Below are 113479 nucleotides of genomic sequence, written 5' to 3' on the forward strand. Positions count from 1 at the left end.
GCCATGCCGACGGCGGTCGCGATACCCTGCCCAAGCGGGCCGGTGGTCGTCTCCACGCCGGGCGTGTGGCCATATTCGGGATGGCCCGGCGTCGTCGACCCCCATTGGCGGAAGGCCTTGAGCTGATCGAGTGTGACGGCTTCATAGCCGGTCAAATGCAGCAGCGCGTAGAGCAGCATCGAGCCGTGGCCGGCCGAGAGCACGAAGCGGTCGCGGTCGGGCCAGGCGGGGTCATCAGGATCGAATTTGAGGAAGCGCGAGAACAGCACGGTCGCGACGTCCGCCATGCCCATCGGCATGCCGGGATGACCGGACTTCGCCTTCTCCACGGCATCAACGGCGAGGAAGCGGATGGCATTCGCCATTTCGGCATGGCTGACTTCGGCGCGGCTGGCCACAGACGCAAGTGCGGTCATATCGTTCGCCTCTTTCGTTCCATCAGTTGCAGGATCAGCGGGGTGAGGATGAGCTGCATCGCCAGGTCGAGCTTGGCGCCGTGGATCACGATCGAATTGGCGCGCGACATGAAGCTGTGCGGGATCATCGACAGCAGATAAGGGAAATCGATGCCGCGCGGATTCTTCAGCCGGATCACGACCATCGATTCGTCCGGCGTCGGGATCCAGCGCGCGATGAACGGATTCGACGTGTCGACCGTCGGCACGCGCTGGAAGTTGATGTCGGTCTCGGTGAACTGCGGACAGATGTAGTTCACATAATCAGGCATGCGGCGCAGGATGGTGTCGGTCACCGCCTCCGTGGAATAGCCGCGGTGGCTGCGGTCGCGATGCAGCTTCTGGATCCATTCGAGATTGATGACGGGGACGACGCCGATCTTGAGATCGGCATATTTGGCGACGTTGACCTTCTCCGTGACGACGGCGCCATGCAGGCCCTCATAGAACAGCAGATCGGAGTTCTCCGGCAGCGGCTCCCATTTGGTGAAGGTGCCGGGATCGCCGCCGTAGAGCCGCGCCTCGTCCTCGTCGTGGACATAATGCCGCGTCGTGCCGGTGCCGGACTCGCTGTAGTCGCGGAACAGCTTCTCGAGCTCCTCGAACAAATTGGTCTCGGGGCTGAAATGGCTGAAATGCTTGTTGCCGCGCTCGGCCTCCTCGACCATCTTGCTGCGCATTTCGGCGCGGTCATAGCGGTGGAAGGCGTCGCCCTCGACATAGGCGGCGCTGACGTTCTCGCGCCGGAAGATGTTCTCGAAGGTCTTCCTGACCGACGTCGTTCCGGCGCCGGAAGAACCCGTGACCGATATGATGGGATGGCGACGCGACATGCCGGCCTCCTTCAGCGGAACAGGCCGCGGCGCGCGAACAAGGGCGCGTCAGCATTTTCGAACAGCGGCTCGACGCTTTCGTGCATCACCTCGATGTCGCGCACGGTGCGCGGCGATCCCATGATCAGGGGCGCCCGCTGGTGCGGCGTCCGTGCCGAAAGTTCGAGAATGCGCGCCCGCCCGCTAGAGGCGCCGCCATCAGCCCATTCGATGATCAGCGCCACCGGATGGGCCTCGTAGAGCAGGCGCAGGCGGCCCTCGCGATAACCCGGGCGCGCATCGGCCGGATAAAGGAAGACGCCGCCGCGGACCAGGATGCGATAGGCTTCCGCCACCAGCGAGCCGATCCAGCGCATGTTGAAATCGCTGCCGCGTTCTCCATTGGCGCCGGCGAGGCATTCGTCGATGTAGCCGCGTATCGCGCCGCTCCAGTGCCGGCGGTTGGAGGCGTTGATGGCGAACTCGGGCGTGTCGAGTGGAATACTGACGCCGCGCCCGGTCAGCACGAATTCGCGCCTCGGGGGATACAGGGTGAAGACGTCGACGCGCTTGTCGAGCGCAAGTACGAGCACGGTCTGCGGGCCGTAGATGAAAAATCCCGCCGCGATCTGCGCGGTGCCGGGCTCGAAGAAGGTCGAGAGGATGTCGCGCGCCTTGGGGCGGATCGAAAAGATGGTGCCGACCGAGATGTTGTTCGCAAGATTGGCCGAGCCGTCGAGCGGATCGATCGCGACACAAAGCGGCGCCTCGGCGTCGAGCGTCTCCGGCAGTTCCACTTCCTCCGACAGCACGGCGGCGACCGGCGCGGTGCGGAGCGCCTCGCGCATCAGCCGATCTGCGACAACATCAATGTCCTTTTGAGTATCGCCGTCGGGATTGACCGCACCGTCCCGGCCGGTGATGCCGACCAAGGGGCCCGAAGCGATGATGCCCGCCAGCTCGACCGCAGCCGCGGCAAGCGCCTCGACCACCGCGACGGCTGCAGCGCGGACCGTGTCCTGACGCGCGGGGTCGTCGAGATAGGCATGCAATGCAGGAAGATGATCCACGGCCGCTCTCCCATTCATCGTGCCCTCTCGACGGGGCTTTCGCTCGAGGCGGCTCCCGGTGGAGTCGCTGTCGCCACCATCAACGCGCGAATTGCCGAATTAGTGAAATTTTAATATCTTAAGTGTGGCCAAAGTATTTTTTATGGAGGTGCTTATGCCGGGGCATTTCTCGCGCGACCTCACCATTCGTCAGCTCCGTGCGCTGACCGCCGTGCATGCGGCGGGCTCGATCACCGGCGCTGCGAACCGGCTCAACCTGACGCAGCCGGCAGTCACGCTGCAGCTTCGCAATCTGCAGGAGCTTGCCGGCCTGCCATTGATCCAGCGCACCGGCGAAGGCATGGCGTTGACCGACGCCGGCCGCACCGTTCTCGCGCTGGTCGAGCGCATTGAAGCCGCGCTGGCCGACTGCGAGCAGTCGCTCGACATGATCGCGGGCAGGAGCGGCGGGCGTGTCGCGATGGGAGCAGTGAGCACCGCGAAATATTTCGTGCCATTCGCGATCGCGGCGTTCTCGCAGCGATACCCGAAGATCGACGTGACGCTCAGGATCGGCAACCGCGAGGACATCCGCGATGCGCTGCGCGGCTACGATCTCGATATCGCCGTGATGGGGCAGCCGCCCGCGGGCGTCGAAGTCGAGATGCGCCCGCTCGGCAGGCATCCGCACGTGATCATCGCCGCCGCCGATCATCGGCTCAATGGGAAGAAGCGCGTCGTCGCGGCTGATCTGGCTGGCGAGACCTTCATCACCCGCGAGCACGGCTCCGGCACGCGGATGCTGATGGAGCAGTTCTTTCAGAAGCACCGGATCGAGCCGAAGGTCGGCATGGCCATGGACAGCAACGAAACCATCAAGCAGGCGGTGATGGCCGGGCTCGGCATCGCCTTCATCTCCCAGCACACGGTGTTTCACGAGTTGGAGGAAGGACGGCTGGTGGTGCTCAAGGTCGCCGGCCTGCCGGTGATGCGCCAATGGCACGCGATCCGCCGCGCCGACAAGATCCTGCTGCCACCAGCTCAGGCGATGCTGGATTTTCTCGGAAAGGAGGGATCGCGCTATTTGCCGAATGTGCGGTGATGCACAATCATGCGACAGCGGCGCGCGCTAACGCTGCGCACTCGCCTTGGTGCGCAGGCTCCACCACATGCCGCTGAGCGATAACGCCCCGCCGATCAGATGGACCATGGTGGGAGCTTCGCCGAGGAAGACAATCGACAACAACGCGCTGACGATCGGGCCGAGATACAGGCTAAGGGACGTCGACACCGCGCCGAACGCCGAGCCGAGATAGGCGTAGGCCGAATAGGCGAACAGGCCGGGTACCAGGCCTGCGAAAAGATAGACCAGTGCAGCATGCCGATTGAGCGCTGCGGCAGGCGCGGTCCAGATCTCATGGAGGGCGAAGGGCAGCGAGAACAATGCACCGGCTGCGGCGAACAGCCCGATCCTCGCGAGAAAACTGAGGCCCTGACCGACGCGATTCTGCAGAACCGTGTAACCGGCCCAGGCGAGCATCGCCAGCAAGGCAAGGAGATCGCCGGGCGATACGGCTATCCCCGGACTATGCTGTCCTCCGATGATGATCAACGCCGCGCCGGCCAGCGCAACCAGCATTCCGACGACCTTGTTTTGGTCAATGGTCTCGACACCCAAGAGGAAGGAAATCAGCAGCACGACGAGCGGCGAGAGCGCCATGATCAGCGCAAGATTGATCGCTGATGTCGTGACGCCGGCAATATAGACCGGGCCGCCACAGACGAACATGCCCAGGAAGCCGGCAGCCGCGATGCCAAGACCCTGTCCGCGCACCACGCCGGGATTTTCCCGAAACGCGATCACCACGAGCGGCAACAGGCCGACGGCCACGATGCTCCAGCGGAAGAACGCAATCGTAAACGGTGGAACGGTGCCAGCGACGCCGCGCGCCAGGATCATGTTGGAGACCTGCGCGGTGGCGACCAGCAGGAAGCCGAGCAAGCCCAGCGCTTCCCGCATTCCGTTGGCCGTCTTGCCGAGGAGCTCGTTCATGATTGACCAAACCTAAAAAGCGGATGGCCTTGCCGAGCCACAGTGTAACGTCACACCTCGAAGAACACCGTCTCGTTATCGCCCTGCAGATGGATGTCGAGCGTGTAGGCAGGATTGGCCGCGCCCGCCTTGCGTTTGGCGATCAGCGTGGTGCGGCGCTCTTCCGGCACCAGGGCCAGCACGGGATCGCTGGCATTGGCCGCCTCATCGTCGAAATAGATCCGGGTATAGAGATGCAGCAGCATGCCGCGCGCGTACACCGCGAGCAGGATGTGCGGCGCCTGCGGCTTGCCGTCGGGATCGGGCACCTGCCCCGGCTTGATGGTGTCGAAGACATAGCCGCCCTTGGCATCGGTACCGACGCGGCCAAACCCCTTGAACGAGCTGTTCGGCAGCGCGCGGGCATCCTGCGGATCGGAGAAGCGGCCCTGCGCGTCGGCCTGCCAGATCTCCAGCATGCAGTCCGGCACCGGCACACCATCGCCGTCGAACACAGTGCCTTCGACGCGGATGCGTTCGCCGGAAACATCAGGCGTGATCAGATTGTTGGTGAAGGCATCGTTCCACGCGTATTCGCCGTTCGGCGTCAGGCCATACTTGAAATAGGGCCCGACGGTCTGCGATGGCGTGATGCCTTCCGGCCGCTGCTCGCTCACTGTTTATTCTCCATCGGAGTCGCGTTCCTGCCGCGCAGGACAATGTTGAAGCGGTAGCACAGCGCCCATTCCGGCTGGGTGTTCTCGAGATCGAACGACGAGATCATCCGCGCCCGCGCTTTCTCATCCGTCACCGAGTTGAAGATCGGATCGAACGGAAACAAGGGATCGCCGGGGAAATACATCTGCGTCACCAGGCGCGAGACGAAGGAATGACCGAACACCGAGAAATGGATGTGGGCCGGGCGCCAGGCGTTGTGGTGATTGCCCCAGGGGTAAGCGCCGGGCTTGATCGTGACGAACCGGTAATAGCCGCTCGCATCGGTCTGCGCACGGCCGGCGCCGGTGAAGTTCGGATCGAGCGGCGCCGGATGCTGGTCGACGACGTGGACGTAGCGGCCGCAGGCATTGGCCTGCCACAGTTCGACCAGCGTATTCGGCACGCCGCGGCCGTCCTCGTCGAGCACATGGCCGTGCACGATGATGCGTTCGCCGAGCGGCTCGCCCTTGTGCTGGATAGTAAGGTCATGATCATGCTCACGCACGGTCTCGTGGCCATAGACCGGGCCGGTCAGTTCGGAGAGTGTTTGCCGGATCGGGATCAGCGGCTTTTGCGGCGAGCGCTTGACCGTCGAGCGATAGGCTGGCGACAACCGCGGCGGATGCGCCGCGAGCGATTGCAGCGGATAGAGCAAGGTCATGACGATTTCCTCCCTGGCGCTCCTTGCCGATGAGACTGCCGCCGAATCATTATAGGATATAACTAACCCGGAAAAGCGCTGTTTTGCCTTTCCCGGCTAACTCCATCCCTCCGTCATTGCGAGCGAAGCGAAGCAATCCATGCCTCAGCAAGCGGCAAAATGGATTGCTTCGTCGCTCCGCTCCTCGCAATGACGGAGAGAGGTCAGTTCAGCTTCTCGATCGCCGCTGCAACGCCCTGGCCGACACCGACGCACATGGTTGCCAAGGCAAGCTTCCCGCCCCGTTTCTCCATGCCATGCACAGCAGTCAAAACCAGCCGCGCGCCGCTCATACCGAGCGGATGGCCGAGCGCGATCGCGCCGCCATGCGGGTTAACGAAGTCGGCATCCTCCTTGACGCCGAGCTGGCGCAGGCAGGCTATGCCCTGCGAGGCGAAGGCCTCATTGAGCTCGATCAAATCGAAATCGGAAATCTTGAGGCCGAGCCGCTCCATCAATTTACGCGTCGCCGGCACCGGGCCGATGCCCATGATGCGCGGCGGCACCGCGGCCGAGGCGAGCCCGAGGATGCGCGCCCGCGGCGTCAGCCCGTGCTTCTTCACGGCGGCCTCGGAGGCAAGGATCATGGCGGCTGCGCCATCATTGACGCCGGAGGCGTTGCCGGCGGTCACCGTGCCGGGATTGCGAACCACCGGCTTGAGTTTGGCGAGGCCTTCCAGCGTCGTCTCCGGACGCGGATGCTCATCCTTGTCGACGGTAATTGGGCCCGCCTTGCCGCCCGGCGCGGACACTGGCGTGATCTCCTCGGCGAAATAACCGGCGGCGATTGCAGCGCCCGCGCGCTGCTGCGAGCGGATCGCGAACGCGTCCTGGTCGGCGCGCGAGACCTGGAATTCCTCGGCGACGTTCTCGCCGGTCTCCGGCATTGCATCGACACCATACTGCGCCTTCATCAACGGATTGATGAAGCGCCAGCCGATCGTGGTGTCGAAGATCTCCGCCGAACGCGAGAACGCTTCCGACGCCTTGCCCATCACGAACGGCGCCCGCGTCATCGATTCGACACCGCCGGCGATCGCAAAATCAATCTCGCCGGCACGGATGGCGCGGCCCGCGGCGCCGACCGCGTCGAGACCGGAGGCACAAAGCCGGTTCAGCGTCTGGCCGGGAACCGACTCGGGCATGCCCGCAAGCAGCAGCGCCATGCGCGCGACATTGCGGTTGTCCTCGCCGGCCTGGTTGGCGCAGCCGAAAAAGACCTCGTCGACCTGCGACCAGTCCAGATTCGGATGTTTGGCCATCAGCGCCTTGATCGGGGTGGCGGCGAGATCGTCAGTGCGCACCTTGGCAAGCGAACCGCCAAAGCGGCCGATCGGGGTCCGGACAGCATCGCAGATATACACATCACGCATTGATTCTCTCCCTGATTGCCGCGGACGTCGGCGCTAGAGGCTTGGATTGGGGCGAGTTTTAGGAGCGGGTTGGCAAGAGGTCAATTGAGGGGAACGCGCCCCTCGCCCGCGTTGGTATGCAGTCCGCGGCGTGGAGAGGGTGGAAAACCCGTGATCGGCGGGCAAAGCGATAGGACGGAAGAGCGAAATTTTGTAGTTTCCGCCCCCTCATGACTGTCCAGCAGCCCATCCCTGTTCCACCCGAAACACCAAGTGCGGAAGCGCCTGCGCGCATCACGCCGATGATGGAACAGTACCTGGAGATCAAGGCCGCCAATCAGGGCCTGCTCCTGTTCTACCGGATGGGCGATTTCTACGAATTGTTCTTCGAGGACGCCGAGATCGCCTCCAGGGCGCTCGGCATCGTGCTGACCAAGCGCGGCAAGCATCAGGGCATGGACATCCCGATGTGCGGCGTGCCGGTGGAACGCGCGGAGGATTATCTGCACCGGCTGATTGCGGCCGGCCAACGCGTCGCGGTTTGCGAACAGAGCGAGGATCCGGCAGCGGCGCGCGCCCGCGGCAACAAGAGCGTGGTGAAGCGCGACGTGGTGCGGCTGGTGACGCCGGGTACGCTGACCGAAGACACGCTGCTCGACGCCCGCACCAACAATTACCTGTTGGCGATCGCCCGCGCGCGCGGCTCGTCCGGTGGCGACCGCATCGGGCTTGCCTGGATCGATATTTCGACCTCCGAATTCATGGTGACGGAATGCGCTGTCGCCGAGCTTCCGGCAACGTTGGCGCGGATCAACCCGAATGAAGCCATCGTCACCGACGCGCTCTATGGCGACGTCGAGTTCGGGCCGCTGCTCCGCGAACTGCCGGCGGTGACGCCGCTCACTCGCGATGTCTTCGACAGCGCCACCGCCGAGCGGCGGCTGTGCGACTATTTCGCCGTTGCGACCATGGACGGCCTCGCCGCGATGTCGCGATTGGAGGCGACGGCCGCCGCGGCCGCCGTCACCTATATCGACCGCACCCAGGTCGGGAAACGGCCGCCGCTGTCGCCGCCCTCCCGCGAGGCGGTCGGCACCACAATGGCGATCGACCCGGCGACCCGCGCCAATCTCGAGTTGACGCGGACACTCGCCGGCGAACGCCGTGGCTCGCTGCTCGATGCGATTGATTGCACCGTGACCGCCGCCGGCTCGCGCCTGCTGGCGCAGCGGCTTGCGGCGCCCCTTACCGACAGCACTGCGATCATGCGGCGGCTCGATGCCATCGCAGCCTTCGTTGCGGATAGTGCCGCACGCGAGGACATCCGCAGCGTGCTGCGCGCGGCGCCCGACATGTCGCGCGCATTGGCGCGGCTGTCGGTCGGGCGCGGCGGCCCGCGCGATCTCGCAGGATTGCGCGACGGCATCCTGGCCGCTGATCAGGCGCTGGCGCGGCTGGCACAGCTCGATCAGCCGCCAGCGGAAATCGTGGCCATGATGGAAGCGCTGCGGCGGCCTTCGCGAGAGCTGGCAGGCGAATTCGAGCGCGCGCTCGCCGAGCAATTGCCGCTGACCAAGCGCGACGGAGGCTTTGTCCGCGAAGGCTATGAGGCCGCGCTCGACGAGAGCCGGAACCTGCGCGACGCCTCGCGCCTCGTCGTCGCCTCGATGCAGGCGCGCTATGCCGAGGACACCGGCGTCAAGGCGCTCAAGATCCGGCACAACAATGTGCTCGGCTATTTCGTCGAGGTGACCGCACAGCACGGCGACAAATTGATGGCGCCGCCCTTGAACGCGACCTTCATCCATCGCCAGACGCTCGCCGGACAGGTCCGTTTCACCACATCGGAGCTCGGCGAGATCGAAGCCAAGATCGCCAATGCCGGCGACCGCGCGCTCAACCTCGAGCTCGAGATCTTCGACCGGCTCTCTGCCATGGCGCTTGCCGGAAGCGACGATCTGCGCGCCGCCGCGCACGCCTTTGCGTTGCTCGACGTCGCGACCGCGCTGGCCAAGCTCGCGATCGACGAGAACTATGTGCGGCCGGAAGTCGATCATTCGCTGGGCTTTGCGATCGAAGGCGGCCGCCATCCCGTGGTCGAGCAGGCCCTGAAGCGCGACGGCCAGCCGTTCATCGCCAATGCCTGCGACCTTTCGCCGGGGCCGGCGCAGAAATCCGGCCAGATCTGGCTCCTCACCGGTCCGAACATGGCCGGCAAATCGACCTTCCTGCGCCAGAATGCGCTGATTGCGCTGCTCGCACAGATCGGAAGCTATGTGCCGGCATCGCGGGCGCGGATCGGCATCATCGATCGCCTGTTCTCCCGCGTCGGCGCGGCCGACGATCTTGCGCGCGGACGCTCGACCTTCATGGTCGAGATGGTCGAGACCGCCGCGATCCTCAACCAGGCGAGCGAACGCTCGCTGGTGATCCTGGATGAGATCGGCCGCGGTACGGCCACGTTCGACGGCCTGTCGATCGCCTGGGCCGCGATCGAGCATCTGCATGAGAACAACCGCTGCCGTACGCTGTTCGCGACGCATTATCACGAGCTCACCGCGCTGTCGGCAAAACTGCCGCGGCTGTTCAACGCCACGGTGCGCGTGAAGGAATGGCAAGGCAATGTCGTATTCCTGCACGAGGTGCTGCCAGGCTCAGCGGACCGCTCCTACGGCATCCAGGTGGCGAAGCTCGCCGGGCTGCCGCCGGCGGTGATCAGCCGGGCAAAGTCCGTGCTGGCGAAGCTGGAGGCGCAGGACCGCGGCCAGACCGCACGGGCTTTGGTCGATGACCTCCCGCTGTTCGCCGTCCCCTCCCGCGCCGCCGCCGAAGCCGCGCCGCCGAGCGAAGCGGAGCTGCTGGTCGAAGCAGTGAAGGCGCTGCACCCCGACGAGATGTCCCCGCGCGAAGCGCTGGAGGCACTCTATGCGCTGAAGGCAAAACTGCCGAAGCAGTAGACGGTCCTCATCCCGAGGAGCCGCGAAGCGGCGTCTCCAGGGATGGGCCGCGGGCGCGATCGGGGCCCCATGGTTCGAGACGCGCGAAGATGCGCTCCTCACCATGAGGGTCTTTCACCGCGCCAGCCGTCGGCGCCCGTGCCACCACAGGCCGAGATTCCAGATCACGCAGGTGGCGAGCGCGAGACTCAAACCGATCGCGGAGCCGAACTGCAGTACGGCGAGGTGCAGTACCGCGATCGCGAGGCCAAATCCCATCAGGCCCCAGGCGCCGTTTGCGATCACGGCGGCGGTCGGCGGGCCGCCGATGCGCGGATGCAGGATCAGCATCATCGAAGTGAACACCACCGGAAACAACGCGATGATGCCGCTGATCCTGGGGCCGACCCAGGCCGAGGACGTCACCACGATCGCCACCAAGGTTGCGACCAGCGAAGCGCGTAGCGGGATGTCGTACCAGCGGCGCGTGATCAACGGCATCTTCTTCACATGGCGATAGCGCTGCAGCAGCGGGACGCAGATCGCGAAGGTGATGACGTTGATGATCAGGCCAGCCGCAAGCGTCCACTGGAAGACGCGGACGATGGAAGCGAGCGCAAGCCACACCGCGACCGCGGCAGTGGCGCTGAGCAACGCGCTGTGGCGCTGCGCCAGCACGACATAGGTCAATCCGAGACAGATCGTGGCTGCGTTGATCGGCAGGCTTGCGAGCGCGCCCTCGGCGATGAAAGCGGCATCATGATCGAGCGCGAGGAAGACATAGGACGGTCCTGCCGAGATCGGCAGCGTCGCCACCAGCGCGCCGATCACCGGCCCCGAACGCTCGGTGATGATCGAGGCGGTCACGACAAAGCCGGCCGTGACCGCCATGCGCAAGACCAGCGTCAGCAGGAAGATGAGTTCGGGAGGCATCTGGCGCTCTCTGCACCCTCCCCTGAAAGGACCCTGAAAGTGGAGGGTCGGCTCGCATGGAGCGAAGCGGAATGCGAACCGGGGAGGGGTCATCTCTCCACTCGGGCGGTCTCGCACCGGAGAGACTTGACCCCTCCCTGCCGCTCATTGCATTCGCGTCGACCCCAGAGCGAGTTTCGCTCGTCTCGACCGTTCAGGGGCAAGATCACACCCGCTTCATCGAGACGGCGACCTGCGGGCCATGCCTGATGGTCTGGTAGACCACGCAATAGCGCTCGGTGAGCTTCAGCAGCAGGTCGAGCTTGTCCTGCGGTGCGTCGGTGTCGACCTCGAAGCGCAGGCGGATCTCGGCGAAGCCGACCGGCGCCTCCTTGTCGACGCCGAGCGTGCCGCGGAAGTCGAGATCGCCTTCGGCGAACACGTTGCCGCTGCGGAGCGGCACTTCGATCGCGGTCGCCACCGATTTCAAGGTCACACCGGCACAGGCAGCCAGCGCTTCGAGCAGCATGTCGCCGGAGCAGAGCTCCAGCCCGGAGCCGCCAGTTGCCGGATGCAGGCCGGCGACTGCGAGCGCGCGGCCGGTTTCGACCTTGCAGGCGATGCCTTCGCTCTCGATCGAGCCCTTGGCTTTCAGCGTGATGATTGCGGCGGCGGGATCGGCCTTGTAGCGTTCCTTGATCGGGGCTTGCAGCGCGCGGAGCTCGGTGGCGTCCATTGTTGTTCTCCCGGATTTTCCGAATCTTAGCGCTGTTCAGGAGCGACAAGATTCTGCTTTTTGTTTCGACGCGTTTTCCTCACGCGAACCGGTCTCCACTTCGCTCGAAAACGCTCTCGCCTTGGATGTACTCCCTGGGCGCGCCGCTGTCACCACCACATCGCCTCGCCGGCGTTCGCGGCGGCCTCGCTGTCCGGTACGTTGCGATCGAGCGAGCGATCGAGCGCGGTGAGCACGCGGCGCTTGAAATTGTCAAAATGCGCCGAGTTGCGGTCGCGCGGCCGCGCCAGGTTGATCGCGATCTCCTCGAACAGCCGCCCGGGCCGCGGCCGCATCACCAGCACACGGTCTGCGAGCACCACCGCCTCGTCGACATCGTGCGTCACCAGGATCAGCGTCGGCCTTGTGTCGGCCCACAGGTCGAGCAGATGGTCCTGCAGGTCGCGCCGGGTGAAGGCGTCGAGCGCGGAGAACGGCTCGTCGAGCAGCAGCACTTCCGGCTGCGGCACCAAGGCCCGCGCGATCGCCACCCGCTGCGCCTGCCCGCCCGAGAGCTCGCGCGGCCAGGCATTGGCCTTATCAGTGAGGCCGACACGAGCCAGCGCGCGGGTCACCTTTTCACGTCGCACCTCGGCCGACAGGTCCGACAGGCCAAAACCGATGTTGTCGGCGACGCTGAGCCAGGGCAGCAGCCGCGGCTCCTGGAAGATGATGCCGATCTTGGCGTGCGGCGCAGTTATCGCAGTGCCATCGAGCGTCACCGTGCCAGACGTGGCGCGATCGAGCCCGGCGATGGCGCGCAGCAGCGTCGACTTGCCGCAACCGGAACCACCGATGATCGCGATGATCTCGCCAAGCTTGATCTCAGCGGAGAAGCGTGACAGCGCATGGACGCCATTTGGATAGGTCTTGCCGACCTTGTCGAGCGCGAGCATCAGGCCGCTCCGCGCTCGCGCCCGAAAGCGTCCTGCCAGCGTAGGAGCGGCGCGGTGGCGAGCTCGATCAGCCAGTCGGTGGTCTTGCCGAGGATCGCGAAGATCACGATCGCGGCGACGATCTGCGCCGGCTTGCCGAGCTGCTGGCCGTCGATCAGGAGATAACCGAGTCCCTCGGAGGCGCCCATGAATTCGGCCGCGACCACGAACATCCAGCCCAGACCGAGGCCGACGCGGAGCGCCACGACATAGGCCGGCAGGACCGCCGGCAGGAGGATGCGCCGGATCATCGCCGGGCCGGAGAGGCGGAAGATGCGGCCGACCTCGACGATCTTGCGGTCCACCGAAAGGATCGCGCCCATCACCCCGAGATAGACCGGAAAGAACACGCCGACCGCGATCAGCGCGACCTTCGAGGTTTCGAAAATGCCGAGCCAGAGGATGAACAGCGGGACCCAGGCGATCGAGGGGATCGCCCGCAGCGCCTGAACCGTCGGATCGAGCAGCCGTCGCGCCAGGCCCCAGTAGCCGGAGACCGCGCCGAGCACCGTCCCGGCAACGACGCCGAGCGCAAAGCCGGCGGCGACGCGGGAGAGAGTCGTTGTGATGTGCCGCGACAGCTCGCCGCTTTTCGCGAGTTCCGCGATGGTGGCGAAGACCTTCGTCGGCGGCGGCACCAGCCGGCCGTTGGAATAGCCGAGCCAGACCGCGAGCTCCCAGCCGAGCGCGAGGCACAGCGGTAGCAGCAGCCCCAGCGCCGGCCGGGCAAAACGCGACAGCCGCGCCGCCGCCGCAGTCGGCATGGCGACGTCGGCTTGTTCCAGCACTGGCGCCTCAACAGTCATGGCCACGGCAAGAACCCTTTCCCGCGCCGGATTGCAAGGTGGGACACCACCCTCCCCTTTATGGGTAGGGTTTGAGGATCAATTCGTCGGCAGCGGGACCTGGTCGTCGATCAGCGAATTCAGCACCGCCTTCACGTCGACCTTGGCGTCGACCACGCCGGCCTGCTGCAGCGCAAGGCCAGCGGCGAGGATCGAGTCGCGCTGCGGGGCGCCGATCCGGCTGTGGGTCAACTCGGTCCGCTCCTTGAGCTGCTTGTCGACCACGGCCTCCGGCAGCTTGGTCACCGCGATAAACGTCTTCTTCAGGTCGTCGTAATTCGCCAGCGAATATTTCCGCGCCTCTTCGTAAACGGCGAGCACGCGGCGAACCACGTCCGGATGGTCCTTCAGGAACTGCTCGCGCACATTGAGGATGCCCCAGGTGTTGGCGTCCGCCTTGCGGAAGAACAGCTTCGCACCGTCCTCGACTTCCGCCTGCGCCATCATCGGGTCGAGGCCGGCCCAGGCGTCGACGTCGCCGCGGATCAGCGCGGTCTTGCCGTCGGCATGCTGGAGCAGCACCGGCGTGATGTCCTTTTCGGAGAGGCCGGCATCAAGCAGCGCGCGGACCAGGAAGATGTGCGGGTCGGTGCCGCGGGTCACCGCGACGCGCTTGCCCTTGAGGTCGCCGACGGACACGATCCTGGAGTCCTTGGCCGTGACCAGCGCGGTCCATTCAGGACGCGAATAGACATAGATCGACTTGATCGGGTTGCCGTTGATCCTGGCGACCAGCGCGGCCGATCCCGCCGTCGAGCCGAAATCGATCGAGCCGGCATTGAGGAATTCGAGCGCCTTGTTGGACCGGCGGATTGCACCCAGACGATGCTGATGCCGTCCTTGGCGAACTCCTTTTCCAGGAGCCCTTTCTGCTTCAGGATCAGCGAGACAGGATTGTAGGTCGCCCAGTCGATACGTATCTCCTTGAGCGGCTCCGCCGCAAAGCCTGCCGCGGGCGCAAGCGCCAAGCCTGCGATCATCGCAGCCAGTGCGCGCCGTGAAATCCGGACCATCCTCAGCCTCCCAATGATGGAAAAAACATCATTTTATTTCAATGAGTTAGCCCGGAAGGTCAATGAGAAAATCCGCACCCTGAAGGCGGCAATGCGAGAATGACTTTGCTCAAATCAACTGGAATTCAGCACAGAGTGATCGCGGGTCCACAATGGCCCGTGACAGCGCTGGCGCTGTCCTTTATCGGGATAGACCATGGATAGTGTCGTGGCCCAAGCCCGCCCGGAAGTGGATGGACGTTTCGATACCGCGCGGATCACGGCCGCGATCGATGCGCTTGCCGAGAAACACGCGGGCCGCGAGGACCAATTCCGCTCGGCGATGGCGCAACTGCTCAAGGCGGAACTGATCGCGGCACGCGCGACCGCGCAGGCCGTGCTGCTCAGGGATCGCCACGGCAGGCGCTGTGCGGAGCGGCTCTGCTTCGTGCAGGACGAGATCATCCGCATCCTCTACGCGGCAGCGACCAGGCATCTCTATCACTCGCCGATCCCCTCCGGCGAGGAGCGCATGGCGGTCGTCGCTACCGGCGGCTACGGCCGCGGCCTGATGGCGCCCGAGTCCGACATCGATCTGCTGTTCATCCTGCCCTACAAGCAGACCGCCTGGGGCGAGCAGGTCGCCGAAGCGATCCTCTATTGCCTGTGGGACATGGGATTGAAGGTCGGCCATGCCACGCGCTCGGTCGATGAATCGATCCGCCAGGCGCGCGGCGACATGACGATCCGCACCGCGATTCTGGAGACCCGATTCCTGACCGGCGACCGGCCGCTCTATGACGAACTGGTCGATCGCTTCGACAAGGATGTCGTGCAGGGCACCGCCGCCGAATTCGTCACCGCCAAGCTGGCCGAGCGCGAGGAGCGGCACCGCCGCGCCGGACAGTCGCGCTATCTGGTCGAGCCCAACGTCAAGGACGGCAAGGGCGGCCTGCGTGATCTGCACACGCTGTTCTGGATCGCCAAATACGTCTACCGCGTGCGCGAGACCGACGAGCTGCTGGAACGCGGCGTATTCGACGCGCAGGAATACCGCACCTTCCGCCGCTGCGCCGATTTCCTCTGGTCGGTGCGCTGCAACATCCATTTCTTCGCCGGCCGCGCCGAGGAGCGGCTGTCCTTCGACGTCCAGCGCGAGATCGCGATCAGGCTCGGCTACACCTCGCATCCCGGCATGCAGGACGTCGAGCGCTTCATGAAGCACTACTTCCTGATCGCCAAGGATGTCGGTGACCTCACCGCGATCCTGTGCGCCAAGCTGGAAGAGGAACAGAAGAAGCCGGCGCCGGTGCTGAGCCGCATGGTGGCGCGCTTGCGGCCGGGCAGCACCAAGCGGCGCGTGCCCGAGAGCGACGACTTCATCGTCGATAACAACCGCATCAACCTGGCCGCGCCCGATGTCTTCAAGCACGGCCCGGTCAATCTGATCCGGATCTTCCGCCTGGCGCAGAAGAACAACCTTGCCTTCCATCCCGATGCGATGCGCACCGTGACGCGCTCGCTCAAGCTCGTGAACACGCAGCTCCGCGAAGATGCCGAAGCCAACCGGCTGTTCATGGAGATCCTGACATCAGACAATGCCGAGATCGTACTGCGGCGCATGAACGAGACCGGAGTGCTCGGTCACTTCATCCGCGCCTTCGGCAAGATCGTGTCGATGATGCAGTTCAACATGTATCACCACTACACGGTGGACGAGCATCTGATCCGCTGCATCGGCTTCCTGCAGGAGATCGAGCGCGGCGGCAATGACGAGTTCATCGTCGCCAGCGACCTGTTCCGCAAAATCCGCCCCGAGCATCGCCCGGTGCTCTATATCGCGACCCTGCTGCACGATATCGCCAAGGGGCGGCCCGAGGATCATTCGATCGCCGGCGCCAAGGTGGCGCGGCGGCTGTGCCCGCGACTCGGCTTCAGCAACGCCGATACCGAGCTCGTCGCATGGCTGATCGAGGAGCATCTGACGATGTCGACGGTCGCGCAGTCGCGCGATCTCTCCGACCGCAAGACCATCGAGAATTTCGCCGCCGTCGTGCAATCGGTCGAGCAGATGAAGCTGCTGACGATCCTCACCACCGCCGACATCCGCGGCGTCGGCCCCGGCGTCTGGAACGGCTGGAAGGCGCAGCTCCTGCGCACGCTCTATTACGAGACCGAGCCCGTCCTGACCGGCGGCTTCTCGGAAGTGAACCGCGCGCGCCGCATCGCGGTGGCGCAGGCCGAATTCCGCGCCGCCTTCACCGAATGGCCGCAAGCCGAGCTCGACGCCTATATCGAACGGCACTATCCGGCGTACTGGCTCAAGGTCGAGCTGCCGCGCAAGATCCGGCAGGCGCGCTTCATCCGCGCCAGCGAGCAGGCCGGCCACAAGCTGGCGATCAATGTCGGCTTCGACGAGGCGCGCGGCGTCACCGAACTGACGATCTGGGCGACCGACCATCCCTGGCTGCTGTCGATCATCGCTGGCGCCTGCGCCTCCGCGGGCGCCAACATCGTCGACGCCCAGATCTACACCACGACCGACGGGCGCGCGCTCGACACCATCGCGATCTCCCGCGAATACGACCGCGACGAGGATGAAGGCCGGCGCGCGACCCGGATCGGCGAGATGATCGAGGATGTGCTGGAAGGCAAACTGCGCCTGCCTGAGGCGATGGCGCGTCGCGCGGTCCATCGCAGCAGCGGCAGCAAGGTGAAGGCGTTCACCGTCGAGCCGGAAGTGACGATCAACAACCAGTGGTCGGACCGCTACACCGTGATCGAGGTTTCCGGCCTCGACCGGCCCGGCCTGCTCTACCAGCTCACCACGGCGATCTCGAAACTCAACCTCAATATCGCCTCGGCCCATGTCGCGACCTTCGGCGAGCGCGCCCGCGACGTGTTCTACGTCACCGACCTGCTGGGCGCGCAGATCACTGCGCCGACCCGGCAGGCTGCGATCAAGAGCGCCCTGTTGCACCTGCTCGCTGACGAGAACGTAGCCGCCCAGCCGGCGGCTTGAACCTTCGCCGTGGTTTTGCGGAGCCGGCAACGCACTGACAGTTAAGCCTTTTATCCGGTCAGCCAGCTTAAGGGTTGCCGCATCGGCGTCGCTGCCTTACGTACAGTGCATCATGAAATTCCTCGATGAAGCAAAGGTCTATATTCGCTCCGGCGACGGCGGCAACGGCTGCGTTGCGTTCCGGCGCGAGAAGTTCATCGAGTTCGGCGGGCCTTCCGGCGGCAATGGCGGCCGCGGCGGCGATGTCATCATCGAGGCGGTCGACGGGCTGAACACGCTGATCGACTACCGCTACCAGCAGCATTTCAAGGCGCAAAAGGGCACCAATGGCATGGGCAAGGACCGCCATGGCGCCAACGGCAAACCGATCGTGCTGAAGGTGCCGGTGGGAACCCAGGTGTTCGACGAGGACCGCGAGACGCTGATCCACGATTTCACCAAGCTCGGCGAGAAATTCGTGCTGGCCGAAGGCGGCAATGGCGGTTTCGGCAACGCGCATTTCAAGTCGTCCACCAACCGCGCCCCGCGCAATGCCAATCCCGGCCTGCCGGGCGAGGAACGCTGGATCTGGCTCCGCCTCAAGCTGATCGCCGATGCCGGCCTGGTCGGGCTGCCGAACGCCGGCAAGTCGACCTTCCTGTCCGTGGTCAGCGCGGCAAAACCGAAGATCGCGGACTATCCCTTTACCACGCTGCATCCGCAGCTCGGCGTCGTGAGCGCGCAGGGCCGCGAATTCGTGCTCGCCGATATTCCCGGCCTGATCGAAGGCGCGCATGAGGGTGCCGGCCTCGGCGACCGCTTTTTGGGCCATGTCGAGCGCTGCCGCGTGCTGCTGCACCTGATCGACGCCACCAGCGAGCATGCGGGCAAGGCGTACAAGACCGTCCGAACCGAGCTCGAGGCCTATGAGGGTCATCTTGCCGAGAAGATCGAGATCGTCGCGCTGAACAAGATCGACGCGGTCACGCCTGACGAATTGAAGAAGCAGAAGGACCGGCTGAAACGGGCGGCCAAGAAGACCCCGCTGCTCGTCTCCGCCGCCACCGGCGAGGGTGTCCCGGAGGCGTTGAAGGCGCTGGTGGAGGTGATCGGCGAGGCGCCGGTATCGGCCAAGGCCAAAAGCGGCACTGATGCCGAACCGTGGGCGCAACCGACGCCGCAAGGCTGATTCCAGGGCCTGTTCCGCCCGCAGGGTTGATGATCCCTTAACGCTCTTTCCCGTGCGCCGCTTCCAAAGTAAGGGGGTGGCGCGTATTGCTTCGCAACCGCCGCTCCGTCTCTGATCAAACCATGAAACGCCCGTCGCTCAATCGTTTTCGCCGCATCGTCGTCAAGGTCGGCTCGTCGCTGCTGATCGATTCTGAGGCTGGCGAGGTCAGGTCATCATGGCTGTCGGCGCTGGCCGCCGATATCGCCAAGCTGCACCGGGAAGGCCGCGAGGTCCTGATCGTCTCCTCCGGCTCGATCGCGCTCGGGCGCAGCCGATTGAAGCTGCCGCGCGGGCCGCTGAAGCTCGAGGAGAGCCAAGGTGCGGCCGCCGTAGGCCAGATCGCGCTGGCGCGGATCTGGTCCGAAGTGCTCGGCGATTACGGGATTCGTGCCGGACAGATCCTGGTCACGCTGCAGGACACCGAGGAGCGCCGCCGCTATCTCAATGCCCGCTCGACGATCGCAAAGCTCCTGGACTGGCGCGCGGTGCCCGTGATCAACGAGAACGACACGGTTGCCACCAACGAGATCCGCTATGGCGACAACGACCGGCTCGCCGCCCGCGTCGCCACCATGGCGAGCGCGGACCTCCTGATCCTCTTGTCCGACATCGACGGCCTCTATGACGCGCCGCCGGCCAGCAACCCCAACGCAAAACTGATTTCGGTCGTGGAAAGCATCAGCGCGGAGATCGAGGCGATGGCGGGTGACGCCGGATCCGAACTGTCGCGCGGCGGCATGCGCACCAAGATCGAGGCGGCGAAGATCGCGACCACCGGCGGCACCCATATGCTGATCGCCTCCGGCAAGATCGAACATCCGCTGCAGGCGATCGCCGACGGCGGCCGCTGCACCTGGTTCCTGACGCCTGCCAACCCGATCACCGCACGCAAACGCTGGATCGCCGGCTCGTTGGAACCAAAGGGCACGCTGACCATCGACGCCGGCGCGGTGGCCGCGCTGCGGGCCGGAAAGAGCCTGTTGCCGGCTGGCGTGATCCGGATCGACGGCCAGTTCGCCCGCGGCGACGCGGTGATCGTCCGCGGCCCGGATACCCATGAGATCGGCCGCGGCCTCATAGCCTACGACGCCGAGGATGCCGACAAGATCAAGGGACGCTCCTCCCCCGACGTGATGACCATCCTCGGCATCAGCGGCCGGGCGGAGATGATCCACCGCGACGACCTGGTGGTGGGCCCCGCGGGCGTCATTCCGGCCAAATAGGCCATTGGCCGAGCTCCTGCGGATTTACGGCGACTGCTGGAACCCACCCGGTTCGACCTGCCATGCCGGTTCCTCGCCTCGCCAAGGCCTCGATTTCCGTGCTAGACCATGGCCTTAATAGAACGCTGGGACACTCCATGACTGCGCCGCTGAAGGCGATCGACGGTAACGCCGATCTGCCGACCCTGATGAATGAACTCGCGACACAGGCGCGTGCGGCTGCGCGCGTGCTGGCGCTTGCGCCGCCCGAGCAGAAGAACCGCGCGCTCACAGCGATCGAGCGCGCCATCCGCAACAATGCGCCGACCATCCTTGCCGCCAATGCCGAGGATGTCGCAGAGGCGCGTGCGAGCGGCGCGACCTCGGCATTCGTCGACCGGCTGACGCTGACGCAGGCGCGCATCGATGCGATGGCCGACGGCGTCGCCACGGTGCGCAACATTCCCGATCCGGTCGGCGCCGTCACCGAGAGCTGGCAGCGGCCGAACGGCATGACCATCGAACGCGTCCGCGTGCCGCTCGGCGTCATCGCCGTGATCTTCGAGAGCCGGCCCAATGTCGCGGCCGACGCCGGCGTGTTGTGCCTGAAATCCGGCAACGCCGTGATCCTGCGCGGCGGCTCCGACAGTTTCCGTTCCTGCCGCGCGATCCATGACTGCCTGGCGCAGGGCCTGCGCGAGGCCGGCCTGCCGGAAGCCGCGATTACGCTGGTGCCGACCCGCGACCGCGCCGCGGTCGGGCTGTTGCTCACCGGTTTGAACGGCGGCGTCGACGTCATCGTGCCGCGCGGCGGCAAGAGCCTGGTCGCGCGGGTGGAAGCGGAAGCGCGCGTGCCGGTGTTCGCCCATCTCGAAGGCGTCAACCATGTCTATGTCGACCGCTCCGCCAATCTCGAGATGGCGAAGTCGATCGTGCTGAACGCCAAGATGCGGCGTCCCGGCGTCTGCGGCGCGGCCGAGACGCTGCTGGTCGACCGCGCCGGCGCCTCCACTAGTTTGAAGCCACTGGTCGAGATGCTGATCGATGCCGGATGCGAGGTGCGCGGCGACGAGGCCGTGCGATATGTCGATGCCCGCGTGAAGCCGGCGACCGAGGAAGATTGGGACACCGAATACGAGGACGCCATCATCGCGGCCCGAATCGTCGACGGCGTCGACGAGGCGATCGCGCATATCCATCAGCACGGCTCGCGGCATACCGACGCGATCGTGACGGAGGATGCGAAAGTGGCGGAGAAATTCCTCAACGAGGTCGACTCCGCGATCGTGCTGCACAATGCGTCGACCCAGTTCGCCGACGGCGGCGAGTTCGGCTTCGGCGCGGAGATCGGGATAGCCACCGGCAAATTCCACGCGCGTGGGCCTGTCGGCGCCGAGCAACTCACCAGCTTCAAGTATCGCATCCACGGCACCGGACAGACGCGGCCGTGAACCCAACCTTGTGATCCCGTTGAAGCCGGCCCAGATCGCGTCGCCATCCGTCGCGCAGGCACTTCCGTTCTACACCAACGGGATGCGCATCGGCCTGCTCGGCGGCTCGTTCAACCCGCCGCATGCCGCGCATCGCGCCATCAGCCAGTTCGCGCTGAAGCGGTTGCGGCTCGATCGCGTCTGGTGGCTGCTCACGCCCGGCAACCCGCTCAAGAATCACGACGGCCTGCATGCGCTCGCCGAGCGAGCCGCAGCCGCACTGAAAGTGGCCGACGATCCCCGCATCGATGTGAGCTGTCTCGAAGCTGTCATCGGCACGCGCTACACTGTCGACACGATCATCCACTTGCGGCGCCGCGTTTCCGGCGTGCATTTTGTCTGGATCATGGGCGCCGACAACCTCGCGCAGTTCCATCGCTGGAAAGACTGGCGGCGCATCGCCTCCGATGTGCCGATCGCCGTGATCGACCGCCCGCCACAAAGTTTTCGCGCCCTCGCCGCACCCGCCGCCCAGGCGCTCGCCCGCTATCGTCTGCCCGAGAATCAGGCGGCCCGGCTGGCGGATCAGCAGGCGCCGGCCTGGGTCTTTCTCACCGGCATGAAATCCAATCTGTCTTCGACCGGCCTTCGGAACCCTGATGGAAGCTGGAGGACGGTCTAGCGCATGATCAAAGTGGACCATGCGTCAAGTGACGTGGGGCTTACTGGAATATTGAAACCCTTAACCCCACATGCGTAGTATAGGCGGCGGGCGCCGGGATTCGGTGTCCGCGATACAGTGAAAGGAATGGTCCCTGGCCACATCTGTATTGTCCAAGTCTGTTTTACCCAAGGTAGCTAACAAGGCAGCAAAACCTGCGCGTAAAACATCGACCCCAACTGCGGCCTTGAAGGCGCAAGGCGACGCCGACAAGACCCTGAATATGATCCTCTCCCGCCTCGACGATATGAAGGCGGAAGAGACGGTCACCATCGACCTTCGCGGCAAATCAGCATACTCCGACTACATGATCATCACCTCGGGCCGGGCCAACCGGCACGTCGGCGCGATCGCGGAGAACGTCACCAAAGCCCTGAAGGAAAACGGCGTCAGCAAAATCCATGTCGAAGGCCTGCCCAATTGCGACTGGGTGCTGATCGATTCCGGCGATGTGATCGTGCACGTGTTCAGGCCCGAGGTGCGCGAGTTCTACAATCTCGAACGGTTGTGGACGCAAAGCCCGGTCGCTGCGGTCTAGCTCTCTGAGCCGATGCAAATCGGCCGATGCGCATGCTAACATGCGTTAATGCGGTTACTTGTCATCGCAGTCGGTCGATTGAAGCAGGGTCCGGAGCGGGAACTGGCGGAGCGCTATCGCGAGCGCTTCGACGATATCGGTCGCAAGCTTGGCTTCCGCGGCCTGGATGTTCATGAAATTGCGGAAAGCCGCGCACGCGACGCCGTAACAAGAATGACCGAGGAAGCGGCGGCGATCTCGGCACTGATCCCGGAAAAGCATGTGCTCGTGGCGATGGACGAGCGCGGCGAGAACGTTGATAGCGCGGCGTTTGCCGGGTATCTCGGGCGCTGGCGGGACCAATCGGTCGCCAACACTATTTTCGTCATTGGCGGCGCCGACGGACTTTCGCCTGATTTGCAGCGCAAAGCCAAGCTGCGCGTCGCATTCGGCGCGGCGACTTGGCCGCACCAGATGGTGCGAGTGATGCTTCTGGAACAGATTTATCGGGCGGCGACCATTTTGGCCGGCCATCCCTATCATCGCGCGTGAACCGACAAGAGCCCTGACAATCCGATGCCGTCGCTGCGCGACCTTCACCGTTATCCCGACACCGCGCACAGTGGCCGGTATCCGACACGCTTGCTCCTGCTGTCGATCGTATTGTTGTCGGCACCCCTCGCGACCGCCGCACTCGCGCAAACAGCGTCGCAACCGCAGCAGACGGCGGCAACCGCGCCTTCGCCCGATATCATCAAGCAGCGGGAGCAGGAACTTGAAGCCGCCCGCGAGCAGCAGCGGAAGGCAACCGAGCTGCAGGAAAAATTGAAGGCCGACATTGCCGCGATCGGCCAGGACCGCAGCAAGCTCAACCAGCAGATCATCGACATCGCGGGCCAGGTGCGCGGGGTTGAAGGCCGGATTGCCGATGCGGAGGCGCGGCTGCGCCCGCTCGACGGCCGCGAGCAGGAGATCCGCGCCTCGCTCGATTCACGCCGCGCCGAGATCATCGAGGTGCTGGCGGCGCTGCAACGTGCCGGCCGGCGCACGCCGCCGGCCCTCCTGGTGCGGCCAGAAGACGCACTGCAGTCGCTGCGGACCGCGATGCTGCTCGGTGCGGTCGTGCCTGAACTACGGGGGCGCGCGGAAAAGCTGACGGCCGACCTCGGCGAGCTGGTTGCATTGCGCAAGACCATCGCCAGCGAGCGCGACGCGCTGGCGCTCGACCGCGACAAGCTGAAGGAAGACCAGGTCCGGCTCGCCGCGCTGGTCGAGGAGCGGCAACGCCAGCAGAGCGCGATCGAAAAGGACATGGAGGCCGAAGGCGCGCGCGCCATCGCGCTGTCCAAGCAGGTCGACAGCCTGCAGGGCCTGATCGCCAAGATGGAACAGGATCTGAAGAGCGCCGCGAAAGCGGCCGCTACTGCCAATCTGCAGGGCACGCCCGCCGCCCCGAACGGCAAGCCTAATCTGGGCGCTTTGAAGGATTCGGCGCGGCTGAGCCCGGCGATCGCCTTTGCCTCCGCGAAAGGGCTGTTCGCCTACCCCGTTAACGGCAGCAAGATTCGCGAATTTGGCGGGTCCGACGGTGCTGGCGGCGTGCAAAAAGGCATTTCTTTGGCGGCCCGGCCCGGGGGCCAGGTCACAACCCCGTGTGACGGCTGGGTCGTCTATGCCGGACCCTTCCGAAGCTACGGTCAACTCTTGATCCTCAACGCCGGGGGCGGGTATCATGTTTTGATCGCCGGGATGGAGCGTATTTCGGTAAACATCGGCCAGTTTGTACTTACGGGGGAGCCGGTCGCGACCATGGGGTCGACATCCCAGGTGGCGTCCATTTTCGCGACAAACGCGAGCCAACCCGTGCTCTATGTCGAGTTCCGTAAGGACGGCACTCCAATTGATCCAGGCCCATGGTGGGCCGCAAATGAAGGCGAAAAGGTTCGCGGATGATGCGCAAGACTTCTGTAATTCTCCTCAGCGCCGCATGCGGTGCAGCGTTGACGCTGTTCGTTACCCAACCGCGCGCCGTGCTGATGGGATCAAGCGCGCGCGCCGCGACCTCGGACACCTACCGCCAGCTCAATCTGTTCGGCGACGTGTTCGAGCGCGTGCGCAGCGACTATGTCGAGAAGCCCGACGACAGCAAGCTGGTGGAATCCGCGATCAGCGGCATGCTGGCCGGGCTTGATCCGCACTCGAGCTACATGGACGCCAAGAGCTTCCGCGACATGCAGGTGCAGACCCGCGGCGAGTTCGGCGGCCTCGGCATCGAGGTCACGATGGAGGACGGGCTGATCAAGGTCGTCTCCCCGATCGACGATACCCCGGCGTCGAAGGCCGGCATCATGGCCAACGACATCATCACCACGCTCGACGACGAGGCGGTGCAGGGTCTGACCCTCAACCAGGCCGTCGAGAAGATGCGCGGGCCGGTGAACACCAAGATCCGGCTGAAGATCATCCGCAAGGGCCAGGACAATCCGATCGACGTCACGCTGGTGCGCGACAACATTCGCGTCCGCTCGGTGCGCGCCCGCGTCGAGGCCGACGACATCGCCTATATCCGCATCACCACCTTCAACGAGCAGACCACCGAAGGCCTGAAGAAGGAGATCGCCAATCTCTCGAACCAGATCGGCGACAAGCTGAAGGGCTACATCATCGATCTCCGCAACAATCCCGGCGGCCTCCTGGAGGAAGCCGTGACGGTCTCCGACTCCTTCCTGGAGCGCGGCGAGATCGTCTCGACCCGCGGCCGCAATGCCGAGGAAACCCAGCGCCGCGCCGCCCATTCGGGCGACCTGACCAAGGGCAAGCCGGTGATCGTGCTGATCAACGGCGGCTCGGCCTCGGCTTCCGAAATCGTCGCCGGCGCGCTGCAGGACCACAAGCGGGCCACGCTGGTCGGCACCCGCTCCTTCGGCAAGGGGTCGGTGCAGACCATCATCCCGCTCGGCAGCGGCAATGGCGCGCTGCGGCTGACCACGGCGCGCTACTACACGCCGTCAGGCAAGTCGATCCAGGCCAAGGGCATCGTGCCCGACATCGAGGTGCTGCAGGACGTGCCGGACGAATTGAAGGCACGGACGGACACCAAGGGTGAGGCCTCGCTGCGCGGCCATCTGAAGTCCGACGGCGACGAGAAGACCGGCTCGCAGTCCTACGTGCCGCCGGATGCCAAGGACGACAAGGCGCTCAAGCTGGCCGACGACCTCCTGCATGGCATCAAGTCCACGGCCAGTTCGGCGCCGCCGCCCGCGAGCGGCGACAAGGCTGCGGTCGACAACAAGCCGGGCAGCAAGGCCGCGAACTGATCGGCCATCACGGGTTCAAACAAAGGGCGGCCTTGTCGGCCGCCCTTTTCGTTTTGGAACTCCCGTAGCCCGGGTGAAGCGCCAGCGTAACCCGGGCTACGGGGTCCCCCGCCCGAACCGGCCGCCTCGTGGTATCGTCGGCGCAGCTGATTCGGGGGGTTGATGGCAGAGGCGGCCGACGAACTGAGCGCACCGCTCGGACAGGGGACCATGGCCAAAAAGCGCCGGTTCCGGGCGCCGTTCACGGCCATGCAGGCGCTCGCGGTGGTGCTCGGCCTGATCCTGGTCACCTTCGCCGGTATCGCCTTGTTCAATGACGATCCGCTTGGCGGCGAGCCGATCGCCCATGTCGCCTTGCGCAAGACGCCGGTCGCGAAGGAAAAACCCGCGCCGACCGCCCAACCTGCCGAGCCTGTGACGAAATCTCCGCCCAAGCAGCCTGCCGGCGAGAGCAAGACGATTACCATCATCGATGGCTCGAGCGGCGCGCGGCGTGACGTCGTGATCGGGGGCGATCCCGCCGACAAGGCCGAGTCCGATGCTGCCGCGAGGCCGATGGCCGGTATTGACCCGCGCCTTCTGGAAAAATCCCGCTATGGCATGATCCCGGTGGTCGCCGACGGCCTGAAACCGTTCACGGTCTATGCGGCGGATGCCGACCGCGCCAAGGCGGCCAAAATGCCGGTGGTGGCGATCGTGGTCGGCGGGCTCGGCGTCGGCGCCGCCAAGACCACCGACGCCATCATGAAACTGCCGCCGGCAGTGACGCTGGCCTTCACGCCCTATGGCGCCGATCCGACCAAGCTTGCCGAGCGGGCACGTGCGCAGCGCCACGAGATCCTGCTGCAGGTGCCGATGGAGCCATTCGATTATCCGGACAATGATCCCGGCCCCCAGACCCTGCTCACGACCCTCAACGCCGAGCAGAACCTCGACCGGCTCTACTGGCACTTCAGCCGCCTCCAAGGCTATGCCGGCATCGCCAATTTCATGGGCGCCCGGTTCGTGGCGACCGATCCGGTGATGCAGCCGATCATCCGGGAAGCGGCCAAGCGCGGCCTCAGCTATTTCGACGACGGCGCCACGCCGCGCAGCGTCGCGGCCCCGCTCGCCGCCGGACAGGCGCTGCCCTTTGCCAAAGCCGATTTTACCATCGATGCGGTTCCAACCTCGGTGGAGATAGATCGCGTGCTGGTCAAGCTCGAGACGCTCGCCAAGGAACGCGGCGTCGCGGTCGGCGTGGCCTCGGCGCTGCCGATTTCGATCGAACGCATCGCGGCCTGGACCAAGACACTGGAGGCGCGCGGCATCCTGCTTGCACCATTGACAACCGCGATGCTGAAATCAAAATCGAGCTAGAGCATGATCCGGAAAAGTGGGTACCGGTTTTCCGAACAGATCATGCTCGAATAAGGCCGCAGAGCATCAACCTGATGGCGCGACTTCGGACTTCCGGACCCGCCCGTCTTCCAGATCATGGTCCCGCCGGGGCGAAGCGGGTCATGGTCTCGTCTTTTTGTTGGAGCGTGATCTCCGCGCAAACGCTCCGCGCTTGTCGCAAGGGAAAACCGATTCCCACTGTTTACGGATCACGCTCTGGGAGTCCTGATCGAATGACGCGTTACGAGGAGCTGCCTTACCGGACCTGCGTCGGCGTGATGCTGCTTAACCGAGAGGGGCTGGTCTTTATCGGGCGCCGCTCCGGTGGCGGCATCGAGCATGTCGACGACACCCATGTCTGGCAGATGCCGCAAGGCGGCGTGGATCCCGGTGAAGACGTCTGGGAAGCCGCCAAGCGCGAGCTCTATGAGGAGACCAGCGTCCGCTCGGTCGAGAAACTCGGCGAAGTCGACGACTGGCTGATTTACGATATTCCGCGCACGGTCGCAGGGCGAGCTTGGAAGGGCCGTTATCGCGGCCAGCGCCAGAAATGGTTCGCGATGCGCTTCACCGGCAAGGACAATGAGATCGACGTGGCGCATCCCGGCGGAGGCCACAAGGCCGAGTTCTCGAACTGGCGCTGGGAGCCGATGAAGAATCTCCCCGAACTGATCGTGCCGTTCAAGCGACCGGTCTATGAGCGCGTGGTTCAGGAATTTTCCAGGCTCGCGGGCCGATAGGAATGCCCGAGGAAAAGCTGTACCGCCCCAATGTAGGGATTGCTCTGTTCAACGCGTCCGGCAGCGTGCTGATCGGCCGCCGCTTCAGGGATGATGGTCCGGAAATCATCCTCCCCGGGCTGGAATGGCAGATGCCGCAAGGTGGCATCGATGCCGGCGAGGAACCACGCCAGACGGTCATGCGCGAGCTCTGGGAGGAGACGGGCGCGGTCTCCGCTGACTATCTCGGCGAGACCGACTGGATCACTTACGAATTCCCGCCTTACAACGGACCGCCGCATCGTCTCGGCAATTTCCACGGACAGCGGCAGAAATGGTTCGCGCTGCGCTTTACGGGGCGAGACGAGGAGATCGATCCGCTGACGCCGCGCAATGGACAGCCGGCCGAATTCGATGCCTGGCGCTGGGAACGGCTCGACCGCGTCGCCGACCTCGTCGTGCCGTTCCGGCGCGAGGTGTATCAGCATGTCGCCCGCAGCTTCGCCGCCTTTGCGCAAGCGTGCTAGAGCATTTTCGGTTCTGATTGAATCAGAACCGAAGCTCTAGATTTGTTTTGACGCGTTTTCTTCACGCGAACCGGTGTCCGGTTCGCTCGAAAACGCTCTAAGCCCGGATCGCTGAACGCCGGACCTCCCGGCCCATCCAAGTGAACGCACTACTCGGACAGCGGCAGCTCGGCGACATCAAGGATGCTGCCGATGCCATGGCGCAACCGGCGCATGGCGCTGTCCTCGCTCGCGAGGCCGAACGCCAGCATCGAGCGTCCGGTCACGGCATAGGCATGGCCGAACGGAAAACTCGGCAGTTGCCCGTCGGGCTGGTTGGTATCGATCAGTCCCTGCCAATGCTGTCCGTCCGGGACCTGCGGCAGCGTGAAATTCACCACGTCATAATGGGCGTTGTAGACCAACAGCAACGTCGCGTCCGATCCGCGCCGTTTGATGCCGGTCTCCTGGGCGCGACCATCAAGCAGCATCCCGAAGCAGCGCACATTGCCGTCCTGCCACTGCTCGATGGTCATTTCCTCGCCCGACGGGGCGAGCCAGGTCACGTCCTTGACGTCGAGCTCCTCATTGTGTGTGCCGATCAGGAAACGGCTCCGATAAAGGATCGGAAACGCCTTGCGCATCGCGATCAGCTTTCGCGTGAATTCGCGCAAGGCGCGCCCCTCAGGCGAGATCTTCATCCAGTCGAGCCACGTAGTTTCGTTGTCCTGCGCGTAGGCGTTGTTGTTGCCCTTCTGGCTGTGACCGAATTCGTCGCCGGCGAGCAACATCGGCGTGCCGTGCGACAGGATCATCGTGGCGAGGAAATTGCGCTTCTGCCGCTCGCGCAACGCGACGATCTCCGCATCGTGCGTCGGACCTTCGACGCCGTGATTCCACGAGTGATTGTTGGAATGGCCGTCGCGGTTGTTCTCGCCATTGGCCTCGTTGTGCTTGTCATTGTAGGAGACCAGATCGTTGAGGGTGAAGCCGTCATGGGCGGTGACGAAGTTGACGCTCGCCCACGGTTTGCGGCCGCGCTTGTTGAACAGGTCTCCCGACCCGGTAATGCGCTTGACGAAATCGGCGACCTGCCCGGCGTCCCCTTTCCAGAATCTTCGCACGGTATCGCGGAATTTATCGTTCCACTCCGCCCAGCCCGGCGCGAACTGGCCGACCTGGTAGCCGCCGGGGCCGATGTCCCACGGCTCGGCGATCAGCTTGACGTTAGAGAGCACCGGGTCCTGACGGCACGCATCGAGGAAACTGCCGCCCTCATCGAACCCGTAGGGCTCGCGCGCGAGAATGGTGGCAAGATCGAAACGGAAGCCGTCGACGCGCATCTCCGTCGCCCAGTAGCGAAGTGAGTCGGCGACCATCTGGAGCACGCGCTGGTGCGATAGATTGACGGTGTTTCCGGTGCCGGTATCGTTGATGTAGTAGCGCTTCTGATCAGGCAGCAGCCGATAATAGCTCGCGTTGTCGATGCCCTTGAAGGACAGCGTCGGCCCGAGTTCGTTGCCTTCGGCCGTGTGGTTATAAACCACGTCGAGGATCACCTCGATGCCGTGGGCGTGGAATTGGTTGACCATCTCCTTGAACTCGTTCGCCCAGGGCGTCCGCAGATAGCGCGGGTCCGGTGCGAAGAAGGCGAGCGAGTTGTAGCCCCAATAATTGCGCAGGCCCTTGTCGACCAGATAGCTGTCGTCGACGAACGCATGAATCGGCAGCAGCTCCGCGCTGGTGACACCGAGCGAGCGCAGATAGGCTGATACGTTCGGGCAGGCGAGGCCGGCGAACGTGCCGCGATCGGCCTCCGGCACCAACGGATGCAGCTTGCTGAAGCCCTTCACATGCATCTCGTAGATGATGGTGCGCTCCCACGGTGTCGCGGGCTTGCGGTCACGCCCCCAGGTGAAAGCGGGATCGATCACCCGGCACTTCTGCACCAGATGGACATTGTCGCGGTCGTCAAACGATTTGTCCTTGTCGGGATCACCGATCTTGTAGCCGAACAGTTCGGGTCCCCATTGCAACTGCCCGACCAGTTGCCGGGCGTAGGGATCGATCACCAGCTTGTTCGGATTGAAGCGATGGCCAGCGTCCGGCTCATAGGGACCATGGACGCGGTAGGCATAGACCAATCCCGGACGCGCGGTCGGCAGATAGCCATGCCAGACTTCGTCGGTATATTCGGGAAGCTCGATCCGCTCGATCTCGGTTTGGCCTGCATCATCAAACAGGCACAGCTCCACCTTGGTAGCGTGTGCCGAAAACAGTGCGAAGTTGACACCAAGGCCGTCCCAGGTCGCGCCCAATGGAAATGGCCTGCCTTCGCGAACGGCCGAGCGCCGCAACAACTGCGCTGCCTGCGCGAGCTCACGACCTGCGGCTGATTTATCCATCGGAAAGGCCCGCCCTTCGGTTGGATGAACGCTCGCACATAACCATTGTTCCTGGTGGCGAGCGCCGGTTTTCAGCCCAATACTACGCGAACCAGTGCCGCCCGGGGACCGGCGCCTGTTGGAAAATTTCCGGCATCCCTCTTGAAAGTTCCTGCCGTTTTTCTAAGTCGATTTTTGCCGCCACAGCGGCGGTGCCGGATGCCAGCCTGGGTCCGGCGGACCGGGCGCCGGACGGTGTCCGACGCTCCTTCGTATCCATCTTGCTCTTAGGAGGACTTGGTTATGAGGATCTTCGACTTCTTGCCCCTGTGGCGTTCCACGGTCGGCTTCGACCGTTTTGCGGTTTTGCTCGATGCAAGCCTGCGACAATCCGCCGACGACGGCCGCTCCCTTGCAACATTGAACCGTCCGCAGTCAGCCCAAGCCATTGAGCACAATCAGGCAGCCTGACGTCGCCTGCTGCTCGGTGAGGACACGCGTGGGGCCAATAGGTCCGCGCCGAACATCGTATGTAAGACGAGGAGGATAAGATGACTTTCCGTGATCTCATTCCCTGGTCGAAGAACCAGGAGCTTGCGCCGACGCGCGAGAATTTCGATCCTTTCATCACGCTTCACCGCGAGATGAACCGGCTGTTCGAGGACGTCTTCCGCGGCTTCGGCTCGTTCGGCCGCATCGGCAGTCCGCTGCTCGAGGGCCGCTTCGGCTGGCCCAAGATTGAGCTCAGCGAAACCGACAAGGCGCTCACCGTCTCCGCGGAGCTTCCGGGCATGACGGAGAAGGACGTTCAGGTCGAGATCGCCAATGGCGTGCTGACGCTCAGGGGCGAGAAGAAGGCCGATCGCACGGACAACGAGAAATATTTCTCGGAGCGCTACTACGGCGCGTTCGAACGGCGAATCGCGCTTGACGGCGTCGCCGAAGACAAGGCGCAAGCCTCTTTCCGCGATGGCGTGCTGACGATCACGCTGCCGAAATCGGAAGAGGCGCGCGAGAACGTCAGACGCATTCCGATCAACGCGCAATGAAATGACAAATGACATTCAGAGGCGGCGCATCCTGCGCCGCCCTCTCAACCCAAACAGTGTCCTTGGAAAGGAGCGAAGGAGACACTTCGATGAGCGAGACCAGCCTCGGCGCCGCCGAACTTCCCCTCTTTCACCCCGCCGCCCATTACGACTCACCTGCCGATGTCTTGACCGACCCGCAGCTCTCCCGATCCGAGAAGCGCGTGATCCTGTCGTCCTGGGCGTCCGACATGTTCGCAGTCGAATCCTGCCCCGGCCTGCGCGAGATTCCTGGAATCGGCCACAGCATCCGCCTCGCCGACATCCTTGCCGCGCTGCGACAACTCGATGACGACGAGGATCCGCCGCCCTGCCGCGGGATCGCGCCGCAACGGCGTTTACCAACAAATCATTCGCGTCCGGCTTCGCCATGTTGACGCCAACTATTCTGGCTTTCGCATGGGTCAATCAGGCGTCCGCGCTGTTGGCGATGCCATGGCTCGCATGGCAGCGAGACTTGCTTTTTCGTGACACCGTGCGCGCCGGACGCCAGCAGGACCGATAAGAGAGAGCGGACGTGAAGCGGGCGATATCGACAACATTCGGCGCCGTACTCGGCGCACTCATCCTGATCGCGCCAGCAGCCGGTCAGGTCCCAAACCTGAAGACCGGCGGCACGGTGCCGACATTGGCGCCCCTGGTGCGCGAAGTAACGCCCGCCGTCGTCAACATCTCCGTGCACGGCAAGATCCGCGAGGAAAATCCGCTGTATCGCGATCCGCTGTTCCGAGAATTCTTCGATGTGCCGAAGCAGCTGGAAAAGGAGATCAGCGCGACCGGCTCCGGCGTGATCGTCGACGGCCAGCGGGGATACATCCTGACCAACAACCATGTTGTCGATCAGGTCTCCACGGTCCAGATCACGACCAAGGACGGTCGCCAGTTCTCGGCCAAGGTGATGGGCCGCGATCCCGACACCGATATCGCGGTGCTGCAGATCCACTCGCCGACGGGTCTCAAGGCGATTGCGCTCGGCGACAGCGATGCGCTTGAAGTCGGCGATTTCGTCATTGCCATCGGCAATCCCTTCGGCCTCGGCCAGACTGTGACGTCGGGGCTTGTGAGCGCACTCGGCCGCACCGGGCTCGGCAAACAGGGCTATGAGGACTTCATCCAGACCGATGCCGCGATCAATCCGGGCAATTCCGGCGGCGCGCTGGTCAATCTGAAAGGTGAACTGATCGGCATCAACTCGGCCATCATTTCACCGGCCGGCGGCAATGTCGGCATCGGCTTCGCGATCCCGATCAACATGGCGCGACGGGTGATGGATCAAATCGTCGAGAATGGCAAGGTCGTGCGCGGCCGGATCGGCATCTCGCTGCAGGACATGCATCCGTCGACGGACGGCGGGCGCAGCGAGGGCGCCAGGATCGCCGACGTCAGTCCGGGATCGCCGGCGGAGAGCGCCGGCTTGCGCAGAGGCGATATCGTGCTGCGGGCCGACGATCGTCCGATCCGAAGCGCCGCCCAGCTCCGCAACCGGGTCGGCCTCGCTCGGATCGGCGAGCAGCTGCGGCTGACGATCGAGCGCGGCGGCGGGATACAGAATGTCACGGTCGCAGTGGCGTCAGCAGGGGACGCCAACGCCGCCATCTCAAGCAAGGCAAAGCGCCGCTAGGCGAGGCAATACGCGAATTTGGCGATCGGGAAATTCCGCCCGCCACAATGTGACGGACGGCGGATCGTTCAAGATTTTTGTCCGGCCCCGGCGCGATGCACCGGGGCCTAGTGCATAGCTGTCGCGCTGAGGCTGTGCTCGATACTCTTGAAGTGGTCTAGCCGCTCGATCTCGCGGTCGAGTTCAGAGCCTTCCTTCTCCTTCAGGTTCTCTTCCATCTCGGCGATGGTCTCGCTGAACTGGGCGCGATCGACTTCCTGGATCGAGGTCGCGACATCAGCGAGCACAGTCAGGCGATTGTCCGAGACTTCGGCCAAACCGCCGAGCACCACCATCTTCTGATGCGCGCCACCGGTGGTGATAGTCAGGATGCCCGGACGGACCGCAGCCACGACGGGCGCGTGACCGGCGAGCACGCCGAAATCACCTTCCACGCCGGGAACATCCACCTGATCGACCTCGCCGGAGAAGGCGAGCTTTTCGGGGGAGACGAGATCGAAGTGGAAGGTGGCCATGATGTACCTGCGAATAGCGAATAGCGAATAGTGAGTGGCTGATTGGGAGCCGGCGCTAGCCGCCCGCTCCCTGTTCGCCACCGCCCCTTAAGCGGCTTCGGCAGCCAGCTTCTTGCCCTTCTCGACCGCCTCTTCGATGGTGCCAACCATGTAGAAGGCAGCCTCCGGCAGGTGGTCGTATTTGCCTTCGCACAGACCGCGGAAGCCCTTGATGGTGTCGGCGAGCTCGACGAACTTGCCCGGCGAACCGGTGAAGACTTCGGCGACATGGAAGGGTTGCGACAGGAAGCGCTCGATCTTGCGGGCGCGGGCCACCGTCAGCTTGTCCTCTTCGGAGAGCTCGTCCATGCCGAGGATAGCGATGATGTCCTGCAGCGACTTGTAGCGCTGCAGCACCTGCTGGACCATGCGCGCGGTCGAGTAGTGCTCCTCGCCGACAACCAGCGGCGACAGCATGCGCGAGGTCGAGTCGAGGGGGTCCACCGCCGGATAGATGCCCTTCTCGGAGATCGCGCGCGACAGCACGGTGGTGGCGTCCAGATGCGCGAACGAGGTCGCCGGCGCCGGGTCGGTCAAGTCGTCGGCCGGCACGTAGATCGCCTGCACCGAGGTGATCGAGCCCTTCTGCGTGGTAGTGATACGCTCCTGCAGCGCGCCCATGTCGGTCGCAAGCGTCGGCTGGTAACCCACCGCCGAAGGGATACGGCCGAGCAGCGCCGACACTTCGGAGCCAGCCTGCGTGAAGCGGAAGATGTTGTCGACAAAGAACAGCACGTCCTGGCCCTGGTCGCGGAAGTGCTCAGCCACCGTGAGACCGGTCAAGCCGACGCGCGCGCGTGCGCCCGGAGGCTCGTTCATCTGGCCGAACACCAGCGCGCATTTCGACTGCACGCTCGGGTCGGGGTTGCGCGGGTCCGCATTGACCTTGGATTCGATGAACTCGTGATAGAGATCGTTGCCTTCGCGGGTGCGCTCGCCGACGCCGGCGAACACGGAGTAACCGCCGTGCGCTTTCGCGACGTTATTGATCAGCTCCTGGATCAGCACGGTCTTGCCGACGCCGGCGCCGCCGAACAGGCCGATCTTGCCGCCCTTGGCGTAAGGCGCGAGCAAATCCACGACCTTGATGCCGGTGACGAGAATTTCCGCCTCGGTGGATTGGTCGGTATAGGTCGGCGCTTCCTGGTGGATCGCGCGCAGGTCTTCGGCCTTGATCGGACCGGCTTCGTCGATGGGCTCGCCGATGACATTGATGATGCGGCCCAACGTGCCGACGCCGACCGGCACCTTGATCGGCTGGCCCGTATCGGTCACTTCCTGGCCGCGCACCAGACCCTCGGTCGTGTCCATCGCGACCGTCCGCACCGTGGACTCACCGAGATGCTGCGCCACTTCCAGCACGAGGCGGCTGCCGCCGTTTGTGGTCTCCAGCGAGTTGAGAATCGCCGGCAGGTGTCCCTCGAACTGGACGTCGACGACGGCGCCCATAACCTGGGTGACGCGACCGATCTGGTTGGCTGCTGTAGCCATTTACTCTGTCTCCTTCGATCCGAATGTCAGACCACGGTCAGCTTGACCGGGATATTGCCTTTGGTGGCCTTCGAATAAGGGCACACCGTGTGAGCTTCATCGACCACCGCCTGGACCTTGGCCTTGTCGGCGCCGGGAATCGAAACCTTCAGCTCGACGGCGAGCGAGAACCCGCCATCGGTGTTGAGCTGGACGTCGGCGGTCACCTTGGCGGCCTGGCCGTCGATGCCGTGCTTCTTGGCAACAACGAGAATCGCCTGGCCGAAACAGGCCGAATAGCCGAGCGCGAAAAGCTGCTCCGGGTTGTGACCGTCGCCGGCGCCGCCCAATTCCTTCGGCAGCGCCATCGCGAGTGCCAGCCCGCCATTGTCGAGCATGGAGCGGCCGTTGCGTCCGCCCTTGGTGGTAGCCGATGTGACGTAAGCCATGTCGCGCTCCCTTGGTTAGACCGCCTCGGCGCCGGAAATGATTTCGATCAGTTCCTTGGTGATCATCGCCTGACGGGTTCGGTTGTAGATCAGCGTCTGCTTGCGGATCATTTCGCCGGCGTTGCGGGTCGCGTTGTCCATCGCGCTCATCTGCGCGCCGTAGAACGAAGCGTTGTTTTCCAGGAGCGCGCGGAATATCTGCACCGCGAGGTTGCGCGGCAACAGGCCGGTGAGGATTTCGTCCTCTTCCGGCTCGTATTCGTAAGCTGTCGCGGCGCCGCCGTTTCCGGCCGGCGTTTCCACCACCAGCGGAATGACCTGCTGGGCCGTCGGTATCTGCGCTATCACCGATTTGAACTGCGAATAGAACAGCGTGCAGACGTCGAATTCGCTGGCATCGAAGCGCGCCAGCACTTTCTTGGCGATATCCTCGGCGTTGACGAAGCCGAGCTGGCGCACCGCGCGCAGGTCGATATGCTCGACAATCTGCCGTTCGAACTGGCGGCGAAGCTGCTCATAGCCTTTGCGGCCGACGCAGAAGAATTTGACTTCCTTGCCCTGACCGAGCAGCGACAGCGCGTGCTCGCGCGCCAGCCGGACGATTGCGGAATTGAATGCGCCGCAAAGGCCACGTTCGCCGGTGCAGACCAAGAGCAGGTGGACTTGGTCCTTGCCGGTGCCGGCAAGCAGCGGCGGCGCGCCGGGCGAGCCTACGGCGGCGCTGGCGATGTTACCGATCACCGCGCCCATCTTGTCGGCATAGGGCCGGGCGGCCTCGGCAGCGGTCTGCGCGCGCCGCAGCTTCGACGCGGCCACCATCTGCATGGCCTTGGTGATCTTCTGCGTCGCCTTGGTCGAGGCGATGCGGACCCGCATGTCTTTCAGTGACGCCATTCTTCGTCCACCCCGGCGATCGGATTCTGCGATCCGACCGCTAGCCTATCCCATTGTTCTGCCCGGCGCCGGCGCCGGGCATCCGCATCTCGACAGCCGGAAGCCGCAGCGCGAAGACCTGCTCCGCCGTGACGTTTAGGCAAACGTCTTGGCGAAACCTTCGACCACGCCCTTCAGCTTGGCGGCGATGTCGTCGCTGAGGTCACGACTCTCGCGGATCGCGTCGAGGATGTCGGCGTTCTTGCCGCGCAGGAGCGACAGCAGGCCATCCTCGAAGGCGCGCACCTTGTTGAGCGGCAGCGGATCGAGATAGCCGTTGGTGCCGGCCCAGATCACGCAGACCTGCTCTTCCATCTTGAGCGGGGAGAACTGCGGCTGCTTCAACAATTCGGTCAGGCGCGAGCCGCGGTTGAGCAGGCGCTGGGTCGAGGCGTCGAGGTCGGAGCCGAACTGCGCGAACGCCGCCATTTCACGGTACTGCGCCAGTTCACCCTTGATCTTGCCGGCGACCTTCTTCATCGCCTTGGTCTGCGCCGACGATCCGACGCGCGACACCGACAGGCCGACGTTCACCGCCGGGCGGATGCCCTGGAAGAACAGGTCGGTTTCCAGGAAGATCTGACCATCGGTAATCGAGATCACGTTGGTCGGGATGTAAGCCGACACGTCGTTGGCCTGGGTTTCGATCACCGGCAGCGCGGTCAGCGAGCCCAGACCATGCTCCTTGTTGAGCTTGGCGGCACGCTCGAGCAAGCGCGAATGCAGGTAGAACACGTCGCCCGGATAGGCTTCGCGGCCCGGCGGGCGGCGCAGCAGCAGCGACATCTGGCGGTAGGCGACGGCCTGCTTCGACAGGTCGTCATAGATGATGACGGCGTGCATGCCGTTATCGCGGAAATATTCGCCCATGGTGCAGCCGGTGAACGGCGCAATGTACTGCATCGGCGCCGGGTCCGATGCAGTGGCGGCAACCACGATCGAATATTCCAGCGCGCCCTGCTCTTCGAGCACCTTCACGAATTGCGCGACGGTGGAACGCTTCTGGCCGACCGCGACGTAGACGCAATACAGCTTGATGCTCTCGTCCGGCTGGGCGTTGAGCGGCTTCTGATTGAGGATGGTATCGAGCGCGATCGCGGTCTTGCCGGTCTGGCGGTCGCCAATGATCAATTCGCGCTGGCCGCGGCCGATCGGGATCAGCGCATCAATCGCCTTCAGGCCGGTCGCCATCGGCTCGTTCACCGACTTGCGCGGAATGATGCCCGGCGCCTTCACGTCGACGCGCATGCGCTTGTCGGCCTGGATCGGACCCTTGCCATCGATCGGGTTGCCGAGCGCGTCGACGACGCGGCCGAGCAGACCCTTACCGACCGGCGTGTCGACGATGGCGCGGGTGCGCTTGACGGTCTGGCCTTCCTTGATCTCGCGGTCGGCGCCGAAGATCACGATGCCGACGTTGTCGTTTTCGAGATTGAGCGCCATGCCGCGGGTGCCGTTCTCGAACTCGACCATTTCACCGGCCTGGACGTTGTCCAGCCCGTAGACGCGGGCGATGCCGTCGCCGACCGACAGCACCTGCCCGACTTCGGTGACCTCGGCCTCCTGGCCGAAATTCTTGATCTGGTCCTTGAGGATCGCGGAAATTTCCGCGGCGCGGATGTCCATCAGCCTGCCTCTTTCATCGCGTGCTTGATCGAATTGAGTTTGGTGCGAAGCGAACTATCCACCATGCGGCTGCCGAGCTTGACCACGAGGCCGCCGATAATGGAGGGATCCACTTTCACGTTGAGCGCGACGTCCTTGCCGGTCACCGATTTCAGTGCGGCCTTCAGCGCGTCGAGATTCTTGTCATTGAGCTGCTCGGCGACGGTGACCTCTGCACTCGCCTCGCCCTTGAGCTTGGCCACTAGGGCGCGGTAGGCGCGGATCACGTCCGCAACCCCAAACAGCCGGCGATTGGCGGTAAGCACCTTCAGGAACTTTGCCGAAGTGCCGGAGATTCCGGCCTGGTCCAGCACCGCGGAGAGCGCCTTCAGCTGCACCTCGGCGGAAAACACCGGACTGCGGACGAGGCGCTTCAAATCCGCACTCTCGTTCAGCAAGGCATCGAACTTGTCGAGATCGGCCTTGACCGCATCGACGGACTTTTCGTCGCGAGCCAGTTCAAACAAGGCGGTCGCATAACGACCGGCAACTCCCGAGACGGACGGATCTTCAGCAGCCACAGACGCGCTCTTTTTTGCTGTCAAACTCGCAAGGGAAAAACCGTCGCCGCGAGTTGCGGCGCCTAGCGATCCAAGCCCTTGGAATTCAAGCGGGACTTCGATTTTCGACCGGCACGAGAGAGTGCCGGGATCGTTAAAATCGCGGCTTTGCTAGCATGGCAGGCGCGCAGGTGCAACATGACGTCACATGTAGGTGATGCCTTGTCGCACGGTCCGGCGAAGCGCCCGAGAAGCTCGCCAAGCGAAATTCTGCGCGCAGGAATTTTCCCTGGTGGTGGGAAGTCTGCCGATCGTTCCAAACGTAATCGCATGCCCATCCCGAGTTCCTGACTGGGAACGAACCGGCCCGATCGTTCCATTTGCCGATTACTTACCCAAAGCTTACTGCGGGCGAGATCAACAGTAATCGCGAGTATTGATGTAGTTAAAAATCGATTAAAGCCCAAGATTAGCGAGAGCGGTCAGGCAAGGCTCCGGCAGTAACAAGATATTTCAACCTGAGACAATTGGCATTTACTGCCTAATTCACGCCGCATTACGAAATCACACGGCGGCGTGAACAATGGGACGGGGGTTCCACTGGCCACATGTGTGGCAATACTGTCTAGAAGGACTACTGAATGCTGAACAAGAAGAAGACGGCGTTCGCTCTCGTGGCGGCAACTTTCCTGGTCGGCGGCAGCATTACCGAAGCGTCCGCCAAACCCCGGCATCGCCACCACCATCATCACCATCATCATCATGCCCGCGCGGCGACCGATGGCGCTTCCTGGCGCAACGCCAATGCGGCGTTCGCGCCCAGCACTGGCAGCAACGCATTCTCGGGCATGGCGTCCTTTTACGGCAACGAGTCCGGCAGCCGCACTGCATCCGGTCAGCGCTTCAATCAGAACGCCATGACCGCAGCCCACCGCAGCCTGCCCTTCGGCACCAAGCTGCGCGTGACCCATCGCGGGCGCAGCGTCGTCGTCACCATCAATGATCGTGGCCCGTTCATCCGTGGCCGCGTGCTCGATCTCTCCACGGGCGCCGCCCGTGCCATCGGCCTGACCGGTGCCGGCGTTGGGCGCGTCACCGCCGAGGTCGTCTCCTAAAGGCGTCCCCACAGACGCCGTTTCCGACCAGTTTCGGTAAGCGTTGCGTAGAGTAGCGGTCGCGGAACGTTCCGCGCCCCGATGAGAGCCTGCCGCCAGCAATGGCGGCAGGCTTTTTTCATGCAACGTCCATCGTCATTCCGGGGCACGCGCAGCGTGAACCCGGAATCTCGAGATTCCGGGTTCGATGCTGCGCATCGCCCCGGAATGACGGAGCAAGCTACAAAAAGCTCTGAGGATCGACATCAACCTCAAGCTTGAGGTTGCCCGTGGTCTTCGGCCCCGCCGCAAGCCATTCGCGCAGGTACTGCGACAGATCGACCGAACGCAGCGACTTCACCAGCAGGCGGAAGCGGTAGCGGCCCTTGATCACCGCCAGCGGTGCCTCCGCCGGGCCAAGCACCTGGATGCGCTCGTCGAGCGGCGCGACCGAGGCCAGCTTGCGAGCAAAACCTTCCGCCGTGGGCCGGTCGCCGGCGGAGATGATCAGGCTCGCCAATCGCCCGAAGGGCGGATAGCCGGTGCGCTCGCGCGATTCGATCTCGCTGGCGTAGAACGCCTCGCGGTCGTTGGCGACCAGCGCCTTCATCACGGGATGTTCGGGCTGATGGGTCTGCAAGTACCCGACGCCGCGGCCCTGGTCGCGGCCGGCGCGCCCGATCACCTGGTTGAGAAGCTGGAACGTGCGCTCGGCGGCGCGCGGATCGCCGTTGCCGAGGCCGAGATCGGCATCGACGACGCCGACCAGATTGAGGCGCGGGAAGTTGTGGCCTTTCGCCACAAGCTGCGTGCCGATGATGATGTCGACCCGACCCTCCGCGATCTCGTTGAGCTCGCTGCGCATGGTCTCGATCGAGGTGATGAGGTCGCTGGAAAGCACCATGGTGCGCGCGCCGGAGAACAGCGCCGCAGCCTCCTCCTGCAGCCGCTCGACGCCAGGGCCGACCGCGACCAGCGATTCCTCGGCCGCACAGTGCGGACAGATGTTGGGGCGCGGCATCGAGAAGCCGCAATGATGGCAGACCAGGCGCTGGCGAAAGCGGTGATCCACGAGCCAGGCGTCGCAGATGGTGCAGGCAAAGCGGTGTCCGCAGGCACGGCACAGTGTCAGCGGCGCATAGCCGCGGCGATTGAGGAACAATAGCGCCTGCTCGCGCCGTTCCACCGCGTAACGGATCTGCTCGGCGAGACGCGGCGAGATGAAGCGTCCACGCGGCGGCGGCTCGCGGCGCAGGTCAATGGCTTCGATCTGCGGCATGTGCTGGCCGCCGAACCGCGACGGCAACGCGATGCGCTGATAGCGGCCCTTGCGCGCATTGACCTCGCTCTCGATCGACGGCGTCGCGGACGCCAGCACGATCGGGATCTTGGCGATATGGGCGCGCACCACCGCCATGTCGCGGGCATGGTAATGCGCACCGTCGTCCTGCTTGTAGGCCTGGTCGTGCTCCTCATCGACAATGATGAGCCCGAGATTTGCGTAAGGCAGGAACAGCGCCGAGCGGGCGCCAACCACGACCGGCGCCTCTCCGCCCGAAATCGCCGCCCAATTGCGGGCGCGGGTGCGCGGCGACAGCTCGGAATGCCATTCCAGCGGACGCACGCCAAAGCGCTGCGCGAAGCGATCGAGGAACTGGCCGGTCAGCGCGATCTCCGGCATCAGGATCAGCGACTGCCTGTTACGGCGGATGTTTTCGGCGATCGCCTCGAAATAGACCTCGGTCTTGCCCGATCCTGTGACACCGTCGAGCAGGGCGACGTGAAAACTGCCGCTGGCAGCTAGCGTGCGCATCGCGTCAGCGGCGGTACGCTGCTGGCGCGAGAATTCCGGCTGCGCGTAATCCGGATCGGGCGTGGGCGGCGCTGGTGGCGGCGGCATCGGCTCGACCGTCAGCGTGCCTTCATCGACGAGGCCGTCGATCACGCCGCTGCTGACGCCGGCTTCCTTCGCTGCCTCGGACTTGCCATGCAGCAGGCGGTCGGAGAGCACGTCGATCACCCGCCGCCGTGCCGGCGTCAGCCGCCGCGGCGGCTCGCCGACCAGCCGCACGCCCAGACGCATCCGCTCGGGGCCGAGATTTTCGCCCATGCGCAGCGTCATCCGCAGCACCATGCCGCGAGCCGACAGCGTGTAATTGGCAACCCAATCGACGAGCGCGCGCAGCTCCGGTTTCAGCGGCGGCAGGTCGAGCTTCTCGCTGACATCCTTCAGCCGGTTGTGCAGCCGCGGCTCAGGTTTGGCGTTTTCCGCCCACACCACGGCCATCACCTCGCGCGAACCGAGCGGCACGGCGACAATATCGCCTGCCTTGAGCGCCATGCCGCGCGGCACGCGATAGGAATAGGTTTGATCGAGCGCAACGGGGACCAGCACATCGACCATGGAGGTCGGCGTGGCGGAGGAAGCGGGGCTGCGCGCAGTGTCCATTCAGGGGATCAGGAGTTCCGATTGCTCGGCATAGAGGTTAGAGCCGCCGCCGCGAGTTAGCGAAGGGTAAACGAAAGCGATGCGATATAATCGCTTAAACCACCGCCTCCAAGACAAGTCTACGAAGACAGGTCCATGGCCAAAGCGCTTCCCGCCGTTCCCTTGATCGAACTCGACTGCGCCGACGAAACCATCGCGCAGGAGATGGCGCATTGGCTCTCTCATCTGCATGCCGAACGACGATTGTCGCCGAAAACGCTGGACGCCTATGCCCGTGACGTCCGCCAATGTCTGGCCTTTCTCGCCGGGCACTGGGGCACGCAGGTGACGCTGCAGGGTTTTGCAGCGCTGGAGGCCAGCGATATCAGGGCGTTCATGGCGATGCGGCGCGCCGACGATATCGCCGGGCGCTCGCTGATGCGGGCGCTGGCGGGCCTGCGCTCGTTTGGCCGCTTCCTCGAACGCGAAGGCAAGGGCAAGGTCGGCGCGCTGTCAGCGATTCGTGCACCCAAGATTGCAAAAAGCCTGCCGAAGCCGATCCATATGACTGCGGCAAAACGCTTTGCCGACGCCGACGAGCGCGCGGGTGAGGCCCGGGAGACCTGGGTGCTGGTGCGCGATGCCGCGGTGATGGCGCTACTCTACGGCTCGGGCCTGCGCATTTCCGAGGCGCTCGGCTTGAAACGCCGTGACGTGCCGAAGCCCGGCGAAGGCGACGTTCTGGTCGTGACCGGCAAGGGCAACAAGACCCGCATGGTGCCGGTGCTGCAAAACGTGTTGCAGCTCATCGCCGACTACGTGGCGATCTGCCCGCATGCGCTACCGCCCACCGGTCCCATGTTCGTCGGCGCGCGTGGCGGCCCCTTGAGCCCGCGGATCATCCAGCTCACCATGGAGCGGCTGCGCGGCGCGCTCGGCCTGCCTGACAGCGCCACCCCGCACGCGCTGCGGCATTCGTTCGCGACCCATCTATTGAGCCGCGGCGGCGATTTGCGCGCGATCCAGGAATTGCTCGGCCACGCCTCGCTCTCGACCACGCAAATCTATACCGGCATCGATTCGGAACGGCTGCTGGAAGTCTATCGCTCGGCGCATCCGCGCGGGTGATTCCAGCCTTTCTCTTGACGCGTTTTCTTCATGGGAAACGCGATGCTGTGTTCATCCTGACACGTTCGCGTCATATCCGCTTGGCACTTGCGTAAGCGAGGTCGTTTCGGCAATCGTGGCGAAGGATCCTATTGGAGAGGAATCATGGGCGCACATGAGAGTATGGAGCATGCGGAACATGCCGAGCATGCGTCCGGCGAGAACAAGAAGATCGCGCTGTTGATTGCCGTGATCGCGCTGTTCCTGGCCCTGTCGGAGACGCTGGGCAAGGGAGCGCAGACCGAAGCGATCAGCAAGAATGTCGAGGCGTCGAACCTGTGGGCGTTCTTCCAGGCCAAGAGCATCCGCCGCACAGCGGTGCAGACGGCCGCCGAGCAGACCAAGCTCAGCCTGGCCACCGTCACCGACGAGTCCGCCAAGGCGGCCATTCAGAAGCAGATCGAGGACTGGCAGAAGACCGCGGCGCGCTATCGCTCCGAGCCCGAGACCGGCGAAGGCACCGAGCAGCTCGCCGAACGCGCCAAGCACGCCGAGCATGAGCGCGACGAGGCGACGGCAAAATACCATCACTTCGAGATCGCTTCCGCCGCCTTCCAGATCGCGATCGTGCTGGCATCGGCGACCATCATCACCGGCATCCTTGCGCTGGCCTGGGTTTCAGGCCTGCTGACGCTGGCGGGCATCGTCATCACCGCGCTCGGCCTGTACTCGCCGCATCTGCTGCATCTGCATTAAAGCGCGATGAGATGAGGATGAATCATCATCGCGCGTGAGGTTATTGTTTGAGCATGATCTTTTCGGAAAACCGCTTCGCACTTTTCCGGATCATGCTCTAGTCAATCTGCGCAGCGACGCTCACGTCCCATACACGGTCATGCTCCGCGAAAGCGGGGCATCCAGTAAGCCGCGGTCTTTCGAGTTATGCGCTTAGGTCTCTGGAATACTGGATCGCCCGGTCAAGCCGGGCGATGACAAGTCCTGAGACCAGCACTCACCGCGCCTGCTGCACGCTCCTGCGGAAGCGCGCGATCAGCCGCAGCGTTCGCGCCGACCAGCCGCTGCCGTCGCCGCGCAGGATCTCGACGATACGTCGCTTGATTGGATCGACCAGCGCGGCAGCCTTCGCGCGCACCCTCAGCACGAAATCATAGAGCGCCTCGAACCAGCGCATTTCCAGAAGCTTCGGCCGGGTGACGTCGAAGATGAAAGCGGTGACGCCGACGCCGAGAAATTTCGCGAACACGATGGTGCCGATCGCGCTCAGCCAATGTTCGTGGGCGAGCAGCCAGAGGCCGACAAGCTTCAGCGGAAACAGCGGGATCACCGGCACGATGAATACGATCAGCGTCATCGCCGGCGACAGCGAGTCGACCCGATCCGCAAGCCACTGCTTGAACGCGCGCAGCGGGATCAGCGCCACCGCGCGCGCCACGACCGGCTCGAGATGATCCCAAAGCCACGCCTCGATCAGGAAAATGATCGCGAGCAGAACCCAGAACGGCTGAAGCAGGCGGCGCAGCATCTGTTGTCTCGACCCCGGCCAGACCTACCCTTCGAGCACAATCCTTTACGGATCCTGCTCGGGCCGGGCGTCGATCACATATGGATGGCCCGCTTGCCGACCGCAAGCGCGGCTTCCTTGATCGCTTCGGAACGGGTCGGATGGGCGTGGCAGGTGCGCGCCAGATCCTCGGCGGAACCACCGAATTCCATGAGAACCGCAGCTTCATGGATCATTTCGCCGGCCTCGCGGCCGATGATATGCGCGCCAAGCACCCGATCGGTCTTCGCATCCGCGAGAATCTTGACGAATCCTTCCGTAGTCTGGTTGACCTTGGAGCGGCCGTTGGCGGTGAACGGGAATTTACCGACCGTATACGCGATGCCAGCCTGCTTGAGCTCTTCCTCGGTCTTGCCGACCGAAGAGACTTCCGGCGTGGTATACACAACGGCCGGGATGACGTCGTAGTTCACATGGCCGGCCTGGCCCGCGATGATCTCCGCAACGGCCACGCCCTCATCCTCGGCCTTGTGCGCCAGCATCGGCCCGGCAACGACATCGCCGATCGCATAGACGCCTTTCACGGTGGTCGCGAAGTGCGGGTCGATCTGGACGCGGCCGCGATTGTCGAGCGCGACGCCCGCTTCCTTCAGGCCGAGGCCATCGGTGTAGGGCACGCGGCCGATCGACACCAGCACCACGTCGGCCTCGATCGTTTCCGAAGGCCCACCCGCGGCGGGCTCGACCTTGGCCAACAGCGTCTTGCCCGAGGTATCCACGGCGGTGACCTTGGTGCCGAGCTTGAACGCAAAGCCCTGCTTCTCGAGGATGCGCTGGAACTGCTTTGCGATCTCGCCATCCATGCCCGGCAGGATGCGGTCGAGGAATTCGACCACCATCACCTCCGCGCCGAGACGCTTCCACACCGAGCCGAGCTCGAGCCCGATCACGCCCGCACCGATGATCAGGAGCCTTTCCGGCACCTTTTCCAGCGACAGCGCGCCGGTTGACGACACGATGCGCTTTTCGTCGATCTCGATGCCCTTGAGCCGAGCGATATCGGAGCCGGTGGCAATGACGATGTTCTTGGTCTCGACCGTCTGCGCCTTGCCGTCGGCGGACACCTCGACCTTACCGGCACCGAGGATTTTACCGGCACCTTTCAGCACATCGATCTTGTTCTTCTTCATCAGGAAGTCGACGCCCCTGACATTGCCATCGATGCCCTGCTGCTTGAAATTCATCATCGAGGGCAGATCGAGTTTCGGCGCCGATACGCTGACGCCCATCTTGGCAAAGGAATGCGCCGCTTCCTCGAACATCTCGGATGCGTGCAGCAGCGCCTTCGATGGCATGCAGCCGACGTTGAGACAGGTGCCGCCGAGCGTCGGGTTCTTCTCGACCACCGCGACCTTCATGCCAAGTTGCGCTGCGCGCACCGCGCAGACATATCCACCGGGCCCGGTGCCGATGACGACGAGATCATAAGAGGCCATGTTCAAAAGTCCTGTAGCTGAATTTCGTGACAGGTATTAGCGACCACCCGACACATCAAGAATGGCGCTGGTCACGTAGGAAGCATCGTCCGACATCAGCCAGACGATGGCGTTGGCGATTTCTTCCGATGTACCGACGCGCTTCATCGGCACCATGTGAGCGAGGCGGTGGGCGCGATCGGGTTCACCGCCGGAGGCGTGGATGTCGGTATCGATCAGTCCGGGGCGGATCGCGGCGACACGAATGCCCTCGGCTGCGACTTCATAGCCAAGACCAATGGTGAAGGAATCCACCGCGCCTTTCGACGCCGCATAGTCGACATAGGTGTTGGGCGAACCGAGCTTGGCCGCGACCGACGACAGGTTGACGATGACGCCGCCCTTGCCGCCGTTGCGCGTCGACATCCGCTTCACCGCCTCGCGCGCGCACAGGATGCTGCCGGTGACGTTGACCGCCATCATCCGCTGGATGCGCTCGGCCGACATATCCTCGACCCGCATCGAGGGCCCGACGATGCCGGCGTTGTTGACCAGCGCGCCGAGCGTGCCGAATTCATCAGCCGCCTTGAACAGCGCGAGGATGTCGGCCTCGCTGCCGACGTCGCATTTTACCGCAATCGCCTTGCCGTTCTTGCCTTCGATCGCGGAGACGACTTCATTCGCCGCCGCCTGGTTGCTGGCATAGCCGACGACGACGCGAAAGCCGCGCGCCGCCGCGGCGATGGCGGTGGCGCGGCCGATGCCGCGGCTGCCGCCGGTGATGACAACGACCTTATCCATCACATTCGCCCCTAAAAGTTCACGCAACACGGTCTCGGCGGCGGAACAAGTTCAGCCGCCGTGCGAAAGCAAGAATCAGAGATCCAGCACCAGCCGCGCCGGATCTTCCAGGCTCTCCTTGACGCGGACCAGGAAGGTCACTGCTTCCTTGCCGTCGATCACACGGTGATCATAAGACAGCGCCAGGTACATCATCGGGCGGATCTCGATCTTGCCGCCGACCACCACCGGGCGCTCCTGGATCTTGTGCATGCCGAGGATGCCGGACTGCGGCGCATTGAGGATCGGCGTCGACATCAACGAACCATAGATGCCGCCATTGGTGATGGTGAAGGTGCCGCCCTGCATCTCCTCGATCTTGAGCTGACCGTCGCGGGCCCTGCGGCCGTAATCGGCGATCGACTTCTCGATTTCAGCGATCGACTTATAGTCGCAGTCACGCACCACGGGCACGACCAGACCCTTGTCGGTGCCGACAGCGATGCCGACGTGATAGTAGTTCTTGTAGATCAGGTCGGTGCCGTCGATCTCGGCGTTCGCAGCCGGGATCTCTTTCAGCGCTTGCACGCAGGCCTTGGTGAAGAAGCCCATGAAGCCCAGCTTGATGCCGTGCTTCTTCTCGAACACGTCCTTGTACTGGCCACGCAGCGCCATGATGTGGCTCATATCGACTTCGTTGAAGGTCGTCAGCATCGCCGCCGTGTTCTGCACATCCTTCAGCCGACGCGCGATGGTCTGGCGCAGCCGCGTCATCTTCACGCGCTCTTCGCGCGCGGCATCATCGGCCGGCGACGGCGCGCGCACCTGCACGGAAGCCGCCGGCTGATTGACCGGCGTCGGCGCGGAGGCCGCCCGCTCGATCGCCGCCAGCATGTCGCCCTTGGTCACGCGGCCATCCTTGCCGGAGCCCGGCACGGTGGAAGCATCGATTCCGCTCTCGGCCGAGAGCCTCCGCACCGAGGGCGCCAACGGCGTATCCGCAGGCGGTGTCCTTGGCGCTGATGGCGCAGGTGCCGGTGCAGCGGCAGCCGGGGAAGGCGGCGGCGGTGCAGCCGCGGGCTTGGCTGGCGCAGGCGCTGCGGCGGCGGGCTTGGCGGCAGCGCCCGCGGCGCCATCATTGATCTGGCCGAGCAGCGCGCCGACCGCGACGGTCTCGCCGTCCTTGGCGATGATCTCGCCCAGCGTGCCGGCGGAAGGCGCGGGCACCTCGATCGTGACCTTGTCGGTCTCGAGCTCGACCAAGGGTTCATCGACGGCAACGGCATCACCGGCCTTCTTGAACCAGCGGCCGATGGTGGCCTCGGTCACGGATTCGCCTAGCGTCGGAACGCGGATTTCAGTCATGGTCTCGTTTCCTTAAAACAACCTGTGCGGTCATAAACTCTAGCTGTCCTCCTCCGCCTGGTGCGCAATTGCGCACTGTGGGGCGGAGAATCCGGCAGCCGTGGCGGCTGCAACCAAGCACCGTCGGCGCGGTTTACTGGATGCCCCGCTTTCGCGGGGCATGACGGATTGAATGTTAGTTCAACGCCTCGTCGAGCAGCGCCTTGAGCTGCGCGAGATGCTTCGACATCAACCCGGTGGCGGTCGCTGCCGACGCCGCGCGGCCGGCGTAGCGCGGACGCCGGTTTGGCGCGTGGATCTGGTTCAGCACCCACTCCAGATAGGGCTCGATGAAGTGCCAGGCGCCCATGTTGCGCGGCTCCTCCTGGCACCACACGATCTCGGCGCCCTTGAAGCGGCCGAGCTCCTGCACCAGCGCCTTCAACGGCACCGGATAGAGCTGTTCGATGCGCAGCAGATAAATGTCGTCGATGCCGCGCTTCTCGCGCTCCTCATAGAGGTCGTAATAGACCTTGCCCGAGCACAGGATGACACGGCGGATCTTGGCGTCCGGCTGCAGCTTGATCTTTTCGTCCGGCTGCATCTGCGCGTCATCATAGAGGATGCGGTGGAAAGTCGTGCCCTTGGCGAGTTCCTCGAGCCGCGAGACCGCGCGCTTGTGCCGCAGCAGCGACTTCGGCGTCATCATGATCAACGGCTTGCGGATCTCGCGGTGGAGCTGCCGCCGCAGCACGTGGAAGTGGTTGGCCGGCGTGGTCGGATAGACCACCTGCATGTTGTCCTCGGCGCACATCTGCAGGTAGCGCTCCAGACGGGCCGAGGAATGCTCGGGTCCCTGCCCTTCATAGCCGTGCGGCAGCATGCAGACGAGGCCGGACATGCGCAGCCATTTGCGCTCACCCGACGAGATGAACTGGTCGAACACCACCTGCGCGCCGTTGGCGAAATCACCGAACTGCGCTTCCCACACGGCCAGCGCATTCGGCTCGGCGAGCGAATAGCCGTACTCGAATCCGAGCACCGCTTCTTCCGACAACAGCGAGTTGATGACCTCGTAATGTCCCTGATCGCCGCCGAGATGGTTGAACGGCGTGTAACGGCTCTCGTCCTCCTGATCGATCAAGACCGAATGGCGCTGCGAGAAGGTGCCGCGCTCGGAATCCTGGCCGGACAGGCGGACATGATGGCCTTCCTGCAGCAGCGAGCAGAACGCCAGCGCCTCGCCGGTCGCCCAATCGATGCCGACGCCGCTATCGATCGCTTTCGCGCGGTTATCGAGGAAGCGCTGGATGGTGCGGTGGACGCGGAAACCATCCGGCACCTTGGTGATCTTGCGACCGATGTCCTTGAGCACGGCGACGTCGACGCCGGTAACGCCACGGCGCGCATCCTCTTCCTGATCTGCGATCTTGAAGCCGGCCCACTTGCCATCGAGCCAGTCGGCCTTGTTCGGCTTGTAGCTGGCACCGGCCTCGAACTCGGCATCGAGCCGCGCGCGCCAGTCGGCCTTCGCCTTCTCGACCTCGCCCTCGGTGACCACGCCCTCGGCGACCAGCCGCTTGGCGTAGATCTCCAGCGTGGACGGATGCGAGGCGATCTTCTTGTACATCACCGGCTGGGTGAAAGCCGGCTCGTCGCCCTCGTTGTGGCCATGCCTGCGGTAGCAGAACATGTCGATGACCACGGGCTTGTGGAACTTCTGTCGGAACTCGATGGCAACCTTGGCCGCGAACACCACCGCTTCCGGATCGTCGCCGTTCACGTGGAAGATCGGCGCGTCGATCATCTTCGCCACATCCGAGGGATAGGGCGAGGAGCGCGAGTAGCGCGGATACGTGGTGAAGCCGATCTGGTTGTTGACGATGAAATGCAGCGAGCCGCCGGTCCGATAACCCTTCAGGTCGGACAGGCCGAAGCATTCGGCCACCACGCCCTGGCCGGCGAACGCGGCGTCGCCGTGCATCAGGAGCGGCAGCACGGAGATGCGCATGTCCGGCGGATCGCCATGCTGGTCCTGTTTGGCGCGCACCTTGCCCAGCACCACCGGATCCACGATCTCGAGATGAGAGGGGTTTGCCGTGAGCGACAGATGGATGCTGTTGCCGTCGAACTCGCGGTCGGACGACGCGCCCAGATGATATTTGACGTCGCCCGAGCCCTCGACATCCTCGGGATTGGCCGAACCGCCCTTGAATTCATGGAACAGCGCCCGGTGCGACTTGCCCATCACCTGGGTCAGCACGTTGAGGCGGCCGCGATGCGGCATCCCGACGACGATCTCCTTCACGCCGAGATTGCCGCCGCGCTTGATGATCTGCTCCAGCGCGGGAATCAGCGCTTCGCCGCCGTCGAGTCCGAAGCGCTTGGTGCCGGTGAATTTGAGGTCGCAGAATTTCTCGAAGCCTTCGGCCTCGATCAGCTTGTTGAGGATCGCACGGCGGCCCTCAGGGGTGAAGCTGATCTCCTTGTCCGGGCCTTCGATGCGCTCCTGGATCCACGCCTTCTGCGCGGCATTGGAGATATGCATGAACTCGACGCCGAGCGTCTGGCAGTAGGTACGCTCGCAGATCGCGACGATTTCGCGCAGCGTGCCGTATTCGAGCCCGAGCACATGATCGAGAAAGATCTTGCGGTCGAAATCGGCTTCCGAGAAGCCGTAGGTGCGCGGATCGAGCTCTTCGCGATCGCGCGGGGCCTCGATGCCGAGCGGGTCGAGCTTGGCGTGGAAATGGCCGCGCATGCGGTAGGCGCGGATCAGCATCAGCGCACGGACCGAATCGCGCGTCGCCTGATTGACGTCGGCAGGCGAAAGCTCGGCACCCTTGGCCTGCGCCTTGGCGGCGATCTTGCTGCCGACGGCCTTCTCGACCTGGGCCCAGTTGCCGTCCAGCGCCGAGGTCAGCTCGTCGCGCGGCGTCACCGGCCAGTTCGAGCGGCTCCAGGACGGGCCTTCGGCGTTCTTCTGGACGTCCGCGGGGGTGTCCTTCAGGCTCTTGAAGAATTCCTGCCAGTCGGTGTCGACCGATGCCGGGTCCTGCTCATAGCGGGCGTAGAGGTCGTCGATATAGGTGGCGTTGGTACCCTGCAAAAAGGAGGAGAGAGCAAAAGCGGCGTTCGCGTCCTGGCGAGACATGATAGCGTCCTGGTGATTTTCGGTTCGCGCGCAAGTGACGGCGCAAGCAGCCAGCCTGGAAGGCCGGCCGGCTGAGATAGGATGGTTTACCCTATTTAATCCTAAACTTCGCGCCGAAAAGAACCAAGGACTGAATCAAGATTTCAATTTTTCGGCAAGGGTATGTCCAAGCCGGGCCGGCGACGGAGAAACCGTAATTCCGGCCGCTTCCATGGCCGCGGTCTTGGAACCGGCGTCGCCCTTGCCGCCGGAAATGATCGCACCGGCGTGGCCCATGCGACGGCCGGGAGGGGCGGTGACCCCGGCGATGAAGCCGACCATCGGCTTCTTACGGCCCCGCTTGGCCTCGTCCTTGATGAACTGGGCGGCGTCCTCCTCGGCGGAACCGCCGATCTCGCCGATCATGATGATCGACTTGGTCGCCTCGTCCTTCAGGAACATTTCCAGTACATCGATGAATTCGGTGCCTTTGACGGGGTCGCCGCCAATGCCGACGGCCGTGGTCTGGCCGAGCCCCTCCTGCGAGGTCTGGAACACGGCCTCATAGGTCAACGTGCCCGAGCGCGAAACGATCCCGACGCTGCCGGGCCGGAAGATATTGGCTGGCATGATGCCGATCTTGCACTCGCCGGCGGTCATGACGCCCGGGCAGTTCGGCCCGATCAGTCGCGACTTCGATCCCGACAGCGAGCGCTTGACGCGCACCATGTCGAGCACCGGGATGCCTTCGGTGATGCAGACGATCAGCGGGATCTCCGCGTCGATCGCCTCGCAGATCGCGTCCGCCGCGCCCGGCGGCGGCACATAGATCACCGACGCATCGGCGCCGGTCTTCTCGCGCGCCTCGCGCACCGTGTCGAACACCGGCAGGCCGAGATGGGTCGAGCCACCTTTGCCCGGCGAGGTGCCGCCGACCATCTTGGTCCCGTAGGCGATCGCCGCTTCCGAATGGAAGGTGCCGTTCTTGCCGGTGAAACCCTGGCAAATGACCTTGGTGTTCTTGTCGATCAGGATGGACATGTCTTCAGATGCTTTCGCGAAACGCCGGTGACAGGTTTACTTGTTTGAGCATGATCCTCTCGGAAAACCGGCACCCCGCTTTTCCGGATCATGCTTAGTGGACACGCCGATACACGCCGGTGAGCACGTCGGCCCATCCTTCCGCGTCGGGCGAGAACTGGATCTTCATGGTGTAGCTGTTGTCATCGACGACCTCGTAGAGGTGACGCGCATTGCCGCGCAGCGAGCCGCGCACGAGCGTCAGCGTCTTGCCGACCCAGCTTCCGGACGCGGGCGACGGAGGGTAGTAGCCGAGCGAATCGTGCCAGAACAATTTGTAGAGTCGGTCGTCGCGGTCATAGGTGAACAGCGCATGGGTGGCGAATATCTCCTGGCCGTCGCGCATCTGGCGCGAGTCCTGGATCAGATACAAGCCGTTCAGGTCGATGCGCGCCACCACATGCGAGGTGGCGGGGCCGCCAGCGGTCCAGCGCGACGGATAGACCACCTCCTCGCCGGCCCATTCACCCGCGAATACCCCAAGCTTCTTGTGCTCCGGAAGCGGTGACGGTGCGGCGAGATGGTCCTGGGCCATTGCTAGCCTCCCTTGACGGCATTCACGATCTTCTGTGCGGCGTCATCGAGATTGTCAGCGGGGACGACATTGAGACCGCTGTTGTTGATGATCTTCTTGCCCTGCTCGACATTGGTGCCTTCGAGCCGCACCACCAGCGGCACCTTCAGGCCAACCTGCTTGACCGCAGCGACGACACCCTCGGCGATCACATCGCACTTCATGATGCCGCCGAAGATGTTGACCAGGATGCCCTTCACACTGGGATCTGCGGTGATGATCTTGAACGCCGCGGCCACCTTGTCGACACTGGCACCGCCACCGACGTCGAGGAAGTTCGCCGGCTCCATGCCGTAGAGCTTGATGATGTCCATCGTCGCCATGGCAAGGCCGGCGCCGTTGACCATGCAGCCGATGGTGCCGTCGAGCGCGACATAGTTGAGGTCATATTTCGATGCCTCGATCTCCTTGGCATCCTCCTCGGTCTCGTCGCGCAGCGTCGCCACCTCAGGATGGCGGAACAGGGCATTGTCGTCGAACGCCACCTTGGCATCGAGCACGCGGAGCTGGCCCTGCTTGGTGACGACGAGCGGATTGATCTCCAGCATCGCCATGTCCTTGGCGGTGAACGCGGCATAGAGCTGGCTCACGAGCTTCTCCGCCTGCTTGGCGAGATCGCCGGAAAGGTTCAACGCCTTCGCGACGGTGCGGCCGTGATGCGGCATGATGCCGGTGGCTGGATCGACCGAGAAGGTGACGATCTTTTCCGGCGTGGAGTGCGCGACGTCCTCGATGTTGACGCCGCCTTCGGTGGAGACCACGAACGAGACTTCGCTAGTCTCGCGGTTGACCAGGATCGAGAGATAGAACTCCTTGTCGATGTCGGAGCCTTCCTCGATGTAGAGGCGGTTGACCTGCTTGCCGTGCGTGCCGGTCTGCACCGTCACCAGCGTCGCGCCGAGCATCTGCTTGGCGAACGCGGCGACCTCGGCCACCGACTTGGCGATCCGCACGCCGCCCTTGTCGCCGGCGGAAGCTTCCTTGAACTTGCCCTTGCCGCGGCCGCCGGCATGGATCTGGCTCTTCACCACCCAGATCGGTCCGGGAAGCGTCTTGGCCGCCACCTCGGCGTCCTCAGGCTTCAGCACGGGTACGCCGCGCGAGATCGGCACGCCGAATTCGTGCAGCAATGCCTTGGCCTGGTATTCGTGGATATTCATCGGGACGCTCCCCAAAACCCTCTACATACGGCGAGTTCTGCAGTTCACCTTGGTAGTTGGCATACCACATACCAATGAAACTGCAACCAGAAACGCTTTCGGCCCCGAGCGGGGCCGAAAACTGAACGAAATCAATGACCGAGCAGATCGGGCGCGATCTTCCTGCAGGCGTCGACCAGACCCTGCACCGCGGCAACCGACTTGTCGAAGGCCTCCCGGTCCTTGCCAGCCAGCTCGATCTCGACCACGCGCTCGACGCCCTTGGAGCTGATCACCACGGGCACGCCGACATACATGTCCTTCACGCCGTATTCGCCGTTGAGATAGGCGGCGCAGGGCAGCACGCGCTTCTTGTCCTTCAGATAGCTCTCGGCCATCGCAATCGCGGACGCCGCCGGCGCGTAGAAGGCCGAACCGGTCTTCAGGAGGTTGACGATCTCGGCGCCGCCGTTGCGGGTGCGGTCGACGATTTCGTCGATGCGCGCCTGCGAGGTCCAGCCTATCTTGACCAGATCGGGCAGCGGGATGCCGGCGACGGTGGAGTAGCGCGTCAGCGGCACCATGGTGTCGCCGTGACCGCCCAGCACGAAGGCGGTGACGTCTTCAACGCTGACATTGAACTCGTCCGCAAGGAAATAGCGGAAGCGCGCGGAGTCGAGCACGCCGGCCATGCCGACCACTTTCTTGGCCGGCAGGCCCGATGCCTTCTGCAGCGCCCAGACCATGGCGTCGAGCGGGTTGGTGATGCAGATGACGAAGGCATCGGGGGCGTACTTCTTGATGCCCGCGCCGACCTGCTCCATCACTTTCAGATTGATGCTGAGGAGGTCATCGCGGCTCATGCCGGGCTTGCGCGGCACGCCGGCGGTGACGATGCAGACCTTGGCGCCATCGAGCGCCTCGTAGGAATTGGCGCCGACCAGATTGGAATCGAAGCCGTCGACCGGCGAGGACTGCGCGATATCCAGCGCCTTGCCCTGCGGCACGCCCTCGGCGATGTCGAACAGCACGACGTCACCAAGCTCTTTCAGGCCGATCAGGTGAGCCAGCGTTCCGCCGATCTGGCCGGAGCCAATCAAAGCAATCTTGTCGCGCGCCATGGGAAATCTGTCCTTTGAGCACAAAGAGGAGGATGGATAGCAGACTGGATGGCTGGTTATCCCTTTCGAATGATCCATTCAAGTCGCGGCCATGCCCAATTGTCGGGCCGGCTCCGCATCCCGACCACAGGCATACCAGCATCACTGTCATTCCGGGGCGATGCGCAGCATCGAGCCCGGAATCTCGCGCCACAATCTCCAGATTCCGGGTTCGCGCTGGCGCGCGCCCCGGAATGACGGCGTGTTGGACAAAATGACGGCGCGGGACTCTACGTTTCCACCAGCCCCGTGCTCGAGCCGCTGGCCGTGGAGTCCTTTCGCTTCCCGTGCGGAAGCGCCAGGTAGGAAGCCGAGCTCATTTCAATGAGGCGCGAGGATGTGCGCCTGAACTCGTTGGCCTCGACACCTTCGTTCGCGAGGTAAAGCGACACCGGGTTGGCCTCGGCCGAGGCCATCAGCTTCACGGCATTGTCATAGAGCGTATCGATCAGCGAGATGAAGCGCTTGGCGGCGTTCCGATCAGGCAGATCCATCACCGGAATCCGATCGATCAGAATGGTGTGATAATCATGCGCGAGCCTCAGATAGTCAGAGGCTGCCAGCGGGGTTTCGCAAATCTCGGCAAAACTGAAACGCGCCACGCCATGCGACGAGCAGGGCACACGCAGGATGCGTCCCTTGATCGGAATATCGCGCGGCCTGCAGGGCGCATTGCCGGTCATCCTGGCCCAGGCCCTATTCAGCGCAGCCTCCGCCTCCTCATCGACCGGCACCAGCCACATCTTCGCGCCGGCAAGTTTTTCCAGACGGAAATCGGTGCGCGCATCGAGCCGCAGCACATCCATGTGCTCGGAGATCTGCGCGATGAAGGGCAGGAACAGCGCGCGGTTGAGGCCGCCTTTGTAGAGATCTTCCGGCGCGACGTTGGAGGTCGCGACCACGACGGTGCCGAGCTCGAACAGTTTCGCGAACAGCCGCCCCAGGATCATCGCATCGGCAATGTCGGTGACGTGGAATTCGTCGAAGCAGAGCAGCCAGGCTTCATCGAAGATCGCCTGCGCGGTGAGCGCGATCACGTCGGTGTCGGCGATCTCGCCGCGCGCGATCTGCTGCCGGTAGCCGTAGATTCGTTCATGCGTTTCCGCCATGAACTCGTGAAAATGGGCGCGGCGCTTGTGCTCGATCGGACATTGCTGGAAGAACAGGTCCATCAGCATGGTCTTGCCGCGGCCGACCTCGCCATGGACGTACAGCCCGCGCGGCGGTTCGTTCTTGTCGCCGCCGAACAGCCGGCCGAACAGCCCCTGCTTCCGCGAGGGCTTGTAGCTTGCAAGGCGGTCCTCGAGCGCGCCGAAGGCGTCGGCGGCACGGGCCTGTTCCGGATCGGCCTCGATCGCTCCGGAGTCAACGAGAGCCTGATAATGTGCGCGGAAGGAACTCGGCGAAGTGGAGAGCATGCCTCCTTAACCGCCCTATGGGACGGAAAATTGCAAGCGGCGAATTGGTGGCAGGGGTATGCAAACCGGCGCCGTCATGCCCGCGGAGGCGGGCATCCAGACACCGCGGTCTCTCCGCTTGATCTCCTTGGGCTCGGGTACCGATCATCCGCCTTCGCGGATCATGGCGTCGAACCGCCTGGCGACACTTACGCGCTCAGCGTATAGGAATCCTCGACCACATAGGGTCCGCCGCCGGTGGAAGCGCGCGAGGAGAACAGCACGAAGCGCGAGGCCAGGAAGGTGCGGCTGGGGAAGTAGCCGCGCACTGAAAGATAGTCGGCGACGTCCTGGCTCGAGGCGTCATGCAGCCGCGCCAGCGTAATGTGCGGCGTGAACTTGCGCCCCTCCGGATCGAGCCCGATCCGCTGCATCAACCGCTCATGCTCGGCCTGCAGCTCGATCAGCGGCTTGCTCGGCTCGACGGAGGCAACCACCGCACGCGGCTTGCGTCCACCGAAGCTCGATAGCCCCTGCAGCTTGACCTCGAACGGCTTGCGGTTGATCCGCAGCAGCATCGACGCGATCTCGTTGGCGGAGGCGCCGTCGATATCGCCGATGAAGCGCAGGGTGACGTGGTAATTTTCGGGATCAATCCAGCGTGCGCCGGGAAGGCCGCCACGCAAGCCGGAAAGGGTCTGGCCGATCTCGGCCGGGATTTCCAGTCCAGTGAACAGACGCGGCATCGCAAATCCTCGATGCGGAAGCTTGAGCTCGAAGAGCCCTCGCTGAGAGCAAGCCCGGCAGCGAATCACCGGTGATTATTTCTAGCCGACTTATATGACTCTGCGAAGCACGCGACATTAACAGCTCGTAAACCTACGGAAAAACCGCAAGCCAGGCTTGTCCACTGCCTGTTTTTCAACTCCGCTGCCTGGAGATCGTGCCAAGAAATGCCTCCACGGTGGGCAGGATTTTCTTTACGATGATGTCGATGCCATCCGCCGTCGGATGCATGGCATCGGCCTGGTTGAGCTTGGCGTCGGCCGCGACACCTTCAAGGAAGAACGGGTAGAGCGGCGCGCCGAAGGATTTCGAAAGCTCCGGATAGATCGCATTGAAGCGCGCTGCGTAGTCGCTGCCGTAGTTGGGAGGCGCAAGCATGCCGCAGATGAGCACCGCGATTCCGCGCGCCTTCAGCCGCGACAGGATGTCGGAGAGCGCGGCGCGGGTCACCGCGGGATCGGTGCCGCGCAGCGCGTCGTTGGCGCCGAGTTCGAGGATGACGGCTTCGGTTCCCTCGGGCACCGACCAGTCGAGCCGCTCGCGGCCGCCGGAGGCGGTGTCGCCTGACACTCCGGCGTTGATGATATCAACTTTTATCCCCTTGGTTTCCAAGGCGTTTTGCAGTCTCGCCGGAAATGCGGCATTGGCCGGAAGGCCGAGACCGGCGCTCAAGGAGTCGCCCAGCACCACCATCTTGACCGGCTTGGCCGGCCCTGCCGATTGTTCTTGTGCAGTTGCCGTAGCCACCGTCATCAAGGCCACAATCAACACAAGTATGTGCACGAACGTCACAATCCGGCCCTCGACCGGCGCTGCCGAAGTGCCATATGACCGTGCCATGGACAGTCTCATCGAACCCTCTTCGCTTTCCGGCGTCGCGCCGGAGACCATTTCCATTTCCAACGTCAACCTCTCGCTCGGCACCGGCGCAGCCCGCGTTCATATCCTGAAAGATATCAGCCTTCGTGTGGCATCCGGTGAAGCGATCGGACTGATCGGACCGTCAGGCTCGGGCAAGTCGACGCTGTTGATGGTGATGGCGGGATTGGAACGTCCTGACAGCGGTGAGGTGGTGGTCAGCGGCACGCCGTTCAATACGCTGGATGAAGACGCGCTGGCGCGTTTCCGCGGCCGCCAGGTTGGCATCGTCTTTCAGTCCTTCCATCTGATCCCCACCATGACGGCGCTCGAAAATGTCGCGGTGCCGCTCGAGCTCGCCGGCAATCCCGACGCCGCCGAACGCGCTGCGGCGGAACTGACATCGGTCGGCCTCGGCCACCGGCTGCACCACTATCCGGCGCAGCTCTCGGGCGGCGAGCAGCAGCGCGTGGCGCTTGCACGCGCGCTGGCGCCCGATCCCGCGATCCTGGTCGCGGATGAGCCGACGGGCAATCTCGACGAAGCGACGGGAAAGCAGATCGTCGATCTCCTGTTCACCAAGCATGCCGAGCGCGGCATGACGCTAGTGCTCGTCACTCACGACTCTTCGCTGGCGCAGCGCTGCGACCGCGTGGTGCGGCTGCGCTCGGGACGGATCGACGGACAGTCTTCGACATGAGCATTGCTGTCGAGGCAGCCACGACAAGCCGCGCACCGTCGCTTGCGCTTCGGTATGCGCTGCGCGAGTTGCGCGGCGGCCTGCGCGGTTTCTACGTCTTCATCGCCTGCATCGCGCTCGGCGTGATGGCCATTGCCGGTGTCGGCTCGGTGGCGGCAAGCCTGAGCGAGGGCCTGACGCGCGAGGGCCGGACACTGCTTGGCGGCGATGTCAGCTTTTCCCTGATGCAGCGCGAGGCGAAGCCGGCCGAGATCGCGTTCCTGCGCACACATGGCGACGTCTCGGTCGCGGCAACGCTGCGTGCAATGGCGCGCAATGGCGCAGGCACGCTGGCGCTGGTCGAGCTCAAGGCCGTCGACGGGCTTTATCCCCTGCTCGGCCAACTGACGCTCAATCCAAGGATGCCGGCCCCCGACCTGTTGGCCGAACGCAACGGCGTGTTCGGCGCTGGCGTCGATTCGACCTTGCTGGCGCGGCTTGACCTGAAGCTCGGTGACGACGTCACCATCGGCGGCGCGACGTTCCAGATCCGCAGCGTGATCGAGGCCGAGCCGGACAAGCTCGCCGGCGGCGTTGGCCTTGGGCCCCGCTTCCTCGTCAGCGAGGCGGGTCTGCATGCAACCGGGCTGCTGCAGCCGGGCAGCCTGGTACGCTGGATCTACCGCGTGAAGCTGCCGGCCAATGGCAATGACGACCGCGCCACCGCCACGTTCATGGATGGCGTGCGCGCTGCGCTGCCCGAAGCCGGCTGGGAAATCCGCAGCCGCGACAACGCCTCGCCGCAGCTCGAGCGCAACATCAACCGCTTCACCCAGTTCCTGACTCTGGTCGGCCTCGCCGCACTGTTAGTGGGCGGCGTCGGCGTCGCCAACGCGGTCAAGAGCCATATCGACCGCCGGCGCGACGTCATCGCGTCCTTCAAGGCGCTCGGCGCCACCGGCCGCGACGTCTTCACGATCTATCTGACCCAGGTGGTCATGCTCGCCGCCATCGGCTCGGTGATCGGGCTTGCGCTCGGCGCGGCCTTGCCGTTCGTCATCGTCGGCGTGCTCGGGAAGCTGCTGCCGCTGCCGGTGGTCCCGGCGCTGCATCCGGATGAACTCGCGCTGTCGTTCGTCTACGGTCTTTTGACCGCGCTGGCATTCGGCCTGTGGCCGCTCGGCCGCGTGCACGACGTGCCGGTGGCAGCGCTGTTCCGAGATACCGTGGCGAGTGAATGGCGCCGGCCACGCTGGAGCTATGTCGCGCTGATGGCTGCGGTGATCGTGCTATTGATCGCGGTTGCGATCGGACTTTCCTACGACAAGCGCGTGGCGGCCGTGTTCGTCGCCTCCTCCATCGCCGTCTTCGTGCTGTTGCGTTTGATCGCCGCCGGCCTGATGACGCTGGCGCGGCGGCTGCCGCGTAGTCGCATCACCATGGTGCGGCTGGCGGTCGCCAACATCCACCGGCCCGGCGCGCTGACGCCATCGGTGGTGCTCTCCCTCGGCCTCGGGCTCGCGGTGCTCGTCACCATCACCCAGATCGATGGCAATCTGCGCCAGCAGTTCCTCGCCGCCCTGCCCGACCGCGCACCATCGTTCTTTTTCATCGATATTCCCTCCACCGAGGCCGACCGCTTCAGCGCCTTCCTCAAGCAGACCGCGCCGGACGGCACCGTCGAGGAGGTACCGATGCTGCGCGGGCGCATCGTCGCCGCCCGCGGCGTCAAGGCGGACGAGCTGAAGCCGTCGGTCGATACCGAATGGGTGCTGCAGAGCGACCGCGGCCTGACCTATACCGGAGAGATTCCCAAGGGCTCGAAGATCGTCGAGGGCGAATGGTGGGGCGCCGACTATCGCGGCCCGCCGCTGGTCTCGATGGAGAAGAAGATCGCCGACGGGCTGAGGCTCAAGATCGGCGACGAGATCGTCGTCAACGTGCTCGGCCGCGACATTTCGGCGAAGATCGCCAATCTCCGCAACATCGACTGGCAGGGCCTCGGCATCAATTTCGTGCTGGTGTTTTCGCCGAATGCCTTCAAGGGCGCCCCGCACAGCCACGTGGCGACGTTGACGGAGGCGCATCCGTCGCCTTCCGATGACGCCCGTATCATCAAGCAGGTCGCCGACGCCTTCCCGATGGTGACGAGCGTTCGGGTCCGCGAGGCGCTGGAGACCATCGGCAGCGTCGTCACCAATCTCGTGCTGGCGATCCGCGGCGCCAGCGCAGTGACCCTGATCTCGGCGATCCTGGTGCTGGGCGGCGCCCTCGCCGCCGGCCACCGCCACCGCGTCTACGATGCGGTGATACTGAAGACGCTGGGGGCCACCCGCGCCCGCCTGCTGGGCGCCTATGCGCTCGAATATCTGATGATCGGCTTTGCCACCGCGCTGTTCGGCGTGTTCGCCGGTTCGATCGCCGCTTGGCTGATCGTCACCCGCCTGATGACGCTGAGTTTTGTCTGGCAGGCCGGCAGCGCCGCGGCAGTGGTGGTCGCCGCCTTGATCGTCACGGTCGGGCTCGGCCTGGCGGGCACGTTGCTCGCCTTGAACCAGAAGCCTGCCGCAGTGTTGCGGAATTTGTGACAATTTGAAGCGGGGAACGAGCTCGGTTAATGGCGGTTTTCGCTTGAAACGCGGCCAGAGCGACATTCAGCCGCGCGTGGAAGCTTGCGGGGGTTGTGTTAGTTTCCCACATACAGCTTGGGTCGGATGGACGGTTTGATGACACGGATTTTAATGTCCGCAGGCCGCGCCTTCTGAGATAGATTTTATACCCGGCGCCGCAAAATCCTTTGCGACCGGAACAACCACGGGAATTCGACAATGTCGGACCTAGACCGTAACTATGCCTCTCCCTTCGGCCGGGTAGCCGGTCGCATTGACACTGCGACGGTCGACGCCGGTCTGCGCGCCTACATGCTGCGCATCTACAACTACATGACCATCGGCCTGGCGATCACAGGTCTGGCCGCGCTCGGCGTCTATATGGCGGCGGTGACGGCGGATCCGTCCGCAGCGGTCGCGAAGTTCGGCAGCGCCTATCTGACGCAGTTCGGCTATGCGATGTTCGTCAGCCCGCTGAAGTGGCTGTTCATCCTGGCGCCGCTGGTAATGGTGTTCGTGATCTCGGCCGGCATCAACCGGCTGCAGCCCGCGACCGCCCAGCTCCTGTTCTGGGTGTTCTCGGCGCTGATGGGCCTCTCGCTATCGTCGATCTTCCTGGTGTACACGCACACCTCGATCGTGCGGGTGTTCTTCATCACCGCGGCGACCTTCGGTGCGCTCAGCCTCTACGGCTACACCACCAAGCGTGACATGAGCGGCATGGGCTCGTTCCTGTTCATGGGTTTGATCGGCGTCATCATCGCGAGCCTGGTCAACCTGTTCCTGGCGAGCTCGGCGCTGCAGTTCATCGTTTCGGTGGTCGGCGTGCTGGTGTTCGCGGGCCTCACCGCCTGGGATACCCAGCGGCTGAAGAACGACTACATCTACGGCTATGCCTCGCAGGGTGGCGTGATAGCCGAGCGTGCGGCGATCACCGGCGCACTCTCGCTCTATCTGAACTTCATCAACCTGTTCACGCTGCTCCTGCAGCTCCTCGGACAGCGCGACTAAGCGCCTCCCGTAGAACCAAAGATCGGAGCCCCGGCCTCACCGCCGGGGCTTTTCGTTTGCGCTCCCTTGATCCGGGTTCCGCCGCTGCTATCTTCTGCCGCCATGTCCGCAGCCGAGATCAGGCCCGCCACCGAGGCCGACCTTCCCTCCGTCACCGCGATTTACGAATATGCCGTGCGCTTCGGCACCGCGACTTTCGAGCTCGTTCCACCCGACCTGGCGGAGATGACGCGCCGCTTCAAGGCGCTGACCGACGGCGGCTTTCCTTATTTCGTCGCCCTTCTCGACGGGCGCGCGGTCGGCTACGCCTACGCCGGTCCCTACCGTCCGCGTCCGGCCTATCGCTTCACGGTGGAGAATTCGATCTATCTGGATCCGTCGATTCATCGCCGCGGCATCGGCCTGCAACTGATGCAGCGGCTGATCGCTGAATGCGAGGCGCGTGGTTACCGGCAGATGATCGCGGTGATCGGCGATTCCGCCAACGCCGGCTCGGTCGGCGTGCACGTCAAGACCGGGTTCACGCTGATCGGAACCCACCCCAATGTCGGCCTCAAGTTCGGCCGCTGGCTCGACACGGTGATGATGCAGCGCCCGCTTGGCGACGGCGGAGCCACGGTACCGACCGAAGATCCGGGGCCGCGTTAGCGCGGTTTCGTAGCCCGGATGTCGGCGCTACACGATCGCCAGCTTGCGGTCGATGACGAGCAGCACGCGCTCGAGCTCATGGCCGCGGCGCAGGATCAAGCCCGTCGCCGAGATCACGCTGTACATGCCCTGCTTGCGGGCGAGCCGCGGGTCCTTCTCGATGCGGTAGATCGGGACTTCGGAGGAGCGGCGAAACACCGAGAACACGGCGCGATCCTTCAGGAAGTCGATGGCGTAGTCGCGCCATTCGCCATCGGCGACCATGCGGCCATACAGATTGAGGATGCGATTGAGTTCGAGACGATTGAACGTGACGCGGTTCTGTATCGGGCCTGTGGCGGCGGGCCGCGCCGCGGCGCGAAGCCCGCTTGGATCGGTGTCCTCCGATATCGATGTCATCGAGCGCCTCCTGTCATCCGGCTGACATGATTGCGCTAACGGGCCAGCGCCGCAAGGGTTCGCGGCTCCACGATGTCAGGAAAGGACGTTACAGGAGTCACAGGAACGTTAGAAAGAATCATATTGCTGCCCCACTTCCGCCCAGCGCCCGCCCCGCTACCCTGCGAAAAGGAAATCCTGCGTTGGCCCGGTCCTTTCGGTTCCGGATTCCTCAGCCCCCAGCCCCCCGGGGCCGTCGGGATCGGGCCTGTTCGCAGGGGAGTTAACTCCCTTTTGACTGGGCCAACGAGAGTTGGTCCTTTTCTTTTTTGGGTTCCATCCGCGAACACTATTCCGAGGCATGCCAAGCGATTGCATCGCACCGCTCGGTGATCCGCACGAACCCGAATCAAAACCTGACAGAACAAGACCCCGGGTTCGCGGACCCGAAATGATGGCAATGGGTTCGCGTTAACCCTAGAGCATTTTCGGTTCTGATTGAATCAGAACCGAGGCTCTAGATTCTTGTTTTGACGCGTTTTCTTCACGCGAACCGGTCTCCACTTCGCTCGAAAACGCTCTAGTGCAGCGGCGTTATGGCTGCGCCGAGCATCGGGCCCGGCTTGTCGCGATTGCCATCCTGGACATAGACAACGGCGGCATCGACGCCTTCACGCGTGATGTTCTCGATCGGCACGGTCCAGCTTCCCGCGCTGCCATTCCAATCGCCGACCTTCAAGAGATTACGCACCACGTTGTGGTAGGTGATCTCGCGCCCGCGATTCTCGCCGCGGCCGATCGAGATCGGCACTGCCTTGGAGATCGAGCAGATCCAGACTTCGCCATGCTTGACGCGCGGGCCGTTGCTGGCCGCCACCGAAACATTGATCTGCTTGCCGGAGAGCGACATCGTCACCGGCACCGACATCACGCCTTCGGTCGCGGTGTCCTTTATCGCGGTCTCGATGCCGGCGCGATCGCTGCCGATCACCTTCGCCGAGCCGTTGACGATGACTTGCGGTGTATAGACGTCGCGGTCGCCGCGCACATGCGAATAGGCTTTCTGGCGCGCACTGAAGCGCGAATCGGCCAGCGTGTCCTTCCAGCCGAGATAATCCCAATAGTCGATCGGCATGCTGAGCGCGATGACGTTGGGGTCCCTGGCGAGCTCGCCGATGATCTTGTCGGCGGGTGGACAGGACGAACAACCTTGAGAGGTGAAGAGTTCGACGACTGCACGCGGATCGGCGTGAGCTGGTCGAACGATCGCGATAATGGCGCAAACGCTGAGCGCACCGGACCAAAGCGTAAGACGATTATAGGCCATCATCGCTGTCATAGTGAGAACCGATCGTGATGATTTCCATCCGTACTTGTACGGGGCATGAGAGACGATCCTAGAGAGTGTGCCCCTGACATGCGAAAGCGGCCTTTTTCATAGGCCGCCCGTATTTCTGTAGCCATTCACGTAGCAGTGAGGCACTGATCACAAATCCGCGTTAGAGCGTTTTCGAGCGAAGTGGAGACCGGTTCGCGTGAAGAAAACGCGTCAAAGCAAGAATCTAGAGCTTCGGTTCTGATTCAATCAGAGCCGAAAATGCTCTAGGCCGCGAGTTTGCGCAGCACATAGTGCAGGATGCCGCCGTTGCGATAATAATCAAGCTCATCAAGCGTATCGATGCGGCAAAGCAGCGGGACGTGCTGCACTGAGCCATCGCTGGCGGTGACATCAGCCGTCAGCATCTGCCGTGGCTTGAGATCGCCCTGCAAGCCACGAATCGTGACCTTTTCGTCGCCCTTGATGCCAAGCGACTGCCACGACGTGCCGGGCTCGAAGGTGAGTGGAAGCACACCCATGCCGACCAGGTTCGAGCGGTGGATGCGCTCGAAGCTCTGGCAGATCACCGCGCGAACACCGAGCAGACGCGTGCCCTTGGCAGCCCAGTCGCGCGAGGAGCCGTTGCCATACTCGGCGCCGGCGAACACCACCAGCGGCACGCCTTCCGCCTGGTACTTCATGGCGGCATCGTAGATCGACATCTGCTCGCCGTCGGGCCAGTGCTTGGTGTTTCCGCCTTCCGGAATGTTGCCGTCGGCGCCCTTGAGCATGAAGTTCTTGATGCGGATGTTGGCAAAGGTGCCGCGCATCATGACCTCATGATTGCCGCGCCGCGTGCCGTACTGGTTGAAGTCGGCGGGCCGCACCTGATGCTCGCTCAGGAACTTGCCGGCGGGCGACGTCAGCTTGATCGAGCCGGCCGGCGAGATGTGGTCGGTCGTGATCTTGTCGCCGAACATCGCAAGGATCCGCGCCTCGACGATATCGGTGATCGGCTCCGGCTCCTTCTTCATGCCCTCGAAATAAGGCGGGTTCTGCACATAGGTCGAGCTCATGTTCCAGCGATAGGTCTCGCTCTCGACCGTCTTGATCTTGCGCCAGTTGGTGTCGCCCTTGAACACATCGGCGTACTTCTTCTTGAAGATGGACGCGGTGACGAACTTCTTCATGAAGGCGTTGATTTCCTTCGTGGTCGGCCAGATGTCCTTCAGATAGACCGGCTTGCCATCCTTGCCCTCGCCGATCGGCTCGACCGCGAGATCCTTGGTCACGGTGCCCGCCAGCGCATAGGCGACGACCAGCGGCGGAGAAGCGAGATAGTTCGCCTGCACGTCGGGGCTGACGCGGCCTTCGAAGTTGCGGTTGCCGGACAGCACGGCTGCGGCAACGATGCCGTTGTCGTTGATCGACTTCGAAATCTCTTCCGGCAGCGGACCGGAATTGCCGATGCAGGTGGTGCAGCCGAAGCCGACCAGGTTGAAGCCGACCTTGTCGAGATCGGCCTGCAGGCCGGAATTGGCGAGATATTCCGCCACCACCTGGCTGCCCGGTGCGAGCGAGGTCTTCACCCAGGGCTTCGCCTTCAGTCCCTTGGCAACCGCGTTGCGCGCCAGCAGGCCGGCGCCGATCAGCACGCTCGGGTTCGAGGTGTTGGTGCAGGAGGTGATCGCCGCGATCACGACGTCGCCATGGCCGAGATCGAAGTTGCGCCCCTCGACCGGATAGCGCTTCGAAGCATCATCGGCCTTCTTGTATTCGCTGGTGAGCGCGGTAGCGAAACCCGTCGCGACCGTCGGCAGCGCGACACGGCCCTCGGGGCGCTTCGGTCCGGCCATCGACGGCACGACGTCCTTGAGATCGAGTGTGAGGGTTTCCGTGAACACGGGATCGGCCGATTTCGCGGTGCGGAACAGACCCTGCGCCTTGGCATAGGCTGTGACCAGCGCGACGCGGTCTGCCTTGCGACCGGAGGTCTTCAGATAGTCGATGGTCGCGGCGTCCACCGGGAAGAAGCCGCAGGTCGCGCCATATTCCGGCGCCATGTTGCCGATGGTCGCCTTGTCCGCGACCGAGAGATAGTCGAGGCCGGGGCCGAAGAACTCGACGAACTTGCCGACCACGCCCTGCTTGCGCAGCATCTGCGTCACCGTCAGCACCAGGTCGGTTGCGGTGACACCTTCCTTGAGCTGGCCCTTGAGCTTGAAGCCGACCACTTCGGGCAGCAGCATCGACAGGGGCTGGCCGAGCATGCAGGCTTCCGCCTCGATGCCGCCGACGCCCCAGCCGAGCACGGCAAGGCCGTTGACCATGGTGGTGTGCGAATCAGTGCCGACCAGCGAATCGGGATACGCGACCTCGAAGGTGCCGGTCTTCTTGCCGACGGTCATCTTCTCCTTCTTGGTCCACACCGTCTGGGCCAGATATTCGAGATTGACCTGGTGGCAGATGCCGGTGCCGGGCGGCACCACCGAGAAGTTCGAGAACGCCTTCTGGCCCCATTTCAGGAACTCGTAGCGCTCTTGATTCTGCTTGTATTCCTCGACCACATTCTTGGCGAAGGCCTTGTTGTCGCCGAAGAAGTTGACGATCACGGAGTGGTCGATGACGAGGTCGACCGGCACCAGCGGGTTGATCTTCTCCGCATCGCCGCCAAGATTCTGCATCGCGTTGCGCATCGCCGCGAGATCGACCACGGCGGGAACGCCCGTGAAGTCCTGCATCAGCACCCGCGCGGGGCGGAACGCGATTTCATGCTCGAGCTTGCGCTTCCTCAGCCATTTGCTGACCGCGACGATGTCGTCCTTCTTGACGGTGCGGCCGTCCTCGTTGCGCAGGAGGTTCTCAAGCAGCACCTTCATCGAGTATGGCAGCTTCGAAATACCCTTCAGACCGTTCTTCTCTGCCGTGGGCAGGCTGTAATAGACGTAGGTCTTGCCACCGACCTTCAGGGTCTTGCGGCATTTGAAGCTGTCGAGCGAGGTCATGCGAGGAAATCCCAATTATTCCATTATACCCGGCAAGGGTATGTTTTTACCGGCAGCGGCGAGGTCGGCCTCCCGGCTTGCGGCGGCCGATGGTGTGCTGCATCAAGTTCCGGGGCTTATAGAATCTTTCTAGAAGCGCCGCCACACCGACGAGCGCGCCGCAGCGTTGCGCCACCCCAAAATTCTCAACGGCTAGCGAAAGATTTTTTGAGCATGATTCGGAAAAGTGGGGACGGGTTTTTCCCCGCGACAAACGTCGAGCGTTTGGGCGGAGATCATGCTCTAGCAAGTCCGGGACGTTGACGGGGCATGATGCGGCTCTCGGGACAGAACTTGCGATGCGTGCGGGGCGGCCGCGAAGTGTTTGCCGGATTAGGCTTTGCGGCATCGTCAGGGGAAGCGCTCGCGATCACCGGTCCCAACGGTTCGGGCAAGACCTCGCTGCTCCGCGTGATCGCCGGCCTTTTGGTGGCCGCGGAAGGATCGATCGCGCTCGATGGCGGCGAGGCTGAACTGACGGTTGCCGAGCAGGCCCACTATCTCGGCCACCGCGACGCGCTGAAGCCGGCGCTGAGCGTGCTCGAAAACCTTTCCTTCTGGCGGGATTTTCTCGGCGGCGATTCAGGCGACGCCGTCCGATGCCTCGCCTCTGTCGGCCTCGATCATGCCACGCATCTGCCGGCCGCCTATCTCTCGGCCGGACAGCGCCGACGGCTGTCGATCGCGCGGCTTTTGGTCGTGCGGCGGCCGGTCTGGCTGCTGGACGAGCCGACCTCCGCGCTCGACACCAAGGGACAGGACCTCTTCGTCGGTCTGATGCGTGACCATCTCGCCGGCGGCGGCATCGTGATCGCCGCCACCCACACCGCGCTCGGCATCGACGTCAGGGAGATGCGCATGGGAGGCGCGCCATGACCGCGCTCTCGGCACTGATGCGGCGCGACATCCGGATTGCGCTGCGCGTCGGCGGCGGCGCGCTGATCGGCGTGCTGTTCTTCCTCACCGTCACCGTGCTGATGCCGTTCGCGGTTGGCCCCGACCTGGCGCTGCTGACGCGGCTCGGGCCGGCGATCCTCTGGCTCGGCGCGCTGCTCGCGAGCCTTTTGACCCTCGACCGGTTGTTCATGGCCGACCACGAAGACGGCTCGCTCGATCTCATCGTCATGAGCCGGACGCCGCTGGAACTCGCCTGCGCGGCAAAGGCGCTGGCGCATTGGCTCGCCGCCGGACTGCCGCTGATCGTAGCGACGCCCGTGCTCGGGCTGTTGCTCAACCTTGACGGCAGCGCGACGCTGGCGGTGGCGCTGACGCTCCTGGCGGGAACACCGGCGCTCACCTTCACCGGCATGATCGGCGCAGCGCTCGCCGTTACGCTGCACCGCGGCGGACTGCTGCTCGCCGTGCTGGTGCTGCCGCTGTCGATTCCCGTGCTGATTTTCGGCGTCGCGGCATCGCAAGCCGCGATTATCGGCCCGCTGCCGTTCGGAACCCCGTTCTCGATCCTGTGCGCGCTGTCGCTGGTGAGCTTCGTGGTCGGGCCTTTTGCCGCAGCCGCCAGCCTGCGGCACGGGCTGGATTGAGGTCAATCAACTCTTCACGAACGGTTTTGGGCCAATTGCCTGCGACGCCGGCCGCGACTATCAGAGAAAGCCATGAGCCTGATCGACCTTGCCAACCCCACGAAATTCCTCGCGCTGACCGCGCGGGTGCTGCCGTGGCTGGCGGGCGCCACCGCGATCCTGCTCCTGGTCGGACTCTACCAGTCCGCGATGGCGCCGGACGACTACCAGCAGGGCGCCACCGTCAAGATCATGTTCATCCACGTGCCGAACGCGTGGCTGTCGATGTTCGTGTGGGGCATCATGAGCATCGCCTCGCTCGGCACGCTGGTATGGCGACATCCGCTCGCCGACGTCGCCGCAAAGTCGGCAGCCCCGATCGGCGCCGCCTTCACCTTCCTTGCGCTCGTCACCGGCTCGCTTTGGGGCCGGCCGATGTGGGGCACCTATTGGGAGTGGGACGCGCGGCTCACCTCGGTGCTGATCCTGTTCCTGATGTATCTCGGTCTAATCGCGCTGTGGCACGCGGTTGAAGATCCCTCGCGCGCGGCGCGCGCCGCCGCCGTGCTGACGCTGGTCGGCGCGATCAACATCCCGATCATCAAGTTCTCGGTCGACTGGTGGAACACGCTGCACCAGCCGGCATCGGTGATCCGGATGGGCGGGCCGACGCTGGACAACGCCTTCCTGATTCCGCTCCTCGTGATGGCGATCGCGTTCTCGCTTCTGTTCATCACGCTGCATCTGGCGGCGATGCGCAACGAAATCCTGCGCCGCAGGGTACGCAGCCTGCAGATGATGCAGGCCAACCAGCGGGCGGCGTGAATGATAGCGCTCGGTCCCTACAGCTCCTTTATCGTCACCTCCTACGCGCTGGTGACGGCCGTGGTGGTGCTGCTGATCGTCTGGATCATCCTCGACTATCGCCAGCAGACGGCGCGGCTGCGCGAACTCGAGGCCAGCGGCATTGTCAGGCGCTCCGGGCGCAGCGCGGCGGAGATATGATGAGCGAACCGATTGCCGAAACCGCGCCGCGGAGCCGGCGCTGGCTGGTGGCTCTGCCGCTGGTGGTCTTTGCCGCCCTTGCTGCGCTGTTCCTGCTGCGGCTCTATGGCGGCGACCCCTCGAAAATCCCATCGGCACTGATCGGCCGGCCGGCACCGCAGACCGCGCTGCCCGCGCTCGAGGGGCTGGTCAGGGATGGCACGCAGGTGCCCGGGCTCGATCCCGCCGCCTTCAAGGGCAAGGTCAGTCTCGTCAATGTCTGGGCGTCCTGGTGCGTGCCATGTCACGACGAAGCGCCGCTCCTGACCGAGCTCGCCAAGGACAACCGGCTGCAGCTCGTCGGCATCAACTACAAGGATGCGCCCGACAACGCGCGTCGCTTTCTCGGTCGCTACGGCAATCCCTTCGGCATTGTCGGCGTCGACGCCAACGGCCGCGCCTCGATCGAATGGGGCGTCTACGGCGTGCCCGAGACCTTCATCGTCGGCCGCGAGGGCACCATCGTCTACAAGCTGGTCGGGCCGGTGACGCCGCAGAATCTCGACAGCGTGCTCAAGGTCGAGATCGAGAAGGCGCTGAAGTGACGACGTAGTCGTCATTCCGGGGCGTGCGAAGCACGAACCCGGAAGCTCGAGATTCCGGGTTCGGCTCTACGAGCCGCCCCGGAATGACGGGCAATAATTCACCCTTTGCTCACGTCTCCTGCCTCCGCCTCGCTCCGTTCCAGCGAGACCGGCTGGAGCTGATAACGCTTGATCAGCGGCATCTGGGTGACGGCAAACAGCATCGTCAGCGGCACCATGCCGAACACCTTGAAGATGACCCAGAAATCGGTGCTCTGGGTGCGCCAGATGATCTCGTTCACCACGGCCATCGCCAGGAACCACAGTGCCCAGCGAAAAGTGAGAATGCGCCAGCCGTGCGGGGTGAGATTGAACATCTGGTCGAACATGATCGCGATGAAGGAACGGCCGAACAAGAGGCCGCCGCCGAGAATGGCGGCGAACAGCGTGTAGACGATGGTCGGCTTCATCTTGATGAAGGTCTCATCGTGCAGGATCAGCGTCAGCGTGCCGAACACGACGACGACCACCGCCGTGACGATCGCCATCAAGGGCACGTGCCGCGTCACCACGTAAGCGGCAATGATCGCGACCACCACGGCCACCATGAATACGCCGGTGGCGACGAACAGGTTAGACTTGGCATTGACGAAGAAGAAGACGAGCAGCGGGCCAAGCTCGGTCGCGAGCTTGAACAGAGGATGCGGTACTTTCTTGTCCATTACTCGATCCCTGCGATCGCCCTGGCAAAATCGCGCGCGGTGAACGGGGCGAGATCATCGACGCCTTCGCCGACGCCGATGAAATGCACCGGCAATTTGTGCTTCTCCGACAGCGCCACCAGAATGCCGCCCCGCGCGGTGCCGTCGAGCTTCGTCATCACGAGGCCGGTGACGCCAGCAGTACGGTGAAAGGCCTCGACCTGCGACAGCGCATTTTGTCCCACCGTGGCGTCGAGGACCAGGAGCACCGCATGCGGCGCCGTGGCATCGACCTTCCGGATCACACGCACGACCTTTTCGAGCTCGTTCATCAGTTCGGCTTTGTTCTGCAGCCGGCCGGCGGTATCGATCAAGAGCACGTCGAGCTTTTGCTCCCTGGCCGCGCTCAGCGCATTGAAGGCAAGGCTCGCTGAATCCGAACCTTGCGCGCCGGCGATGACCGGCGATTTCGTCCGTTCGCCCCAGATCTTGAGCTGCTCGATCGCGGCGGCACGGAAGGTGTCGCCGGCGGCCAGCATCACCTTGCGGCCTTCGGCGGAAAATTTCGCCGCGAGCTTGCCGATGGTCGTGGTCTTGCCGGAGCCGTTGACGCCGACCACGAGGACGACGAAGGGCTTCTTCGCCGCATCGATCTCGAGCGGCTTGGCCACCGCCGCCAGCACCTTCTCGACCTCGGTCGCGACCACGGCCTTGACCTCGTCGGCCGAGATCTCCTTGTCGTAACGTCCGGCGCCGACGGCCTCCGCGATACGCACCGAGACATCGGTCCCGAGATCGGCGCGCAGCAGCACATCCTCGATATCATCGAGCATGGCGCGGTCGAGCTTGCGCTTGGTGACGAGGCCGGCAACGGCGGCGCCGAGCGAACTCGAGGTCCGCTTCAACCCGTTCGAGAGCCGCTTCCACCAGCTCAGTTTCGGTGCAGTGGTATCGTTCATGGCAAGGGTGTGTTAGCCGTTTCGCCCCGCAAACGAAAGTCTCGACGCGTGAACGATGTTCCACAATTGACGCCGGCGGAAATCGAGGCCCGCGTGCTCCATCGCGACGGCCTGATGCTGGTGATCGACAAACCGGCGGGAATTCCGGTGCATCGCGGCCCTAAAGGCGGTCCCAACCTGGAAGCCTCGTTCGACGCGCTGCGGTTCGGCCTGCCGCGGCCGCCGGTGCTGGCTCATCGGCTGGACCGGGACACATCGGGCTGCCTCGTCCTTGGGCGGCATCGCAAGGCCACCGCCTCGCTCGGCCTGTTGTTCAAGCATGGCAAGATTTCAAAGACATATTGGGCCGTGGTCGAGGGCGGCCCCGCCGAAGAGCAAGGCACGATCGAGCTTTCGCTCGGCCGCAAGAACGCCGAGCGCGGCTGGTGGCAGAAACCGGACCCGGACGGTCAAAAAGCCGTGACGAACTGGAAGGTGCTCGGCCGCGGCCACGGTCTCGCCTGGCTCGCGATGGAACCGGTCACCGGCCGCACCCATCAGTTGCGCGTGCACGCGTCCGCGATGGGCTGGCCGATCGTCGGCGACAATATTTATGGCAACGGCCCGCGCTTTGGCGAACCGCGCCTGCATCTGCATTCGCGCGAATTGCTGATCCCGATCTCGAAGAACAAGGACCCGGTGCGCGTCGTCGCGCCGGCGCCCGAGCACATGCACGAGCGGCTGAGAGCGTGCGGCTGGAATGGGGAGTAGGCCCCCACACGCCGCCGTCATCATCCGCGAAAGCGGATGATCCAGTATTCCAGGGACGGTCGCGATTACACCGACAGGCCGACGCATACTGCATCGCCCCCGTCAAGCCGGGCGATGACAGCGGAGATCAAATCACCAGCCGCGCCCCATCATGCCCGGCGATCGCAAGCGCCCGCACCGCGCCCGGCGTCTCGCCGCTGATCGCGACGGGCAAGAAATGCTCCGTGCGTCCCTGCCTGTCGCTCTCGATCAGGACCTGGCGCGTTGAACCGATCTCGGCCGCAAGCCGCTTGCGCAGCGCCGCTTCGCCCGTCACGCGCAGTCGACGCGCGCGCTCCCTGATCTCGCCACCAGCCACTTGCGGCATCCGCGCCGCCGGCGTGCCCGGACGTTTGGAGTAGGGAAACACGTGCAGGAAAGTGAGGCCGCATTCGTCGACCAGATCCTGCGAGCGCGCAAACATCTCTTCGGTCTCGGTCGGGAAGCCCGCGATGATGTCCGCGCCGAGCGCGATATCCGGCCGCAGCCGCCTTACCTGCGCGCAAAACGCGATCGCGTCCTGCCGCGAATGCCGCCGCTTCATCCGCTTCAGGATCAGATCGTCGCCGGACTGCAATGACAAATGCAGATGCGGCATCAGCCTGTCATCATCGGCGATCACATCCAGCAGATCGCGGTCGGCCTCGATGGAGTCGATCGAGGAAATGCGCAGCCGCTGCAATTCCGGTACGTGCTTCAGGATCTGCCGGGTCAATGTGCCGAGCTTCGGCGCGCCCGGCAGATCGGCGCCATAGCTGGTGAGGTCAACGCCGGTCAGCACGATCTCGACATGGCCGCGTTCGACCAGCGCGCGGACCTGATCGACCACCGCGCCCATCGGCACCGAACGCGAATTGCCGCGGCCGAACGGGATGATGCAGAAGGTGCAGCGATGATCGCAGCCGTTCTGCACCTGCACGAACACCCGCGGCAGGTCCTTCTGGAAACCTTCGAGCAGATGCGGCGCCATCTCCCTGACCGCCATGATGTCGGCGACCGCGATCTTCTCGCTCACTGCTACATCAAAGCCTGCATCGAGGGCAGCGCGCGCATCGCGCCAGGCTGCACCTTGCGTCTTCTCGTCATTGCCGATGACGCGATCGACTTCCGCCATGTCGGCGAACATCTGCGCTTGCGTCTGGGCCGCGCAGCCGGTGACGACGATGCGCGCGCCCGGACGCTCGCGCTTCAACCGGCGGATCGACTGCCGCGCCTGCGCCACCGCCTCGTTGGTGACCGCGCAGCTATTGATGACGATGGTGTCGGCAAGGCCGGCGTTCTCCGCCTCGTGCCGGATCAGCTCCGATTCGAACGCATTAAGGCGACAGCCAAAAGTGACGACGTCGACCATCTCAGGCGACGCTGGCGAACAGCGCCGGATCGAAGCGACCCTCATATTCGAAGGTCGCCGTCCCCGTCATCAGCACGTGGTCGTCGCGCTCGCGCCATTCGATATTGAGCTTGCCGCCGGGCAGCGTGATCTCGACGGTGCGGCCCGCGCGCTTCAGCCGCGCTGCCGCCACCGCAGTCGCGCAGGCCGCCGAGCCGCAGGCCTTGGTCAGGCCCGCCCCGCGCTCCCAGGTCCGGATCGTGATGTGATCGGGGTCGACGATATGGGCGAGCGTGATGTTGGCGCGCTCCGGAAAAATCGGATGATTTTCCAGCAGTGGTCCGAAGCGGGACAGGTCATAGGCATTGACATCTTCGACCCAGAAGATCGCGTGCGGATTGCCCATGCTGACGACCGAGGGCGAATGCAGGATCGGCGCATCGATCGGCCCGACCTGCAATTCGATGTAACGCGTGTCGCGAAACTCCTCGGCAAGCGGAATATCCTGCCAGCCGAATTTCGGCGCACCCATGTCGACGGTGTAGAGATCGGGCGCCGGGCCCTGCCAGCAATTGATGAGCCCGGCGCGAGTTTCGAAGGTGGCGGCGGTCTGCCCGGTCTTCTCGAACTCACGGCGCACCACGCAGCGCATGCCATTGCCGCAGGCGCCCGCTTCCGAGCCGTCATTGTTGTAGATCTTGATAAAGGCTTCCGTTCCCGAGAGCCGTGGCGGCTGCAGCACCATGAGCTGGTCGTAGGGCACGCCGCCGGCCGGGACCGCCACCGCGCGGGCATCGTCCGGCGTCACGGCTGCCTTCGAATGGCGCATGTCGACCACGACGATCTCGTTGCCGATACCGTTCATCTTGGCGAATGCGTGGTTGGCGAGCGCGCTCATGGAATTTCCTAATTTATGCCTGCCTTATATGGCGAATGGAGCCGGATTGGCCAGAGCATGATCCAGACCCGGAGGGCCGCGCCCGGTGCAAAGCGGCGGCGATCTCCGAAAAAGATTCCGCTCAGACAGAAAGATAGAGCGGAATGATGTCTCAAAGAGACGCTATTCATTCCGCGCCCGCGGCCGCCCATGGCGCAAGTGTCATGGGACGAAAGCGGAACTTGCGTGTTAGGACTATCGCACCTTGCGGACGTCAGCCGGGACGCACAGGCGGCCGCTCGGTATGGGGATGGAGAATATCAAGATGATTCGGTTCGACAGTTTCCGCGGCCTCCTGGTCGCGCTGATCCCGGCAGTCGTGATCGCCTCGGGCAGTGCGACGCTGGCGCAAGCGCCGGCTCCCGCCGCCTCGCCTTCGCCGGCACCTTCGGCCTCGCCGGTGCCGCCCGCACCTGCCGCCTCGCCGGCCCCGCCGCCGGCCGAGACCAAATCGCCGGCCGACACTCCGTCAGCCGCCCAGAGCCCGACGCCGCCAACCTCCGCGCCGGTGCAGACCGCCGATCCCTTTGGCGAGGAGTTCACGCTGGAGCCGAAGAAAGTTGTCACGATGAAGGGCAACGCCAACTGGGACTCGGCGTTCGACGCCCTGGTCGACTCGCTGAAGGCGCTGACGGCGCTGCTGGACAAGCAGAACATCAAGCCGACGGGCAATCCGTTGATCGTCTACACCTCGACCGACGACACCGGCTTCACCTTCATCGCGGAAATCCCTGTCGACCAGGAGGTGAAGAACCTCGGCAAGAACATGAGCATGGGCAATTCGCCTGACGGCAAGGCGCTGAAATTCGTCCACCGCGGCTCCTACGACAACATGGACAATACCTACGAGGCGATCACCAACCACCTCGACGACAAGAAACTCGAGGCAAAAGACACCTTTATCGAGGAATACACCACAGATCCGCTGAAGACGGCGGAAGACAAGCTGGTGATCAACGTCTACGTACCCCTGAAGTAAAGCGAATGAAACAGCTGATTGCCCTTGCGGCGCTGGCGCTAGCGGCATCGCCTGCCCTGGCGCAGACCGTCCCGCCGCCCGCGATTTCCGTGAACGGCGAAGCCACCATCTCGGCCGTGCCCGACCAGGCCGAGATCGACGCCGGCGTGACCTCGGAAGCCAAGACCGCGCGCGAGGCGTCCGACATCAACAATGCTGCAATGGGCAAGGTGCTGCTGGCGCTGAAAGGCGCCGGCATCGATGAGAAGGACTACCAGACCGCGCGCCTATCGCTGCAGCCGCAATATCCCTCGGGGCCAACAAGCCGGCCCGGACCGGCAACGATCTCCGGCTATCGTGCGACCAACCGCGTGACGATCAAGGTGCGCGACATCACCAAGATCGCGGGCCTGATCGATGTCCTGGTCGGCGCCGGCGCCAACGAGATCGGCGGCATCGGCTTCATCGTCTCGCAGGCTTCGAAGCTGCTTGACGACGCCCGCGAAAAGGCCATCGCCGACGCGCGCCGCAAGGCGGAAATCTACGCCAGGGCGGCTGGCGTCACGCTCGGCGACGCGCTCAGCATTTCGGAAGGCGGGCCGCCACCGACGCCGTTCTTCCGCGGCAAGGTGGCAGCGCCAATGGCGGCATCAGCCCCCGTTGCGCCCGGCGAGGAGACGCTGTCGGTCACGGTGAACGTGTCCTGGGCGATCAAGCCGAAGGAGTAAGGCAAGCCGAACCGATAAGGCTGTCGTCCCGGGCTTGACCCGGGACGACGGAGTCAGATCTCAAACACCTGCCCCGGCTTGAGCACCGCGAATTTGTCCCGCGGCACTTCCGCCTGATCCAGCGCCTCTTGAAGCGCGATCGCCGGGGCATCGATGCCTTCATCGGTGAGCTGGAACGTACCGTGGTGGTGCGCCAGCGCCTGCGCGGCGCCGCAATCGGCGAACGCCTTCACCGCGTCGGCCGGATTCATGTGCTGGTCGCGCATGAACCAGCGCGGCTCGTAGGCGCCGATCGGCAGGATCGCGAGCCGCAGCGGGCCGTGCGCCTCGGCGACACGGCGAAAATGCCCGCCATCGCCATAGCCGGAATCGCAGACGATGTAGAGTTTGCCGGCCGGCGTCTCCAGCACGAAACTCGCCCACAGCGCCTTGTTGCGGTCGAACAGCCCGCGTGCCGACCAATGCCGCGTCGGCACCAGCGTCACCGCGAGGCCGTTGCCGAGTTCGACGCGATCCTGCCAATCGAACGCTTCGGCTTTGATCGCGCGGTCCGCCTCGCGCATGGTGGCGTCGTTGCCGAGCGGCGTGATCACGCGCGGCGAGAACTTTGCCGCAAGCTTCGACAATGTCGCGACATCGAGATGGTCGTAATGGCCGTGCGACACCAGCACGACATCGATCTCGGGCAATGCCTCGAAGGCGATGCCGGGATCGTTGTGCCGCTTCGGCCCCGCCCAGGAGAATGGCGAGGCGCGCAGCGACCACACCGGATCGACCAATATGTTCAGTCCCGCAGTCTGGATCAGCCAGCTCACATGGCCGACAAAGGATAGCCGCATCTTGTCGCCCTCGACCCGCGGTGGCGGCGTATCGGCGTACGGACTTGGCACCCAATCGGGCCAGGCCACGCGCTTGCGTTCGCCGCCGAACTGCCAGCGCAGCACCTCGCCGAGCGACTTCGGTGGTGCGCCATTGGGATCGAAGAAGTGCAAACCATCGAAATGATCGGAAGCGGGGCCGTCATAGGTCTTCATGCGGGTTATCCAAACCGACGGCACGCCAATCGCGGCGGCAGCGCCGGCGAGCAGTCCAAAGATGCGGCGACGGGTGATGGGCACGGCCTTAAGTCACGGGCTGGTGGCGTAGCCATTTATATTGCACCGGCTACACAAATCGGAACTCACATTCGAAACATAAGTATTTTCATGCTGTTACGGGTTCAATTCGGGCGACGTCACCCGACTTTTCCTTGACTTTCGCCGAAAGCGGGGGTTTAACCCCGTCACTTTCTCGGAAAGATCGTTCTTTTCGACCCGCCGACCGGCCCGTGAGACCGGAGGTCAACGCCCGACAGCGCTGTGCGCCCTCGGGCGCGAGAGTGTTTGGAACATCGTCTTGGCAGGGCGCCGAGACACACTACGTCGTCATCACCCGCGAAGGCGGGTGATCCAGTAACCCGGAATGGCTCGGCTGGAAACGAGACGCCGCGGCGTACTGCATACCCCGCCTTCGCGGCGTATGACGGAAGTAACTGAGGTGCCTGCGGGCGCAACAAAGGACAACGGCATTGTTCGACAATCTGTCGGAAAAGCTTGGTGGCATCCTTGATCGGCTCACGGGGCGCGGTGCGCTCACCGAAAAGGATGTCGACGCCGCGATGCGCGAAGTGCGCCGCGCGCTGCTCGAGGCTGACGTCGCGCTCGAGGTTGTCAGAAGTTTCACCGAGCGCGTGCGCGAGCAGGCGGTCGGCGCCACCGTCGTCAAGTCGGTCACGCCAGGCCAGATGGTGGTCAAGATCGTCCATGACGAACTGGTCGCCACGCTCGGCGCCGACGGCCAGACCATCGACCTCAACTCGGTGCCGCCGGTTCCGATCATGATGGTCGGCCTGCAAGGCTCCGGCAAGACCACGACGACCGCAAAACTCGCCCGCCGCATGGTCCAGCGCGACAAGCGCAAGGTGCTGATGGCGTCGCTCGACGTCTATCGTCCGGCGGCGATGGAGCAATTGGCCGTGCTCGGCCGCGACCTCGATATCCCGACCCTGCCGATCGTCGCCGGCCAGAAACCGCCGCAGATCGCGCGGCGCGCGATCGAGGCCGGCAAGCTCGGCGGCTACGACGTCGTGCTGCTCGACACCGCCGGCCGCACCACGCTCGACGAAGAGATGATGACGGAAGCGGCCGAGATCAAAGCCGTCGCCAATCCGCATGAAGTGCTGCTGGTCGCGGACTCCCTCACCGGTCAGGACGCCGTCAATCTCGCGCGCTCGTTCGACCAGCGCGTCGGGCTCACCGGCATCGTGCTGACGCGCGTCGACGGCGACGGCCGCGGCGGCGCCGCACTGTCGATGCGTGCGGTCACCGGCAAGCCGATCAAGCTGATCGGCACCGGCGAAAAGACCGACGCGCTGGAGGACTTCCATCCGAGCCGCATCGCCGGCCGCATCCTCGGCATGGGCGACGTGGTGTCGCTGGTCGAGCGTGCCGCGGCCAATATCGACGCCGAGAAGGCCGCGCGCACCGCCGAGCGGATGCGCAAGGGCCAGTTCGACCTCAACGACATGCGCGAGCAGCTCATGCAGATGGCGAATATGGGCGGCATCAGCGGCCTGATGGGCATGATGCCGGGCATTGCGAAAATGAAGAACCAGATCGCCGCCGCCGGGATCGACGACAAGATCCTGAAGCGCCAGGTCGCGATCATCGATTCGATGACGCGGCAGGAGCGCAAGAACCCGGACATCCTCAAGGCCAGCCGCAAGAAGCGCATTGCCGCAGGCGCCGGCCAGAACGTCGAGCAGGTCAACAAGCTGCTGAAGATGCACCGGAACATGTCCGACATGATGAAGGCCATGGGCTCAGGCAAACGCGGCCCGCTGGCCGGCATCGCGCAGGCGATGGGCTTTGGCGGCGGCATGAAGCCGCCCTCGCCGGAAGAGATGAAGGCATTGGCCGAGAAGATGCAGGGCGCGCCCGGTGGCGGCCTGCCGAACCTGCCGAAAGAACTTCCCGTCGGCCTGCGTCAGGGCCTGCCGAATCTGCCGGGCCTCACCGGCCTCAGCGGCAAGCCGACGCTGCCGGGCCTCGGCGGCTTTCCGGGGAAGAAGAAATGACCTCTTTCGTCATTGCGAGCGTAGCGAAGCAATCCATGCCTCAGCATGTGGCGCTGTGGATTGCTTCGTCGCTCCGCTCCTCGCAATGACGGCGTAACTGACCAACATCCAAATCAAACCACTTATCAGGAGAACCAAATGTCAGTCGTTATCCGTCTCGCGCGCGCCGGCACCAAGAAGCGTCCGGTCTATCACGTCGTCGTCGCCGACTCGCGCTTTCCGCGCGACGGCCGCTTCATCGAGCGGCTCGGCCATTTCAATCCGCTGCTGCCGAAGGACAGCGAGTTGCGGCTGAAGCTCGACATGGACAAGGTGAAGGCCTGGCTTGCCAAGGGCGCGCAGCCGTCGGACCGTGTCACCCGCTTCCTCGACGCCGCCGGCGTGGTCAAGCGCGCCCCGCGCAACAACCCGGAGAAGGCCGTGCCGCGCAAGGAGCGCAAGGCCCAGGCCGAAGCCGCCGCCAAGTCGGCGTAATCTTTTCGGCGCATGACGGTGCCCGCACCGGTTTGCGTCGCTCGGATCGGCGCTGCGCATGGCGTGCGCGGCGCCGTTAAACTTTGGACCTTCACTGAAGACCCGCTGGCCGTGAAGCATTACGGCCCGCTCTTCACCAGGGATGGCGCGCGCCAGTTCGAGCTGGCGCATGTCCGTGAGGCCAGGGATCATCTGGTCGCGACGTTCAAAGGCGTATCGACGCGCGACGAAGCCGAACGGCTCAACGGCCTCGAGCTCTACGTTCCGCGCGAAAGATTGCCGGAAACGGACGATGATGAATACTACCACGCTGACCTGATTGGGCTTGCCGCGGTGACCACCGCCGACCAGCCGCTCGGCAAGGTCATCGCGATCCATAATTTCGGCGCCGGTGACATCATCGAGATCGCGCCGCCGCAGGGTGCAACGATGATGCTGCCGTTCACCAACGCGGTGGTGCCGACCGTCGATCTCGCCGGCGGACGCGTGATCGTCGAAATGCCTGGTGAAATCGAGGGCGAAGAAGCGTCCTCTGATCATCCCCGCGCAGACACGAGATAGTATCCGTAGCCCGGATGGAGCGCAGCGCAATCCGGGGCCAATTGCACCGCTGCCCCCTGATGCACCCGATGACCGATCAGACTATCTGGCGCGCCACCGTCCTGACCCTGTTCCCGGAGATGTTTCCCGGGCCGCTCGGCGTCAGCCTTGCCGGCAGGGCGCTCTCCTCCGGCCTGTGGGCGCTGGAGGCACGGGACATCAGGGATTCCGCGACCGACAAGCATCGCAGCGTCGACGATACCCCGGCGGGCGGCGGGCCCGGCATGGTGCTTCGAGCGGACATCCTGGCGGCAGCCATCGATGCCGCCGGGATCACGCCGGACCGGCCGCGGCTCTTGATGAGCCCGCGGGGTCGGCCATTGACCCAGTCGCTCGTCGTGGAACTCGCGTCCGGCCCGGGTCCCCTGATCGTCTGCGGCCGTTTCGAGGGCGTCGACCAGCGGGTGATCGAGGCACGCGGGCTGAAGGAGGTCTCGATCGGGGACTATGTACTCTCAGGCGGGGAAATCGCTGCCATGGCCCTGATCGACGCCTGCGTGCGACTTTTGCCGGGGGTGATGGGCAAGCAGGCCTCGGGAGTGGATGAGAGCTTCTCCGAAGGACTACTGGAATACCCCCAATATACCCGCCCGCAGGAGTTCGAGGGCCGCCAGATCCCGGAAATCCTGACCTCCGGCGATCACGCCAAGGTCGCAGCATGGCGAAAGGCCCAATCCGAGGCCCTGACCCGATCGAGGCGGCCGGATTTATGGGCCGCGCGGCGCGGCACAAAAAACACGACAGACGGGTGACAAAGCCCGCGCTTTGCCTTATACGAGCGCCCAAATCCGCAATCAGGATAGACGGAATTCTTGCGCAGCCCGCACCGGTGCTGGGCGCGCCGCCGATGGAGATTTCAATGAACCTCATCCAGCAGCTCGAAAAAGAGCAGTACGACAAGCTCGCCGCGACCAAGCAGATCCCGGAATTCGCGCCCGGCGACACCGTGATCGTCAACGTCAAGGTGGTCGAAGGCGAACGCACCCGCGTGCAGGCCTATGAGGGCGTCTGCATCGGCCGCTCCGGCTCCGGCCTCAACGAGAGCTTCACGGTGCGCAAGATCTCCTATGGCGAGGGCGTGGAGCGTGTCTTCCCGGTGATGTCGCCAATGATCGACTCGATCAAGGTGGTGCGCCGCGGCAAGGTCCGTCGCGCCAAACTTTATTATCTGCGCGGCCTGCGCGGCAAGTCGGCCCGCATCGTCGAGAAGCAGGACAAGCAGGACCGTGCTGCTGCCGTCAACGAGTAAGCCTCCATCCGAAAACGCGGATGTGACGGAAAGCGCGGGGGGCCTCCCCGCGCTTTTTTGTTACGGCATACCTATTTGTACAGCGGCCCCGCGCAATCGATTGATTGTCGCCGTGGATGGCCCTGTGTTAGAAATTTGAAATGGTTCTAGATCAGACCAGCAAAGCCAGCATACGTGTCGCACGAATCGTGATCGACGATCGCTCGCGGCTGCCTGGCCGATTCTTCGGACGCTTTGCGACCTCGGCAACGTCAGAGCTTAGACGCGCAGCTTGATTGCTGCGCCGCCTTTCGTTTGCCCCGGCGTGTGATCGCGCCGATCCGTTACCACAACATTGCTGGAGCTCACGCTCATGTCGAAACCGACCACCCTGTACGACAAGATCTGGAACGACCATCTGGTGCACGAAGCCGAAGACGGCACCTGCCTGCTCTATATCGACCGCCATCTGGTGCACGAAGTCACTTCGCCTCAGGCGTTCGAAGGCCTGCGCGTCAGCGGCCGCAAGGTGCACGCGCCGCAGAAGACGCTGGCCGTCGTCGATCACAACGTGCCGACCACCGACCGCACCAAGCCCAACCCCGATCCTGAGAGCATCGAGCAGATCAAGGCGCTCGCCGAGAACGCCAAGGAATTCGGCATCGAATATTACAACGAGTTCGACAAGCGCCAGGGCATCGTCCACGTCATCGGCCCCGAGCAGGGGTTCACGCTGCCGGGCACCACCATCGTCTGCGGCGACAGCCACACCTCGACGCATGGCGCGTTCGGCGCGCTCGCGCATGGCATCGGCACGTCAGAGGTCGAGCATGTGCTGGCGACCCAGACGCTGATCCAGAAGAAGGCCAAGAACATGCGCGTCACCGTCGACGGCAAATTGCCCGAAGGCGTGACCGGCAAGGACATCATCCTCGCCATCATCGGCGAGATCGGCACCGCCGGCGGCACCGGCTACGTGCTGGAATATGCCGGCGAGGCAATCCGCGCGCTGTCGATGGAAGGCCGCATGACCGTCTGCAACATGTCGATCGAGGGCGGCGCGCGCGCCGGCCTGGTCGCGCCCGACGAAAAGGCGTTCGACTTCCTGCGCGGCCGTCCGAAGGCACCGAAGGCCGAGGCCTGGGATGCGGCGATGCGCTATTGGGAGACGCTGCGTTCCGATGATGGCGCGCATTTCGATCACGAGATCCGGCTCGATGCAGCAAAGCTGCCGCCGATCGTCACCTGGGGCACCTCGCCGGAGGACGTCATCTCGGTCACCGGCGTCGTGCCCGATCCGGACAAGATCGCGGACGAGGCCAAGCGTCTCTCCAAGCATCGCGCGCTGAAATATATGGGCCTGACGGCGGGCACGAAGATCACCGACATCAAGCTGGACCGTGTCTTTATCGGCTCCTGCACCAACGGCCGCATCGAGGATCTGCGCGCCGCGGCCAAGATCGCCGAGGGCAAGCACGTCAACGCCAATGTCAACGCGATGATCGTGCCGGGCTCCGGCATCGTGAAGGAGCAGGCGGAAGCGGAGGGTCTCGACAAGATCTTCATCAAGGCGGGCTTTGAATGGCGCGAGCCGGGCTGCTCGATGTGCCTGGCCATGAACCCCGACAAGCTGAAGCCGGAAGAGCGCTGCGCCTCCACCTCGAACCGCAACTTCGAGGGACGCCAGGGCTTCAAGGGCCGCACCCACCTGGTGTCGCCGGCGATGGCGGCGGCCGCAGCAATCACCGGGCACTTCGTCGATGTGAGGGATTGGCGGTAACCGCCTTCTCTCAAGCTCGACTGATCTTGGAAACGCCTCGTTAAACAGCGGGGCGCAGACTGGCTCCTTGCGAAACGCACCCTTTCGCCAGGAGCCAGCCATGGCCGACAAGCGCGAATACGTCGATATGATCAGCGAGGCGACGCGCCAGAACCGGCGCCGAGCCATGCCGCGCGTGACCGATCCGGCACCGGTCGCAAAGGAGACCTCGCGCCTCAGCCACTGGCCACCGGACCGCTGGGCCCAATGGCGAATGGAGAACCTGACGCCCTGGAGGCTGAAGTCCTGGAAGTTCAGGGACTGGGACTGATGCACCGCACCGATTTGAGAGGTCGATTTCGCGACTGACTTGTCATGCCCGGGCTTGACCCGGGCATCCGCATCTGCCGCAGTTCGCTGCTAAATGCCCAACGATGATTGCGCCGCGTCAGCGGCGTGTCGTCGCGCATGTTCGGTCGCTCCTGTCACGACGTCAGAGATAACGAAGTGAACGCCCTATAAATACGAAGCGTGCGCCGCGATCGCCCTCTGCTTGGGAGGCTTTCCATCTTCACCACCACCACGGGTCATGCCGGAAGCCGAATGCGTACGGGACCAGCCTGTCATATGGATATGGTCGGAAGTAGTAGGGCTGCGTGTAAGTGCGAACGTGAGGCTGATAGGGCCTGTAATGGAAGCCCGCATAGGACCGATCAACGTTTCGGTAGTATGGCCTGTAGCGGCGCGCACTGAGATCCGTGGCTTTGCCTGTGTCGGCCGTTTCCGTGACGATCCGCTGCTGCGCTGCTGCCCTCGTCGTCAGCGACAGCGTTGATGCCAATGCCAATACACCTACGACGAACGCTATACCGATCCAACTTTTCATGACAGGACTCCTTGAAGCAATCGGGCGGGCGATAAGGAAGCCATCATGCCGATTTCGCGGCCAAAATCAAAACAGGCCCGTTGCTAACGGGCCTGTGCGCTCTGCGTTGAATGCCCCGTGCCCGTTAGCGGCGCCAGTGGCGGCGAGGATGCGGGCGGTGCCAACGGTGATGGCGGCGGGGATGCCAGCGCACTTCGGTCGTCCCCGACATCTGCCTCGGAGCATCCTGAACCGCAGCAGCGGCGCCGGGGCTGTTCAGCGAGAGCGCCTGAGCGCGCTCACCCGGCACGGCAAGAGCAAGCAGTGAACCGGCAGCAACCAGCCCCAGAAGTTTCATCACCTTCATTTTTTTCTCCCAAAGGTCCTCGGATGTCACGTCTGCAGCCGTCGACTCGGGTCAAGTCAAGCCAGGCTGCCGCGACGCAGATCGCGAACAGAAGCGGACGACGTGAATGTGGAGGGAATGACCTGCGCCGCGAACGTGAACGCTGATTGCCGGGTTCAGTTCCTTGATAAAGTCAGGTTTTTGACAAAGGTCTGAGCGGCAATACCGCGAAGGGGAGCTAGCCGGGACGCCAGAAGCAGTGCATGCGCGGCGTGATCACGGTTCCGCTCGGCCGGTATTCCTGCACATAGGTGGCTGTGCAATCGCGCACGGCATTCGGGCCCGGATTGTAGCGCGGGATGACGTCCGGTTCCCAATGATCCTCACGGTAGATCGGAATGCGGCGCAGCGGTCGCCGACGCTGCGCCGAGGCGTCTGAAATGGTGGACCCAGCCGCCTGCGCGGCCTGCCTCGCCGATGGCGCCGTTTGCGCCTGCGCGCTTGCGACCGGCACCAAGGCTCCCGCCAAAGCCGCCAGTAGCGCTCCCGTCACGATCCGCTTCATCACGCCCACCCAAATCCCGTTCGCGGGCCGTACGGTCTCCGATTGCCGCGACAAGGTCAACAGCGCTGGCGCCCTGTGCGAAACTCGCGCTAAACAGATGCCATGTGGACCGCAGCCAAGGCACCGTCGCTCGCCGAAATGGAAGCGATGGCGCATGACGTTTTCGAGCGCCTGCCCAAACGTTTTCGCAGCCTTTGCGAAGGCGTGATCATCCGCGTCGACGATTTCCCGACCAACGAGGTGATGGACGAGATGGGCTGTGAAAGCGAATTCGATTTGCTCGGCCTGTTCCAGGGGGTCGGTCTTCCGCACCAGAGCCATGGCGACATCCCGCACCTGCCCAACATGATCTGGCTCTACCGCCGGCCGATCCTCGACTATTGGGCCGAGCACGAGGAGACGCTCGGTCACATCGTCCGCCACGTCCTGGTCCACGAGATCGGCCACCACTTCGGCCTCTCGGACGCCGATATGGAGGCGATCGAGGCCGCCGCAGACTAAAGCGTTTTCGAGCGAGGTGGGCACCGGTTCGCGTGAAGAAAACGCGTCGAACAAAGGCCCCATGCGTAAATTGACCTTTTTTGCAGGGGGTTTTTCGGGATAGATAACCCTGTCCCAACTATGAACCGGGAAGTGCGACCGATGGAAAAATTCACCAAGCTGGAGGGCGTCGCGGCGCCGCTGAAGATCATCAATGTCGACACCGACATGATCATCCCCAAGCAGTACCTGAAGACCATCAAGCGCACCGGCCTTGGCAAGGGGCTTTTCTCGGAGCAGCGCTACAAGGACGACGGCAGCGAGAATCCTGATTTCGTGCTCAACAAGCCGGCCTATCGCAATGCCAAGATCCTGGTCGCCGGCGACAATTTCGGCTGCGGCTCGAGCCGCGAGCACGCGCCCTGGGCGCTGCTCGACTTCGGCATCCGCTGCGTGATCTCGACCTCGTTCGGCGACATCTTCTACAATAACTGCTTCAAGAACGGCATCCTGCCGATCCGCGTGACCCAGGAAGACCTCGACAAGCTGTTCGACGACGCCGAGCGCGGCGCCAACGCGACGCTGACGATCGACCTGGCGAACCAGGAAATCCGCGGACCCGACGGCGGCGCGGTGAAGTTCGAGATCGACCCGTTCCGCAAGCACTGCCTGATCAACGGCCTCGACGATATCGGGCTGACGATGGAAAAGAAGTCGTCGATCGACGACTACGAGGCCAAGGCCAGCCGCGAGCGCGCCTGGGCCTGATCTCTCCTGAGAGAGCTTCGACCCCAATGCTGAGGCTCTCTTGTTGACAGGGACGGCGCATGCGTCCGGACGTCGTCACCTTCTGGCATGGGCCGCTCGACCGACTGCGGCTGACCTGCCTGCGTTCGCAGGTCGCTGCCGGCCACAAGGTCACCGTCTACAGTTTCGATCCGCTGCCCGGCCTGCCTGACGGCGTCGGCAATGCCGAGGCCGAAGCGATTCTGCCGCATGCATTCTCCGAGAAATTGCGCCCGCCACAGCCCGACGGAAGCTGGCACGGCTGGACCATGCTGCAATTCAGCGATTTCTTCCGCATGCGGCTGATGGCCGAGCGCGCCGGCCTCTGGCTCGATGCAGATGTACTTCTGCTGAAGCCGATCGAGATCGATCCGGCCAAGCCTTATTTTGCCTGGGAGCGGCCGCGCCAACTCGGCAACTCCGTGCTCTATCTGCCGCCTGATGATCCGATCGTGCACGCTTTCGAGCGGCTGATGAAGCAGGAGGAATTGACGCCGGAGTGGCTCGCGCTTCGCCATCGCATCGTCTTCGCGCTGCGGCGCCTGCGCGGCGTTTCCGATCGTCTCTCCGACATCCGGATCTCGCTCTACGGTCCGCCGGCACTCACCGCCCTCGCCCGTCGCGCAGGGGAGCTGCAATATGCCCTCCCGAAGCAGTCGTTCTATGCCGTGCATGCCGAGCCGAAACTATTCTTCGATCCCCGCGACTTCTCGAAATTGCTCGGCAGCCCCGACGTCACCGGGCTGCACATCTCGCCGAAGGGCCGCGGCCGCGACGCGCCGATCCCGGGCAGCCTCTATGCGTGGGCGTCGGAGAAGTTTGGCTGAGCGTCAATTCCTCATCGCCGCGATTGCATCCGCAATCGCGATCGTGCGCCGCGCCATGTCGGCATGGAGCCGCTCTACCATACGGCCGTCGATCTGGATCGCGCCGCGCGAGGCATTCTCAGGCTTCTCGAACGCGGCGATGATCTTGCGCGCTTCCGCGACTTCCTCCGCCGGCGGGGTGAAGATCGCGTTGCAGGCCTCGATCTGGCCCGGATGGATCAGTGTCTTGCCGTCGAAGCCAAGATCACGCGCTTGTGCGCATTCGGCGGCGAAGCCGTCGATATTGGCGAAATCGCTATAGGGACCATCCAGGATTTCCAATCCATGCGCGCGCGTCGCCAGGATGCAATGCGTGATCATCGGGATCATGATCGCGCGGCCCGGCTGCATCTTGATCCGCGTCTCCCGCGAAATGTCGTTCGGGCCGAACACGAAACCGGCAAGCCGGGTCTCGGAATCCTTTGAGGCTGCGGCGAGTTCCTCACAATGCAGCACTGCACGCGCGGTCTCGATCATGGCCCAGACCCGGATCGAGGCATGGGCATTGATGTCGCTCAGGCGATCGGCGATCGCGTTAAGGTCGGCGACGCTGGAAACCTTGGGAACCAGGATGCCGTCGGGTTGCGCCTTGCCAGCCATGCCGATGTCGTCGACCCACCACGGCGTATCGAGGCTGTTGATCCGGATCAGCACCTCGCGCTTGCCAAAGCCCTTGGCCGCCACCGCCGCCGCGATCTGGTCGCGCGCCAGACCCTTGGCATCAGGCGCCACCGAATCCTCGAGGTCGAGGATGATGCCGTCGGCCGGCAGGTTGCGCGCCTTCTCGAGCGCCCGCGCATTGGATCCGGGCATGAACAACAGGCTGCGGCGCGGACGGGTCATGGTGGTTTCCTTTCGGGTCGCTTCCTCCGCCCTATCATTTCGGCCATCCGTTCGAAAGCCTTGTTCCGGTCATCGGCTTGTGATTAGCCAAAGCTATGGAGTTCTTTCCGAAACATCTGCTTGACGGCTACCGGGCTTTCGCCACGCAGCGGCTGCCCACGGAACAATCGCGCTACCGCGAATTGTCCGAACGCGGCCAGTCGCCCGAGGTGATGGTGATCGGCTGCTGCGATTCCCGTGTCTCGCCGGAAGTGATCTTCGACGCGGGGCCGGGTGAACTGTTCGTGGTGCGCAACGTCGCCAACCTCGTTCCCGTTTACCAGCCCGACAGCGGCACCCACGGCGTATCGGCAGCGCTGGAATATGCCGTCAACGTGCTCAAGGTGAAGCACATCGTCGTGCTCGGCCATGCCCAATGCGGCGGCATCCGCGCATTTATCGATAAAATCCAGCCGCTGTCGCCCGGCGACTTCATCGGCAAGTGGATGCAGATGTTCATCAAGCCCGGCGAAGTGGTCGAGCAGCGCGAGCACGAGACGATGCAGGATTTCACCATCCGGATCGAGAAAGCGGCGGTGTTCCGCTCGCTCGAGAACCTGATGACGTTCCCGTTCGTGCGCGAGCGGGTGCAGAAGGGCGAGATGCACCTGCACGGCGCCTATTTCGGCGTCGCCGAGGGCTCGCTGTTCGTGCTCGACCGGACGACGAAAGAGTTCCTCAGCGTGCGCGACGCCTTGCAGCGCTAATCCGCCCCGTGGCCGGCGCCCCAGCGGTCCGACAAGGCCAGGATCAGCGTCGAGAACACGAACACCAGGTGGACGCCGACCAGCCATCCCATCTTCTGCGCGTCGAAGATCGCATCGATGTTCATGAAGGCTTTCAGCACCTGGATCGCCGAGATCGCCACGATCGAGGACAGCAGCTTCTGCTTCAGACCGCCGAAATCGACCTTGGTCATCCATTCCGGCCAGTCCGGATGGCCGGCGGGATCGATTCGGGAGACGAAGTTCTCGTAGCCCGAAAACACCACGATCAGGATCAGATTGCCGGTCAACGACACGTCAATCAGACTGAGCACGCCGAGGATGATGTCGGATTCCTTGGCGTGCGGCACGTGCAGGATGAACTCCCACAATAGCGCGACGAACTTGTAGAGCAGCACGGCGAGGCTGACGACGAGGCCGAAATAGAACGGCGCCATCAGCCAGCGGCTGTTGAAGATCAGGCTTTCGAAGCCGACCTCGACGCGCTTCACCCTGGGATCAGGTCGATAGGAAGCCGGCTCGTCCGTCATCGATTCCGGCTCCTCGGTCATTCACCAAACGGCGCGGCTCTCAGGCCGCCTTCTTCTTGGCGGTGAGCAGCTTGCGGTTGATGAGGCATTCGGCGATCTGCACCGCATTCAGCGCAGCGCCTTTGCGCAGATTGTCCGACACGCACCACAGCACGAGCCCGTTCTCCACCGTCGCGTCCTCGCGGATGCGGCTGATATAGGTCGCGTCCTCACCAGCGGCCTCATAGGGCGTGACGTAGCCGCCGGGCTCCTGCTTGTCGATGACGAGACAGCCCGGCGCGTTGCGGAGAATGTTGCGCGCCTCATCGGCCGAGATCGGGTTCTCGAACTCGATATTGACGGCTTCCGAGTGGCCGACGAAGACCGGCACGCGCACGCAGGTCGCGGAGAGCTTGATCTTGGGATCAAGGATCTTCTTGGTCTCCGCCATCATCTTCCACTCTTCCTTGGTGTAGCCGTCCTCCATGAAGACGTCGATGTGGGGGATGACATTGAAGGCGATGCGCTTGGGGAATTTCTTGTTGATCAGCTCGTCATTGGTGTAGACGGCCTTGGTCTGCGAGAACAGTTCGTCCATCGCCTCCTTGCCGGCGCCGGAGACCGACTGATAGGTCGAGACCACGACGCGCTTGATCCTCGCCTTGTCGTGCAGCGGCTTCAGCGCCACCACGAGCTGCGCGGTCGAGCAGTTCGGGTTGGCGATGATGTTCTTCTTGGTGAAGCCTGCGGCTGCGTCCGCATTCACTTCGGGGACGATCAGCGGCACGTCCGGATCCATGCGCCAGGCCGACGAATTGTCGATCACGACCGCGCCGGCGGCGCCGATCTTCGGCGACCATTCCTTCGACACCGCGCCGCCCGCCGACATCAGGCAGATGTCGACGTCGGAGAAATCGTAATGCTCGAGCGCTTTGACCTTCAGGGTCCGGTCGCCATAGGAGACGTCGACGCCGACGCTGCGGCGCGAGGCCAGCGCTACCACCTCGTCAGCAGGGAATTTGCGCTCGTCCAGGATGCCGAGCATTTCCCGCCCGACATTGCCGGTCGCACCCACCACCGCGACTTTGTATCCCATGGTTCACTCTCCGAGGAAAAATGCTCGCCTGCCGCATCCGGCGGCTCAAGGAAGCGCAGCGCTTCTATGCGAGAAACGCCGTTAAGACAACGTTAGTCGTAGCACTTGCCGGTCCAGCCGCCTGTTTGGGTGACATGATGTAGTCACGCCGGCGCGGCTCGCCACCGGCTGCGCGGCACCTCCGATGATGGCGATCTCGCGGCAAGGCACTGGTTTTCATGAAACTTTTGTGCTTTCCGCGGCATTATTGCGCGCCGGTGTGGCGCATTTGACCTAGTGATGGCAGTTGCGCCGGGGCTACAATGTCGCCAAATCAGATGGGCGATCTGCCAGCCCGACGCGGGCACAGTGACGAGGGTGAAATGACTGCCAAATTTCCTGCTGCGACCAGGCTCGCGGTATCTTTTGCTACCGCCGTGGCCGTGATCGGTCTGGTCGCAAGCCCGGCCGATGCCCAGACCAAGCGCCAGCAGCAAATGCAGTATGACCGCGACGGCCGGATCACTTACGGCGCCCAGGGCCCCAACCGCTCCTACCAGCAGGGACCGCGCACCCGCGTCTTCGTGACCACCCGCTCCTGGCTCGATGCCGGCACCGAGGTGCTGCCGGGCGACCGCAAATTCCAAGATTACGCGTTTCCGTCGCCGTTCGGGTACCCGGACTTCGCGCGCGAAAACCTCAACCGGCCGATCGACCGCCAGCCGCTTAACCCGGCATCGGATTTGGGCGGCGAGCCGACCAGGTTCCCGTTGTATTGATTGCGCGACTTGTAGGGTGGGCAAAGGCGCATCGCGCCGTGCCCACTATTCGCATTCGGCTCGGGGTGGTGGGCACGCTTCGCTTTGCCACCCTACCAATTTGGAGCGTGTTGCGGCCTACGCGTGCAGCTTCTGCAATTCCTTCAGGATCGCTTCGCCCATCTGCGTGGTCGACACTGACGTCGTGCCCTCGGACTTGATGTCGGCGGTGCGCAGGCCGCTCGCGAGCACGGCGGCGATTGCGGCGTCGAGCTTGTCGGCGAGCGCGCCCATGTCGAAGGAATAGCGCAGCGCCATGCCGAACGACGCCAGCATCGCGATCGGGTTGGCGAGGCCTTTCCCGGCGATATCGGGCGCCGAACCGTGCACCGGCTCATACAGCGCCTTGCGCTTGCCGCTCTTGGCATCGGTCTCGCCGAGCGAGGCCGAGGGCAGCATGCCGAGCGAGCCGGTCAGCATCGCCGCGATGTCCGACAGCATGTCGCCGAACAGATTGTCGGTGACGATGACGTCGAACTGCTTCGGCCATTTCACCAGCATCATGCCGCCGGAATCGGCGAGCTGGTGCTCCAGCGTCACGTCCGGATATTCGCGCTTGTGCACCTGGGTGACGACCTCGTTCCAGAGCACGCCCGACTTCATGACGTTGCGCTTTTCCATCGAGGTCACCTTGTTGCGGCGCTTCTTGGCAAGATCGAAGGCGACGCGGGCGATGCGCTCGATCTCGTAGGTATCGTAGACCTGGGTGTCGATGGCGCGCTTCTGGCCGTTGCCGAGATCGGTGATGGTCTTCGGCTCGCCGAAATAGACGCCGCCGGTGAGCTCGCGCACGATCATGATGTCGAGCCCTTCGACCGCCTCGCGCTTCAGGCTTGAGGCATCGGCGAGCGCCGGATAGCACACGGCGGGCCGCAGATTGGCGAACAGGCCGAGATCCTTGCGCAGCCGCAGCAGGCCGGCTTCGGGCCGCACCTCATAGGGAACGCTGTCCCATTTCGGACCGCCGACCGCGCCGAAGATCACGGCATCGGCGGCTTTGGCCTTGGCCATGTCAGCTTCGGAAATCGAGACCTTGTGCGCGTCATAGGCGGCGCCGCCAACCAGCCCTTCCTCGGTCTCGAACGTGGCAATTCCTTCCGCCTTGAGCCAGCCGATCAGGCGCTTCACCTCCGCCATCACTTCGGGGCCGATGCCGTCGCCGGGCAGGAGCAGGAGTTTTTGGGTCGCCATGGTGTGTTGCCTTGAACGGGAAATCCGCGCGGAGTGCTAAAGCGCCATTGCGCGGTTGGCAAGACACCATTCCTTCAGCGTGGCCTGTGCAGGGGCGGCCTAGCCTGCCACAATGCGGCCTTGCCGGAGTACGCAGTGAAAGCCCCCGACCTTCCGCCATTCTACGCGCACCCCGCGCGGCTGATCCTGATCCTGTCGCTGGCGCCCACCGCCGGGCTCGGCATCGGCCGCTTCGCCTATTCGCTGGTGCTGCCGGATATGCGCGAGCAGTTGGCGTGGTCCTATTCCGCGGCAGGCTTCATGAACACCATCAATGCTGCCGGCTATCTGATCGGCGCGCTGCTCGCCGCGCGGCTGATCCGGCGCTTCGGGGTGGTGGCGTCGGTGCGCTGGGGCACGCTGGCCTGCGTGGTGTCGCTGGCGCTCTGCGCGCTCACCGGCAACTTCGTGGTGTTGAGCTTTGCGCGGCTGCTCGCCGGCGTCGGAGCCGCGGCCGGCTTCGTCGGCGGCGGCGCACTCGCGGCGATGATCGCGCAGACCCGGCCCGAGCGCGCCAATTTCTTGCTCAGCCTGTTCTATGCCGGACCCGGCAGCGGCATCCTGCTGTCGGGGCTGGTGGCGCCGTTCGTGCTGCAATGGTTCGGCCCCGGCTCGTGGTGGATCGTGTGGTGGGCGATGACGCTGCTCGCGGCCGTCATGACCATTCCGCTATGGCTCGCCTCCTTCCCCTCCGATGCCATGACCAAGCAGGAGGCATCGGTGAAATTCACGATCGCGCCGGTTGCGATCTATCTCGCCGGCTATTTCCTGTTCGGTGCCGGCTATATCGCCTACATGACCTTCATGATCGCCTATGTGCGCGATGCCGGCGGCGGCGCGCTGGCGCAAAGCGCGTTCTGGAGCCTGATCGGGCTTTCCGCCTTCGTGACACCGTGGGTGTGGCGCGGCGTGCTTGGGCTCAACCGTGGCGGGCTCGCCACCACGATCATCCTCGGCGTCAACGCGATCGGCGCCGCCATGCCGATCTTCGGACACTCGCCACTGTTGCTCGCGGCCTCCGCACTGGTGTTCGGCGTCGCCTTCTTCGCGGTGGTCGGATCGACCACCGCCTTCGTGCGTTTCAACTATCCGCCGGAATCCTGGCCGACGGCGATTGCCGCGCTGACAATCGCGTTCGGGATCGGCCAGACCATCGGCCCGATCGTCGTCGGCGCCATCACCGATGCGGTCGGCAGCCTGTCGTTCGCGCTGAACATATCCGCCGCCATGCTGGCGCTCGGCGCGATCCTGTCGGCATTCCAGCGCAAGCTGGAGGTGAAGGTGTAGGGGCGGATGGCAGGGTCGCCACGCGGGTGGAGTGAGTTCTGATTCAACTGTCAAACAGCTCTCCGCTGTCATCGTCCGCCACCGGGTCGGCGCAAAGCGCCGCCCGACGACAGGCTCCGGCGGACGATCCAGTATTCCACAGGCGACAGTGCTTGAGCAGAGAGGCCGCGGAGTACTGGATGCCCGCCTTCGCGGGCATGACGGTGGAGTTTGAGGAGATACGTGTTCGCGTTCTCGCGACGCATGGCGTCCGAGTCTTGCTTCACTTTCCACCCTCTCATTGAAGTGAGGGCGCAGGGAAAGCCGGGTGCCGGTCGCACCCGTGGGCCCCGTGCAACAAAAAGCACGGGGGTAGGACCACAGGTCAACCGAAGCAACTCCGGCTTTCCCTGCGCGATGGTTTACGGCTTACTTCGCGCTCTTCCCGGTGACCGGGCTTTCTTGCCACCGTCGCCCTGTTTAACGAACAGGACTTAGCGCCAGCGTCGGGGCGCCAGAACCACACGACTTCGCCGTCCACGGATAGTCACGCTCGTCAGTCGCAACACCCGCGTCCACCGCATCTCACCGCAACGTTCGTGACGATCGCGAGCCGCCCCTCATCTGCCGTGAGACGCGCGGAGTCATAGTGCTGATTTGCCCGACGACGGAAGCGGAATGTTTTTCGCGCGAGGACTGGACGAGGCAAATCATCTTGGAATCGCTGGCGAATTTTTCTCCGCCGTCATTCCGGGGCGATGCGAAGCATCGAGCCCGGAATCCATTTCTCCACCTGCGGCTGCGGCCTGATGGATTCCGGGCTCGCGACTTCGTCGCGCCCCGGAATGACGGAGGGAAAGTGCTCAGCTTCCGCTGAACGAGTTGTAGCCCTGGTCTTCCCAGTAGCCGCCCTTGTAGTCGTTGGTGACTTCCATCGAGATCACGTATTTCGGATTCTTGAAGCCGAGCTTGGTCGGTACGCGGATCTTCATCGGATAACCGTAGGCGCGGGGCAGGATCTCGTCGGCGAATTTGAAGGTCATCTGTGTCTGCGGATGCAGCGCGGTCGCCATGTCCAGCGGCGAGTTGTAGCCGTCCTTGTCGGCGCACTGGAACCAGACATATTTCGCACGCGTATCGGCGCCGACGAGTTGAAGGAAATCGCGCAGCGGCGCGCCGGTCCAACTGCCGATCGCGCTCCAGCCCTCGACGCAGATATGGCGCGTGACCTGCTTGACCTGCGGCAGCTTGTAGAGCTCCTCCAGCGTCCACGGCTCCTTGTTCTCGACCAGGCCGCGCACCTCCAGCTTCCAGTCCTTGCCGTCGATCTCGGGGGCGTCGTCGAGATCGTAATAGGCGTTGAACGGAAACGGCTTTGTAATGGCGCTTTCCGGAAAGGTCGGCGCCAGCGTGTTCGGATTGAACATCCAGGCCTGCACCGCATCGTTGAACTTCGAGATCTTGGCCAGCATCGTCTCGGCAGATGAACTGTCGATGACGTCACAGCCGGTGAGCAGCGTCAGTGCGCCGAAGCTGGCGCCGCCGGTGATGAAGCGCCGGCGTGTCAGGTCGGGCATCAGTTTGACGGCGTCCTTGACCAGCAGCTTCTTGTCGACCCCGGGGATCAGGAGCTTGCGCATACGACCCATGACCCTTCTCCTTTGAACACTCTTTTCGTCATGATCTTTTCCGAAAACCGGTTCCCACTTTTCGGGATCATGCCTAACGACCGATGATCATGGCGCGCAGGCTCTTCGGCACCAGAACGGCCAGCGCGACGTGAACGACGAGGAAAGCGACGATCAGCGCCATGCAGATGAAGTGGACGTAGCGCGCGGCATCGTAGCCGCCAAACAGCGCGGTCAGCCACTGCAACTGCACCGGCTTCCAGATCGACAGGCCCGACAGCACGATGAAGACACCGACGATGATGATGCCGGCATACAACAGCTTCTGCACGTAATTGTACTTGGTGAGATCATCGTGCGAGAGCTTGAAGCTCAGCGCCGCCTTGGTGTCCGAGATCACGCCGCCAGGGGTGATCGGCAGCAGCTTCCTGCGGAAGCGGCCGGTGACGAAGCCAAGGACGAGATAGACCAGACCATTGACCATCAGAAGCCACATCGCGGCGAAGTGCCAGAGCAGGGCGCCGCCGAGCCAGCCGCCGAGCGTGATGCTGCGGGAGAAGGTGAAATTGAACAGCGGCGAGGCGTTATAGATCTGCCAGCCTGACATGATCATCAGGATCATCGCGACCGCATTGATCCAGTGCACGATCCGCACCCAGCCCGGCTGGATCACCCTGCCCGTGCTGGCGGAGGCGGCGTGCTCGTTGCTGACTGCAAGGCTCGACATGGCTATTTCCCTGCTCGGAATTCGTTACGGAATTATACGCCCGGATCGGGCGGCTTGTTACGGCAATGCGCGCTATCAATTCGATGCGCATGGTGCATCGTGGTCACAAAAAAGCGAGCCGGGTTTCCCCAGCCCGCTGGTCCTCACGCGTCCTGTCTGGGGATGAAACAGGCGCGCGCGGTGTTACGACGCCGGCATCAACACGGTGTCGATCACATGGATCACGCCGTTCGACTGGTTGACGTTCGAGATCGTCACCGTCGACCAGTTGCCCTTGGCATCACCGATCGAGACCTTGCCGTCCTGCTTCTTCACGGTGAGTTCCTCGCCTTCGACGGTCTTGAGCTTCTTGCCGTCGGCAAGACTGGAGGCGTCGTACTTCCCGGCCACGACGTGATAGGTCAGGATCTTGGTCAGAGTCGCCTTGTTCTCCGGCTTGACCAGGGTTTCGACGGTGCCGGCCGGCAATTTGCCGAAGGCCGTGTTGGTCGGCGCGAACACCGTGAACGGGCCCTTGCCTTCCAGCGTGCCCACGAGACCGGCGGCCTTCACCGCGGCGACGAGCGTGGTGTGGTCCTTGGAATTGACCGCGTTCTGAATGATGTTCCGGGACGGGAACATCGCGGCGCCGCCGACCATCACGGTCTTTTCCTCGGCGCGAACCGGCGCCATCACGGTGGCGGTGAGCGCCAGCGCGCTGAAGGTTGCGGCGGCGAGAAGTGCTGTACGTTTCAACATGGACAATCTCCCGTTTGGCTAAAAATGACCGGCGGAGCTGCCGCCGGGGATGAAAGGCAACGACGGTGCGGCTACCTGATTGCGCCGTCGTTGGCCGCAGCTACGGGAGGATTTGGGGCGCGGTTTCGCGGGATAATTTATCGTGATGGCTGAAACCAATTGGGGGCGAGGCCGTGGGGGGTGCGCGGCCGGTAGGGTGGGCACTCTCGCCCCTCATGGTGAGGAGCGCGCAGCGCTTCTCGAACCATAAGGCCCCGCCGGTGGCCTCGCCCTTCGAGACGCCTGCTTCGCAGGCTCCTGAGGGTGAGGGGATGGATTGGAGCACGCCATCCGTCCCCGTCATTGCAATGACGATGTCGTCCCGTGCGCGATGGGTGACTAATCTCGGCTTGCGGGCGTCTGGATGAAGCCGCGGTTGTGGGTCGGGCTGATCAGGATCTCGTTGACGCAGACCCGCGGCGGCAGGCTGGCGACGAAGGCGATGGTGCGGCCGAGATCCTCCGGCTGCAGCATCTTGGCCTGCTCGGCCTCGCTCGGCACCACCGGCCGCAGCTTCAGAATCGGTGTCGCGACCTCGCCCGGCGACAGGCAGCAGGCGCGCAGTCCGTTGACGCATTCATCCATGTTGAAGGAATGGGTCAGCGCCAGCACCGCATGCTTGGTCGTGGTGTAGGCGGGTCCCGGCATCTTCGAGACATGACGCCCGGCCCAGGAGGCGACGTTGATGATGCAGCCGTCCTGCTGCTTGCGCATCGCCGGCAGCACCGCATGGATGCAATAGAGCACGCCGTTGAGATTGACCTCGACGAGCTTGTCCCAGCCTTCCAGCTCCATGTCGGCCCAGCTCCGCTTCGGCACGTTGATGCCGGCGCTGTTGACCAGCAGGTCGATACGGCCGTGCTTCGCCAGGATCTGCTCGGCGGCCTTGTTGACGTCGTGCTTATTGCTGACGTCGAGCGCGATGGCCGAGGCCTTGCCGCCCTTCCTGGTGATGCTGGCGACCACCCGGTCCAGCTCCTCCTTGCGGCGGCCCGAGACCACCACGGTCCAGCCGTCGGCCGCCAGGAATTCGGCCCCGGACTCGCCGATGCCGGTGCCGCCGCCCGTCACCCAGGCCACGCGTTTCCCATGATTTGTCATGCAAACTGTCTCCGTTGCTTTTCAAAGGGCGTATTTGCTAAGCCACTCGCCGGATTTTCCTGGCCTTCCTGCCCTTCAGGGGATGTTGCATGAACACCAGCGCCAACGGCAACCTGTTTTCCCGCCTGTTCGACGGTCTCGACGATCCGAGCAGGCTTGCGATCGAACAGCTTGACGGCACGAAGATCAGCTATGCCGACCTGATCGCGCGCACCGGGCAGATGGCGAACGTGCTGGTCTCACGCGGCGTCAAAGTCGGCGACCGCGTTGCAGCGCAAACCGAAAAGTCGGTGCAAGGTCTCGTGCTGTATCTCGCGACTGTACGCGCCGGCGCGGTCTATTTGCCGCTCAACACCGCCTATACGCTGAACGAGCTCGACTACTTCATCACCGACGCCGAGCCGTCGCTGGTGGTATGCGATCCCTCGAAGGCCGAGGGTATCAGAACGATCGCGGCGAAAGTCGGCGCCAACATCGAGACGCTCGGCCCCGACGGCAAGGGTTCGCTGACGGATGCCGCCGCCAAGGCCAGCGAGGGGTTCAAGACGGTCGCGCGCGCCAATGATGACCTCGCCGCGATCCTCTACACATCAGGCACCACCGGCCGCTCCAAGGGCGCGATGCTGAGCCACGACAATCTCGCTTCGAACTCGCTGTCGCTGGTCGACTATTGGCGCTTCACCAGGGATGACGTGCTGATCCACGCGCTGCCGATCTATCACACCCACGGTCTGTTCGTGGCCAGCAACGTCACGCTGTTCGCGCGCGGCTCGATGATCTTCCTGCCGAAATTCGATCCGGACCTGATCATCAAGCTGATGGCGCGCGCCACCGTGCTGATGGGCGTACCGACCTTCTATACGCGCCTCTTGCAGAACCCCGCGCTGAACAAGGAGACGACGAAGCACATGCGGCTGTTCATTTCGGGCTCGGCGCCGCTTCTGGCCGACACCCATCGCGAGTGGTCGGCCCGCACCGGTCATGCCGTGCTCGAACGCTACGGCATGACCGAGACCAACATGAACACGTCGAACCCCTATGACGGCGAGCGTGTGCCCGGTGCGGTCGGCTTTCCGCTGCCGGGCGTCTCCGCGCGCGTCACCGACCCTGACACCGGCAAGGTGCTGCCGGCGGAGACCATCGGCGTGATCGAGGTCAAGGGCCCGAACGTGTTCAAGGGCTACTGGCGGATGCCGGAGAAGACCAAGGCCGAATTCCGCGACGACGGCTTCTTCATCACCGGCGATCTCGGCAAGATCGACGCCAAGGGTTATGTCCACATCCTCGGCCGCGGCAAGGACCTCGTGATCTCGGGCGGCTTCAACGTCTATCCCAAGGAAATCGAGACCGAGATCGACGGCATGCCCGGCGTCGTCGAATCCGCCGTGATCGGCGTGCCGCATGCCGATTTCGGCGAAGGCGTCACGGCCGTCGTGGTGCGCCAGCCCGGGGCCAAGATCGACGAAGCGACAGTGCTGAATGGCCTCGAAGGGCGATTGGCAAAATTCAAGATGCCGAAGCGCGTGTTCATCGTCGACGAACTGCCGCGCAACACCATGGGCAAGGTGCAGAAAAATATTCTGCGGGATACGTATAAGGATATTTATACGAAGAAGTAGGAGCGGCAGCCGCTCCGGGGAAGAGATCGTGGACAGAGATCAGGCGGAAGAGATTCACGAATATCTGCTTGACGTTGTTGAGTCGCTCGAGCGAGCAGAGGGAGCGATCTCCGCCCTCGGTGAGGAAGCACGAAGGATGTTCGCCAACGGTCTTGGGGCAGCCGGCGATGCCGTGTACTACGAGCTACTGTTCGTGCTCTACAAGAAATACCCGGATCTAAGACCGCCGGATAAAGAGCACCCGCACATCCTCAGCACACTTCGTTGGGAAGAGGTTTCGCTTCCCCCTTCGGTTTCCCAAGCCGACATCGATCGGATCATCTTTTCGGTGCTGCATTCTGAGTGGCGCAAGACAGCGGCGATCATTGGCTGGGCGCTCGATCGCTGTAGGGAACTAGGACTGGCGGTCAGCGATGAGGTTCTCGCTGCGCGGCTCGGTGCATTGGCTGAAGCCGACCACCTTGAGAGCCAAGGCGATCTCCGCATGTGGCGGCACAGTGAGGTAAGGAAAAAACCGTCGAGCTGACGGTTGGCCGATGAAGGCGCCATAGCCCGGGTGGAGTGCCAGCGTAACCCGGGACCGCCGGCAGATGTTGATGAGGTGTCCCCGGGTTGCGCTGCGCTCCACCCGGGCCACGAGGCTACTGCCCGCTCACGAGGCTGATCACGAACCGGCCGCCGACGATGAAGAGGTAGGCGCCGAACGCCATCTCCAGCGCGCGCTTCGACAGCGCGTGCGCGAGCTTCACGCCGAGCGGCGCCGTGATCAGCGTGGTCGGCATCACCAGGAGCGCGCCGATCAGCGAGACATAGCCGAGCGCGAACGGGACTTGCAGCGCGAGGATATCGGGAAAGCGCGCGGCGGCCGGCCAGCCGGCATACACATAACCAAGCGCGCCGGGGATCGAGATCAGCACCGCAAGCGCCGAGGAGGTCGCGACCGCCTGATGGATTGGCCGGCCATAGAAGGTCATCAAGAGATTGGCGAACAGGCCGCCGCCGATCCCCATCAAGGTCGAGAGCAGGCCGACGAAGAAGCCGTAGACGCGCATCAGAAAACCCTTCGGCAGTTCGTCGCCGAACTTCCAACTCTCGCGCGACAACAGCAGCCGCGCCGCGGCCGACCACGCCACCATCACGAACACGATCTTGAACAGCCGCTCCGGCGCGAACCGCGCGGTGACGCTGCCGGCGATGACGCCGAGCACGATCGGAAGCCACCAGCGCCTGAGCACAGTCATATCGACCGCACCACGGCGATAGTGGGCCCGAAACGAACTGAGCGAGGTCGGGATGATGATGGCGAGCGAGGTGCCGATGCAGAGCGGCATCCGCACCTCCAGCGGTACGCCGGCGAGGCGGAAGCATTCGTAGAACACCGGCACCAGGATCGCGCCGCCGCCGATACCGAACAGGCCGGCGAGAAAGCCGGACAGCGCGCCAACCGCGATCAGCAACAATGCGAGTTCGACGAGTTCGGTGAGATCGAGGCCAGCCATGATGTCCCTGCGGCGCGGCGTTTAATCCCTGCCGCTTCCGAAGGCTAGACCCTTGTCAAAGCCGGGAGTATCTAGCCAGCTCGGTTGATAGCCTTGCGAATTTCGGAAGGATCGGATGGACCAGCTTGCGGCCATGGCGACCTTTGTCCGCGCGGTGGAGGCGGGCAGCCTTTCGGCAGCGGCACGATCGCTGCCGAGCTCGCTGACCTCGGTCAGCCGCCAGATCTCGGCGCTGGAGGAGCATTTCGGCACCCGCCTGCTGCTCCGCACCACGCGGCAGCTCGCGCTGACCGACGATGGCCGCCTGCTCTACGAGCGCGCGAAATCGATCCTGGGCGAGGTGAAGGAAATCGAAGCCGCATTGTCGCGCGACCGTCGCCAGCCCTCCGGACGGATTCGCGTCAGCTCGCCAAGCCTGATGGGACGGCTCGTGCTTGCGCCGCTGCTCGCCGAATTCCTGCGCCGCTATCCGTTGCTGTCCGTCGACCTGGTCCTGGTCGATCGCGCCGTCGATATGGTCGAGGAAGACATCCACCTCGCGATTCGCGTGGGCCGCTTGCGGGATTCGCAATTGGTCGCGCGCAAGCTCGCCGACCTCAGGATGATCGTATGCGCCTCGCCGGCCTATCTCGCGCGCCGTGGGATACCGCAGGCACCGCGCGACCTCGCCGATCATGATTGCCTGGTGTTCTCCGACGCGCCCGGCAGCGCCGAATGGCGCTTCGCCGAAAGCGCGAAGGCGAACCGCAAAATCCGCATATCCGGTCGGCTCTGGATGAATAGCCTCGACGCGCTTGTCACGGCGGCGAAGGAAGGGGCGGGCATTGTGCGCGTGCCGTCCTGGCAGGTGGATACCGAATTGATGGCCGGCAACTTGCGGCGCATCCTTGCCGAGTACGAGCCGCCGCCCACGCCGCTGCACCTGGTGTTTCAGCCCTCGCGGCTTGCCTCGCCAAAGACCCGGGCATTTGTCGATTATCTGGTTGAACGATGGCGGGCCATTGATCCCTTCCGCGCGCACACGGCCGCAGCTTCGTAGTGGAATCTCAATTCGCTTCTTGGCCCCACGCAACCGCCCTGGTATACCAAGCCTCTGATCGGCCTGCTTCATCAATGATGTAGCAATGAACGACCGTTCGGTTTGCAGGCATTTGGCCGTTGCGCTGTTAGATTCGACTCCGTAAATAGAATTTATCTACCGCGTTCCCCGCTGGGCCGGCCGCGGCCCCACCAACCTCAAAGCCGCCGATGACCGCCAGGATCGAACGACCGCTTTCGCCCCATATACAGACCTATCGCTGGACCCTGACGATGGCACTTTCCATCGTCCATCGCGCCACGGGAATCGCGCTTTATGTCGGCACCCTGCTGCTCGCCTGGTGGCTGATCGCAGCCGCCTCCGGCCCGTCCGCCTACGCCAGTGTGCAGGCCTTCACCGGCAGCTTCTTCGGAAAGCTGATCGTGTTCGGTTACACATGGGCGCTGATGCACCATATGCTGAGCGGCATCAGGCATTTCGTCTGGGATCTCGGCTACGGCTTCAAGGCCAATGAGCGCGAGGCGCTGACCTGGGCCGCGCTGATCGGCGGCATCGTGCTCACCGTGCTGATCTGGATCATTGCCTACGCGATCGGAGGCGGACGATGACTTACAGCGAGTCGCACGGATCTCCGAAGCCGCCGTCGATGCGCACGCCGCTCGGCCGCGTCCGCAATCTCGGCGCCGCGCATTCCGGCACCACGGATTTCTGGCGCCAGCGCATCACCGGCGTCGCCATGACGCTGCTGATCGTGCCGGTCCTGGTGGTGATCCTGACGCTGGTCGGCCGCAACCATGCCGGGGCGGCGCAGATCCTCGGCTCGCTGCCGATCGCGATCATCCTGTTGCTCTTCATCATCGCCAGCATCTGGCACATGAAGATCGGCATGCAGGTCGTGATCGAGGACTATGTGCATAGCGAGAAGCTGAAGCTCGCCAGCATCATGGCCAACAATTTCTTCTGCGTTGCGGTGGCCTTGGCCTCGATCTACGCGCTCCTTAAATTGTCCTCGGGAGTATGACCATGGCTGCTCAAGGTTCGGCCGCTGAAGGTAACGGCAAGGCCGCCAATGGCAGTGGCCCGGCCACGAACGGCAAAGCCTATCCGATCGAAGATCACACCTATGACGTCGTCGTCGTCGGCGCGGGCGGCGCGGGCCTCCGCGCAGTGGTCGGCTGCTCGGAAGCGGGCCTGCGCACGGCCTGCATCACCAAGGTGTTCCCCACCCGCTCGCACACGGTGGCGGCGCAGGGCGGCATCTCGGCCTCGCTCGGCAACATGCACCAGGACGACTGGCGCTGGCACATGTACGACACCGTCAAGGGGTCGGACTGGCTCGGGGACCAGGACGCGATCGAATACATGGTGCGCAACGCGCCGGAGGCGGTCTACGAACTGGAGCATTGGGGCGTGCCGTTCTCGCGCACCGAGGACGGCAAGATCTACCAGCGTCCGTTCGGCGGCATGACCATCGACTACGGCAAGGGCCAGGCGCAGCGCACCTGCGCCGCCGCCGACCGCACCGGCCACGCCATGCTGCACACGATGTACGGCCAGTCGCTGCGGCACGCGGCGGAATTCTTCATCGAGTTCTTCGCCATCGACCTGATCATGGATGACCAGGGCGTCTGCCGCGGCGTGATCGCGATCAAGCTCGACGACGGCACGCTGCACCGCTTCCGCGCCCAGACCACGATCCTGGCCACCGGCGGCTATGGCCGCGCCTACGCCTCCTGCACCTCGGCGCATACCTGCACCGGCGACGGCGGCGGCATGGTGCTGCGCGCCGGGCTGCCGCTGCAGGACATGGAATTCGTGCAATTCCATCCGACCGGAATCTATGGCGCCGGCTGCCTCGTCACCGAGGGCGCGCGCGGCGAAGGCGGCTATCTCGTCAATTCCGAAGGCGAGCGCTTCATGGAGCGCTATGCGCCCTCCGCCAAGGACCTCGCCTCGCGCGACGTGGTGTCGCGCGCGATGACCATCGAGATCCGCGAAGGCCGCGGCGTCGGCAAGAAGAAGGACCACATCTTCCTGCACCTCGATCATCTCGATCCGAAGGTGCTGGCCGAGCGGCTGCCCGGCATCTCCGAATCGGCGCGAATCTTCGCCAATGTCGACGTCACCCGCGAGCCGATCCCGATCGTGCCGACGGTGCACTACAACATGGGCGGCATCCCGACCAACTTCCACGCCGAAGTGCTGACCAAGCGGGACGGCGACGACAATGCGGTGGTGCCCGGGCTGATGGCGATCGGCGAGGCCGCCTGCGTCTCCGTGCACGGCGCCAACCGGCTCGGCTCCAACTCGCTGATCGACCTCGTGGTGTTCGGCCGCGCCGCGGCGCTGCGCTGCGCCGAGAAACTGACCGCCAACGCCAAGCAGCCGGAGCTGCCAAAGGATTCAGCCGATATGGCGCTCGGCCGGCTCGACCATTTCCGCCACGCCTCGGGCGGCACGCCGACCGCGAAGCTGCGCGACAGCATGCAGCATGTGATGCAGAACAATTGCGCGGTGTTCCGCACCGGCGAAGTGCTGCAGGAAGGCAAGAACCTGATCCACAAGGTGCATGGCGGCATCGGCGACATCGCCGTCTCCGACCGTTCGCTGGTGTGGAATTCCGACCTGATCGAGACGCTCGAATTCGACAATCTGATCGTGCAGGCCGTCGTCACCATGGATTCGGCGGCCAACCGCACCGAAAGCCGCGGCGCTCATGCGCGCGAGGATTTCCCCGACCGCGACGACAAGAACTGGATGAAGCACACGCTGGCTTGGCTCGATCCGAACGGCAACAGCACGATCGATTTCCGCCCGGTGCACAATTACACGATGACCAACGACGTGCAGTACATCCCGCCCAAGGCGCGCGTGTATTGATCGCGCATGCATTGATGACGACAAAGGCTTGCAAGCATGGCTGACTTCGCGCTTCCGAAGAACTCAAAGATCACGGGCGGCAAGACCTGGCCGAAGCCGGCCGGCGCCACCGAGACGCGCGAGTTCAAGATCTATCGCTGGAATCCGGACGACGGCAAGAATCCGAGCGTCGACACCTATTATGTCGACGTCAACGATTGCGGACCGATGGTGCTCGACGGCCTGATCTGGATCAAGAACCACATCGATCCGACGCTGACCTTCCGCCGCTCCTGCCGCGAGGGCGTCTGCGGCTCCTGCGCGATGAACATCGACGGCCAGAACACGCTCGCCTGCACCAAGTCGATGCACGACGTCAAAGACGGCGCGGTCAAGGTCAACCCGCTGCCGCACCAGCCGGTCGTGAAAGACCTCGTCCCCGACCTCACCAATTTCTACGCGCAATATGCCTCGATCGAGCCGTGGCTGAAGACCACCACGCCGACGCCGCAGAAGGAATGGAAGCAGAGCCACGAGGATCGCGAGAAGCTCGACGGTCTCTACGAGTGCATCCTCTGCGCCTGCTGCTCGACCTCGTGCCCGAGCTACTGGTGGAACAGCGACCGCTTCCTCGGTCCCGCCGCGCTCTTGCAGGCGACGCGCTGGGTCACCGACAGCCGCGATGAGGCCACCGGCGAACGGCTCGACAATCTCGAGGATCCGTTCCGGCTCTATCGCTGCCACACCATCATGAACTGCGCCAAGGCCTGCCCGAAGGGCCTCAACCCCTCGGAAGCGATCGCCGAACTGAAACTGAAGCTGGTCGAGCGGCAGATGTAAGACGCTTGGCGGCCGACCATCGAGGATGGCGGCCGCCAAGCGTCAGGTGGTCACGGCTTTGGACTTGCCCTGGCTTCCACGCCGCGAAGCTGGGTCGCCACGGTCAATTCGCCGATCTTCCGGCCCATCTGTTTTCCGACTTCGGTGGAAAACCGATAGTGAAAGCCGGCATAGATGCGGGCGTTGGCGACCTCGTCACTGTAGTCCTGCACCCGCGTCCATTTGCGCGTCACGCCGGGGGCGGTCGGACTGGTCAGCGAGAACTCGCCGAATTCGTTTCCGACGACGCTTTGCAGAACGGCGCCGACCGCAGCGGACCCGATGCAATGTGCGCACGGATATTCCGGATGCATCGGGTATCGCCGAGCGGCAGCCATGATGCCTCGCGCGGCGTCTCCGGATTTCCGGTGATGTCGGCACTGCGTATCGCCGTGACGGGCCGCCAGAAGTTGTAGCGATATTTGGCGTCGAAAACCGCGACGAAGGCGTCATTGCCCGCCATCGACGTCAGCGCGAACAGCCGGGCGCAATCGACCAGGTCCATGCCCTTTGCAATCGCGGCCTGCCTCACGATCGGATTGTAGGTGCGCGGGCCGACCGCGAACCAGAAGCGGCCGATCGTCGTCTGCTCGGCCGTACGCGTGGTGCTGTTGCGTGCGCCGATTTCGCGAATTTCATTGAGATCCCGGGTCCAGGTCTCGGAATCGAGCGCAGGCGGCGGCTCGGGCCGGAATTGCGAGCTCGTGGTCATCACCCACGGGGTGGTGGTTCCCATGATGGAGAACAGCGGCACCGAAGTCGGGACGTAGACGCCGGGCCTGGTGTAGGGGCGATAGCTCTCCTGCACCGCGCTTCCATCCTTTGCACGCAGCGCGATGATCGCGGCGGCCGCTTTCTTCCCGAGCTCGATGCCCGCCGATTTCGCCTCGGTGTCGGCGATACCCGAGAGCGAAGCCGACAGCGCGGCATCGAGATCGGATTTCCGATCGGCGTAGATGGAGACCAGGACATCATGCGCCGCCGTCGCGGCGGCAGCTTCTTTCGAAGTCGAGCGATCGGCGCTGAGCGTGAGCTTGTACGGCGCATATCTGCGTTCAATGGCGTTCACCGCCTCGAACATCGCGACATGCATCATCGACAGTGTACGAGGTTGATCGGCCGGCGGGACCGGCTTTTCCGCCGCGATCGCATCAGCCTTTGCATTCCAGTCCATGATCACATCTGCTCGCGCCGCTTCGGCGGAGACTGCAATCACGGCAGTTGCCAGCAGAATTCGAGAAATGGCTGAGGAAGATTTCATGGTGTGCTCCTTCAAAAAAGCTTGCCGAATGACACGGCAATACGAGACGGGCACTGGAAATCTGCGAGTATGCGTCGCAAGCCAGATGATCGCGAGGACGCGCAAGCGCCGCTGACGTTTCTGCTCCTGCAACCAAAGATAGATACCACATTTCGGGCCGACGTCGCTGTGAAGCGGCTCACCTTCGCGTGGCGCCGATGTGCGCCTGCGACACCAGGCGCACGCCGGGCGCGGAGTTCAGGGCAGAGGTCCGACGATCGCCTGATCGTGGCGTGCGGCAATGCCGGGCAAGAGATCCATATGCTGCTCCCAAGGATCGGGAATGCTCTGCAGGTCGCGGAAAAACTCTTCGTGGCGGCGCGGCGTCGACACCAGAATATGTCGCGCGTCGGCGTCCCCGACATTGGTGAAGCCGTGAACCGTTCCCCTCGGCACCTGGATCCGCGCGCCCGGCCTCACCACGGCGGTCCGGTCGCCGATGAGGTACTTCAATTGTCCCTCGATCACGATGAAGAGCTTGTCTTCGGTGGCGGAGATGTGCCCGGGTGCGCCGGCGCCGGGCTTGATCGTCATGTCGAGGATCGTGAAGGGGCTGGGATAGGGATTGATGATCCGTGTGGTGATCCCGGCGAATTCTGTCGTCTCGAATTCCGTGGTGATGTCGGCTTGCATGTTCGCTCCAGGGCAAGGTTGCTGTCTGACAAACTGCATGTGGCGGCCTTGCGCATCGTGAGTAGCCCCGCCGGGCCGGACAGACCGGCCAGGATCCTGGCCAATCGAGCGTCTCACTGCCCGGCGCTTGCCGCCTCCAGATGGCGCGCCAGGATCTGCGCAAACGCGTTCACCTTGGGATTGAGGTCGGCACGCGAGGGAAAGGTGAGATGGAGCCGCGTTGATCCCGAGAATAGGTTCGACAGCACGGGCACGACGGCTTGCGATGCAAGTTCGGCGCGACATAACGATTGCGGCAGCAACCCGACGCCTTGATGCAGCAAGACCAGCTCCCGCACCAGCACGAAACTGTCCACCGCGATTTGAAACTGCGGAAATTCGACCCCGTTCTTGAGAGCGCGGGACAGAAGACGCCGCAGCTCGGGCCGCTCGGGCCCAATCAAGGCTTCCACCGCGTGTATGCTGGCTGGCACGCCGTTCCTGCGCAGATATTCGGCGCTGGCATAGAGGCCGAACTCGATGTCGAGAACGCCCCTGACGAGCGCTTCCTGCGGATTGGAAGCGCCAATGCGAAGGGCAACATCGATGTTTCCGGAGATGAGGTCGAGCACGTCATTCGTGAGCAGCACCTCGAACCGCACGGCTGGATGCGCTTCACGGAATTCGGCAACGGCGCCTGCGATGATCGCGGGCGGAAAGTCCGCTGGCGCCGTCAGTCGGATTCCACCGACATAGGATGCGTCTGCTTTGCCAACGCCGGCGAGCGCACCGGCGAGGGAGGCCAAAGCCTCCGCAGAGCGGCCGTACAGCTCGGCGCCCTCGGTGGTGAGCGAGAAAGCGCGAGTCGAACGCTTGAAGAGGCGCACGCCGAGCGCCCTTTCCAACGTTCGGATGCGCAGACTGACGGATGAGCGCGGTGTGTTGGTCTGACGTGCGGCCGCGGAGAATCCGCCGGCCCGCACCACGGCGACAAAGGTCTGAAGAGAGTTGAGGTCCATTCGGCGCACCTTCTTGCCGCGCCAAATCCGGGTCGTGTCGCGTCGGCCGGGCAGAACCCACGCATGTCGTATGATTTGTCCGCAATCTGGGGGCAGGCTGACGAAGCATTTCGTGGTGGAAGGGGATCGATGTGGTCGCCGGATTCAATGACGTTGCAGAGCTACAGGATCGTTTCAACGAATCGGAGATGGGTTACATCCGAAATGTTGTCCCATGCGTCTACACCGGCCAGGACGCATGGGACGACAAAGACGGCGCACGAGGCTCAACAGCCGCGGCAGATCGTCAGCTTGCGATCGACCGCACGATCCTCTTCGCTGATGCGCCCAAGTTCGTTCGGGCTCTGCGACGGCAGGTCCTTTGCCTGAGGCTGACGATGGCCGACGGGTGCGGGCCACGGCAGACCTAACGTCCGTGAGGAGGCATCGGACGTGTCTGGCGAGACGACAACCGGCGATGGATTCGCCAGTCCCACCGTCTCGGCCGTGGCTGCCCGACCAGAGAGTAAGGCCGCCAGGATCACTGCTCCGATCATCTCACGCATGATTCGTCTCCCAAGCTTCGATTGCCGTTGATGTCATCGGCTGTCTCCTTCCGATATGGAGCAGCCAGAATCGACGCAGCTTGCTACAGCGTGATTTCAATCGTTCGGGAGAATAGTTGCGGTTGTAGCAAGCGGCCAAATGCCCGTGATGACTATCGGCGAACGACTCGGGAATCCGTTCTTACAATGCTCACCAAACAGGCACTCCCTGCGCCAGCAGATTATCGACGCACCTCATCTCGCGTCTTGCCGCTCGAACTTGAGCCTTCGATGAAGGCGAGCAGGAGTGCACTGTCGCGTTGCGCATCCGCAGCCTCCGTCCACAAAGGAACGTTCAAAGCCCGAGATCGGAAAGCCCCGGATGATCGGCGGGACGAGCTCCCGAGCGATCCCAATGGTACTTTCGTTCGGATTCCCTGATGGGAAGATCGTTGATGCAGGCGAACCGCTTTTGCATAAGCCCGTTCGCTGCAAACTCCCAGTTCTCGTTTCCGTAGGAGCGAAACCAGTTCCCGGAATCGTCGTGCCACTCATAGGCGAAGCGCACCGCGATGCGGTTTTCGGTGAACGCCCAAAGCTCCTTGATCAGGCGATAGTCGAGCTCCTTGGCCCATTTCCGCGTGAGGAAGGCGACGATCTCGGCACGGCCGTTGACGAATTCGGACCGGTTTCGCCAGTAGCTGTCCGCAGTGTAGGCGAGCGAGACCCGTTCCGGATTGCAGGAATTCCAGGCGTCCTCCGCGCCTCGCACTTTCTGCACGGCGGTCTCACGAGTGAAAGGTGGAAAGGGGGGACGGCTCTCAGCCATGTATGATCTCCATTCTCTGGCCCGGGTCCGATCTGGCGCTTGGGGCACGAGCATGCTGCGGATGGCTCATTTCTATCTTTCCGAAGCATGCTTCAGCTTTCCATAATGCACGAAACCTTGTGACGCCCGGACGGGATCGGCCGGTGCCGGCGGCCGGAAGAGCCGCCTGCTCCCCTTCCTCCCGGGACGAATTTTGCGTTAAGGTTGCGGTGAAACGGAGTGCCCGTGCAGACCGCGCAACGCCATTCACTGAAGCTGTTGCAATGGATGATGGCCGCTTCCCTGGCCCTTCCGCTGGCACTGTTCGTTTTTGCTTCCGCGATCTCGTGGCACTCGATCAATCAGGCCGCCGACCGCGAGATCGAACGCACGCTCGATGTCGCGCATGAGCACGCGCTGAAAGTGTTCGAGACCATCGACCGCAGCCTGTCGGAGATCGCGGAGATCATCCGCGGCCTTCCCGATGCCGGCATCCGTTCGCGCGAAGAGAGCTTGCACCAACGGCTGAAGCAGGTTGCGGCATCGCTGCCCCAGGTGAAATCGACCTGGGTCTTCGATGCCAGGGGCCATGCCTTGGTCAACAGCCTGGTGGCGCCGGCGCCCGACATCGATTTCTCCGACCGTGAGTACTTCAAGGCACACGCCGCGGGCGATATCGGCACCCATATCGGCGAGGTGCTCACACCGCGGCCGCCCTATCGGGGCGCGCCATTCTTCGGCGTCAGCCGCCGGCGGCCGAACGAGGCGGGGGACTTCGCCGGCGTGATCCAGGCATCGGTTCTCCCCGAATATTTCGAGAATTTTTACGCGCGGATCGGCCGCGAGCCCGGCAGCTTCTTCGCGCTCGGCCGCACCGACGGCGCGATGCTGGCCGGCTATCCCAAGGCCGACCACGAGTTCCGCCTCGACCCCAGCGGACCGATCGGCCAGCAGCTCGCCGCCGTTCCCGATGGCGGCCTGATCACCATCACATCGCCAGCCGACGGCATCGAACGCCGCCTCGGCTATCGCCGGCTCGCGGAATATCCGGTCTATGTCAGCGCCGGGCTCGAGACCTCCGCGATCCGCGCGCGCTGGCTCGCGACTATCAGCCAGCATCTGGTCTTCGGCGTGCCGGCTACCGCGCTGCTGTTCCTGCTGCTGGCCCTGGCGCTGCGGCGGACGCGACGCCTGCATGAGGAGGCCGAACGACGCCGGGAGGCAGAGGAAGCGCTGAAGCATGGA

Annotated in this window: 111 protein-coding genes and 1 pseudogene (2 of these 112 cut by a window edge); 55 read left to right on the plus strand and 57 right to left on the minus strand. The window is 63.9% G+C overall.

Annotated features, from left to right (window positions below; all coding sequences use genetic code 11):
- The 3 genes in view from tkt to I6F35_RS16515 are tightly spaced (at most 11 nt apart) and all read right to left on the minus strand, a layout consistent with a single transcriptional unit that may run on beyond the window.
- Positions 1–416, minus strand: the beginning of a protein-coding gene (gene tkt / locus I6F35_RS16505) for a transketolase (RefSeq protein WP_225118741.1). The gene continues 1606 nt to the left of window position 1, outside the view; only the first 416 of its 2022 coding nucleotides appear in the window; its start codon is at positions 414–416; its stop codon lies beyond the left edge, outside the window.
- Positions 413–1288 (minus strand): phosphoribulokinase, encoded by an 876-nt coding sequence (locus tag I6F35_RS16510; RefSeq protein ID WP_225118742.1) that lies wholly within the window; start codon positions 1286–1288, stop codon positions 413–415. Before I6F35_RS16510 ends, tkt begins: the two co-directional genes overlap by 4 nt.
- 11 nt (positions 1289–1299) lie before the next feature.
- Entirely contained in the window at positions 1300–2319 is a 1020-nt protein-coding gene (locus tag I6F35_RS16515; RefSeq protein ID WP_225118875.1) for a class 1 fructose-bisphosphatase, read from the minus strand.
- Between the two features lie 172 nt (positions 2320–2491).
- Between I6F35_RS16515 and I6F35_RS16520 the strand changes: the two genes are divergently transcribed.
- Positions 2492–3418 (plus strand): LysR family transcriptional regulator, encoded by a 927-nt coding sequence (locus I6F35_RS16520; protein ID WP_225118743.1) that lies wholly within the window; start codon positions 2492–2494, stop codon positions 3416–3418.
- 27 nt (positions 3419–3445) lie between these two features.
- On the opposite strand, the gene I6F35_RS16525 is transcribed toward I6F35_RS16520, so the two are convergent.
- From I6F35_RS16525 to pcaF, 4 genes are all read right to left on the minus strand, one after another.
- Positions 3446–4369, minus strand: a complete 924-nt coding sequence (locus tag I6F35_RS16525) for a DMT family transporter (protein ID WP_225118744.1) — start codon at positions 4367–4369, stop codon at positions 3446–3448.
- A 50-nt stretch (positions 4370–4419) separates the two neighbouring features.
- On the minus strand, positions 4420–5025 hold the full coding sequence (gene pcaG / locus I6F35_RS16530) for a protocatechuate 3,4-dioxygenase subunit alpha (protein ID WP_225118745.1): 606 nt from the start codon (positions 5023–5025) through the stop codon (positions 4420–4422).
- On the minus strand, positions 5022–5726 hold the full coding sequence (gene pcaH, locus I6F35_RS16535) for a protocatechuate 3,4-dioxygenase subunit beta (RefSeq protein WP_225118746.1): 705 nt from the start codon (positions 5724–5726) through the stop codon (positions 5022–5024). Before pcaH ends, pcaG begins: the two co-directional genes overlap by 4 nt.
- Before the next feature lie 203 nt (positions 5727–5929).
- Positions 5930–7138: a 3-oxoadipyl-CoA thiolase gene (gene pcaF / locus I6F35_RS16540; RefSeq protein WP_225118747.1), complete on the minus strand. Its 1209-nt coding sequence runs from the start codon at positions 7136–7138 to the stop codon at positions 5930–5932.
- A 209-nt stretch (positions 7139–7347) separates the two neighbouring features.
- On the opposite strand from pcaF, the gene mutS reads away from it, so the two are divergent.
- Positions 7348–10074, plus strand: coding sequence for a DNA mismatch repair protein MutS (gene mutS / locus I6F35_RS16545; RefSeq protein WP_225118748.1), 2727 nt, complete (start codon positions 7348–7350; stop codon positions 10072–10074).
- 114 nt (positions 10075–10188) lie between these two features.
- Here mutS and I6F35_RS16550 read toward each other — a convergent pair whose 3' ends face one another.
- The 5 genes and pseudogenes from I6F35_RS16550 to I6F35_RS16570 all read right to left on the minus strand — a co-directional run bounded on the left by I6F35_RS16550 (position 10189) and on the right by I6F35_RS16570 (position 14500).
- Positions 10189–10986, minus strand: a complete 798-nt coding sequence (locus I6F35_RS16550; protein WP_225118749.1) for a hypothetical protein — start codon at positions 10984–10986, stop codon at positions 10189–10191.
- A gap of 205 nt (positions 10987–11191) precedes the next feature.
- Positions 11192–11701, minus strand: a complete 510-nt coding sequence (locus I6F35_RS16555; RefSeq protein WP_225118750.1) for an OsmC family protein — start codon at positions 11699–11701, stop codon at positions 11192–11194.
- 149 nt (positions 11702–11850) lie between these two features.
- Positions 11851–12636 carry an ABC transporter ATP-binding protein gene (locus tag I6F35_RS16560; protein WP_225118751.1) on the minus strand — a complete coding sequence of 262 codons (786 nt, stop codon included), beginning with the start codon at positions 12634–12636 and terminating at the stop codon, positions 11851–11853.
- A complete protein-coding gene (locus I6F35_RS16565; RefSeq protein WP_225118876.1) occupies positions 12636–13481 on the minus strand; it encodes an ABC transporter permease in 846 nt (281 codons plus the stop codon). Before I6F35_RS16565 ends, I6F35_RS16560 begins: the two co-directional genes overlap by 1 nt.
- 78 nt (positions 13482–13559) lie before the next feature.
- Positions 13560–14500, minus strand: a pseudogene (locus tag I6F35_RS16570) (aliphatic sulfonate ABC transporter substrate-binding protein).
- Between I6F35_RS16570 and I6F35_RS16575 the strand changes: the two are divergent.
- From I6F35_RS16575 to I6F35_RS16635, 13 genes are all read left to right on the plus strand, one after another.
- Positions 14445–14636, plus strand: coding sequence for a hypothetical protein (locus I6F35_RS16575; protein WP_225118883.1), 192 nt, complete (start codon positions 14445–14447; stop codon positions 14634–14636). The pseudogene I6F35_RS16570 and the gene I6F35_RS16575 overlap by 56 nt on opposite strands.
- Before the next feature lie 93 nt (positions 14637–14729).
- Positions 14730–17534 carry a [protein-PII] uridylyltransferase gene (locus I6F35_RS16580; protein ID WP_225118752.1) on the plus strand — a complete coding sequence of 935 codons (2805 nt, stop codon included), beginning with the start codon at positions 14730–14732 and terminating at the stop codon, positions 17532–17534.
- 112 nt (positions 17535–17646) lie between these two features.
- Positions 17647–18702, plus strand: coding sequence for a GTPase ObgE (obgE, locus tag I6F35_RS16585; protein ID WP_225118753.1), 1056 nt, complete (start codon positions 17647–17649; stop codon positions 18700–18702).
- Between the two features lie 122 nt (positions 18703–18824).
- Positions 18825–19967 carry a glutamate 5-kinase gene (gene proB, locus I6F35_RS16590; protein ID WP_225118754.1) on the plus strand — a complete coding sequence of 381 codons (1143 nt, stop codon included), beginning with the start codon at positions 18825–18827 and terminating at the stop codon, positions 19965–19967.
- A 137-nt stretch (positions 19968–20104) separates the two neighbouring features.
- On the plus strand, positions 20105–21397 hold the full coding sequence (locus I6F35_RS16595; protein ID WP_225118755.1) for a glutamate-5-semialdehyde dehydrogenase: 1293 nt from the start codon (positions 20105–20107) through the stop codon (positions 21395–21397).
- Positions 21398–21431: 34 nt separating this feature from the next.
- Complete coding sequence (locus tag I6F35_RS16600) at positions 21432–22058, plus strand: nicotinate-nucleotide adenylyltransferase (protein ID WP_346283174.1); 627 nt, start codon at positions 21432–21434, stop codon at positions 22056–22058.
- Positions 22059–22284: 226 nt separating this feature from the next.
- Positions 22285–22635: a ribosome silencing factor gene (gene rsfS, locus I6F35_RS16605; protein ID WP_225118757.1), complete on the plus strand. Its 351-nt coding sequence runs from the start codon at positions 22285–22287 to the stop codon at positions 22633–22635.
- A gap of 48 nt (positions 22636–22683) precedes the next feature.
- Positions 22684–23166, plus strand: a complete 483-nt coding sequence (gene rlmH, locus I6F35_RS16610) for a 23S rRNA (pseudouridine(1915)-N(3))-methyltransferase RlmH (protein WP_225118758.1) — start codon at positions 22684–22686, stop codon at positions 23164–23166.
- 24 nt (positions 23167–23190) lie between these two features.
- Positions 23191–24567 carry a peptidoglycan DD-metalloendopeptidase family protein gene (locus I6F35_RS16615; protein WP_225118759.1) on the plus strand — a complete coding sequence of 459 codons (1377 nt, stop codon included), beginning with the start codon at positions 23191–23193 and terminating at the stop codon, positions 24565–24567.
- Complete coding sequence (locus I6F35_RS16620; RefSeq protein ID WP_225118760.1) at positions 24564–25931, plus strand: S41 family peptidase; 1368 nt, start codon at positions 24564–24566, stop codon at positions 25929–25931. Before I6F35_RS16615 ends, I6F35_RS16620 begins: the two co-directional genes overlap by 4 nt.
- A gap of 162 nt (positions 25932–26093) precedes the next feature.
- Positions 26094–27290, plus strand: coding sequence for a divergent polysaccharide deacetylase family protein (locus tag I6F35_RS16625; RefSeq protein WP_225118761.1), 1197 nt, complete (start codon positions 26094–26096; stop codon positions 27288–27290).
- A 254-nt stretch (positions 27291–27544) separates the two neighbouring features.
- Complete coding sequence (locus tag I6F35_RS16630; protein ID WP_225118762.1) at positions 27545–28051, plus strand: RNA pyrophosphohydrolase; 507 nt, start codon at positions 27545–27547, stop codon at positions 28049–28051.
- 2 nt (positions 28052–28053) lie between these two features.
- A complete protein-coding gene (locus I6F35_RS16635; protein WP_225118763.1) occupies positions 28054–28557 on the plus strand; it encodes an RNA pyrophosphohydrolase in 504 nt (167 codons plus the stop codon).
- Positions 28558–28706: 149 nt separating this feature from the next.
- Here the strand turns inward: I6F35_RS16635 and glgX are convergent, their stop codons facing one another.
- Positions 28707–30941: a glycogen debranching protein GlgX gene (glgX, locus tag I6F35_RS16640; protein WP_225118764.1), complete on the minus strand. Its 2235-nt coding sequence runs from the start codon at positions 30939–30941 to the stop codon at positions 28707–28709.
- A 282-nt stretch (positions 30942–31223) separates the two neighbouring features.
- Here glgX and I6F35_RS16645 point away from each other — a divergent pair, with 282 nt between their 5' ends.
- The 4 genes from I6F35_RS16645 to I6F35_RS16660 all read left to right on the plus strand — a co-directional run bounded on the left by I6F35_RS16645 (position 31224) and on the right by I6F35_RS16660 (position 33629).
- On the plus strand, positions 31224–31391 hold the full coding sequence (locus I6F35_RS16645) for a hypothetical protein (RefSeq protein WP_225118765.1): 168 nt from the start codon (positions 31224–31226) through the stop codon (positions 31389–31391).
- An 80-nt stretch (positions 31392–31471) separates the two neighbouring features.
- Entirely contained in the window at positions 31472–31969 is a 498-nt protein-coding gene (locus tag I6F35_RS16650) for an Hsp20/alpha crystallin family protein (RefSeq protein ID WP_225118766.1), read from the plus strand.
- An 89-nt stretch (positions 31970–32058) separates the two neighbouring features.
- Positions 32059–32385: a hypothetical protein gene (locus I6F35_RS16655; RefSeq protein ID WP_225118767.1), complete on the plus strand. Its 327-nt coding sequence runs from the start codon at positions 32059–32061 to the stop codon at positions 32383–32385.
- 152 nt (positions 32386–32537) lie between these two features.
- Entirely contained in the window at positions 32538–33629 is a 1092-nt protein-coding gene (locus I6F35_RS16660; protein ID WP_225118877.1) for a trypsin-like peptidase domain-containing protein, read from the plus strand.
- Positions 33630–33736: 107 nt separating this feature from the next.
- Here the strand turns inward: I6F35_RS16660 and I6F35_RS16665 are convergent, their stop codons facing one another.
- From I6F35_RS16665 to I6F35_RS16690, 6 genes are all read right to left on the minus strand, one after another.
- A complete protein-coding gene (locus I6F35_RS16665; protein ID WP_225118768.1) occupies positions 33737–34144 on the minus strand; it encodes a F0F1 ATP synthase subunit epsilon in 408 nt (135 codons plus the stop codon).
- Between the two features lie 87 nt (positions 34145–34231).
- Positions 34232–35674, minus strand: coding sequence for a F0F1 ATP synthase subunit beta (gene atpD / locus I6F35_RS16670; RefSeq protein ID WP_225118769.1), 1443 nt, complete (start codon positions 35672–35674; stop codon positions 34232–34234).
- 26 nt (positions 35675–35700) lie between these two features.
- Entirely contained in the window at positions 35701–36102 is a 402-nt protein-coding gene (locus tag I6F35_RS16675; protein WP_225118770.1) for an organic hydroperoxide resistance protein, read from the minus strand.
- Positions 36103–36117: 15 nt separating this feature from the next.
- Positions 36118–36996, minus strand: a complete 879-nt coding sequence (locus I6F35_RS16680; RefSeq protein WP_225118771.1) for a F0F1 ATP synthase subunit gamma — start codon at positions 36994–36996, stop codon at positions 36118–36120.
- 135 nt (positions 36997–37131) lie between these two features.
- On the minus strand, positions 37132–38661 hold the full coding sequence (atpA, locus tag I6F35_RS16685) for a F0F1 ATP synthase subunit alpha (protein ID WP_225118772.1): 1530 nt from the start codon (positions 38659–38661) through the stop codon (positions 37132–37134).
- Complete coding sequence (locus tag I6F35_RS16690) at positions 38661–39221, minus strand: F0F1 ATP synthase subunit delta (RefSeq protein ID WP_225118773.1); 561 nt, start codon at positions 39219–39221, stop codon at positions 38661–38663. Before I6F35_RS16690 ends, atpA begins: the two co-directional genes overlap by 1 nt.
- 620 nt (positions 39222–39841) lie before the next feature.
- On the opposite strand from I6F35_RS16690, the gene I6F35_RS16695 reads away from it, so the two are divergent.
- Positions 39842–40315, plus strand: a complete 474-nt coding sequence (locus tag I6F35_RS16695) for a septal ring lytic transglycosylase RlpA family protein (protein WP_225118774.1) — start codon at positions 39842–39844, stop codon at positions 40313–40315.
- A gap of 220 nt (positions 40316–40535) precedes the next feature.
- On the opposite strand, the gene I6F35_RS16700 is transcribed toward I6F35_RS16695, so the two are convergent.
- A complete protein-coding gene (locus I6F35_RS16700) occupies positions 40536–42743 on the minus strand; it encodes a primosomal protein N' (RefSeq protein WP_225118775.1) in 2208 nt (735 codons plus the stop codon).
- Between the two features lie 135 nt (positions 42744–42878).
- Here I6F35_RS16700 and I6F35_RS16705 point away from each other — a divergent pair, with 135 nt between their 5' ends.
- Both I6F35_RS16705 and I6F35_RS16710 read left to right on the plus strand, forming a co-directional pair.
- Positions 42879–43850 carry a tyrosine recombinase XerC gene (locus tag I6F35_RS16705; RefSeq protein WP_225118776.1) on the plus strand — a complete coding sequence of 324 codons (972 nt, stop codon included), beginning with the start codon at positions 42879–42881 and terminating at the stop codon, positions 43848–43850.
- A 144-nt stretch (positions 43851–43994) separates the two neighbouring features.
- The gene (locus I6F35_RS16710) at positions 43995–44585 is read left to right on the plus strand and encodes a DUF4337 domain-containing protein (protein WP_225118777.1); all 591 of its coding nucleotides are present in this window, start codon (positions 43995–43997) and stop codon (positions 44583–44585) included.
- 256 nt (positions 44586–44841) lie between these two features.
- On the opposite strand, the gene I6F35_RS16715 is transcribed toward I6F35_RS16710, so the two are convergent.
- The 12 genes from I6F35_RS16715 to I6F35_RS16770 form a co-directional block, all read right to left on the minus strand.
- Positions 44842–45372: a hypothetical protein gene (locus tag I6F35_RS16715; protein ID WP_225118778.1), complete on the minus strand. Its 531-nt coding sequence runs from the start codon at positions 45370–45372 to the stop codon at positions 44842–44844.
- A 74-nt stretch (positions 45373–45446) separates the two neighbouring features.
- Positions 45447–46847 carry a dihydrolipoyl dehydrogenase gene (gene lpdA / locus I6F35_RS16720; protein WP_225118779.1) on the minus strand — a complete coding sequence of 467 codons (1401 nt, stop codon included), beginning with the start codon at positions 46845–46847 and terminating at the stop codon, positions 45447–45449.
- A 36-nt stretch (positions 46848–46883) separates the two neighbouring features.
- The gene (locus I6F35_RS16725) at positions 46884–47630 is read right to left on the minus strand and encodes an SDR family oxidoreductase (RefSeq protein ID WP_225118878.1); all 747 of its coding nucleotides are present in this window, start codon (positions 47628–47630) and stop codon (positions 46884–46886) included.
- A gap of 72 nt (positions 47631–47702) precedes the next feature.
- Entirely contained in the window at positions 47703–48971 is a 1269-nt protein-coding gene (gene odhB / locus I6F35_RS16730) for a 2-oxoglutarate dehydrogenase complex dihydrolipoyllysine-residue succinyltransferase (protein WP_225118780.1), read from the minus strand.
- A 175-nt stretch (positions 48972–49146) separates the two neighbouring features.
- The gene (locus I6F35_RS16735; RefSeq protein ID WP_225118781.1) at positions 49147–52104 is read right to left on the minus strand and encodes a 2-oxoglutarate dehydrogenase E1 component; all 2958 of its coding nucleotides are present in this window, start codon (positions 52102–52104) and stop codon (positions 49147–49149) included.
- A 135-nt stretch (positions 52105–52239) separates the two neighbouring features.
- Complete coding sequence (gene sucD / locus I6F35_RS16740) at positions 52240–53124, minus strand: succinate--CoA ligase subunit alpha (RefSeq protein ID WP_225118782.1); 885 nt, start codon at positions 53122–53124, stop codon at positions 52240–52242.
- Between the two features lie 94 nt (positions 53125–53218).
- Positions 53219–53698, minus strand: a complete 480-nt coding sequence (locus I6F35_RS16745; protein WP_225118783.1) for a DUF1579 family protein — start codon at positions 53696–53698, stop codon at positions 53219–53221.
- 2 nt (positions 53699–53700) lie between these two features.
- Positions 53701–54897, minus strand: coding sequence for an ADP-forming succinate--CoA ligase subunit beta (gene sucC, locus I6F35_RS16750; protein ID WP_225118784.1), 1197 nt, complete (start codon positions 54895–54897; stop codon positions 53701–53703).
- 131 nt (positions 54898–55028) lie between these two features.
- Positions 55029–55997 (minus strand): malate dehydrogenase, encoded by a 969-nt coding sequence (mdh, locus tag I6F35_RS16755; RefSeq protein WP_225118785.1) that lies wholly within the window; start codon positions 55995–55997, stop codon positions 55029–55031.
- A 269-nt stretch (positions 55998–56266) separates the two neighbouring features.
- Entirely contained in the window at positions 56267–57454 is a 1188-nt protein-coding gene (gene zapE / locus I6F35_RS16760; RefSeq protein WP_225118786.1) for a cell division protein ZapE, read from the minus strand.
- Positions 57455–57642: 188 nt separating this feature from the next.
- Positions 57643–58179, minus strand: a complete 537-nt coding sequence (gene thpR, locus I6F35_RS16765) for an RNA 2',3'-cyclic phosphodiesterase (protein ID WP_225118787.1) — start codon at positions 58177–58179, stop codon at positions 57643–57645.
- A gap of 175 nt (positions 58180–58354) precedes the next feature.
- Positions 58355–59002 carry an arylesterase gene (locus tag I6F35_RS16770; protein WP_225118879.1) on the minus strand — a complete coding sequence of 216 codons (648 nt, stop codon included), beginning with the start codon at positions 59000–59002 and terminating at the stop codon, positions 58355–58357.
- 55 nt (positions 59003–59057) lie between these two features.
- Between I6F35_RS16770 and I6F35_RS16775 the strand changes: the two genes are divergently transcribed.
- From I6F35_RS16775 to I6F35_RS16790, 4 genes are all read left to right on the plus strand, one after another.
- Positions 59058–59777 carry an ABC transporter ATP-binding protein gene (locus I6F35_RS16775; protein WP_225118788.1) on the plus strand — a complete coding sequence of 240 codons (720 nt, stop codon included), beginning with the start codon at positions 59058–59060 and terminating at the stop codon, positions 59775–59777.
- Complete coding sequence (locus tag I6F35_RS16780) at positions 59774–62344, plus strand: ABC transporter permease (protein WP_225118789.1); 2571 nt, start codon at positions 59774–59776, stop codon at positions 62342–62344. The genes I6F35_RS16775 and I6F35_RS16780 overlap by 4 nt, the downstream gene beginning before the upstream one ends.
- A 240-nt stretch (positions 62345–62584) precedes the next feature.
- Complete coding sequence (locus tag I6F35_RS16785) at positions 62585–63376, plus strand: Bax inhibitor-1/YccA family protein (RefSeq protein ID WP_225118790.1); 792 nt, start codon at positions 62585–62587, stop codon at positions 63374–63376.
- A gap of 102 nt (positions 63377–63478) precedes the next feature.
- Positions 63479–64024, plus strand: a complete 546-nt coding sequence (locus I6F35_RS16790) for a GNAT family N-acetyltransferase (RefSeq protein ID WP_225118791.1) — start codon at positions 63479–63481, stop codon at positions 64022–64024.
- Between the two features lie 27 nt (positions 64025–64051).
- On the opposite strand, the gene I6F35_RS16795 is transcribed toward I6F35_RS16790, so the two are convergent.
- The 3 genes from I6F35_RS16795 to acnA form a co-directional block, all read right to left on the minus strand.
- Positions 64052–64423 carry a DUF2794 domain-containing protein gene (locus tag I6F35_RS16795; RefSeq protein WP_225118792.1) on the minus strand — a complete coding sequence of 124 codons (372 nt, stop codon included), beginning with the start codon at positions 64421–64423 and terminating at the stop codon, positions 64052–64054.
- A gap of 559 nt (positions 64424–64982) precedes the next feature.
- Positions 64983–65741 (minus strand): DUF1223 domain-containing protein, encoded by a 759-nt coding sequence (locus tag I6F35_RS16800; RefSeq protein ID WP_225118793.1) that lies wholly within the window; start codon positions 65739–65741, stop codon positions 64983–64985.
- 263 nt (positions 65742–66004) lie between these two features.
- Positions 66005–68725 carry an aconitate hydratase AcnA gene (gene acnA, locus I6F35_RS16805; protein ID WP_225118794.1) on the minus strand — a complete coding sequence of 907 codons (2721 nt, stop codon included), beginning with the start codon at positions 68723–68725 and terminating at the stop codon, positions 66005–66007.
- A 312-nt stretch (positions 68726–69037) separates the two neighbouring features.
- Between acnA and ccmA the strand changes: the two genes are divergently transcribed.
- The 5 genes from ccmA to I6F35_RS16830 all read left to right on the plus strand — a co-directional run bounded on the left by ccmA (position 69038) and on the right by I6F35_RS16830 (position 71873).
- Positions 69038–69640: a heme ABC exporter ATP-binding protein CcmA gene (gene ccmA, locus I6F35_RS16810; RefSeq protein WP_225118880.1), complete on the plus strand. Its 603-nt coding sequence runs from the start codon at positions 69038–69040 to the stop codon at positions 69638–69640.
- Positions 69637–70305 (plus strand): heme exporter protein CcmB, encoded by a 669-nt coding sequence (gene ccmB, locus I6F35_RS16815; RefSeq protein WP_225118795.1) that lies wholly within the window; start codon positions 69637–69639, stop codon positions 70303–70305. The genes ccmA and ccmB overlap by 4 nt, the downstream gene beginning before the upstream one ends.
- Positions 70306–70377: 72 nt before the next feature.
- Positions 70378–71109 (plus strand): heme ABC transporter permease, encoded by a 732-nt coding sequence (locus I6F35_RS16820; RefSeq protein WP_225118796.1) that lies wholly within the window; start codon positions 70378–70380, stop codon positions 71107–71109.
- Positions 71110–71289 carry a heme exporter protein CcmD gene (gene ccmD, locus I6F35_RS16825; RefSeq protein WP_225118797.1) on the plus strand — a complete coding sequence of 60 codons (180 nt, stop codon included), beginning with the start codon at positions 71110–71112 and terminating at the stop codon, positions 71287–71289. It begins immediately after the preceding gene.
- Positions 71289–71873, plus strand: a complete 585-nt coding sequence (locus I6F35_RS16830) for a DsbE family thiol:disulfide interchange protein (RefSeq protein WP_225118798.1) — start codon at positions 71289–71291, stop codon at positions 71871–71873. Before ccmD ends, I6F35_RS16830 begins: the two co-directional genes overlap by 1 nt.
- 98 nt (positions 71874–71971) lie before the next feature.
- Here the strand turns inward: I6F35_RS16830 and I6F35_RS16835 are convergent, their stop codons facing one another.
- Both I6F35_RS16835 and ftsY read right to left on the minus strand, forming a co-directional pair.
- On the minus strand, positions 71972–72574 hold the full coding sequence (locus I6F35_RS16835; protein ID WP_225118799.1) for a septation protein A: 603 nt from the start codon (positions 72572–72574) through the stop codon (positions 71972–71974).
- Positions 72574–73512, minus strand: a complete 939-nt coding sequence (gene ftsY / locus I6F35_RS16840) for a signal recognition particle-docking protein FtsY (protein ID WP_225118800.1) — start codon at positions 73510–73512, stop codon at positions 72574–72576. Before ftsY ends, I6F35_RS16835 begins: the two co-directional genes overlap by 1 nt.
- 48 nt (positions 73513–73560) lie before the next feature.
- Here ftsY and I6F35_RS16845 point away from each other — a divergent pair, with 48 nt between their 5' ends.
- Positions 73561–74262: an RNA pseudouridine synthase gene (locus I6F35_RS16845; protein WP_225118801.1), complete on the plus strand. Its 702-nt coding sequence runs from the start codon at positions 73561–73563 to the stop codon at positions 74260–74262.
- A 127-nt stretch (positions 74263–74389) separates the two neighbouring features.
- Here I6F35_RS16845 and mtaB read toward each other — a convergent pair whose 3' ends face one another.
- Positions 74390–75652 carry a tRNA (N(6)-L-threonylcarbamoyladenosine(37)-C(2))-methylthiotransferase MtaB gene (gene mtaB, locus I6F35_RS16850; RefSeq protein ID WP_225118802.1) on the minus strand — a complete coding sequence of 421 codons (1263 nt, stop codon included), beginning with the start codon at positions 75650–75652 and terminating at the stop codon, positions 74390–74392.
- A gap of 1 nt (position 75653) precedes the next feature.
- Positions 75654–76529, minus strand: a complete 876-nt coding sequence (dapF, locus tag I6F35_RS16855; RefSeq protein ID WP_225118803.1) for a diaminopimelate epimerase — start codon at positions 76527–76529, stop codon at positions 75654–75656.
- Positions 76530–76833: 304 nt separating this feature from the next.
- On the opposite strand from dapF, the gene I6F35_RS16860 reads away from it, so the two are divergent.
- Positions 76834–77547 carry a GyrI-like domain-containing protein gene (locus tag I6F35_RS16860; protein ID WP_225118804.1) on the plus strand — a complete coding sequence of 238 codons (714 nt, stop codon included), beginning with the start codon at positions 76834–76836 and terminating at the stop codon, positions 77545–77547.
- A 5-nt stretch (positions 77548–77552) separates the two neighbouring features.
- Positions 77553–78254 carry an SIMPL domain-containing protein gene (locus I6F35_RS16865; protein ID WP_225118805.1) on the plus strand — a complete coding sequence of 234 codons (702 nt, stop codon included), beginning with the start codon at positions 77553–77555 and terminating at the stop codon, positions 78252–78254.
- Between the two features lie 53 nt (positions 78255–78307).
- Here I6F35_RS16865 and I6F35_RS16870 read toward each other — a convergent pair whose 3' ends face one another.
- Positions 78308–79372: an MBL fold metallo-hydrolase gene (locus I6F35_RS16870; RefSeq protein WP_225118806.1), complete on the minus strand. Its 1065-nt coding sequence runs from the start codon at positions 79370–79372 to the stop codon at positions 78308–78310.
- A 449-nt stretch (positions 79373–79821) separates the two neighbouring features.
- Here I6F35_RS16870 and ffh point away from each other — a divergent pair, with 449 nt between their 5' ends.
- The 7 genes from ffh (at position 79822) to I6F35_RS16905 (ending at position 85761) form a co-directional block, all read left to right on the plus strand.
- Complete coding sequence (gene ffh, locus I6F35_RS16875; protein ID WP_225118807.1) at positions 79822–81369, plus strand: signal recognition particle protein; 1548 nt, start codon at positions 79822–79824, stop codon at positions 81367–81369.
- 138 nt (positions 81370–81507) lie between these two features.
- Entirely contained in the window at positions 81508–81843 is a 336-nt protein-coding gene (gene rpsP, locus I6F35_RS16880) for a 30S ribosomal protein S16 (RefSeq protein WP_225118808.1), read from the plus strand.
- Positions 81844–81861: 18 nt separating this feature from the next.
- Positions 81862–82404, plus strand: coding sequence for a ribosome maturation factor RimM (gene rimM / locus I6F35_RS16885; protein ID WP_225118809.1), 543 nt, complete (start codon positions 81862–81864; stop codon positions 82402–82404).
- A 68-nt stretch (positions 82405–82472) separates the two neighbouring features.
- Positions 82473–83195 carry a tRNA (guanosine(37)-N1)-methyltransferase TrmD gene (trmD, locus tag I6F35_RS16890; RefSeq protein WP_225118810.1) on the plus strand — a complete coding sequence of 241 codons (723 nt, stop codon included), beginning with the start codon at positions 82473–82475 and terminating at the stop codon, positions 83193–83195.
- 107 nt (positions 83196–83302) lie between these two features.
- Positions 83303–83692: a 50S ribosomal protein L19 gene (gene rplS / locus I6F35_RS16895; RefSeq protein ID WP_225118811.1), complete on the plus strand. Its 390-nt coding sequence runs from the start codon at positions 83303–83305 to the stop codon at positions 83690–83692.
- Between the two features lie 352 nt (positions 83693–84044).
- On the plus strand, positions 84045–85451 hold the full coding sequence (gene leuC, locus I6F35_RS16900; RefSeq protein WP_225118812.1) for a 3-isopropylmalate dehydratase large subunit: 1407 nt from the start codon (positions 84045–84047) through the stop codon (positions 85449–85451).
- 100 nt (positions 85452–85551) lie between these two features.
- The gene (locus I6F35_RS16905; RefSeq protein WP_225118813.1) at positions 85552–85761 is read left to right on the plus strand and encodes a hypothetical protein; all 210 of its coding nucleotides are present in this window, start codon (positions 85552–85554) and stop codon (positions 85759–85761) included.
- 679 nt (positions 85762–86440) lie between these two features.
- Here I6F35_RS16905 and I6F35_RS16910 read toward each other — a convergent pair.
- Both I6F35_RS16910 and I6F35_RS16915 read right to left on the minus strand, forming a co-directional pair.
- Positions 86441–86662 (minus strand): hypothetical protein, encoded by a 222-nt coding sequence (locus I6F35_RS16910; protein ID WP_225118814.1) that lies wholly within the window; start codon positions 86660–86662, stop codon positions 86441–86443.
- Positions 86663–86879: 217 nt separating this feature from the next.
- Positions 86880–87206 carry a hypothetical protein gene (locus I6F35_RS16915; RefSeq protein ID WP_225118815.1) on the minus strand — a complete coding sequence of 109 codons (327 nt, stop codon included), beginning with the start codon at positions 87204–87206 and terminating at the stop codon, positions 86880–86882.
- 102 nt (positions 87207–87308) lie between these two features.
- Here I6F35_RS16915 and I6F35_RS16920 point away from each other — a divergent pair, with 102 nt between their 5' ends.
- The 3 genes from I6F35_RS16920 (at position 87309) to I6F35_RS16930 (ending at position 89299) form a co-directional block, all read left to right on the plus strand.
- The gene (locus I6F35_RS16920; RefSeq protein WP_225118816.1) at positions 87309–87707 is read left to right on the plus strand and encodes a metallopeptidase family protein; all 399 of its coding nucleotides are present in this window, start codon (positions 87309–87311) and stop codon (positions 87705–87707) included.
- A 141-nt stretch (positions 87708–87848) separates the two neighbouring features.
- On the plus strand, positions 87849–88454 hold the full coding sequence (gene leuD, locus I6F35_RS16925; protein WP_225118817.1) for a 3-isopropylmalate dehydratase small subunit: 606 nt from the start codon (positions 87849–87851) through the stop codon (positions 88452–88454).
- A 59-nt stretch (positions 88455–88513) separates the two neighbouring features.
- Complete coding sequence (locus I6F35_RS16930) at positions 88514–89299, plus strand: capsular polysaccharide synthesis protein (protein ID WP_225118818.1); 786 nt, start codon at positions 88514–88516, stop codon at positions 89297–89299.
- Between the two features lie 3 nt (positions 89300–89302).
- Here the strand turns inward: I6F35_RS16930 and I6F35_RS16935 are convergent, their stop codons facing one another.
- Positions 89303–90181 (minus strand): CoA ester lyase, encoded by an 879-nt coding sequence (locus I6F35_RS16935; RefSeq protein WP_225118819.1) that lies wholly within the window; start codon positions 90179–90181, stop codon positions 89303–89305.
- A 95-nt stretch (positions 90182–90276) separates the two neighbouring features.
- Between I6F35_RS16935 and I6F35_RS16940 the strand changes: the two genes are divergently transcribed.
- A complete protein-coding gene (locus I6F35_RS16940; RefSeq protein WP_225118820.1) occupies positions 90277–90927 on the plus strand; it encodes a carbonic anhydrase in 651 nt (216 codons plus the stop codon).
- Here the strand turns inward: I6F35_RS16940 and I6F35_RS16945 are convergent.
- Together I6F35_RS16945 and I6F35_RS16950 are read right to left on the minus strand one after the other, a co-directional pair.
- On the minus strand, positions 90924–91475 hold the full coding sequence (locus I6F35_RS16945; RefSeq protein WP_225118821.1) for a TIGR00645 family protein: 552 nt from the start codon (positions 91473–91475) through the stop codon (positions 90924–90926). The genes I6F35_RS16940 and I6F35_RS16945 overlap by 4 nt on opposite strands.
- 40 nt (positions 91476–91515) lie before the next feature.
- Entirely contained in the window at positions 91516–92550 is a 1035-nt protein-coding gene (locus tag I6F35_RS16950; RefSeq protein ID WP_225118822.1) for an aspartate-semialdehyde dehydrogenase, read from the minus strand.
- 362 nt (positions 92551–92912) lie between these two features.
- Here I6F35_RS16950 and I6F35_RS16955 point away from each other — a divergent pair, with 362 nt between their 5' ends.
- Positions 92913–93308, plus strand: a complete 396-nt coding sequence (locus I6F35_RS16955; RefSeq protein WP_225118823.1) for a hypothetical protein — start codon at positions 92913–92915, stop codon at positions 93306–93308.
- Positions 93309–93425: 117 nt separating this feature from the next.
- On the opposite strand, the gene leuB is transcribed toward I6F35_RS16955, so the two are convergent.
- Positions 93426–94538, minus strand: a complete 1113-nt coding sequence (leuB, locus tag I6F35_RS16960; RefSeq protein WP_225118824.1) for a 3-isopropylmalate dehydrogenase — start codon at positions 94536–94538, stop codon at positions 93426–93428.
- A 135-nt stretch (positions 94539–94673) separates the two neighbouring features.
- Between leuB and I6F35_RS16965 the strand changes: the two genes are divergently transcribed.
- Positions 94674–95864 (plus strand): YbfB/YjiJ family MFS transporter, encoded by a 1191-nt coding sequence (locus I6F35_RS16965; RefSeq protein ID WP_225118825.1) that lies wholly within the window; start codon positions 94674–94676, stop codon positions 95862–95864.
- A gap of 842 nt (positions 95865–96706) precedes the next feature.
- Here the strand turns inward: I6F35_RS16965 and I6F35_RS16970 are convergent.
- The 4 genes from I6F35_RS16970 to I6F35_RS16985 all read right to left on the minus strand — a co-directional run bounded on the left by I6F35_RS16970 (position 96707) and on the right by I6F35_RS16985 (position 100076).
- Entirely contained in the window at positions 96707–97492 is a 786-nt protein-coding gene (locus I6F35_RS16970) for a molybdopterin-binding protein (protein ID WP_225118826.1), read from the minus strand.
- 73 nt (positions 97493–97565) lie between these two features.
- On the minus strand, positions 97566–98198 hold the full coding sequence (locus I6F35_RS16975) for a cytochrome b/b6 domain-containing protein (protein ID WP_225118827.1): 633 nt from the start codon (positions 98196–98198) through the stop codon (positions 97566–97568).
- A gap of 183 nt (positions 98199–98381) precedes the next feature.
- Positions 98382–98936, minus strand: a complete 555-nt coding sequence (locus I6F35_RS16980; protein ID WP_225118828.1) for a fasciclin domain-containing protein — start codon at positions 98934–98936, stop codon at positions 98382–98384.
- A gap of 378 nt (positions 98937–99314) precedes the next feature.
- Positions 99315–100076 (minus strand): SDR family oxidoreductase, encoded by a 762-nt coding sequence (locus I6F35_RS16985; protein ID WP_225118829.1) that lies wholly within the window; start codon positions 100074–100076, stop codon positions 99315–99317.
- Between the two features lie 89 nt (positions 100077–100165).
- On the opposite strand from I6F35_RS16985, the gene I6F35_RS16990 reads away from it, so the two are divergent.
- Positions 100166–101695, plus strand: coding sequence for a malonyl-CoA synthase (locus I6F35_RS16990; RefSeq protein ID WP_225118830.1), 1530 nt, complete (start codon positions 100166–100168; stop codon positions 101693–101695).
- 28 nt (positions 101696–101723) lie between these two features.
- On the plus strand, positions 101724–102221 hold the full coding sequence (locus tag I6F35_RS16995; protein WP_225118831.1) for a DUF3658 domain-containing protein: 498 nt from the start codon (positions 101724–101726) through the stop codon (positions 102219–102221).
- Between the two features lie 115 nt (positions 102222–102336).
- On the opposite strand, the gene I6F35_RS17000 is transcribed toward I6F35_RS16995, so the two are convergent.
- Positions 102337–103197 carry a sulfite exporter TauE/SafE family protein gene (locus I6F35_RS17000; RefSeq protein ID WP_225118881.1) on the minus strand — a complete coding sequence of 287 codons (861 nt, stop codon included), beginning with the start codon at positions 103195–103197 and terminating at the stop codon, positions 102337–102339.
- A 112-nt stretch (positions 103198–103309) separates the two neighbouring features.
- On the opposite strand from I6F35_RS17000, the gene I6F35_RS17005 reads away from it, so the two are divergent.
- The 5 genes from I6F35_RS17005 (at position 103310) to I6F35_RS17025 (ending at position 107932) form a co-directional block, all read left to right on the plus strand.
- Positions 103310–104233: a LysR family transcriptional regulator gene (locus tag I6F35_RS17005; protein WP_225118832.1), complete on the plus strand. Its 924-nt coding sequence runs from the start codon at positions 103310–103312 to the stop codon at positions 104231–104233.
- A 209-nt stretch (positions 104234–104442) separates the two neighbouring features.
- Entirely contained in the window at positions 104443–104841 is a 399-nt protein-coding gene (gene sdhC, locus I6F35_RS17010; RefSeq protein ID WP_225118833.1) for a succinate dehydrogenase, cytochrome b556 subunit, read from the plus strand.
- A 38-nt stretch (positions 104842–104879) separates the two neighbouring features.
- Positions 104880–105254, plus strand: coding sequence for a succinate dehydrogenase, hydrophobic membrane anchor protein (gene sdhD / locus I6F35_RS17015; protein WP_225118882.1), 375 nt, complete (start codon positions 104880–104882; stop codon positions 105252–105254).
- 2 nt (positions 105255–105256) lie between these two features.
- Positions 105257–107113, plus strand: coding sequence for a succinate dehydrogenase flavoprotein subunit (gene sdhA, locus I6F35_RS17020; RefSeq protein WP_225118834.1), 1857 nt, complete (start codon positions 105257–105259; stop codon positions 107111–107113).
- Positions 107114–107149: 36 nt separating this feature from the next.
- Positions 107150–107932, plus strand: coding sequence for a succinate dehydrogenase iron-sulfur subunit (locus I6F35_RS17025; RefSeq protein ID WP_225118835.1), 783 nt, complete (start codon positions 107150–107152; stop codon positions 107930–107932).
- 50 nt (positions 107933–107982) lie between these two features.
- Here the strand turns inward: I6F35_RS17025 and I6F35_RS17030 are convergent, their stop codons facing one another.
- From I6F35_RS17030 to I6F35_RS17055, 6 genes are all read right to left on the minus strand, one after another.
- Entirely contained in the window at positions 107983–108165 is a 183-nt protein-coding gene (locus I6F35_RS17030; RefSeq protein ID WP_225118836.1) for a hypothetical protein, read from the minus strand.
- Positions 108166–108185: 20 nt separating this feature from the next.
- A complete protein-coding gene (locus tag I6F35_RS17035) occupies positions 108186–109232 on the minus strand; it encodes a vanadium-dependent haloperoxidase (protein WP_225118837.1) in 1047 nt (348 codons plus the stop codon).
- A 237-nt stretch (positions 109233–109469) separates the two neighbouring features.
- Entirely contained in the window at positions 109470–109904 is a 435-nt protein-coding gene (locus I6F35_RS17040; protein WP_225118838.1) for a cupin domain-containing protein, read from the minus strand.
- 113 nt (positions 109905–110017) lie between these two features.
- The gene (locus tag I6F35_RS17045) at positions 110018–110902 is read right to left on the minus strand and encodes a LysR family transcriptional regulator (protein WP_225118839.1); all 885 of its coding nucleotides are present in this window, start codon (positions 110900–110902) and stop codon (positions 110018–110020) included.
- 266 nt (positions 110903–111168) lie between these two features.
- Positions 111169–111447 (minus strand): hypothetical protein, encoded by a 279-nt coding sequence (locus I6F35_RS17050; RefSeq protein WP_225118840.1) that lies wholly within the window; start codon positions 111445–111447, stop codon positions 111169–111171.
- A 334-nt stretch (positions 111448–111781) separates the two neighbouring features.
- The gene (locus I6F35_RS17055) at positions 111782–112255 is read right to left on the minus strand and encodes a nuclear transport factor 2 family protein (protein WP_225118841.1); all 474 of its coding nucleotides are present in this window, start codon (positions 112253–112255) and stop codon (positions 111782–111784) included.
- A gap of 225 nt (positions 112256–112480) precedes the next feature.
- On the opposite strand from I6F35_RS17055, the gene I6F35_RS17060 reads away from it, so the two are divergent.
- Positions 112481–113479 carry the start of a hybrid sensor histidine kinase/response regulator gene (locus tag I6F35_RS17060; RefSeq protein ID WP_225118842.1) on the plus strand. Its footprint extends 1146 nt past the window's final position, so the window shows 999 of its 2145 coding nt (coding positions 1–999); it begins with the start codon at positions 112481–112483; its stop codon lies beyond the right edge, outside the window.

This window comes from Bradyrhizobium sp. BRP22, assembly GCF_020194175.1.
GTDB lineage: Bacteria > Pseudomonadota > Alphaproteobacteria > Rhizobiales > Xanthobacteraceae > Bradyrhizobium.

Bases quoted from the DNA above. Each gene is read 5' to 3' on its own strand.
- I6F35_RS16710 (WP_225118777.1), top strand. From the start codon at position 43,995: ATGGGCGCACATGAGAGTATGGAGCATGCGGAACATGCCGAGCATGCG.
- sdhD (WP_225118882.1), top strand. From the start codon at position 104,880: ATGCGCACGCCGCTCGGCCGCGTCCGCAATCTCGGCGCCGCGCATTCC.
- I6F35_RS16800 (WP_225118793.1), bottom strand. From the start codon at position 65,741: ATGACAGCGATGATGGCCTATAATCGTCTTACGCTTTGGTCCGGTGCG.
- I6F35_RS16745 (WP_225118783.1), bottom strand. From the start codon at position 53,698: ATGGCCCAGGACCATCTCGCCGCACCGTCACCGCTTCCGGAGCACAAG.
- I6F35_RS16990 (WP_225118830.1), top strand. From the start codon at position 100,166: ATGAACACCAGCGCCAACGGCAACCTGTTTTCCCGCCTGTTCGACGGT.
- I6F35_RS16785 (WP_225118790.1), top strand. From the start codon at position 62,585: ATGTCGGACCTAGACCGTAACTATGCCTCTCCCTTCGGCCGGGTAGCC.
- I6F35_RS16580 (WP_225118752.1), top strand. From the start codon at position 14,730: ATGGATAGTGTCGTGGCCCAAGCCCGCCCGGAAGTGGATGGACGTTTC.
- I6F35_RS16820 (WP_225118796.1), top strand. From the start codon at position 70,378: ATGAGCCTGATCGACCTTGCCAACCCCACGAAATTCCTCGCGCTGACC.
- I6F35_RS16555 (WP_225118750.1), bottom strand. From the start codon at position 11,701: ATGGACGCCACCGAGCTCCGCGCGCTGCAAGCCCCGATCAAGGAACGC.
- trmD (WP_225118810.1), top strand. From the start codon at position 82,473: ATGACCGATCAGACTATCTGGCGCGCCACCGTCCTGACCCTGTTCCCG.
- I6F35_RS16735 (WP_225118781.1), bottom strand. From the start codon at position 52,104: ATGTCTCGCCAGGACGCGAACGCCGCTTTTGCTCTCTCCTCCTTTTTG.
- ccmB (WP_225118795.1), top strand. From the start codon at position 69,637: ATGACCGCGCTCTCGGCACTGATGCGGCGCGACATCCGGATTGCGCTG.
- I6F35_RS16625 (WP_225118761.1), top strand. From the start codon at position 26,094: ATGGCAGAGGCGGCCGACGAACTGAGCGCACCGCTCGGACAGGGGACC.
- I6F35_RS16795 (WP_225118792.1), bottom strand. From the start codon at position 64,423: ATGACATCGATATCGGAGGACACCGATCCAAGCGGGCTTCGCGCCGCG.
- leuB (WP_225118824.1), bottom strand. From the start codon at position 94,538: ATGGCGACCCAAAAACTCCTGCTCCTGCCCGGCGACGGCATCGGCCCC.
- proB (WP_225118754.1), top strand. From the start codon at position 18,825: ATGAAACGCCCGTCGCTCAATCGTTTTCGCCGCATCGTCGTCAAGGTC.
- rplS (WP_225118811.1), top strand. From the start codon at position 83,303: ATGAACCTCATCCAGCAGCTCGAAAAAGAGCAGTACGACAAGCTCGCC.
- I6F35_RS17045 (WP_225118839.1), bottom strand. From the start codon at position 110,902: ATGGACCTCAACTCTCTTCAGACCTTTGTCGCCGTGGTGCGGGCCGGC.
- leuD (WP_225118817.1), top strand. From the start codon at position 87,849: ATGGAAAAATTCACCAAGCTGGAGGGCGTCGCGGCGCCGCTGAAGATC.
- ftsY (WP_225118800.1), bottom strand. From the start codon at position 73,512: ATGAACGATACCACTGCACCGAAACTGAGCTGGTGGAAGCGGCTCTCG.
- I6F35_RS17035 (WP_225118837.1), bottom strand. From the start codon at position 109,232: ATGAAATCTTCCTCAGCCATTTCTCGAATTCTGCTGGCAACTGCCGTG.
- I6F35_RS16520 (WP_225118743.1), top strand. From the start codon at position 2,492: ATGCCGGGGCATTTCTCGCGCGACCTCACCATTCGTCAGCTCCGTGCG.
- I6F35_RS16790 (WP_225118791.1), top strand. From the start codon at position 63,479: ATGTCCGCAGCCGAGATCAGGCCCGCCACCGAGGCCGACCTTCCCTCC.
- I6F35_RS16945 (WP_225118821.1), bottom strand. From the start codon at position 91,475: ATGACGGACGAGCCGGCTTCCTATCGACCTGATCCCAGGGTGAAGCGC.
- lpdA (WP_225118779.1), bottom strand. From the start codon at position 46,847: ATGGCCTCTTATGATCTCGTCGTCATCGGCACCGGGCCCGGTGGATAT.
- I6F35_RS16940 (WP_225118820.1), top strand. From the start codon at position 90,277: ATGGAGTTCTTTCCGAAACATCTGCTTGACGGCTACCGGGCTTTCGCC.
- I6F35_RS16645 (WP_225118765.1), top strand. From the start codon at position 31,224: ATGAGGATCTTCGACTTCTTGCCCCTGTGGCGTTCCACGGTCGGCTTC.
- I6F35_RS16915 (WP_225118815.1), bottom strand. From the start codon at position 87,206: ATGAAGCGGATCGTGACGGGAGCGCTACTGGCGGCTTTGGCGGGAGCC.
- I6F35_RS16525 (WP_225118744.1), bottom strand. From the start codon at position 4,369: ATGAACGAGCTCCTCGGCAAGACGGCCAACGGAATGCGGGAAGCGCTG.
- I6F35_RS16680 (WP_225118771.1), bottom strand. From the start codon at position 36,996: ATGGCGTCACTGAAAGACATGCGGGTCCGCATCGCCTCGACCAAGGCG.
- glgX (WP_225118764.1), bottom strand. From the start codon at position 30,941: ATGGATAAATCAGCCGCAGGTCGTGAGCTCGCGCAGGCAGCGCAGTTG.
- sucC (WP_225118784.1), bottom strand. From the start codon at position 54,897: ATGAATATCCACGAATACCAGGCCAAGGCATTGCTGCACGAATTCGGC.
- leuC (WP_225118812.1), top strand. From the start codon at position 84,045: ATGTCGAAACCGACCACCCTGTACGACAAGATCTGGAACGACCATCTG.
- sdhC (WP_225118833.1), top strand. From the start codon at position 104,443: ATGACCGCCAGGATCGAACGACCGCTTTCGCCCCATATACAGACCTAT.
- ccmA (WP_225118880.1), top strand. From the start codon at position 69,038: ATGCGGCTCTCGGGACAGAACTTGCGATGCGTGCGGGGCGGCCGCGAA.
- I6F35_RS16655 (WP_225118767.1), top strand. From the start codon at position 32,059: ATGAGCGAGACCAGCCTCGGCGCCGCCGAACTTCCCCTCTTTCACCCC.
- sucD (WP_225118782.1), bottom strand. From the start codon at position 53,124: ATGTCCATCCTGATCGACAAGAACACCAAGGTCATTTGCCAGGGTTTC.
- I6F35_RS16560 (WP_225118751.1), bottom strand. From the start codon at position 12,636: ATGCTCGCGCTCGACAAGGTCGGCAAGACCTATCCAAATGGCGTCCAT.
- pcaF (WP_225118747.1), bottom strand. From the start codon at position 7,138: ATGCGTGATGTGTATATCTGCGATGCTGTCCGGACCCCGATCGGCCGC.
- I6F35_RS16970 (WP_225118826.1), bottom strand. From the start codon at position 97,492: ATGGGTCGTATGCGCAAGCTCCTGATCCCCGGGGTCGACAAGAAGCTG.
- I6F35_RS16780 (WP_225118789.1), top strand. From the start codon at position 59,774: ATGAGCATTGCTGTCGAGGCAGCCACGACAAGCCGCGCACCGTCGCTT.
- I6F35_RS16715 (WP_225118778.1), bottom strand. From the start codon at position 45,372: ATGCTGCGCCGCCTGCTTCAGCCGTTCTGGGTTCTGCTCGCGATCATT.
- I6F35_RS16920 (WP_225118816.1), top strand. From the start codon at position 87,309: ATGTGGACCGCAGCCAAGGCACCGTCGCTCGCCGAAATGGAAGCGATG.
- pcaH (WP_225118746.1), bottom strand. From the start codon at position 5,726: ATGACCTTGCTCTATCCGCTGCAATCGCTCGCGGCGCATCCGCCGCGG.
- I6F35_RS16595 (WP_225118755.1), top strand. From the start codon at position 20,105: ATGACTGCGCCGCTGAAGGCGATCGACGGTAACGCCGATCTGCCGACC.
- I6F35_RS16835 (WP_225118799.1), bottom strand. From the start codon at position 72,574: ATGGACAAGAAAGTACCGCATCCTCTGTTCAAGCTCGCGACCGAGCTT.
- I6F35_RS16615 (WP_225118759.1), top strand. From the start codon at position 23,191: ATGCCGTCGCTGCGCGACCTTCACCGTTATCCCGACACCGCGCACAGT.
- odhB (WP_225118780.1), bottom strand. From the start codon at position 48,971: ATGACTGAAATCCGCGTTCCGACGCTAGGCGAATCCGTGACCGAGGCC.
- mutS (WP_225118748.1), top strand. From the start codon at position 7,348: ATGACTGTCCAGCAGCCCATCCCTGTTCCACCCGAAACACCAAGTGCG.
- zapE (WP_225118786.1), bottom strand. From the start codon at position 57,454: ATGCTCTCCACTTCGCCGAGTTCCTTCCGCGCACATTATCAGGCTCTC.
- I6F35_RS16705 (WP_225118776.1), top strand. From the start codon at position 42,879: ATGGCCAAAGCGCTTCCCGCCGTTCCCTTGATCGAACTCGACTGCGCC.
- rpsP (WP_225118808.1), top strand. From the start codon at position 81,508: ATGTCAGTCGTTATCCGTCTCGCGCGCGCCGGCACCAAGAAGCGTCCG.
- dapF (WP_225118803.1), bottom strand. From the start codon at position 76,529: ATGAGCGCGCTCGCCAACCACGCATTCGCCAAGATGAACGGTATCGGC.
- sdhA (WP_225118834.1), top strand. From the start codon at position 105,257: ATGGCTGCTCAAGGTTCGGCCGCTGAAGGTAACGGCAAGGCCGCCAAT.
- atpD (WP_225118769.1), bottom strand. From the start codon at position 35,674: ATGGCTACAGCAGCCAACCAGATCGGTCGCGTCACCCAGGTTATGGGC.
- I6F35_RS16700 (WP_225118775.1), bottom strand. From the start codon at position 42,743: ATGGACACTGCGCGCAGCCCCGCTTCCTCCGCCACGCCGACCTCCATG.
- atpA (WP_225118772.1), bottom strand. From the start codon at position 38,661: ATGGACATCCGCGCCGCGGAAATTTCCGCGATCCTCAAGGACCAGATC.
- I6F35_RS16510 (WP_225118742.1), bottom strand. From the start codon at position 1,288: ATGTCGCGTCGCCATCCCATCATATCGGTCACGGGTTCTTCCGGCGCC.
- I6F35_RS16565 (WP_225118876.1), bottom strand. From the start codon at position 13,481: ATGACTGTTGAGGCGCCAGTGCTGGAACAAGCCGACGTCGCCATGCCG.
- I6F35_RS16665 (WP_225118768.1), bottom strand. From the start codon at position 34,144: ATGGCCACCTTCCACTTCGATCTCGTCTCCCCCGAAAAGCTCGCCTTC.
- I6F35_RS16635 (WP_225118763.1), top strand. From the start codon at position 28,054: ATGCCCGAGGAAAAGCTGTACCGCCCCAATGTAGGGATTGCTCTGTTC.
- I6F35_RS17050 (WP_225118840.1), bottom strand. From the start codon at position 111,447: ATGCGTGAGATGATCGGAGCAGTGATCCTGGCGGCCTTACTCTCTGGT.
- I6F35_RS17040 (WP_225118838.1), bottom strand. From the start codon at position 109,904: ATGCAAGCCGACATCACCACGGAATTCGAGACGACAGAATTCGCCGGG.
- I6F35_RS16980 (WP_225118828.1), bottom strand. From the start codon at position 98,936: ATGTTGAAACGTACAGCACTTCTCGCCGCCGCAACCTTCAGCGCGCTG.
- I6F35_RS16860 (WP_225118804.1), top strand. From the start codon at position 76,834: ATGATTCGGTTCGACAGTTTCCGCGGCCTCCTGGTCGCGCTGATCCCG.
- I6F35_RS16865 (WP_225118805.1), top strand. From the start codon at position 77,553: ATGAAACAGCTGATTGCCCTTGCGGCGCTGGCGCTAGCGGCATCGCCT.
- I6F35_RS16630 (WP_225118762.1), top strand. From the start codon at position 27,545: ATGACGCGTTACGAGGAGCTGCCTTACCGGACCTGCGTCGGCGTGATG.
- I6F35_RS17025 (WP_225118835.1), top strand. From the start codon at position 107,150: ATGGCTGACTTCGCGCTTCCGAAGAACTCAAAGATCACGGGCGGCAAG.
- I6F35_RS17005 (WP_225118832.1), top strand. From the start codon at position 103,310: ATGGACCAGCTTGCGGCCATGGCGACCTTTGTCCGCGCGGTGGAGGCG.
- I6F35_RS17055 (WP_225118841.1), bottom strand. From the start codon at position 112,255: ATGGCTGAGAGCCGTCCCCCCTTTCCACCTTTCACTCGTGAGACCGCC.
- I6F35_RS16830 (WP_225118798.1), top strand. From the start codon at position 71,289: ATGAGCGAACCGATTGCCGAAACCGCGCCGCGGAGCCGGCGCTGGCTG.
- mtaB (WP_225118802.1), bottom strand. From the start codon at position 75,652: ATGGTCGACGTCGTCACTTTTGGCTGTCGCCTTAATGCGTTCGAATCG.
- obgE (WP_225118753.1), top strand. From the start codon at position 17,647: ATGAAATTCCTCGATGAAGCAAAGGTCTATATTCGCTCCGGCGACGGC.
- I6F35_RS16550 (WP_225118749.1), bottom strand. From the start codon at position 10,986: ATGCCTCCCGAACTCATCTTCCTGCTGACGCTGGTCTTGCGCATGGCG.
- I6F35_RS16620 (WP_225118760.1), top strand. From the start codon at position 24,564: ATGATGCGCAAGACTTCTGTAATTCTCCTCAGCGCCGCATGCGGTGCA.
- I6F35_RS16985 (WP_225118829.1), bottom strand. From the start codon at position 100,076: ATGACAAATCATGGGAAACGCGTGGCCTGGGTGACGGGCGGCGGCACC.
- thpR (WP_225118787.1), bottom strand. From the start codon at position 58,179: ATGCCGCGTCTGTTCACTGGACTGGAAATCCCGGCCGAGATCGGCCAG.
- I6F35_RS16775 (WP_225118788.1), top strand. From the start codon at position 59,058: ATGGACAGTCTCATCGAACCCTCTTCGCTTTCCGGCGTCGCGCCGGAG.
- mdh (WP_225118785.1), bottom strand. From the start codon at position 55,997: ATGGCGCGCGACAAGATTGCTTTGATTGGCTCCGGCCAGATCGGCGGA.
- acnA (WP_225118794.1), bottom strand. From the start codon at position 68,725: ATGACCTCGCTCGACAGCTTCAAATGCCGCAAGACCCTGAAGGTCGGT.
- ccmD (WP_225118797.1), top strand. From the start codon at position 71,110: ATGATAGCGCTCGGTCCCTACAGCTCCTTTATCGTCACCTCCTACGCG.
- I6F35_RS16950 (WP_225118822.1), bottom strand. From the start codon at position 92,550: ATGGGATACAAAGTCGCGGTGGTGGGTGCGACCGGCAATGTCGGGCGG.
- I6F35_RS16905 (WP_225118813.1), top strand. From the start codon at position 85,552: ATGGCCGACAAGCGCGAATACGTCGATATGATCAGCGAGGCGACGCGC.
- I6F35_RS16975 (WP_225118827.1), bottom strand. From the start codon at position 98,198: ATGTCGAGCCTTGCAGTCAGCAACGAGCACGCCGCCTCCGCCAGCACG.
- I6F35_RS16935 (WP_225118819.1), bottom strand. From the start codon at position 90,181: ATGACCCGTCCGCGCCGCAGCCTGTTGTTCATGCCCGGATCCAATGCG.
- I6F35_RS16910 (WP_225118814.1), bottom strand. From the start codon at position 86,662: ATGAAGGTGATGAAACTTCTGGGGCTGGTTGCTGCCGGTTCACTGCTT.
- I6F35_RS16675 (WP_225118770.1), bottom strand. From the start codon at position 36,102: ATGGCTTACGTCACATCGGCTACCACCAAGGGCGGACGCAACGGCCGC.
- I6F35_RS16650 (WP_225118766.1), top strand. From the start codon at position 31,472: ATGACTTTCCGTGATCTCATTCCCTGGTCGAAGAACCAGGAGCTTGCG.
- I6F35_RS16955 (WP_225118823.1), top strand. From the start codon at position 92,913: ATGACTGCCAAATTTCCTGCTGCGACCAGGCTCGCGGTATCTTTTGCT.
- rlmH (WP_225118758.1), top strand. From the start codon at position 22,684: ATGCGGTTACTTGTCATCGCAGTCGGTCGATTGAAGCAGGGTCCGGAG.
- I6F35_RS16695 (WP_225118774.1), top strand. From the start codon at position 39,842: ATGCTGAACAAGAAGAAGACGGCGTTCGCTCTCGTGGCGGCAACTTTC.
- I6F35_RS16930 (WP_225118818.1), top strand. From the start codon at position 88,514: ATGCGTCCGGACGTCGTCACCTTCTGGCATGGGCCGCTCGACCGACTG.